Here is a 115343-nt window from a genome sequence, read left to right on the forward strand (position 1 = left end):
GCGGCGATCGACGCGCCGGTGCCGGTCCAGCAGCACACCACGGCCTGCTCCGACGTTCCGTCGGCCACATCCCGGGCCGCCGCCTCCGAACACACCGCCCACTGAGGATCGTTGCCGGGCCGCAGCGCGCCGTGCGGCACGACGTCATGCCCGCGACCACGCAACTCCGCGACGAGGGCACGCGCCACTGGTTCGTCCATGTCCGAGGAAACGGAGATCCGCATACGGGCGAGCCTACTGAGAGAGGGCGCTTCCTGTCCCCCCAGCGGTCACCGGAAGGCAGTCGCCGGGAGTGGGGGCACCAGGTGACGTCGGGTGGCCGTGGCCGAGCTGACCGACCAGGGGTGCGGGGCGCGTGCCGACGTGCGCATGAGCATCCTCACCGGACCGACGGCCCCTGCGCTGCCCCTGCCGACCGGCCTCACCGGCCTCGCCGAAGGCCGTCGCCCGGTCGGACCGGCAGGGCTGCCGGACGGACGTTCACCCGGCGGACGCCTATGTCCCAGGCGTGAGCCCGACCGGGTTGGCGTCCGGGACGACCCCGGAGTGCAGGACGGTCCGGGCGAGCGGTTCGAGCAGGTGGGCGAGGCGGGCGGTGGCGTCGGCGCCCAGGGCCGTCCACGGCCTCGCCGCCACGGCGTCCGTCTCCGCCTCCACCTCCTCGTGCGCGAGCGTGCCCGCCGTGGTGAGGTGTCCGTCCTCGCCGAGCCAGCCGCGCTCGCGCAACTCCTCCTCCGCGGAACTCCATTGCTCCACGTCCCACTTGCGGCTCTGTCGCAGGAACTCCTTGTCCGACTCCCCCACCACCGCCACCGCGCACTTCAGCACCGTGACTCCTCCCCCGGCTGAAGCCGGGGGCTTCTCGCTATGCCGGGTTGGCGTTGCGACGGACCAGCCCGGCCCGTAGAACGTTGGTGGCTGCGACTGTGTCGGCGTGCGCGGTGTGGCCGCAGACGATGCAGTGGAATTTTTCCTGGGTGGGCCGGTTCTCCTTCGCGGTGTGCCCGCATTCGGGGCAGGTGCGGGAGGTGTTGCGGGGGTCCACGGCGATCACTTCCCGTCCGGCGCTTTCAGCCTTGGCGTGCAGGATCGTCAGGAACACCCCCCATCCTGCGTCAGCGATGCAGCGGTTGAGCCCGGCCTTCGCGGCCGCCCCGTTGGGCAGGAAGGCGCCCGGCCGCCCGGGGTCGGGCTTCGGCGCCGGGGCCTTGCTCATGTTGCGGATCCTGAGGTCTTCGTGCGCGATGACATCGTGTGCACGGACCAGGCCGAGCGCGGTCTTGTGCGCGTGGTCGAGCCGCCGGCGCCGCACTTTGCCGTGCAGCTGGGCTACCTTCTCCACCGCGCGCTGATGGTTGGCGGTCCGGTCCTTCGCCTTGCGGCGCGGGAACCGGGACAGGGCCTGCTGCGCCGCCTCCAGTTTCGCGGCCGCACGGCGGCCGTGGCGCGGGCTGGGCACGAACCCGCCGTTGGAATCGGCCAGAAAGTTCGCGATGCCCAGATCGATCCCGACCACGGAGCCTGCCGCCGGCAGAGGCTCGGGCTGGTCCTGTTCCGCGGTGAGCACGACGAACCACTTTCGGCCCTCACGCTTCACCGACACCGTCTTGACCCGGCCGGCCACCGGCCGGTGCCGGTTGACCCTGACGTGGCCGACGCCCTGAAGGCGGACGCGGGTGACGGGATCGTGCGGGGTGGAGTCCCACCGGCAGCCGTCCCCGTCCCTGGGGAACTCCACCGTGTCGAACCAGGTCACCCCACGGAAACGCGGATAGCCGGGCGCCTCGCCGGACTTGACCCGGCGGAAGAACGCGGCGAACGCCTTGTCCAGGCGGCGCAGGGTGGCCTGCTGCGAGCTGAACGACCAGCGGCCCTGACGCTCCGGGTCGAACACCCGGATCTCCTTGAGCTGCCCGGACTGCATCCCGTACCGGACAGTGGTCTTCGAAGGGTGGCGGTATGCGTCACGGCGTTCCTGCAGGGCCCCGTTGTAGAGGGAGCAGTGATCGCGCAGCATCTCGTCGAGCGCCTGGGCCTGGCGGACGGTGGGCCGCAGGAGGAACTTGTACGCGCGGATCATCTCGGCCCACCCCCTCCGGTTGAGTCCGCTGATCCTACTACACTTGGCGTATGTCACCGCGCTGGGAACCAGATCCCGATATCCGAAGGGGAAATCATGTCACTTTCAACCTTCACGCCCACTTGGTGTTCGTCACGAAGTACCGGCGTGAGATCTTCAACGGTGAGATGCTGACGCGCTGCGAGGCGATCATGCGGGACGTGTGCGAGAGCTTCGAGGCCGAGCTGCGGGAGTTCAACGGCGAAGGCGATCACGTCCACGTCCTCGTGCACTACCCGCCGAAAATCGCCCTGTCCAAACTCGTCAACAGTCTCAAGGGCGTCAGCTCCCGATATCTGCGCGCCGAGTACACCGGCCGGATCAACCGGATCGGGACCGGATCCGTGTTCTGGTCCCCCTCCTACTTCGCGGCATCCTGCGGCGGCGCACCACTGAGCATCGTCAAGGACTACATCGAGAACCAGAAGCGCCCAGCCTGACCGTCACCCCGAAGACCAGAGATCTCCGGCGCTTCGCGCCTCCGGGCCAAGGATCGCATTCCCGCCCGGCCTGAAGGCCGGGATTCCCTGCGAAGAACAAGGGATGGACGCCACGGCCGGCGCTGACCTAAGGTGCGCGGGAAAGCGCTTTCTAGCATGGTCATGCCAGTCCCTAGTCCGGGAGCGTCGATGCCGCCCACCGCACCACAGGACTCCCCGCAACCACAGGACCCCTCGCGGTCATGGTCCCGGAAGGCGTTTCTCCGGGGCATGACGGCCGTCGGACTGGCCCCGCTGCTGCCGGCCGTGCTCCCGGCGGACGCCCACGCCGCGCCGGCGCCGGGCGGGGGTGCCCGGCCGGGCTTCGATCTGGTGCGGGACGGCGTCGCGGTCGACGTGTTCGTGGACGCGGCCGACGACCCCGCCGTGGTCCGCGCGGCCGGGGACCTCCAGGCCGACGTGGAGCGGGTCGGCGGGGTGCGGCCCGCGCTGCGGCGCACCCTGCCGGAACGGTCCACGGCGCTGGTCCTGGTGGGAACGCTCGGCGCGAGTCCGGTCATCGACCGGCTCGTCGCGCAGGGGCGGTTGGACGTCAGGCGGGTCGAGGGGCGCTGGGAGGCCTCCGTGACCCAGGTCGTGGAGCGCCCGGCGCCCGGGGTGGACCGCGCGCTGGTGATCGCGGGCAGCGACCGGCGCGGCACGGTCTACGGGATCTACGACACCTCGGAACGCATCGGCGTCTCGCCCTGGTACTGGTGGGCCGACGTACCGGTGGAACGCCGCGAGACGGTCACCGTGGCCCCGGGCCCCTTCAAGCGGCTTGAGCCGTCCGTCCGTTACCGGGGTGTCTTCCTCAACGACGAGCAGAACCTCACCACTTGGTCGCATCGCACCCAGGAGCCGGACAAGAACATCGGCCCGGAGACATACAAGCGCGTCTTCGAGCTGCTGCTGCGCCTCAAAGCCAACTACCTGTGGCCGGCCATGCATCCGTACTCCGACTTCTTCAACAAGTACCGGGAGAACCCCGAACTCGCCGACCGCTACGGCATCGTCGTCGGCTCCAGCCACCCGGAGGCCCTGCTGCGCAACGGCGTCCACGAGTGGGAGCCGTGGGCCGAGGAGCACCGGGGCGCGGACGGGAGTCTGCCGGTGTACGACTACACGGTGAACCCGGGCGTCATCTCCGACTACTGGAGAGCCCGGGCCCGGGAGAACGCGGCCTACGAGAGCAGTTGGACGATCGGTATGCGCGGGCTGCACGACACCGCGCTGGAGACGAAGTACGCGACCACGATCCCGGAGAAGGTCGTGGTGATGAACGACATCGTCGCCGACCAGCGCCGGATCCTGGCCGAGGAGGTCGGTTCGGCGGCCGAGCCGCAGATCTTCATCCCGTACAAGGAGGTCCTGGATCTGTACAACGCGGGCGTGCGGGTCCCCGACGACGTCACTCTGATCTGGCCGGACGACAACCACGGCAACATGCGCCAGCTGCCGAACGCGGCGGAGCGCGCCCGACCGGGCGGCAACGGGATCTACTACCACCTCTCCTACTGGGGCCGCCCGCGCAGCTACCTGTGGCTGGACACCACCCAACTCGCCAAGGTCTGGCAGGAGTTGCGCCGGGTGTACGAGCATGAGGCCGACCGGATGTGGATCTTCAACGTCGGTGACCTCAAGTCGATCGAGACCGGCCTGTCCTTCTCCATGGACATGGCCTGGGACGTGGACCGGTGGCACGCCGACGACGTCGAGGACTTCCTCGCGGAGTGGTACGGGCGGCAGTTCGGGCTCCGGCACGCCCGGGAGATCGCCGCGATCCGCACCGAGTACTACCGTCTCGCGGCGGAACGGCGTCCGGAGTTCATCGACCGGAACATCTTCTCCGTGGTCCATCACGGGGACGAGGCGGGACGCCGTATGGCAGCGTACGACCGGCTGCTGCGGCAAACCGTGGCGCTGGGCGCCGAGCTTCCCGCGGCCTGCCAGGACGCCTTCTACGAACTCCTCCACTACCCCGTGCACGGCGCGTACTTGATGAACCTGAAGTACTACTGGGCGGACCGCAACGCCCTCGCGGTACGTCAGGGCCGCGGTGCCGGGAGCAACCGCTTCGCGGACCTCGCCGAAGCCGCGCACGCCCAGGAGACGGCGCTCACCCAGCGGTACAACACCGTGGTGGCGGGCGGGAAATGGGACGGCTACATCAATCCGTACCCCTCGCAGATCCCGAAGGCCCCGGGTCGGCCGGCGGTCACCAGGGTCGCCCGGCAGGAGACCGCGGGGCTGGGGATCGCCGCCGAGGGGAACGAGATCGGCGCGCAACGGCCGTTGTCCTTCTCCTCCGCCACCCGGGACCGGCGTTTCGTCGACGTCTTCAACACCGGCTTCCTCGCGGTCACTTGGGTCGCACAGGCCGATCGGTCCTGGGTCCGGCTGAGTTCGTCGGGCGGCTCGTTCACCGAGCAGACCCGGGTGTGGGTCGAGGTCGACTGGGCCCGGGCACCCGAGGGCGCGCACGACGTCACGGTCGCCTTCACGAGTACGAGTGGCGGGCAGCGTTTCGACGTGCCCTTGGAGGTGGTCAACGACGGGGAGCGGGCACGCCGACGGGCGCGCGGGTTCGTCGAGGCGAACGGCTGGGTCTCGATCGACGCCGTGCACACCGAGCGCCGGTTGTCGCGCGGCGGCGCCCGCTGGCGGACGGTGCGCGGGCTCGGGCGCCGCCACGCGGCCGTGGAGGCGGTGCCGTCGACGGCGGCCCCGATCACCGCCGAATTCGCCGCCAGCTCCCCGGAGTTGAGGTACCGGGTGCGCTTCAGCAGCACCGGTTCCTTCCCCGTCACCGTCTTCCGGCTGCCCTCGCTCGACGAGCGCGGCGCGCGGCGGCTGGCCCTCGCCCTCGACGACCAGCCGCCCACCGTCCTGTCGGGGCAGTCCGTGGCCACCGGCAACCGCGGTGACGCCTGGGCGCGCAACGTGGAGGAGGGCGTCGAGAAGCTGACCGGCACCGTGACCGTCACCGAGCCGGGCGAGCACGTCCTGCGGGTCTTCATGGTCGACCCGGCGATCGCCGTGGACCAGATCGTCGTCGACACCGGCGGGCTGCCGGCCGCCGCCTATCTCGCGCCGCCCGAGAGCTACCACCCGGTGTTCAACCCCGAGCCGGACACGGACATAGGCACGGGCCTGGACGCGCCGAACCGGTAACCGGGTGGGGCGGACGGGCGGCCCCAAGTGCCACCGCCCGTACTGCTGGGGCCAGTTGGGGCGGTCGGGTCGGTCAGGGTGTCGGAATGCCTGCCGGGCGGGCCGGAGGGGCCGGGCGGTCGAAACGGGCCGGGACGCCCGGCGAGTACAGCACGCTGACCGGCTCCCCCACCGGCGCCGGCAGACCCGCCGCCGTGACCAAGTCCTCCTCGCACTCCACGAGTTCGGCCCGGTGCAGGGGCCAGCGCGGGTGGGCGTTGGGCAGGTACATCGGCCGGCCGAAGAAGGTGCTGTGCATACCCCAGCGCGCGGTGAGGAAGTGCTCCAACGCGGTGGGTTCCCCGATCTGCCGGCCCACCCGCACGGTGAGCCGGCTGCGGGCGCCGCGCGGGCCTGGCCAGCGGCGGCGACTGGTGTACGTGACGGTGTCGCCGTCGGTGTCGATCGCCATGCGGGACCACACGTAGGGCAGCCGGAAGCCGATCCGGGCCACGGCCACCGGCAGCAGACGGGAGGCGTCGAGCGAACGGAAGACCACGCCGCGCCGCCCGTGCGCGTCCACCGAGTAGAGGCGGACGTTCGTCTCGGGGAAGGATCCCAGGTAGGGGACGCCCGGCAGCCGGAACCAGCCGACGCGATGCATCCGGAACGCGACCAGACCGACGTAGGTGACGCCGTCCAGGGTGTCCGGGACCGTCCCGGCCGGCAGCAGACCGGCGACGTCGGCCGGGTCCGCCGCCCAGTGGAGAAAGGCGAGGTCGAGCCAGGACTGGGTGAGCAGCGGACGCGCTATCGCGTCCGGCGCGTCAGGTGTTATCGGATGCGGGGTGACGGGGGCCTGCGGCTGTGGTGTCGGCGGCACCGCGCCAGTATCACACCGGCTCCCTGCCGGTGGGCGGGTCGGCCGAGCCGACCCGCCCACCTTCTGCTGAAACCTTCCTGCTAAGGCATCGCCCGTGGTCAGGAGAGCTTGATCAGGGTGTAGTCGTCGCAGTAACCGGCCGCGGAGCCGGCGTTCTTGTAGCAGTAGACGGCGGCCGAGGTGGCGGTGGCGCCCGTGGTGAAGAAGATGGGCTGCTGCGCGTAGGACGTCGTCGAGGCCCGCAGGAACGTTTCCGTCCCGCCGAAGCTCTTCACGCCGACCGCCACCTCCTCACCGGCGGTGGCCGCCTTGGCCCAGCCGGTCAGCAGGTAGGTGCCGCCGGAGGCGAGAGAGCCGGCCGTCTGGATGGCGCCGCTGGAGCCGGCCCCGGTCTGCAGGGAGTTCGTGCCGCTGCGGGCGTTGGAGGCGACCACGCTGGACGCCGTACCCGCGCTCTGGGCCCAGGGGGTCAGGGCGCCCGTCTCGAAGCCCGGGTTGGTGACCGCGTTGGTGGCGGACGACAGGGGCTCCACCGCGAGGTCGTCGCAGTTGCCGGCGCCGGTGCCACCGGCGTTCTTCCAGCAGTAGACCAGGGCGGAGGTGTTGCCGCTGCCCGTGGTGAACAGCACCGCGGCCTGGGAGTACGACGACGTCGCCACGTTGGTGAACGTCTCGGCGCCGCCGTAGCTCTTGACGCCGATGGCGAGGGTCTCCCCCGCGTTCGCCACCTTGGCCCAGCCGGTGAGGAGGTAGGTGGTGTTCGGGGTGAGGCCGGTCAGGTTCTGGTTGGCGCCGCTGCCGCTGGCCTGGGTGGTCAGCGCGGAGCCGCCGGTGCGGGCGCCCGTGGACGTGACGGAGGGGGCGGCGCCGCTGTTGGTCCAGGGGCTCATCGCGCCGGTCTCGAACCCGGCGTTGGAGACGAGGTTGCCGCCGGTTCCGTTGTAGGCGCCGATGTTGGGCGCGGCCGTCGCGGAGACGGTGTTGCCGAAGGCGTCCTTGCCGCCGTTGCCGCTGATGACCGCTCCGGCCCGGATCACGGGAGAGGACGGGTGGACCTGGTAGGCGTCGGCGCCCGTGTACGGACCGGAGGTGGTGGTGTTGCCCGGGTTGCGGAACTCGGGGTCGGTGACGACCTTCGCCGAGTCGGCCGGTTCGGAGGCCGGGTGGGTGCCGTAGAAGAGGTTGTTGGAGTAGACGGAGCCGGCGCTGGTGGTGAAGTAGCCGCCGGTGCCGTAGTTGAAGACCGCGTTGTTGCGGAAGGAGAGCGTGCCGGAGATGCTGCCGCCCGCGCGCGAGTACAGGATCTTGGTGTTCAGGCCGCTCTGGTTGACGTAGATGCTGTTGTTGTAGATCTGCGGGACGGCGACCGAGCTGCCGCTCTTGTTGGGGACGCCGCCGACGAAGTGGAAGACGCCCGTGCCGTGGGTCGGGTTGCCCGCAGCGGGGCAGCCCGCGTTGGTGCCGTCGTTCTCGCTGATGTTGTAGCGGATCACCGTGCCGTCGCTGGGGACGGTCGAGGTCGGCTCGCCCGCGATCGAGAACGGCGGCATGACCAGCATGAAGCCGCCGAGGTTCTGGTGGCTGTAGTTGTACTGGAACGTGGTGTTGTGGTTGCCCCAGTCGACGTCGAAGCCGGTGCCGTCGGCGAAGTTGACGTGGCAGTAGACCTCGTTGTTCTGGACGAGGGTGTCGTTGCTGCCGGACATCCAGATGCCGGCGGAGGCGCCGTTGCAGTACTGGCCGGAGGGCGGGCAGGTGGCCTTCGCGCCGCCGAAGCCGGCCTTGTTGCCTTCGATGAGGGCGCCGTCGTTCTTGACGACGAGGATGTCGTCCGCGCCGTCGAAGGTCATCGTGTTGTCGCGGATGACCGTGCCCGTGGTCTGGCCGGTGCCCTGGCCGTCGCCGTCCGGGGTGACGGCCACGGCGATGCGGTCCACGTGGTCGAAGGTGTTGTTCTCGATCACCACGTCGTCCCAGGTGGAGACGGGGGTGGTGTGGTTGGTCTGGACGCCGACGCCCGCGTTGGTGGCGTACCAGCCGCCCGACCAGCCGCTGATGTGGTGGATGTTCATGTCGTGCACCCGGATGTGGTGCAGGACGCCGCCCGAGCCGTTCTCGGCGAGGACGCCGGACCGGTAGGCGGGCGAGGCCGCCGCGTTGGTCAGCTCCAGGCCGCCGATCTCCCAGTACTGCTGGTTGAGCAGGTGGATGACGGGACCGGTGGCGCCGTTCGCGTTGATGATCGGCTTGGCGCCGGTGCCGTACGCGCCCATGGTGATCGGGCTGCCCGAGGCGCCCGAGCCGCCGGGGCTGAGCTGGCCGGTGCAGGTGGTGCCGGCGGCGAAGAGGACGCTGTCGCCGGCGGCGAAGGTGGTGCTGTTGACGCTGCCGACCGAGTTCCAGGGGCTGGCCTGGGTACCGCTGCCGTTGGTGGCGGCCGAGCAGTCGACGAAGAAGGTGGTGCCCGCGGCCAGGGCGGTGTGGGCCGGGAGGAGGAGGGCGCCCGCCAGGGTGGCGAGCAGGGTGAGTACGCGGGACGCCCGGACTCCCGGACGGTCCGTTCTGCGACGCTTCATTGCGACGCTCCTTGGTGGGTGGTGGTGTCCTCCGCGCCGCGGGACGCGGCGTGGGTCTTCCTTCACCGGGCGGACCGGCCGAAGCGGATGTGCCCGGAGTCTGTGGCGGGGCCGTCGCGGCGCCCGTTCGTACGCGAGTGGTTCAACGAGGCGGGAGCCGAGCCCCGGCGGGCCCTGTGGAATCGGCCCGGACTCAGCGCGGCGGCAGCGATGCCGGGAGGGGTGTTTCGAGGACGGAGGCGTGTCGCATGCCCGGCGGCAGCGTCAGGGAGACGAGCTCCCAGTCCACGCCGTCCTTGCTGCGGACCGCTCCGTACCGTCCCTCGAGGAAGTGATCGAAGATCATCACCATCTCGTCTCCGCGGCGGAAGATAGACGGTCCTTCCACCACCGAGGGAGTGACCGGCCCCGTGGCGGAGGTCCATGGACCGCCGGGGGTGTCGAAGGTGGTCAGGTGGATGTCCTTGTGCGCGGTGACGAGGTCGTTGGTGCCGCGTTCGTCCTTGTAGGCCATGAGGAATCCGCCGCCGTCCAGCTCCCGCACGGTGGCGTCGATGACCGAGTGGCCGGGGTCGAAGAAGAGTCCGGGGGCGGAGAACGTCCTGAAGTCCTCGGTGGTGCAGTGCCAGATGCGGTGGTTCTGGCCGATGTGTTCGAAGTCGCGGCCCTCGGCCGTGCCCCCGGACTCGACGACCGACGACCAGATCAGGTGGTACAGCCCGGTCCCGCGGTCCAGGAAGAACTCCGGCGCCCAGGCGTTCAGTGCGCCCTCCACCTCGGCCATGACCGGGAGGAGTTCCTGGGTCGACCAGGTGACGAGGTCGGCCGAGGTGGCGTGGACGATGTGGGGGCTCGTCCAGCCGTCGGTGGCCAGCAGGTGGAACAGGCCGTCGGGGCCCACCCCGATGAACGGATCGCGCAGTCTGCCGGTGCCGACCGTGCCGCGCAGCACGGGACGGCCGCCGTTCACCGTCGCGAATTCCTCGCCGTCGTGGCTGTAGGCCAGGTGGAGCGCCTCGTCGGCGTTGGTGAAGTAGGAGACCACGTACATCGGTGGGGGGTCCTTCCGGGACAGCGGGGCAGCGAGACATCAGGGCAGGGGTCGCCGAGGGAACGGGCCGCGGGACAACGGCCGTGGCCGAACGGGGGCCGGTCGTCACATGGACGTTTCCGGGTTCAGGACTTGACCGCTCCGGCGGACATGCCGGCGACCACCTGGCGCTGGAAGAAGACGAAGATGATCAGCAGCGGCACGACGCCGAGCAACGCGGCCGGGAACAGGCTGGTCGGCTGCACGGTGTGCGGGTCGATGAACGAGTAGGCGTTCACCATGACGGTCCGCTTGTCCGGGTTCTGCAGGAACACCAGGGGTACCAGCAGGTCGTTCCAGATCTGCAGGGAGACGAAGGTCAGCAGCGTGCTGGTCACCGGGCGCAGCAGCGGCAGGATGATCGTGAAGAAGGTACGGAAGGCGCCGCAGCCGTCGAGTGCCGCCGCCTCCTCCAGGTCCGCCGGGATGGAGCGGATGAAGCTGGTGTAGAAGAACACGGCGACCGGGAGGTTCAGGGCGATGTAGATGAGGACGACGCCCGTGTAGGTGTCCAGCAGGTTCAGGTCGCGCATCAGCAGGTACAGCGGCGCCACGACGACGAAGACGGGGACGGACGTGCCGAGGATGAACAGCCGGTACACGGCGGTGGACCAGTGCTGGGTGATCCGGGCGAGGGGGTAGGCCGCGAGCGAGCCGATCACGGTGACGGCCAGGCACGAAAGGCCGGTGATGAGCAGGGTGTTGAGGGTGCTGGGCCCGTAGTGGATCTGACTGAAGGCGTCGGAGAAGTTCTTCAGGGTCAGCGAGTGCGGGATGCCCAGGGGGGAACGGGCCACGTCGGCCGCGGTGCGCAGCGAGGTGACGACCGTGAAGAGGAAGGGCAGGACGAACAGCAGCGTGCCCAGGCAGAGCAGAGCGGTGCCGAGGCCGCCGGCGAGGCGGCGCAGCGGGTTGCCGGGCGCCCTGGACGTCGTACCCCCGGCGGGGAGTCGGGTGGCGGGCCGGGTCCCGGACACCGACGGGGCGTCCGGCGCGGTGATGTCTGAAGTCATGGTGGCGATCCGTCAGATTCCGTGAGATGCCGTCAGATACGTCGCTCGCGCAGCCGGAGCAGGGAGGAGGTGGCGCTGGACAGGACGACGACGGTCACCAGGAGCACGACCGACAGCGCGACGCCGTAGGCGAACTTCCCGCCGCCGAAGACGTTCCGGTACACCAGCAGGGTCAGCGTGTCCGTCGCTCCGGCGGGGCCGCCGTTGGTCAGGACGAGGGGGAACTCGAAGACCTTCAGCGAGCCGATCAGGCTGAGCGTCACGTTGACGGTGAGCGCCGGGGCCAGCAGCGGCCATTCGATGCTGACGAAGCGCCGCCAGCCGCTCGCGCCGTCCAGTGCGGCCGCCTCCAGCAGCTCGGTCGGCATGCTCATGTAGCTGGCGAGGAAGATCGCGCAGGAGTAGCCGGTGAACATCCAGATGTTGACGGCGGCCACCGAGTACAGCGCGGTCGAGGTGTCGCCGAGCCAGACGTGGCCCAGACCGTGCAGGCCGACCAGGTCGAGCAGCGCGTTGATGCCGCCGGTCGGGGCGAACAGGTACGACCAGATGAAGGCGGCCATGACCGGGGAGATCAGCGTCGGTGTCAGCAGGACGACGCTGAGCGTCCTGCGCACCTTCGGCCGGCGGAACAGCATGCTCGCGAAGAGCAGTCCGAGGCCGTTCTGCACGATCACGACGACGGCCGCGTAGAGCACGGTGTGCCACAGGGCGTCGGTGACGGCCGGGTCGTCGGCCATGGCACGGTACTGCTGGGTGCCGACGAAGTTGGCGATCGGGCCGCCGAGGCTGTCGGTCATGCTCAGGTAGACGCCTCGGGCCAGCGGGTACAGCATGAACACGCCGTACACGACGATCGCCGGAAGCAGGAAGGCGGCCATGGTGGCGCGCCGTCGGTGGAACACGGGGATCCTCCTCTTGCCCGTGAAGAGCCGTGGCGGGGGCGGTCGTTGAGCCGCTGACCCCACACCCCCACCACGACTGACCAGGGGTGGCCGGGTTACTTCGCGGACGCCGCGGTCTGGATGTCCTTGAGGGTCTGCGCGGCGGACGCCTTGCCCAGCAGGAAGGCCTGGATCTTGGAGCCGGTCGCGGTCTCGGCGGCGGCGCCGTACCAGGAGTCGGACGGGAGGATCCGGTAGCGGCCGTCCTTGAAGGCCGTGGTGAACGCCGTCGTCTCGGCGCTCTCCGGCGTCAGGCCGCTGATGAAGGGCGACTCCGCGTGCTCGGCCTCGAGGTACTTGGAGAGGTTCTGGTTCTGCGACCAGAACTTGACGTACTCGCGCGCCGCGTCACCCTGCTGGGACTGGGAGTTGACGGACCACATGGTGCCGGCGAAGAGCATCCCGTTGGGCTTGGTGCCGGCGGCGCCGCCCGGCCAGGGGGCGAAGGAGACCGGGAAGCCGGCCTTCTTGACGTTGGAGACCTGCCAGGCGCCCTGGTACCAGAAGGCGCTCTTGCCCGCGCTGAAGTCCTGCGGGCCCTGTGCCCACTCGTCGACGCCCAGCTCGTTCTTCCAGTTGACGTACCCCTGGTCCTCCAGCGTCTTGAGCTGCTGGAGGGGTTCCTTCCAGTCCGGGTCGAAGGACGCCTTGCCGGCCAGGAAGTCGGCGTCCCACTGCTTGTTCTTCTGGTAGACGACGGTCGATCCGGCGGCCTGGAGGACCGAGCTGCCGGTCCAGCCGGACTTGTCGGGCAGCGCGATGGGGTCGATGCCGGCCTTCTTGACCTTGGCGAGGTCGGCGAGGAACGTCGGCCAGTCAGCGGGGACTTCGGCGATGCCCGCCTTCTTCAGCAGGTCCATGTTGGCGTACAGACCGATGCCGATCAGCTCCATCGGCATCGCGAGGGTCTTGCCGTCGGCCTGCGCGAACTGCTTGGCGTCCGGGGTTATCCGGCTCGCCCACGACTCCCCGGACAGGTCGGCGAGGTAACCGGAGGCGCCCCACTTCTTCATCCGGTCCGTGTCGACCATGATCACGTCGCCGGCCTTGCCGCCGAGCAGCTCGGGCTGGAGCTTCTGCGTGTAGGTGTCGTTCGCGGTGATGTACTCGAAGTCGACCTTGATCTTCGGGTTGGCCTTCTCGAAGGCCTTGTTGATCTCGGCGACGTTGGCGGGCTCCGCGCCGCCGCCCTTCCACGCCTGCACGTGGAGGGTCACGGTGCCGTCGGCGGAGGCGCCGGACGACCCGCCTCCGCACGCGGCCAGCGATATCGCCATGGCGGCGACCGTGGTGGCGACCGCGAGACATCTCCCAGAACGCTTCATTGCACACCTCACCCGTCGGTACGGACCGACAGTCATGTCTGAAGGGGTTTTAAACCGATGTGAACCGATATGGATCGTTGCGACTCGATCAGGCTGTGCCGTGTGGGTGCAGCGCCGATTCGGGCGAAAGGGGCCGGTCGCCCCGAGTTGCGGCGAACGTTACGCGCCGTTGGCCGGGACTGTAACGCAAAACTTAGCGGACATCTATACGTAACTTTCCGTGGCCGCCCAGGACACCCGAAGCCACCTGAAGCCACCCCCTCCTTCCAGGCGCCCCATGGGCTAACCCCCATCGCCGCCCTGCCCGCAGGGTCGAAACCCGCCCATACGGAGGCCACCATTGACGCCTGCCGCAACTTATCGTTAAAGTTCCCGCAGTGTTCCCGGAGTGTTCGGTGAAGGTGACGCAGAGCAGGCTCTAGTGTCGCCCCGTGCCGGACGGCCGAGCTGCAGAAGGAGTTGGGGTGGCAGGGCGGGTGACCATCGCGCAGGTGGCCGAGGAGGCCGGCGTCTCCGCGATGACCGTGTCCAACGTCGTGAACGGCAAGCCGGGGGCCTCCGAGGAGACGCGGCGCAGGGTCATGGAGGTGGCCGGGCGGCTCGGGTACCGGCCGAACGTCTCGGCCCGCAACCTCAAGGCCGGCCGCAGCGGGCTCATCGGGCTCATCGCACTGGACCTGACCAGTCAGTACGGGCTGGAGATCCTCCGCGGCGTCGCCGACGAGCTGGCCGGCGCCGAACAAGAACTGCTGGTCAACGCCTCGTACCACGACGCGGTGCGGGAGAAGGACCGGCTCGAGTTCCTGGGCCGCGGCCTCGTCGACGGTGTACTCATGATCGCGCCCGTCCTGGAGGACGAGACGGTCGTGCTGCTGCGTCGCCAGAATCTCCCCTGCGTGATCATCGACCCCCGGCGCCTGGACGTGCCACTGCCCCGGCTGAGCGTCGACAACTACCAGGGGATGCGCCAGGGCACGCAGCACCTGATCGACCTGGGGCACACCCGGATCGCCTACCTGCGCGGCGAGGAGGACCTCGAGAGCACGTCGATCCGCTTCCAGGGCTTCGAGGACGCGATGCGGCTCGCCGGGCTGAAGGTCGACGAGCTGCTGGTCGCCTCGTGCGACTTCTCCTACGCCAGCGGCTTCCGGGCCGCCTCTCGCCTCATCACCGATCACCGTCCGACGGCGATCGTCGCGGGCGCGGATCTGATGGCGCTCGGCGCCATAGACGCCGCGCGGGCGTGCGGCCTCACCGTGCCCGCCGACTTCTCGGTCGTCGGCTTCGACGACCTCCCGCAGGCGGCGCAGAGCTTTCCCGGACTGACCACCGTGCGTCAGCCGCTGCACGACATGGGCCAGAAGGCGGCGCGCGCGCTGCTGTCCCTCATCGACGGGCAGCGGCTGCTCATGGATCACATGGAGGTGGGCACCCAACTCGTGGTGCGCAACTCGACCGCGCCACCGCCCGGCGACAGCGCGGCCTGACCCACCACCGGGGCACCGCCCTCCACCGACGTCTCGGCGGCCTTCGGGCCAAGAAAAAGCAAAGGCAAGGAGTTACGCACTCCTTGCCACTCTCAACATATAGCGCACCAGGGGGCTTGCGGCAAGGCCCCGGTCCTGTCGCAGAATGGCCGACCGAGGCCAGAACCTGCGGAAATGAAAGATTCGCGAAATGCGCCCGCCTTTGTGGATATTGGGGCTGTGCGGGGCGGCTGGCCATTCCCACTCTCGGTTCGAGTTGAATGGGTGTTTCGATGATTGACGTGATCGTGGTCGGCGGTGGACCGACCGGTCTGATGCTGGCCGGCGAGTTGCGGCTGCACGGTGTGCACGTGGTCGTGCTGGAGAGGTTGACCGAGCCGACCGAGCAGTCCCGCGGCCGCGGCCTGCACGCGCGCAGCGTCGAGCTGATGGACCAGCGCGGCCTGCTGGACCGGTTCCTCGCGGTCAGTGACAAGTTCCAGGCCGGCGGTCTCTTCGGCGGCATCATCAAGCCGTGGCCGGACCGGTTGGACACGGCGCACCCGTACGGCCTCGCCGCCTCGCAGCCGGCCACCGAGCGGCTGCTCAACGAGCGCGCCCTCGAACTCGGTGCCGAGATCCGGCGCGGCTGCGAAGTGGTCGGGGTGAGTCAGGGCGACGACAGGGTGACCGTCGAACTGGCGGACGGCACGCGTCTGCGCTCGCGCTACGTCGTCGGGTGCGACGGCGGCCGCAGTACGGTGCGCAAGGCGCTCGGTGTCGGGTTCCCCGGTGAGCCCTCCAAGGTCGAGACGCTGCTGGGCGACATGGAGGCGACCGAGGATCCGGCGACGATCGCCGCCGCCGTCGAGGAGGTCCGCAAGACCCAGCTGCGGTTCGGCGCCATCCCGGACGTGGACGGGCACAAGGGGGTGTACCGCATCGGCGTACCCGCGGAGGGCGTGGCCGAGGACCGTGCGAGCGCACCGACCCTCGACGAGTTCAAGCAGCAGCTACGGGCCTTCGCTGGCACCGACTTCGGCGTGCACTCGCCGCGCTGGCTGTCCCGGTTCGGCGACGCCACCCGGCAGGCCGAGCGCTACCGGGTCGGCCGGGTGCTGCTGGCCGGCGACGCGGCGCACATCCATCCGCCGACCGGCGGGCAGGGGCTCAACCTCGGTGTGCAGGACGCGTTCAACCTTGGCTGGAAGCTGGCCGCCACCGTCAAGGGCTGGGCGCCGGAAGGGCTGTTGGACAGTTACCACGCCGAACGGCACCCGGTGGGCGCGGCCGTCCTGGACAACACCCGTGCGCAGATGACCCTGTTGGGGACCGATCCGGGGGCGACCGCGCTGCGGGAACTGTTCTCGAGGCTGATGGACTTCGAGGAGGTGAACCGGTACGTGACCGGGATCATCACGGCGGTCGGGGTCCGTTACGACTTCGGCGAGGGCCACGAACTGCTGGGCCGCCGGCTGCGGGACGTGAAGCTGAAACAGGGTCGCCTCTACGAGTTGACGCACGACGGCCGCGGCCTGTTGCTCGACCAGACCGGCCGGCTCTCGGTGGCGGGTTGGGCGGACCGGGTCGACCACGTCGTCGGCGTCAGCGAGGAACTGGACGTGCCCGCCGTGCTGTTGCGGCCGGACGGCCACGTGGCCTGGGCCGGTGAGGACCAGCAGGAGCTGCTCAGCCGGCTGCCCCAGTGGTTCGGCCCTGCCGCCGGCTGAGCACGCGGTTGCGGCCCGAAATGGGGGTGGGAGCGGGAGCCTTGGACGCCCGTTCCAACGGCCGAGGTCAGGCCTTCTCGGGCATCGTCGTCCAGCGCCACTGGGTGAACTGTTCCAGGTTGGCGGTGCCGCCGATGCGGGAGCCGTTGCCCGACGCTCCCATTCCGCCGAAGGGCGCGTTCGCGGCGTCCTTGGCGGTCACGTCGTTGATGTGCACCATGCCCGTACGCAACTCTCCGGCGAGGGCGGTGGCTCTCGGCAGCGAACGGGAGTGGACGGCCGCCGTCAGGCCGTACTCGGTGTCGTTGGCGATCTCGACGGCCTCGGTGTCGGTGCGGAAGGCGATGACGGGGGCGACCGGCCCGAAGATCTCCTCGCTGAAGGCGGGCATGGTGCGCGCGACATGGTCCAGGACGGTGGGCGGGTAGAACAGTCCGTCACGGCGGCCGCCGGCCAGCACCCGCGCGCCGGCGGCCACGCTCTCGTCCACGATCCGCTCGATCCTGGCGGCCTGGCGCTCGCTGATCACCGGGCCGAGGTCCACACCGCGCTCGCGGGGGTCGCCGAGCCGCAGCGCCTTGGCGTGCCCGATCAGCGCCTCGGTGTACGACTCCACGAGGCCGACGTGCACCAGATGGCGTCCGGCGGCGACGCATGCCTGCCCCTGATAGCCGAAGGTGCTCATCGCGCCGGCTGCCGCGGCGGCGTCGACGTCAGCGTCGTCCAGTACGACGATGGAGTTCTTGCCGCCCAGTTCCAGGGAGACCCGCTTGAGCCCGTCGCCGGCGGCGCGGGCGACTGCCCGCCCGGCCCGGGCGGAGCCGGTGAACGAGACCATGGCGACATGCCGATCGGCCACGACGGCCTCACCGGTGCCGGTGCCTCCGGGCAGGACATGGAGCAGCCCCTCGGGCAGTCCCGCGTCCTCGAAAAGCCGCGCCACGACGACGCCACCGGACACCGGTGTGCGCGGATCGGGTTTGAGCAGGACGGCGTTGCCCAGCACGAGGGCGGGCGCGAGCACACGCATGGCGAACAGCAGGGGCGCGTTCCAGGGGTTGATGACACCGACCACCCCCAGCGGCACCCGCCACGCGTAGCTGGCCTGGCCGGGTACCGACGGGCTGAGGATCTCACCGAGGGGCAGCGACGCCATCCCGGCGGCCTGCGCGAGCTGGCTGAGTCCGGCCGCGATCTCGTAGTCGCCCTTCGCCGGGACGCCGCCGGACTCCCTGACGATCCACTCGCGGATCGCACCGCTGTTCTCGCGCAGCTCCCGGGCGGCGCGGAGCAGGACCTCGGCGCGCTCCGCAGGTGTCACCGCGGCCCAGTCCCGCTGGGCGCGGGCGGCCGAAGCACCGGCCCGGGCCACATCCCCGGGCGACGCCACGCCCACCTCCGCCAGCCGCGCTCCCGTGGCGGGCTCGTACACCGGCTGGGTTCCACCCTCGGGCTGCCGCCAGCCGCCGCTGTAGATCTTCCCGGTCCACCGGGCCGCGTCCGGCCACGTCTCCGCGCTGGTGGCAGGCATGGCACGCCCTCCCTCGTCGACGCACTGACTGCCATCGACGCACTGATGGCTTTTTGACATTTACATTATGGTTAATTATTCCTATATGTTCAGCCATTCCGCCCATCGGTTCGGTTGCTGCCGGCCGCACCCGGGCGCGCGGTGGAAAGACCGAGGCGAGGGCGGATGAGCGCGATGACGGGTTCCGGTGCCGCCGGCGACGACCGGGTGGCGCGGCGATCGGACGACCCCGTCGACGAGGCGGCCACCGCCCGTGCCACGGTCGATACGCACGGCATCGTCACCGCGTGGAGCAAGGGAGCGCGGCGGCTGCTCGGATACCGGTCCGAGGAGGTCGTCGGCCGGCCTGCCGCGCGGCTGCTCGCCGGGGAATCGCCCGCGACGCCGGAGCCACGGTCCCTGCGAACGCTGCGGAGGTGGAGCGGGGCGGTGCGGCTCCTGCACCGGGACGGCCACCACCTCACGGTGAACCTGCTGGCACACCGCCGGAAGCCGGATCGCCAACCGGAGACGGAACCGGAGCCCGGAGCGGGACCGGGACCGGGTGGCGAGGACGCGGGGGCCGGCGAGTGGATCCTCGTCTCGCCCCTGGGCCGCCCGGCGTCGTCGGCCCAGGACGACGCGCTGGTGACGTGGGCGTTCGCCGGGTCCCCGTCCGCGACGGCGCTCTACGACACCGGCCTGCGGCTGCGCCGGGCGAACGCGGACATGGAGCGCGTGATCGGCCTGCCCGAGGCGGCGATGCAGGGGCTGCGCGTGTCGGAGATCGTGGTGGACCCGGAGGGCGACCGGACGGAACAGTGCATGCGCCAGGCGCTGGAGACCGGCGAGCAGCAGCATCTGCAGCAGACCCTGCGCATGGTCGGCCACGACCGCGAGAGCATCTGGACCACGTCGCTCACCCCCGTACGGGACGCCGAGGGAAGGGTACGGGGCGTACTCCTCTCCGCCCGCGACACGACCGAGGAGCACGTGGCCCGGGGGCGTCTGGCCCTGCTGAACGACGCGAGCGTCCGCATCGGCAGCACCCTGGACCTCGCCCGTACCGCGCAGGAACTCGCCGACGTGGCCATCCCCCGCTTCGCGGACTTCGTCACCGTCGACCTCCTCCCCGCCATCGAAGGCGGTGACGATCCGCCCGCCGGTCCGCCGGCCAGCCCCGTCATGCTGCGCCGGGTCGCCAACCAGTCCGTCCTGGAGGGCTGCCCCGAGGCCGTCGTCGAGTACGGGGCACTGGCCGTCTACCCGGACGCGTCGCCCGCGGCCGAGTGCCTGGCCGCCGACCGCCCGCTGATCCGCAAGGTGACCGAGCCCGCCATCGACAAGTGGGCGAGCCAGGTCCCGGACCGGGCCGACCGGGTGCGGCGGTACGGCTTCCACTCGGTGCTCGCCGTGCCGATGCGCGCCCGCGGCATCACCCTCGGCGTGGCCACCTTCTCCCGCCACCGGCGCCCGGAACCCTTCGAGCAGGACGACCTGCTCCTCGGCGAGGAGATCACCGCGAGGGCCGCCGTCTGCATCGACAACGCCCGCCGCTACACCCGCGAGCGCCGCACCTCCCTCACCCTGCAGAGCAGTCTGCTGCCGCAGCGGCTGCCTCCGCAGGCCGCCGTCGACGTCGCCTCCCGCTACCTGCCCGCCAGCACGCAGGCCGGCGTCGGCGGCGACTGGTACGACGTGATCCCGCTGTCCGGCGCGCGGGTCGCGCTCGTCGTCGGCGACGTCGTCGGCCACGGCATCCAGGCCTCGGCCACCATGGGACGGCTGCGCACCGCCGTACGGACCCTGGCCGACGTGGATCTCCCGCCCGACGAACTCCTGACCCACCTGGACGACCTCGTCATCCACCTGTCCGCCGAGGCCGAACGCGCGGCCGACACCGCCGGCGGCATCGGCGCCACCTGCCTGTACGCGGTCTACGACCCGGTCTCGCGGCGCTGCACACTGGCCCGGGCCGGCCACCCCCTGCCCGCGCTCAAGACCCCGGACGGGACCGTGGAGTTCCTCGACGTCCCCGCGGGCCCGCCGCTGGGGCTGGGCGGCCTGCCGTTCGAGGCCACCGAGGTCGAGTTGCCCGAGGGAAGCGTCCTCGCGCTGTACACGGACGGTCTCGTCGAGGCCCGTGGCCGCGACATCGACGAGGGCCTCGACGCCCTGCGCGCGACCCTGGCCCGGGAGACCTCGTCACTGGAGGACACCTGTGACACCGTGCTGCGGACGCTTCTCCCGGAGCGCCCCGCCGACGACGTGGCGCTGCTCATGGCCCGCACCCGAGCCCTGGACGCCGCCCATGTCGTCACCTGGGACGTGCCGCCCGACCCGGCCTCGGTCGCCGAGACACGCAAGAACGCCTGCCGCCAGCTCGACCTCTGGGGCATGGAGGAGGCCGCCTTCGTCACCGAACTGATCGTCAGCGAGCTGGTCACCAACGCCATCCGCTACGGCGGACCCCCCATCCAGCTCCGGTTGATCCGCGACCGCAACCTGATCTGCGAGGTCTCCGACGCCAGCAGCTCCGCCCCTCACCTGCGCCGGGCCCGCACGTTCGACGAAGGCGGCCGCGGACTCCTCCTGGTCGCCCAGCTCACCCAGAGCTGGGGCACCCGCCACACCTACACCGGCAAGACGATCTGGGCCGAACAGGAACTCCCCGGCTCCCCATGACGGTGCCTCCCCATGACGGCCACGGCCGACGCCGTGCCGCAGCCAAGCCCCACCTTGCCCACCGCGCCGACCTTGGCGTCGGGCTCGGGGTCGGGGTCGGGGTCGGGGTCGGGGTCGGGGTCGGGGTCGGGGTCGGCACCTACAGCGTCCGGCCCGACGAGAAACGAGCCGAAAAGGCTTTCTGAGAAGCTCGCACCGAGCGAGTGCCCGGGCCGTATGCATGTCTCTTGACACTTGTGGGGCCCACCCCTACCTTGCGAAAACCTTTCAGGTCGTTTCAGTACCGCTCGGGGACGCAGGGGAACCACTCCCCTGACCGGTCGGTCCTCTTCCTCACTCTCCAGCGCTTGCACGTGCACAGTCATATGTCATGAGCACTACACGAGGGAGCAACCGATGAGAAAACGACGGACGGCGGTCCCCGCAGGGCCCACCGCTCCACTCCCGACCACGAGTTGGGGATCCACACCTACGACCACGACGGCGGTGACCCGCTCAACTCCTCGTCCCGGGCGGGAGCGCAGAGGTCGGTTCCTGTCCCTCTGGGCGGTCCTGCTCACCGTGCTGGTCGGTTCGGTCATGGGCACCGTCGCGATCGCGCCGCCCGTCCACGCCGCGACGGCGTTCACCTCCACCGCGGTCAGCCAGAACGGCGGCAACTGCCTGGACGTGCCGGGCAGTTCCACCGCCGACGGCATCCAGCTCATCCAATGGTCCTGCCACGGCGAGGCCAACCAGACGTTCACCTTCACCCCGGTCGGCGGGACCACCGACCAGTACGGCATCGGCACTTCGGCCGCCGGAAGATGCGTGGACGTCAACGGAGCGTCCAGCGCCGACAACGCCACGATCGTCCAGCGGACCTGCGGCTCCGGAGCCAGCCAGAAGTTCCGCCTCGTACCCGTGACGGTCAGCGGAACGAACAACGTCTTCAGCGTGCAGGCCGTTCACTCCGGCAAATGCGTCGCTCCGTCGGGCGACTCCTCGGCCGAGAACACCGGCCTCGTCCAGTTGCCCTGCACCAACGCGATGTCGCGGACCTGGCGGCTGCCCAACTTCGCCGGCAGCGGCGGCGGCCCGACCACGCCACCGACCACTCCCCCGGCGAAGACCGTCCGGGTGTACTGGCTGAAGCCCTCCGACGTCGCGTTCGACCAGCGGTACCCCGACGGCATCGCCAACGTGATGCGGGAAGCACAGCGCTACTACCGGCAGGAACTCGGCAAGACCTTCACGCTGAACAGCCCCGTGGTCGAGGTCGTCAACGGTGACCACCCCCGGAGCTGGTACGAGAACACGCCCAACGGCGGTGACCGTTACTGGTGGACCGTCACGAACATGCAGAACGAACTCACCAGGAAATTCGGCCTGAACAACCCCGACAGCCGCTGGCTCAACGTCGGCGAGATCAGCGCCGAGGGAGAGGGCGCGGGCGGGGGCGCCAACACCGGCTGGGTCATCCTGAGCGGACACGACGCCGACGGCGCCGCAGGCACCAGCGGAGAGCCGATGAACCGCTGGTACGGCGGAATGGTGCACGAACTCGGCCACTCCTTCGGCCTGCCGGACTCGTCCTCGACCGACGGCACACCGATGTCCGCGTCCTTCTACGACTACCCCAACACCCACTTCAGCCAGAGCCAGAAGAACCAGATCCTCAACGGCCCCTACGGGGGCTTCCTGTCCTGACGCCGACGGCAGATGGTGGGCGTGGCTTGTGGAGCGGAGTGGTCAGCTGAGACGCGGGTGGTCGGCGGAGGGCTGAGCGGGACCGGCCGCGCCCGGTACGGCAGCAGGGCCCGGACCGGGGCTGAGCGGGACCGGTACGGCAGCAGGGCCCGGACCGCGCGTCGCGGTCCGGGCCCTGCCCCGTGCGGCGCCGCCCCTGCGGCGGCGGTGCGTCAGCTCTGTGCGGTGTCGTCGCCCGCCTGCCCGGCGCCCTCAGCTGCGCCTGCCTTCTCGCGCATCTTGCGCACCAGCTCCGCCTTCTGGTCGGCCGCACCCTGGCGGTCGAGGTTGCGGTGCGGACCGTGGTTCTGCCGTTCGGCGCGGGACAGCTTCTTGCGCTGGCCGCCGCCCATGCCCACGGGGTTGTTGATGTTCTTGCTCACGGTCACGGGCTCTCCCGGTAATGATGTGAAGTGATCTACGGATTCATCGGTGGGGGACGGGCGGCGACGTCGAAAGACGTCAGCAGGGGCCCATCACGCTCTCACTCGTAAATCGGCGTCTGGAAGAACATGACAAAGACGTTACCTGGTTCCGTCGGCCCCGCACACCAATTTGTTCGCCGCCCCGGCGTCGGCCGGGCCTTCGGCGAGCGCCCGGGGCAGGGCCGGATGAGAGATCATCTCACTTGCGCCCCGCCGTTACGGGACAACCTTCATCATCGCCGCCGCCACCGCGAACCGGCGAACAGGCCGACGCTGCCGACCCCGGTGATCTGCAGGCACGTCCTCGCAGCCCATCCTGGGACGTTACCCGCGGAACGTAGCACTATGGGATGCGAGAGAAAGAGAGACGCACGCCTGATCGGAGCGCACTCCGGGTGGAGGTGAGACGGTGGTGGGACCGCGAGACATCCACGACGTCGACCCGCCGAGCTCGGTCGGCATGCCCGACGACCCGCTCACGGCGCGTGCCGTCGTCGACGAACGCGGCATGATCGCCGAGTGGAGTGAGGGCGCTTGCCGACTGCTCGGCTACGCGGCCGCACGGGTCATCGGCAGACCGGCCGCCGACCTGCTCGACGCGGAGATCTCCGCGGAGATCTCCGTAGAGGCACTGCGTCAGGTGTCGGCCCTGCCGAGGTGGAACGGCACGGTTCAGCTGCGGCACCAGGACGGGCACCGAGTGGAAGCCCGTCTGCTCGCCCACCACCGGCGGGAGGAGGGCAGCGCACCCGACTGGCTGGTCTTGTCCCCGCTCCCAGGCGCCGGTGCTTCCCAGGGCACGGAGAAGCTGCCCACGTGGGCCTTCTACCAGGCGTCCTGCTGCTCGCTGGAGACGTACGACACGAACCTGCGCCTGAGGCAGGCCAACCAGTTCTCCGAGCACGCCCTGAACCTGGGTGAAGCGGACATACAAGGGTTTCGGCACGCCGAGCTGGTGGCCCACCCCGAGTTCGCACGGGTCGAGCGGCGCATGGCGCACGTGCTGGAGACCGGTGAACCGGAGGACGTGGAGGTCGAGGTACAGGTCGCCGGGGAGATCCGCAAGCAGGCCTGGTCCCTCTCGCTGTTCCCGATACGGGACGACGACGGCGTACTGCGCGGCGTGGGGCTGTCGGCCCACGACATGACCGAACAATTCTGGGCGCGCAAACGGCTCCAACTTCTGAACGATGCCGGCACCCGCATCGGGACCACGTTGAACGTCGCCCACACCGCCCAGGAACTGGCCGACGTGGCCGTCCCTGAGTTCGCCGACTTCGCCACCGTCGATCTTCTTCCGGACGTCGAGCGCGCGGAAGCGCCGCCACCGGGAGCGGCGATGTCCGGGCTGACCGCGGAAGGCTCGTTCCTGCTGCGCCGGGTGGCCCAGCAGTCCGTGCTTCCAGACAACGCCGAGGCGGTGCTGCGCCCCGGCGACGTGGACAGCTACGCCAGGGGCTCCCCCACGGCGCAATGCCTGACCACCGGCCGGGCCGTGCTCCATGCCGAATTCGACCCGGACTCCGCCGACTGGTCGGTGGGGCATCCCGGACGGGAGCGGTCGGTCCGCACCTTCGGCATCCACTCCGTCATGGCCGTGCCGCTGACGGCCCGGGGCCACACCCTGGGCGTTGTCGTCTTCCTGCGCCACCAACGCCCGGAGTCCTTCAGCGAGGGCGATCTGCTACTCGCTGAGGAGATCACCGCCCGGGCCGCGGTCTCCATCGACAACGCGCGCCGTTACGCCCGCGAGCGGGAGACCGCACTGGCGCTGCAGACGGCCCTGCTCCCTCAGCGGCTGCCCGCTCAGCCCGCGGTGGAGGCGGCCTTCCGGTACCTGCCGACGGACACACTGGCAGGGGTGGGCGGGGACTGGTTCGACCTGATCCCGCTGTCCGGCGCCCGGGTCGCTCTGGTCGTCGGCGACGTGGTCGGGCACGGCGTCCAGGCGTCGGCGATCATGGGGCGGCTGCGGACCGCCGTCCGGACCCTCGCCGACATCGACCTTCCCCCCGACGAACTGCTCACCCATCTCGACGACCTGGTCATCCGGCTCTCGGCGGACACGGACGCCGAGGGGGCCTCGTGGGACCAGGCCGCCGGGATGGCCACCGGCCTCGGCGCCACCTGCCTGTACGCGGTCTACGACCCGGTCTCCCGTGTCTGCACGCTGGCCCGCGCGGGCCACCCGGTCCCCGCAGTGGTCAGCCCGGCGGGCGACGTGGAGTTCCTGGACGTACCCGCCGGTCCCCCGTTGGGGCTGGGCGGGCTGCCCTTCGAAACCATCGAGGTCACCCTCCCCGAGGGAAGCCTGCTCGCTCTCTACAGCGACGGGCTGGTCGAGTCCCGCAAGCAGGACATCGACGAGGGGACCGCGCGTCTGCGCAGCGCCCTCGCCGGTTCCGTGACGTCCCTGGACGATCTGTGCGACCTCGTGCTCGCCACCGTGCCCCCCGAGGACCCCGCCGACGACATCGCCCTGCTCGTCGCCCGCACCCAGGCGCTCGACCCCCGGGACGTCGCCACCTGGGAGCTGCCGGCCGATCCCGCCGTGGTGGCCGGGGCGCGCAAACTCGTCAGCGAGCAACTCGAGGCGTGGAACGCGCAGGAGGCGTCCTTCGCCACCGAACTGGTGGTGAGTGAGCTGGTCACCAATGCGATCCGGCACGCCGAACCGCCCATCGAGCTGCGTCTGCTCCGGGGCCGCCACCTCATTTGCGAGGTCTCGGACACCAGCAACACAGCGCCCCACCTGCGGCGTGCCCGTACCTACGACGAGGGCGGTCGCGGCCTGCTGCTCGTGGCACAGGTCAGCCGCGGATGGGGCACACGCCACACCGCCACCGGCAAGACCATCTGGGCGGAGCTGGCCTTGGACCCGTCCGAGTCCCCGTAGCCTTCTCCGCGCCGAGGAGAGGCGGCAATCCGGCTGAACGTCCCGCCTGCGCCCGTCGGCGTCCGGACACGTGACCCGGCCCCTTGTCAGCGTCGATACTGTCGATGAAGGTCAGGGACTCACCTGTTCGTCTCACCTGGAGGTATCCGTGAGGATGCTGATCAACGTTCCGGAGACCGTGGTCGCGGACGCGCTGCGCGGGATGGCGGCCGCCCATCCCGAGCTGGCCGTCGATGTCGAGAACCGGGTGATCGTGCGGCGGGACGCTCCGGTGGCCGGGAAGGTGGCGCTGGTGTCCGGTGGAGGCTCGGGGCATGAGCCGCTGCACGGCGGGTTCGTCGGACCCGGGATGCTTTCCGCGGCCTGCCCCGGTGAGGTGTTCACGTCGCCGGTGCCGGATCAGATGGTGCGTGCGGCGGCGGCCGTGGACAGCGGAGCGGGTGTGCTGTTCGTCGTCAAGAACTACACCGGCGACGTCCTCAACTTCGACATGGCGGCCGAGCTGGCCGAGGACGAGGGCATCCGGGTCGCGAAGGTGCTGGTCGATGACGACGTGGCCGTCACCGACAGTCTCTACACGGCCGGGCGGCGCGGTACGGGCGCGACGCTGTTCGTGGAGAAGATCGCCGGGGCCGCCGCCGAGGAGCGGCAGCCGCTGGAGCGGGTCGAGGCGCTCGCCCGGCAGGTGAACGCGAACACGCGCAGCTTCGGCGTGGCCCTCAGCGCGTGCACGACTCCGGCCAAGGGCAGCCCGACCTTCGATCTGCCGCCCGGCGAGCTGGAGTTGGGCGTCGGCATCCACGGGGAGCCCGGGCGGGAGCGGCGGGCGATGATGACGTCCGGCGAGATCGCCGACTTCGCGGTCCACGCGATCCTGGAGGACCTGACGCCCCGCAACCCCGTCCTCGTCCTGGTCAACGGCATGGGCGCGACGCCGCTGCTGGAGCTGTACGGCTTCAACGCCGAGGTGCAGCGCGTGCTGACCCAGCGGGGAGTGGCCGTCGCCCGTACGCTCGTCGGCAACTACGTGACGTCCCTCGACATGGCCGGCGCGTCGGTGACCCTGTGCCAGATCGACGAGGAGCTGCTGCGGCTGTGGGACGCGCCGGTGAAGACCGCCGGGCTGCGTTGGGGTGCGTGAGCCGGGGCAGGCGTTCGGACGACCGTGCCGACCATGCGACGACCGCAGCGACCATGCAAGGAGATCCCGTGCTCGACGCCGACTTCTTCCGCCGTTGGATGACGGCGACCGCCGTGTCCGTCGACCGTGAGGCGGACCGGCTCACGGCCCTCGACTCGCCCATCGGGGACGCCGATCACGGCAGCAACCTCCGCCGCGGCTTCACCGCGGTGACCGCGGCACTGGAGAAGGAGGCGGCCGGGACCCCGGGCGCCGTTCTGGTCCTCGCGGGGAGCCGGCTGATCTCGACGGTGGGCGGGGCCTCGGGTCCGCTGTACGGCACGCTGCTGCGCCGGACGGGGAAGGCGCTCGGGGAGGCGGCCGAGGTGGACGAGGCGGGCTTCGCCGAGGCGTTGCGCGTGGGCGTGGACGCCGTGATGCAGCTCGGTGGCGCCGCGCCCGGCGACAAGACCATGATCGATTCGCTGGTGCCGGCCGTCGACGCCCTCCCCGGCGGTTTCCGCGCCGCCCGGGCCGCCGCCGAGCAGGGCGCCGAGGCGACGACACCGTTGCAGGCCCGCAAGGGCCGGGCCAGCTACCTCGGCGAGCGCAGCATCGGCCACCAGGATCCGGGCGCCACCTCGGCGGCGCTGCTCATCGCCGCCCTCGCCGAAGCCGACGGGGAGTGAGGCGGCGGTGAGCGACGGGAAACCGGTCGGCATCGTCCTGGTGTCGCACAGTGCGGCGGTGGCCACGGCCGTGGCCGAACTGGCGCGGGGGCTGGTGGGCGGCGGTACGGCCGTGCCGGTCGCCGCGGCCGGCGGTACGGAGGGCGGCGGGCTCGGCACGAGCGCCGAGCTGATCGCCGCCGCTGCCGTCTCGGTGGACCGGGGGGCCGGGGTCGCGGTCCTCGCCGATCTGGGCAGCGCCGTCCTCACGGTGAAGGCGATGCTCGCGGAGGGCGACGAACTCCCCGGTACCGCCCGCCTGTTGGACGCGCCGTTCGTCGAGGGCGCGGTGGCCGCCGTCGTCACGGCGTCGACGGGCGCCGACCTCGACGCGGTGGAGGCGGCGGCCATGGAGGCGTACACCTACCGCAAGGTGTGACCCGGGCTCGGACGAGACCTTCGCCTTCTCCTCTTCGGACACCTCATGTGAGTCCCTCCGACGCCACTTCGAGGGCCGTGCGGACGGCCTCCGCCAGCTCGGCCCTTGTTGTCGCCGGGTCCGTGGCGGGGTCGTCGGCGCGCCAGGCGTGGTGTTCCACCGCGGCGCGCAGGGCAGCGTTGAACATCGCCGCATGGATGGCCGACCGCAGGTCGCCGGCCGGCCGCCCGGCCCGGTCGGCGAGGGCGCGGGCGAACACCGGCTCGGCCTCGTCGTAGGTCTGGAGCCAGACGGCGCGCAGGCCCGGTTCGGTGCGGGTCAGCCGTACCAGGGCCCCGACGGTGGCGGGGTCTGGGCCGACGACGACGCGCTGGTCGGTGTCCAGCCCGGCGAAGACGTCTCCCAGGGGGCGGCCCGGGCGCCACTCCCGCAGGCAGGCGGCGATCGTGTCGATGCCCGCCGTGAGGAGCGGGCGCACGCAGCTCTCCTTGCTCGGGAAGTACCGCCATACCGTCCGCGCGGAGACCCCGACCGCCTGACCGATCTGCTCGCCGGTGGTCGCGGCGACGCCCTGGCCCACGAACAGGTCGACCGCTGCGCGGGCGATCTCCAGCCGGATCTGTGCCTTGCGCTCGTCCGTCAGGGGCGGCCGGCCCGTGCGTCCACCGGATCCGGTCATCCAGTCGTCCTCCTGTCTCGGGGCACGTGATTCTTCAGCGCGACTTTATGTCACTCAAGGACAATAAGTCGTAGGGTGGCTGCGGCAGTGGCGGCACACGCACTCCGGGGTGCCCCCGCCCGTCCCACACATCGCAGCTACATCGCAGCTACTAGGAGTACCTCATGGCCACTGGACTGGAAGGCCGCAGCGTCGTCGTCACCGGAGCGGGCTCGGGCATCGGGCGCGCCACGGCCCTGGCCTTCGCCGCGGAGGGGGCGCGGGTCCTGGTGGCCGACCTCAACGCCGAGGGCGCGCAGGCCGTCGTCAAGGAGATCGAGCAGACGGGCGGTACGGCCGTTGCCGTCACCGGCGACCTCAGCGAGCAGACCGTCGTGGACGAGGTGGCCGCGACCGCGGTGGAGCGGTTCGGCGGGATCGACGTGCTGGTGAACAACGCGGGGATCATGGACCGTATGTCCGCGCTCGCGGACGTGAGCGACGCGGAGTGGGAGCGGGTCGTCCGGGTCAACCTCACCGCCCCGTTCCTGCTCACCCGCGCGGTGCTGCCGCACATGCTGGCCGCCGGCCGGGGCGCGATCGTCAACACCGCGTCCGAGGCCGGTCTGCGGGGCAGCGCGGCCGGCGCCGCGTACACCGCGTCGAAGCACGGCGTGGTGGGGCTGACCAAGTCCCTCGCGGTGATGTACCGAGGCAAGGGCATCCGTGCGAACGCGATCGCGCCGGGCGCCACGAGGACCGCGATCGTCGTGGAGGCCGACCAGGCGGCCCACGGCCCGGCGGCGCTCGGCCCGCACTTCGTCAACGCCGGCCGCCTGGCCGAGGCCGAGGAGCAGGCCGCCGCGATCGTGTTCCTCGCCTCGGACGCGGCGAGCAACGTCAACGGCGTGGTCCTGCCGGTCGACGACGGCTGGTCGGCGGTCTGACCGCCCGTCCTCTTCGCTTACGGGCTTCCGCCCTCCCCCAGCTCCACTACTCGCCCCAGCCGGCCTCGGCGTCCAGCCCCTCCTGTCCCTCCGGCACCTCCGGCTGCTGAGGCTGAGGCTGGTCCGTCGTCCCGTCAGTCGTTCCCGACACCCCTACGAACAGCCGCGCCAACCGCTCCCCCACCTCCACCGCGGACGCGTGGCTCTCGATGGGGGTCGCCCGGGAGTTCTTGAAGACGATGTACGTGACGCCGGACGGGGCGCCGCCGCCGCGGGGGTCGGGGCGGATGCCGAGTGCCTGGGCGGTGGCGTACGACGCCTCGCCGATGATGCCGCTCGGTCCCGTGTCGCCGACGACCGCGTACTGCACCCGGTCCCGGTAGACCACGGCCGCGACGGAGCCCCCGAGCACCCCGTGTTCGCGGTGGTCCCAGAGGGCGCTCACCCCCGGCACGACGATGTAGGGCAGCGCCTCGGCGCTGAGATAGCGGCCGTCGGACTGCTGGTAGGCCGTGGCGTCGGAGAACAGCGGGTCGGTGCGGCTGTTGCACTGCGGGCCGGGGCGGCCGTCGCAGTCGATGTCCATGTCGGCCGTCCAGAACACGGCCTCGTCGGTGCCGCACACCGGGATCGTGGCGGGGGCGTCGTCGTCGGTGCGGTAGCGGCCGCGGGAGACGGGGGTGCAGTCGCGGACCCGGGACAGCAGGTCGGCGGCGCGGACTGAGCCTTCTTGGCGCAGCGCCGGTGCCCCGGGGGCGCCCGGGGACGGGTGCGCGGCGGCGGGTGGGGTGGTCGGGGCCAGCAGGGCGAGGCCGGCCGCGGCCAGTGTCAGCGACTGGGCGCGCACGATACGGGACCCTCTCGTGGGACATTGACGGACACTCAGAACAATCTGGTGTCGACCGCACCCCGGGGCCACTTTGAGGGGGCCGTACGGTGCACGGCGTACGAGGCCCGGTTTTTGACGGGCCGACAGGGGGCGGGCGCGGAGGCGAAGCCGTGCGACGCGTTGTGCTGTGGGTGGTGGTGTGCGGGCTGGTGGCGGCCCTGTCGTGCGGGTGCGCCGGCGGTGCCGACAGCGGTAGCGGTAGCGGTAGGAGTAGCGGTAGGAGTAGCGGTAGGAGTAGCGGTAGGAGTAGCGGTAGGAGTAGGAGCAGCGGTGACGACGGGCGGGTTCCCGGCGCGCCGGCGGGGGGCAGTACAGCTTCCGGGCGGGGCCGGAGGCGGGGGCCGGTCACCGGGTGCGGCTGCGGGCCCGGCTGCCGGACGGCACGTGGGGCGCGTTCTCGGCGGAGCGGACGGTGACGACGGGCGGGCCCCGGTGACCACTCGCCTGGGCCGTACGGAGGAATCCGTCACCTGCCCGGCGGCGGTCCGGGTGCGGGACGGGTCCGGGGCGCGTTGGCTGCCCCTGAGGCAGCACGGGCGTACCCGATCTCGGCGGCGCAAGGGATGTACCGCCAACCGTGCCGCCGCCGGAGGACATCCCATGCGCACTTCCCGTTTCCTCATCCGCTCGGGACTGACCGTGGCAGCCGTCGCCACGCTTCCCCTCACCCTGGCCTCCGGGCCTGCCGCCGCCCGGGTTTCGGGCATCTCCGTCAGCACGACCGGCTCCACGGCGTCGGTGGTGACCAGCGCCTGCACCCAGAGCAACGGGAGCTGGGGCACGGCCGCGCTGCTCAGCAGCGGCCAGGGGAGCTTCGCCCAGGGGCGTCAGGTCGCCCTGTCCGGGACGGCCGCGAGCCAGTCCGCGGCCTGGTCGGGCGTCTCCCCGGGCACGTACACCGTCGTCGTCATGTGCTCCAGCGGCGCCACCGCCGGCACCCAGTCGGTGATCGTCTCGGCGCCGGTGCCGTCCGTCCCGACCATCTCCGCGACCGCCTCGCCCTCGCGCGGCGTCATGGGCGGCCTCGGCGGCACGGCCCGCGACTACGGCCCCGTCACCATGGGGGTCGGCGGGGCGCTGGTGGGAGCGGGTGTCATCGGAGCGGCCTGGTTCCTGCGCCGCCGCTCGAAGCCGCACCGGTTCTAGGAGTTGTCCCAGTTCCAAGAGTTGTTCTGGCTCTAAGGGTTGTTCTGGTTCTAGGAGTTGTCCTGGCCGGTTCCGTGGCCGGCCGGGTCGTCCAGCGCGGGCAGCTCTTCCAGGGCCTCGGTGAGCCACTGGGTCCAGAACGTCTCCAGTTCGATGCCCGCGCGCAGGACCAGGTGTCGCAGCCTGGTCTGCGCGGGGGCGTCACCGGGCGGGAAGTCGCGCTTCTCGATCTCCTCGTACTCGCTCAACTGCCGCCGGTGCAGCTCTAGATGGCGGCGCAGATCGGCCTCCAGACCGGCGGTGCCGACGACGGCCGCGGCGCGCAGCCGCAGCAGCAGGGCGTCGCGGTGCGGCTTGGGGTCCTGGCCGGCCGCCGTCCACCGGGCGAGTTCGGCGCGGCCCGCGGGCAGGACTTCGTAGGCCTTCTTCTGGCCGCGGGCCGGCTGCTCGGTCGGCAGTGCCCTGATGTGGCCGTCGGCCTCCAGTTTTCCCAGCTCGCGGTAGATCTGCTGGTGCGTCGCCGACCAGAAGTAGCCGATCGACCTGTCGAACCGGCGGGTCAGATCCAGCCCCGACGAGGGCCTCTCGAGCAGGGCGGTGAGGATCGCGTGCGGGAGTGACATGCGGCCAATCCTAGGGACGCGCCGGTACGGCACCCGGGCGCCTACAGCGCCGCCGCGAGTTCCGTGCCCTGCTGGATGGCGCGCTTGGCGTCCAGCTCGGCGGCCAGGTCGGCACCGCCGATGAGGTGCACGGGGGCGCCGGCGGCGACCAGCGCCTCGTACAGGTCCCGGCGCGGGTCCTGGCCGGTGCACAGCACGATGGTGTCGACCTCCAGGACCGTGCTCCGCTCCCCGACGGTGACGTGCAGTCCGGCGTCGTCGATCCGGTCGTAGCGCACACCCGGGACCATCGTGACGCCCCGGTGTTTGAGCTCCGTGCGGTGGATCCAGCCGGTGGTCTTGCCTAGGCCGGCGCCGACCTTGCCGGTCTTGCGCTGGAGGAGGTGGACCGTGCGGGGCGGGGCGGTGCGCTCGGGGGCGGTGAGGCCGCCGGGGGCCTGGTAGTCCATGTCGACGCCCCACTGGCGGAAGTAGGTGGCCGGGTCCTGGCTCGCCTTGTCGCCGCCGTCGGTGAGGAACTCGGCGACGTCGAAGCCGATGCCGCCCGCGCCGAGGATCGCGACGCGGTCGCCGACGGGCGCGCCGTCGCGCAGGACGTCGAGGTAGCCGACGACGCTCGGGTGGTCGACACCGGGGATGTCGGGGGTGCGGGGGCTGACGCCGGTGGCGACGACGACCTCGTCGTAGTCCGCCAAGTCCCCTGCGGTCACAGGGGTGTTGAGGCGTACGTCCACGCCGTGCGCGGCGAGCTGGTGGCGGAAGTAGCGCAGCGTCTCGTCGAACTCCTGCTTGCCCGGCACCTTTCGGGCGACGTTGAGCTGGCCGCCGATCTCGCTCGCCGCGTCGAACAGCGTCACCGCGTGGCCGCGTTCGGCGGCGCTCACGGCACAGGCGAGGCCCGCCGGGCCGGCGCCCACCACCGCGACGCGCTTGCTCAACCGCGTTGCGGACAGGACGAGTTCGGTCTCGTGGCAGGCGCGCGGGTTGACCAGACAGGACGTGATCCTGCCGCTGAAGGTGTGGTCCAGACAGGCCTGGTTGCAGCCGATGCAGGTGTTGATGGCCTCGGGCGTGCCGGCCGCGGCCTTGTTGACGAAGTCGGGGTCGGCGAGCATCGGGCGGGCCATCGACACCATGTCCGCGCAGCCGTCGGCGAGCAACTCCTCGGCGAGCTCGGGGGTGTTGATGCGGTTGGTGGTCACGAGGGGGACCGACACCTCGCCCATCAGCCTCTTCGTCACCCAGGTGTAGGCGCCGCGCGGCACGGAGGTGGCGATGGTGGGGATGCGGGCCTCGTGCCAGCCGATGCCGGTGTTGATGATGGTCGCGCCGGCCGCCTCGACGGCCTTGGCGAGGGTGACGACCTCGTCGAGCGTCGAACCGCCGGGCACCAGGTCCAGCATGGACAGCCGGTAGACGACGATGAAGTCCTCGCCGACCGCCTCGCGTACCCGCCGCACGATCTCGACGGGGAACCGCATCCGGTTCTCGTACGAGCCGCCCCAGCGGTCGGTGCGGTGGTTGGTCTGCGCGGCGATGAACTCGTTGACGAGATAGCCCTCGGAGCCCATGATCTCGACGCCGTCGTAGCCGGCCTGCCGGGCGAGGCGGGCGGCGCGGGCGTAGTCGTCGATCGTGCGCTCGACGTCGGCGTCGGTGAGCTCGCGGGGCGGGAAGGGGCTGATGGGGGCCTGGAGCGGGCTCGGGGCGACCAGGTCCCGGTGGTAGGCGTAGCGGCCGAAGTGCAGGATCTGCATCGCGATCCGGCCGCCCTCGCGGTGCACGGCGTCGGTGATCGCCCGGTGCTGCTCGGCCTCCGCGTCCGTGGTGAGCTTCGCGCCGCCCTCGTAGGGCCGGCCCTCGTCGTTGGGGGCGATGCCGCCGGTGACGATGAGGCCCACTCCCCCGCGCGCCCGGGCGGCGTAGAACGCGGCCATGCGCTCGAAGCCGCGCTCGGCCTCCTCCAGGCCGACGTGCATCGAGCCCATCAGGACCCGGTTGGGCAGCGTGGTGAAGCCCAGGTCGAGCGGGCTCAGCAGGTGCGGGTAACGGCTCATGGCAGGCCTCCGTGCGCGGCGGTAGTCCCTCCAGTTCTAGAGGACCGCACACGGGTTATGCAACTTGTTGCACAATGAGGTCGGGGCCATGTGCCACAGGTCACCGGCCCACCGGCTCATCGGATCACCGACTCACCGCTCACCGGCTCTCGAGCACGACGTGCAGTTCCCGCTCCTGGTCCCCGGAGGCGGAGGAGAGGTCGCGTACCGCGAACGCCGAGTCCAGCGCCGTACGGAGTCGCTCGATCGCCCAGTAGCCGCCCTGCGCGTCGGCCTCGACGGAGGACGAGAGCCGGGCCGGGCGGGCGCAGTCGTGCGTTTCGGTGACCTCGAAGGTGCCGAGCCACACCATCGGGCGGGTCTCGTGCAGTTGCTGCGGCGCCTCGTCGGCGCCGCGGTCCGACGCGAAGCACTCGCCCAGCGTGTCGAACACGATGCGGGCGTCCTCCTTGCTGCATCCGCTGATCTCGACGGAGACGGACTCCTCGTGCGGTCGCTCGCGGTCCATCGTGATCGCTCCTCTCGTGGCGGTGGCGCGGCAGTGCGGGTTCCCCGCGAACCGCGCCACATCCCCAGAAAAGCACCACTTTCCGCGAGGAACCAGCGGCGGGAGCCGCCGGCGCCGGGCTCAGCTCCGCGTGAAGCGGTACGTCTTGCTGTCGGTCAGGACGCAGAAGCCGGGCGAGATGACGATCACGCGAAGGGTGCCGCTGCGGCGGTCGTAGTCGATGCCCTCCGTCTCGAAGGTGCCCGAGCAGGAGCTGCGCAGCGGCAACTGGCGCAGGGCCGTGACATGGCCGCTGACGTCGCCCGTGGCGTCCGGTTCGGCGGACAGGTCGATCCGCAGGAGGGGCTTGGTGATGCCGAAGAGGGTTCCGGCCGGGTCGTCGGAGGAGCAGAGCAGGGTGGTCGGGCCGGTGAAGTCGCAGCCCTGGACGTCGCGCACGGCGTGGTCGAGGCGGACGGTCGACACCTGCGGCAGGTTCGCCGAGGGCGAGGTGCTCGCGTTGGCGCCGGGGGTCGGGAAGACGAGGAAGCGGGTCATGGTGCCCCACTCGCCCGACAGCATCCACCGGCTGTTCGGGGTGACGGCCACCCAGGAGTTGTTGAGTGCCTCGCCCGGGCCGAGCGCGTGCACGTACTCCGACCAGGCCCCGCCCGGTGCCTGCACGCGGTACATCTTCGAGGCGCCCGAGTCGCTCTGGTAGGGCTCGACGTAGTAGCCGTCGTAGGAGGCGTCCGGGTCGCCGACGTGGTTCCAGCCCCGGGTGGACACGGAGAGCGGGATGGTGCCGACGCCGGTGTAGCGGTTGGCGCCGCCGACCGGGACCTCGACCGACGTCAGGCCCTGGCTCTCGGTCAGCGGCTCGGCACGGTCGGAGCCGACCTCGGTCCAGGTGTCGGCGGCAGCGGCGGGCGGCGCGGCGGAGAGGGCGGCGACCGTCGCGAGGGCCAGCGCGAGGAGGACGGTGCGGGTGGTACGGGCGGTCCCTGACAAGGGGCTACGACTACGGCGGCTGCGGGCAGGGCGCAGGGGCATGGGACTCCTCGTCGAGGGGGGTGGGGCGAGCGGGGGTGGGGCGAGCTCGGCGGACAGTCTGGCCCGACGTCGTAGTCATGTACAGACCAATCTGATGGACAGGTGCGGACCCTGAGGAGAACGGCGCGCGAAGCCGTACTGGAGGACCATGGAGAAGAGCCCCCGAGGCGTGGGAGAAATGGGTTGAGCGCGGTAGAACAGGGGGAGTCGGCACAGGGGACGGCGTGCCGCATCGACGTGCGGAGGCGGTACGTGGCATGAGCGCAGCCAGATCGTCCGTGGCAGGCGATGGTGGCCCGACGGGCCCCAGCGGACTGCTGGACGTGCTGAACGTGGCCTCGGTGGTGCTGGACACCGAGGGCCGTATCGCGCTGTGGAGTCCCCAGGCCGAGGAGTTGTTCGGCTACCCGGCGCAGGAGGCGCTGGGGCGGTTCGCGGCCCGGGTGATGGTCCACGAGCAGCATGTCGACCTGGTCGTGAAACTGTTCGCGGACGTCATGGCCACCGGCCGGAGCTGGGCGGGGGCGTTCCCCATCCGGCGCAAGGACGGCACCACCCGGTTGGTGGAGTTCCGCAACATGCGGCTCATGGACGACCGGGGCAATGTGTACGCCCTGGGCCTGGCCACCGACCAGACGACGGTGCGCGGGCTGGAGCGGGACGTCGCCCTGTCCGCCCGGATGGTCTCGCAGTCCCCCAACGGCCTGGCCGTCCTGGACACCGACCTGCGGTACGTCTCGGTCAACCCCGCGCTGGCGCGGATCAACGGTGTGCCGGCCGAGGAGCACCTGGGGCGGACGGTCCGCGAGGTGCTGCCCCTGCTGGACGCGGACGTCCTGGAGGACGAGGCGCGCGAGGTGCTGCGGACCGGGGAGCCGCTCGTCGACCGGTTCACCGCCGGCCGGACCCCTGCCGACCCGGACGCGGACCACACCTGGTCGATCTCCCTGTACCGCCTGGAGGACGCCCGCGGCACCGTGCTGGGCGTCGCCATCTCGGTGGTCGACGTCACCGAGCGGCACCGGGCGTCCGTCGAGACCGAGGCGGCGCGCCGCCGGCTGGCGCTGATCGCGGACGCCTCGGCCCGCATCGGCACCACCCTGGACCTGGAGCGCACCGCCCGTGAACTGGCCGACGTGGCGGTGCCGGTACTGGCGGACGTGGCCGCGGTGGATCTGCTCGACGCGGTGGTCGCGGGCCGGCGCACCAGTCTCGGACCCGCGGAGGGCGCCGTGATCCGCGCCCTGGCGGTGCGGGTGTACAACGCGCCCGAGGCCCTCCAGGCCTCCGACCCGCCCGGCCAGGTCGCCCGCTACGGGCCGCAGCGGCTCATCACGGAGTGCGTGCGCACCGGCCTGCCGGTCATGGTCGCGGAGGTCAAGGACGAGGATCTCGCGCGCATCGCCCGCTCCCCCGAGTCGGCCGAGCTGCTGGCCCGGGCGGGTGTGCACTCCTATCTGGCCGTGCCGCTCATCGCGCGGGGCGAGGTGCTCGGCGCCCTGGACCTGAAGCGGATCCACCACCCGCTCCCCTTCAGCCAGGACGACCTGCTGCTCGCCCGCGAGCTGGCGGCACGCGCCGCCATGCAGATCGACAACGCCCGCTGGTACCAGAACGCCCGCACCACCGCGCTCACCCTCCAGCGCAGCCTGCTGCCGAGCCATCCGCCCGTCACCGGCGGCCTCGAGGTCGCCTCCCGCTATCAGCCGGCGGGCGCCACCACCGAGGTCGGCGGCGACTGGTTCGACGTCATCCCGCTGGAGGACGGCAAGACTGCGCTCGTCGTCGGCGACGTGATGGGCAGCGGCATCGACGCCGCCGCCACGATGGGCCGGCTGCGCACCGCGACGACCACACTGGCCTCCCTCGACCTGGACCCGGCGGTCCTGCTGGAGCACCTCGACCGGATCACCCAGGGCCTGGACCACTCCATCGCCACCTGCGTGTACGTCGTCCACGACCCCCGGCTGGGACGGTGCCGGATCGCGAACGCAGGGCACCTGCCGCCGGCCCGGGTCCGCCCCGGCCACCCGCCCGAGCTGCTCGACCTGCCCACCGGGGTGCCGCTGGGCGTGGGCGGGGTGGCGTTCTCCACGACCGACGTCGACTTCGCGCCCGGCGACCAGCTCGTGCTGTACACGGACGGCCTCGTCGAGACCCGCACGGACTCTCTCGACGAGCGCCTGGACGCGCTGCTGGCGCTCCTCGACGACCCCGCGCGCCCCCTGGAGGAGCTGTGCGACCGGCTGCTGAGCGCGTTGCACCACTCCGACAACCACGACGACGTCGCCCTGCTGGTCGCGCGGGCCCGGGCCACCGCGTAGGCGACGCCACCCGCCCCGACTCACAGGTTCCCGTTATCGGCTCCTTACCGGGCATCTCGGACAATCGCAGTGAGGTGTGGCAGTGGTGCCGCCGTCGTGGCCGAGGAGAGTGAGCCGTGATGCAGGAGCCGCAGAGGCCGGAAGTGCCGGAAGTGCCGCGAAGGCCGGACGAGGTGGAGCTGCTCTCGGGGCCGGTCGGCGAGGAACGGGAACGCACCGGCCCGCGCGCGCTGTGGCGGCGTCGATCGGCCCGCGGCCGGGCGGTGATCGCGGCCACGACCGTCGCCGTCCTGGCGCTCGGCGGCACCGTCGCGTACGCGGCGGCGAACGGCTCCGACGGCGGCTCGCCGTCCGCGTCGCCGTCCGCGTCCTCCACCGACGGGCCCGGCGGACGGCACGGCCGCGGCGGCCCGTGGTCCGGTCTCGGCGGCGACGCGGTGCACGGTGAGGCGACCGTCAAGGATCCCGACACCGGCGACTGGGTCGTCCGCGTGTGGCAGCGGGGCACGGTGGAGAAGGTGAACGACGACCGTGTCACCGTCAAGAGCGAGGACGGCGTCTCGTGGACGTGGACGGTGGGTTCGGACACGTCCGTGTTCTCCGACGGCGCCTCCGGCTCCGGGGCCGGCGCCCTGAAGAAGGGCGACACGGTGTTCGTCGTCGGGTCCCGTTCCGGCGACACGAACACGGCCGAGCGCGTCCTGTCCGGCGCCTTCGGCGACCATGGCCCGGGCGACCGGCACGGCGGCTTCCCGGGGCACGGCCCGTGGGACCGCGGGGACGACCACTCCCTCAGCCCCACGGGCAGCGGCGCCGCTACCTGACCCCGGTGGCCGTGGTGACCCCGGTGGCACCGGTGACTCTGGTGCCGACGACCACGTGAGCGTGCAGCTCGTCGTCCTGCGCCAGCCGCACCGCCAGGCCGCTGCGGGTGAACGCCTCGACGGCGGCGGGGGCCTGGCGCTCACTGGTCTCGACGAGGAGGCAGCCGTCGGGGGCGAGCCAGCGCGGTGCCTCGGCGGCTACGCGGCGCAGTACGTCCAGTCCGTCCCCGCCGCCGTCGAGGGCGGTGAGCGGCTCGTGCTCGCGGGCCTCCGCCGGCAGCAGGGGGACCTCGTCGGTGGGAACGTACGGCACGTTGGCGGCCAAGATGCCGATCCGGCCCCGGAGTTGGGCGGGCAGCGCCGCGAACAGGTCGCCCGTGCAGGCGAGTCCGCCGTACCCGGCGATATTGCGCCGGGCGCAGCGCACCGCCGCCGGGTCTATGTCCGCGGCGTGCAGCTCGACTTGGCCGAGGGAGGCGGCGAGGGCCGCGCCGACCGCGCCCGAGCCGCAGCACAGGTCGACGACGACGGAGGCGTGCGGCGCCGCCGCGAGGGCCTGGTCGACGAGGAACTCGGTGCGGCGGCGGGGCACGAAGACGCCCGGCTCGACGGTGATGCGCAGACCGTGGAACTCGGCCCAGCCGACGACGTGTTCGAGGGGCAGGCCCGCGGCGCGGCGCTCCGCCATGGCGGCGGCCTCGTCCGGGGTCCGGGCCGCCGTGAGGATCAACTCCGCCTCGTCCTCGGCGAAGACGCACCCGGCGGCCCGCAGGACGGCGGCGAGGGCGTCACGGGAGGAAGAGGAAGCGGAAGCCGAAGAGGAAACCGAAGCGGGATGTCCGGAAGGGGACGAGGGCGGAGAAAGAGGAGAGGGCATGGAGCCGAGGTGCCTTTCGGAAGCCGAAGGGCGCTCTCGCGGGTCGCCTACGGGCGGCGGTCCACGCCGACACGAGGTGAGAGCACCCGACCTGACTTTGCGGTAATGGGTCCCACCTCCTCGGCCTCGCACGACTGGGAGCCTCCGCAGCCGGACGGCCACAGTACCCCAACGCCTACAGTTGTACTACGCAACTAGACAAGTGCGCATGAGCGAGTGCGAGTGAGGGAGTCCCCCGTGGAAACAGCCGAGGCAGCCGAGGCCGTGGAGACGATCCAGCGGGAGATGACGGTCTTCGCCCGGCGGGCCCGTGCGTCGGCGGGCCGGCTGCACCCCGAGCTGTCACTGGTGTCGTACACGCTCCTCGGGCACCTGGAGGAGAGCGGCGGCTGCCGGGCGACCGACCTCGCCGCGCACTACGCCCTGGACAAGTCCACGGTGAGCCGCCAGGTCGCCGCCCTGGAGCGCGCCGCCCTGATCGAACGGCGCCAGGCCCCCGAGGACCACCGCGTCCAGGTCCTCCACCTCACCGGCACCGGCCGCCACCTCCTCGCCCAGGTCACCGAGAGCCGCCGCACGGCCTTCCGGGAACGGCTGGCGCAGTGGCCGACGGGGGATCTGGAGCGGTTCGCGGAGTATCTGGTGCGGTACAACGCCTGGACCGGTCCCGCCTCCGGGAGCGACTGACCGACTCCCTACGCCACCGGCACCGCCTCCCGTCCCTCCCCCAGCCGCTGGGGCACCCGTGCCGCCAGGAACGGTGTTCTGCGGCGCACACGGAAGCCCAGGGACTCGTAGAGGCGGATGGCGTTCGTGTTGTCGGCGCCGGTGTGCAGGAAGGGGCTCTCGCCGCGTTCGCGGATGCCGTGGGCGACGGCGAGGATCAGGCGGCTCGCCAGCCCCTGGCCGCGGAACGCGGGGTCGGTGCAGACGGCGCTGATCTCGGTCCAGCCCGGCGGACGCAGACGTTCACCGGAGACGGCGATCAGCGCGCCGTCCCGTCGTACGCCCAGGTAGGTGCCGAGTTCGATGGTGCGGGCTTCGAACGGGCCCGGCCTGGTGCGGGCGACCAGGTCGAGGATCTCGGATACGTCGGCAGGCCCGAGCGGGATCGCCTCCGGGTCGGGCGCCGCGACCACTCCTTCGCCGACGAGCTGCACGCCCTCGAACTGGAACGTGATCTCCCAGTCGGCCGGGACCGCCCCCCGGAAGCCGAGCAGCGGCACCTCCGCACCGGGACCGGCGAGCGCGGCGAGGTCCGCCCAGTCACCGGCGTCCGGATCATCCGGCAACGCCAGCCAGGGCGACACGTCGAGGGGGTAGCGCAGGACGCGGCCCCGACGCTCGGCGAAGTGCGCGTGCGGACCGGTGAGAGCCGCGAGGGCGGGATTGTCCAGAACGTGCCGAGGGGTGGGGCGGGGCCCGGGGGTGGTCATGCGGACGCTCCGACCTCGAGGACGACCTTGCCTCGGGCGTGGCCGGACTCGACCTCGTGCAGTGCCTCGGCCGCCCGCTCCAGCGGGAGGGTGAGGGTGACGTGCGGGTTCAGGTCGCCGCGGACGACGAGGTCCGCCACCGCCCGCAGGACGTCCGCGTTGCGGGCGCGTGCCACGCGGGCGCCGCCCAGGCGCTCGACCTCCTCGGACGGGGCGCCGGCCGTGATCAGCCGGGCGCGGTCGCGCACCAGGCCGGCCGCCTCGTGCAGCACCTCGCCGCCGACGAGGTCGTAGACGCCGTCGACGCCGTCCGGGGCGGTCGGTCGTACGGCGTCCGCCCACCCCTCGCCGGCCGGGACGTGCACCGCGCCCAGCGATTCGAGGAAGTCCTTCTTGCCCTCGCTCGCGACGCCCACCACACGCAGTCCGAGGACGCGGGCGATCTGCACGGCGGCGACGCCGACGCCGCCGCCCGCTCCGGTGACCAGCAGCGTCGCCCCGGCGGGCAGGGCGAGCTGGTGGACGCCGTCGTAGGCCGTCGCGGCGGCCACCGGGAGGGTCGCGGCGTCGGTGAAGGACAGTTCGGCCGGCTTGTGCGCGGTGATGCCGGCGGCCAGCAGCGCGTACTCGGCGTAGCCGCCCGCGACGGCGGTGCCGAACACCTCGTCGCCGGGCGCGAAGCCGGTCACGCCCTCGCCGGTCTCCTCGACTACGCCGGCCACCTCGTTGCCCAGGACCGCGGGGAACGCGCGCTCACCCGTCTCGCCGGGGCGCCGGTAGCCCGTGCGCTGCTTCCAGTCCACGGGGTTCACCCCCGCCGCGCGCACCGCGACGAGCACCTCCCCGGGCCCGGGCCGGGGCCGCTCCAGATCGACGAGCGCCTCCGTCTCCGGGCCGCCGTACCGGGTGAAGACGTATGCCTTCGGCATTGCTCCCACTCTCCTTGCCTGACTCCGCTGGCTCCCTGGCACCGAGCCGTGCACCGGACCCGCCGGGCCCTGCACCGCCGCACCGCCGGCTCCGAACGACACGTTCAAGAGCGGGGAACCGGGTGCGTATTCCTCGCCCTCGGGAGTGTTCACACGGGCTTGATGACCGGTGGGCGGACCCGGTGCGGAGCACCGCTGACTTGCACGTACGGTTGACCGCGTAAGCAGAACGCCGTCCTCACGCTGGAACCGCATGAACGTCACCCGAGGCTTCACCGGGCGCCCGCGCGTCCTCGATCCGGGGCTGCCCCCCGGCCAGTACGACGCGGGCGACGACTGGCCCGTCCTGTCCGCCGAGGTCACGCCCGACCTCACGCCAGCCGACTGGACCTTCCGCGTCGACGGTCTGGTGGAGGCGCCCCGCACCTGGGACTGGGACGAGGCGCACGCGCTGCCGGAGTCCGCGTACGAGGGCGACATCCACTGTGTGACGAGCTGGTCGAAGTTCGGCGTGCGGTTCGGGGGCGTGTCCCTGGACGTGTTCCTGGCGGCCGTCCGGCCCGCCGCGTCGGCGACCCACGCCGTCGCGTACTCGCACACCGGGTACACCACGAACCTGCCCCTGTCCGACCTCACCGGCGGGCGCGCCTGGATCGCCTGGGAGTACGACGGGAAGCCCCTCGCGGCCGAACACGGCGGTCCGGCGCGGCTGCTGGTGCCCCACCTGTACTTCTGGAAGAGCGCCAAGTGGATCGCGGGCCTGAGCCTCCTCGACCACGACGAGCCGGGCTTCTGGGAGCAGAACGGCTACCACGCCCGGGGCAACCCCTGGGAGGAGCAGAGGTACGCCGGTGACTGAGACCTTCGCGCCCGTCACCCGGTTCGCCGTGCCGGGCCGGATCGCCGTGAGCAACCGGGCCGCCGCCGTGTGGCAGACGGCCACGCTCACCGAGATCCGTCGCGAGACCCCGCAGGCGGCCACCTTCCGCTTCGCGGTGCCGGCCTGGGCGGGCCACCTGCCCGGCCAGCACCTGATGCTGCGGCTGGCCGCCGCCGACGGCTACACCGCCCAGCGGCACTACTCGATCGCCTCCGCGCCCGACGAGGACGGGCACATCGAACTCACCCTGGACCACGTGGCCGGCGGGGAGGTCTCGGGCTGGTTCCACACCGTCGCCGAGCCGGGCGACGAGGTCGAGGTGCGCGGCCCGCTCAGCGGCTTCTTCGCCTGGCCCGGCGACCGGCCCGCACTGCTGATCGGCGCCGGCTCCGGGGTCGTCCCGCTGATGTCGATGATCCGCCACCACCGGGCACGCGGCCTCGACGTACCGCTGCGGCTGCTGGTGTCCGCACGCGCCCCCGAGGAGCTGATCTACGCGCGCGAGTACGGCGCGGAGACGACGCCCGTGTTCACCCGGAGCGCGCCGGCGGGCGTGCCCGTGGGCCGGCTCACCGCCGCACACGTGGCTCCGCTGTTCGCCGAGCAGCCGACGGGCGGCTGGGAGGCGTACGTGTGCGGCTCCAACGGGTTCGCCGAGCACGCCTCGCGGCTGCTGGTCGAGGCCGGACAGCCGGTGGACCGCGTCCGCATCGAACGCTTCGGCTGACCCCGACACCCCCCCCACACCCCCTCCCGAGCCCTTCCAGAGGGCCGTCGTGGGCGATGCGTGAAACGATGTACTCCGAACGGGGTACGCCACTCATGTGGGCACTCGTACGCGTGACGGCGAGGAGGTCGACATGCGAATCCGGGTGCACGGTCGGCGGCGGCGGAATCCGCTGCGGCGCCGGTCGGACGTCGTGGAGGCGTGGACGGCGCTGGTCGTCGCCGCGCTGCTGCTGGTCGCCGTGCCGGCGGCCGGGGTGCTGGTCGGCCGGTGGGCCCATGCCGACGCGCAGGCGGTCGCGACCCAGCAGCGGGCCGAACGCCACCGGGTGCGCGCCGAGGTCGTCGGCCAGGTACCCGAGACCCTGCCCTCGGCGGACGGCGTCCGGGAACGGACCTACCGCGTGACGGTGCGCTGGACGCCGTCCGGTGAGAAGGCGCGCACGGCCACGGCGCGGGTTCCGGAGGGCACGCACCGGGGCGACCGGGTCGACGTGTGGCTCGACGCGCGGGGGCGGGGCGTCGCACCGCCGACCAGCGGCACCCTGGTGTGGCAGCACACCGTCACCATGGCCACCTGCGCGGCCGGCGGTACGGCCGCCGTGGTGCTCCTCGGGCACGCCGTCGTCCGCCGGGTGGCGATGCGGCACCGGCTGGACGAGTGGGAGCGGGAGTGGGCCCTTACGGAGCCGCAGTGGACGCGGCGCAGGCCCGCCTGAAGCTTCGAAGCTCTTGAGCCCCGAAGCTCCTGACCAGGGGCTGGCGAGGCTTCCCGCCCCGCACGTACGGTGTGATCATTCGCCCGGGCGCTCAACAAAAGGCGGTCCTTCATGCCCCTGTTCGACCTGTCTCTCGAAGAGCTCCGCGAGTACCGCAGCGCGTCCACCGAGCCCGAGGACTTCGACTCGTTCTGGTCCAAGACCCTCCAGGACGCCCGCGAGCACGACCTGGACGCCCGCTTCGAGCCGGTCGACACGGGCCTGACCACCGTGCGGGTGCACGACGTGACGTTCGCCGGGTTCGGCGGTCACCCGGTGAAGGGCTGGCTGGTGCTGCCCGCCGGGGCCGCCGGGGCATCCGAACCGCTGCCCCTGGTCGTGGAGTTCCTCGGGTACGGCGGCGGGCGCGGTCTGCCGCACGAGCATCTGCTGTGGGCGTCGACGGGCCGCGCGTACTTCGTCATGGACACCCGCGGCCAGGGCAGCGCGTGGGGCGGTGGGGGCGGCACCCCGGACCCGGTGGGCGGTGCGCCCTCCTACCCCGGGTTCATGACCCGGGGCATCGACGCCCCCGAGAACTACTACTACCGCCGGGTGATCACGGACGCGGTGCGCGCGATCGAGGCGGCCCGTTCCCACCCGTCGACCGACGCCTCGCGGACCGTGGCGCTCGGCGGGAGCCAGGGCGGCGGCCTCACGCTGGCCGTCGGCGGACTGGTGCCGGACCTGGCGGGTATCGCCCCGGACGTGCCGTTCCTGTGCGACTTCCCGCGCGCCACGACGCTGACGGACCGTCACCCGTACCGTGAGATAGGCCTGTTCCTCAAGACGCACCGCGGTCGCGCCCAGGACGCCCTGCGCACGCTGTCGTACTTCGACGGCGTGCACTTCGCGTCCCGTGGCTCGGCCCCCGCCCTGTTCTCGGCGGCCCTGGAGGACCAGACCTGCCCGCCGTCGACCGTCTTCGCCGCCTTCAACGCGTGGGCGCACGAGGACAAGACGATCGAGGTGTACGAGTTCAACGACCACGAGGGCGGCGGCCCCTACCAGGACGCGGCCAGGCTGCGCTGGCTGCGCTCGTACGCCTGAGCGGCCGACGGCTTCCCTCCGGTCCGACCAGTCGGTACGTTCGGGGTGCCCGGGTCGCATCGTCGCGGTCCGGGGTCCACGCGGACCACGGAGGCCCCATGTCCGAGCACGTGCCACAGGTTCACGGCCACTGCGACCCACGGTTCGCCGCGGTGCGCGCCGCCTTCGAGGAGAACTTCCGCGAGCGCGGCGAGCTGGGCGCAGCGGTGAGCGTCACGGTCGACGGCGTGCCGGTGGCCGATCTGTGGGGCGGCTGGGCCGACCCGGCGCGCACGCGTGCGTGGGAGCGGGACACGCTGGTCAACGTGTGGTCCACGTCGAAGGGGCCGACGGCGCTGTGCGCGCACATCCTCGCCGACCGGGGGCTGCTCGACCTCGACGCGCCGGTCGCCGTGTACTGGCCGGAGTTCGGGGCGGCGGGCAAGGGGCGGGTGCTCGTGCGGCATCTGCTGTCCCACCGTGCGGGGCTCTCCGGACTGCGCGAGCCGCACTCTCTCGAGCAGCTCTACGACTGAGAGTTGACCACCGCGCGACTGGCGGCCACGGAGCCCTGGTGGGAGCCGGGCACCTTGTCCGGCTATCACGCCCTCACCTACGGATTCCTGGTCGGGGAGGTCGTGCGGCGGGTGTCGGGGCTGCTGCCGGGGGCCTTCCTGGAGCGTGAGGTGACCGGCCCGCTGGGCATCGACTTCACGATCGGGCTGCCGGAGAAGGAGGCCGGCCGGGCGGCCGAGCTGGTGCATCCGCCGTCCGCCTCGGCCGGCGAACAGGCGGCGGTCTTCAGCCAGTTGGCGCCTGCGGCCCTCGCCGCCCTGACCAACCCGCCGGTGGGCGTGACCGAGGCCAACTCGCCGCGCTGGCGGGCCGCCGAGCTTCCGGCCGCGAACGGCCACGGCACCGCGCGGGCCGTCGCCGCGCTGTACGGGATCTTCGCCGGCCGGGGCGCGTACGACGGCCGTCGCATCCTCTCCGCGGAGGCGGCCGAGCGGGTGCGGGAGGGGCAGGGCAGTTGCCGGGACGTGGTGCTGGGGGCCGGGTTCGAGCACGACACGGAGGTCGGGCTCGGGCTGTGGCTCAGCGGCCCGAACGGTTCGTACGGGCCCAACCCGCGCGCGTTCGGCCATGACGGCTTCGGCGGCTCCTGCGGGCTCGCGGATCCGGAGGCGGGGGTGTCGCTGGGGTACGTGATGAACCGTATGGGGCCGCACATCGCGAACGACCCGCGAAAGAAGGCGCTGGTGGACGCCCTGTACAGCGCGCTGTGACCGGCTCAGTCGATCCGGCGCGCCTCGACCATACGGACCCGTGGGCTTCCGTCGCTCCTCGTGCCGAACTCGGGCAGGGCGCGCAGGCCGACGCGGAACCCGGCGTGTTCCAGCTCGCGCCGGACCTCGCCGAGCCGGAAGGCGCGGTAGTACATCACGAACGGCGGCCGCCACAGGGCGTTGCGCACCCGCATCACCGCGTCGAAGCCGAGGAGCGTCCAGAAGGCCGGGGAGGACGGACCGGGCGGGGCCGGGACGGGGAACGCGAAGCAGCCGCCCGGCCGCAGCACACCGTGCACCTGGGCGAACAGGCCCGGCAGCTCGCGGGGCAGGAAGTGCCCGAACGCGCCGAAGCTGACGACGAGGCCGAAGCGGGAAGTGAACGGCAGGGCGCGGGCGTCCGCGCGCACCCACGACACGCGCGGGCCCGCCGGACGGCTGCGCCCGCGTGCCTCGTCGAGCATGCCCGCGCTGAAGTCGACCCCGGTCACGCGGCCCCGGCACACCGTGGCCAGGACGTCGATCCCGGCGCCCGTGCCGCAGCACAGGTCGAGGCCGTCCTCGTACGGGCCGGACTCCTTCAGGGCCGAGGCGACCGCGGCCAGGACGGAGTCCGGGGTGCGGAAGGGGGTGTGGTCGAACTTCGGCGCGAGGAGGTCGTAGCCGTGCTCGACGGACGACAGGGCCTGGACGGCGAGTTCGCGCAGGGTGGGGCCTTCGGGGCTGAACATCCGCGTCAGCCTACGGCGTCCGCCGGGTGGAGCGGTGATGGTCGTCAGCGGCGCCCACCCGACATATGTACTGTCCATCAATTTCTGTCCATGTCTGTCAATGAGGTGATCCGATGCGCGCGTTCCGTGAGGCGGTCGAGGCCGGCGATCTCGACGCCGTCGAGGCGCTGTTGGCCGAGGACGTGGTGTTCACCAGCCCGGTCGTGTTCAAGCCGTACCCGGGCAAGGCGATCACCGCGGCGATCCTGCGCGGGGTGACGAGGGTCTTCGAGGACTTCCGCTACGAGCGGGAGCTCGGCGGGGGCGACGGGCGCGACCACGCGCTGATGTTCACGGCGCGGGTGGGCGAACGGGAGCTGACCGGCTGCGACTTCATCCACCTGAACGAGGCCGGGCTCATCGACGAACTCACCGTCATGGTGCGCCCGTTGTCGGGTGCGCAGGCCCTCGCGGCGGCCATGGGCGCGCAGTTCGCGGACATCGTGAAGGAGGCGGAGGCGCGGTCGTCCTCCGCCTCCTGACGTCAGACCGAGGTGGACATGCCGGTGGCCGACCGCCGACCTCGCGGTGAGTCGGCCGCCTGCCGTGGGGCCCTGGGTCGGGCCTCAGTCCTTGAGGTCCCCCAGGGTCGTCCTCGTGTCCCTCTTCAGCCAGTCCGAGACCTCGTCGAGCTTCGGCGGATCGGTGTCGTTGTCGTACGAGGAGTAGTAGGCGCTGTAGCTCATCGTGTAGGTCACCCAGCCGTCCCGTACGGCTAGCGTGGCGTAGAGGGAGCCGGTCGACGAACTGGCGGTGGTGTCGTCGCTGACGAGGTAGGCCTCGTCGCCGATGCCGGTGACGGTCTCCACGTCGTAACCCGTGTGACTGTCGGCGTAGTTCTTCCAGGTGGCGGTGAACTCCGGTCCGGGGTCGGTCTTCTTGTGCCGGTCCAGCTGGACGGAGAGGTAGGCGTCCGAGTAGGTCGATCCGGTCTTCTTCAGGCTGAGGCTGCAGAGCCCCTCGTCGAGGGCGTCGTCCTCGAGGCTGTTGTGGGTCGGGGCGCTGTCGTTCGCCGGGTACTCCTCCTTGAAGGACGAGTAGTCGGTGGCGTTGCACAGGTTCGACGGCGCCGTGTAGCCGCGCAGGTCGGGATCGGCTCCGGTGCCGATGAGGAAGACACCGGCCGCCCACGCGGCCGACGCCGCCACCGCGCCGACCACGGCCCACAGGACCGCCCGTCCGGCGCCTCCGCCCCTCGTGGGCGGCGGCCCGACGACGGGGTACGGGGCGTGCTGGGCGTACGGATTGCCGGGCTGGGGCCCGCCTGGCAGAGCGGGCGGCCCGGCCAGTGTCGGCTGGGCGTAGAAAGTCTGTTGCGTCGGCGGCCCGACGGGGCCCGGCGACTGCGGATGCGGATAGGGATACGCGCTCGGCTGGGCCGGCGCCCCGGACGGCTGCTCCGGCTGCTCCGGAGACTGAGGCGGCGTGGACATGACGTGAAGATAAGGCAGAAACAGCGGTCAAGTCCCTTGCCGTCAGGGATCGTTATGGTCTGGGGACATCTGCCGTAAACTGCGGCGAGGCGGGGATTTTCGTCCCGGCCTCGGTCCCTGTGTGCTGATCTGCCACAGCGAAGGTTGATCGTTTCTCATCGAAGGTCGAGTGCCGATCCGCGTGAGGTGTGCCCGACCTCCGCGAGAACCTGCCTCGGCCCAAACAGAGAAGTCCGGCGCCTCCTCCAGGCGCCGCCGCCCGGCGGAATATGCGATGCCGTGGGCGCGTTGACACCCACCGGAGACGACCAGCATGCTACAGTCCTGGTAGCACTTGTGTACGCCGCATGTCCGTGGCGCCGGTGCCAGTTCCACATCACCTTCAGTTCGCCGCATCACCCGCCCTTTCCGGCCGGTGCAACGGCATTTCTCGCATCATCTCACCGCCCGGATCGGTTCTGCCGCGGTCGAGGTGCTGTTCCCGCCGCCCGAGGTGCGCCGTGCGCCCTCCCTTCGCGGCTGCTCCCCCTCTCCGCATGCCTCATGCCTTCCGTCCTTGAAAGGACCGACCACCACCATGACCACCACTCTCGAACACCCCCCGGTGCAGCAGCCTCCGGCCCGGGTCGCCGCCGGTGTCCTCGACGTCGACGCGAGCGGGAAGGGGCAGTTGCGCTCCGCGGACCTCCTGCCCACGGCCGCCGATCTCCAGGTCCCGGCCGCGCTGATCCGCCGTCACGGCCTGCGCAAGGGCGACCTCGTCGAAGGAGTGCGCGGCACCCAGCGCGCCCTGACCGAGGTCGCGCGCGTCAACGGCCGCATGCCCGACGCGCTGCGCACGCGCCGTCACTTCCGCGACCTCACCCCCCTCCACCCCCACGAGCGGCTCCGTCTGGAACACCCGGCGGCCGGTCTCGCCGGGCGGGTCGCCGATCTCCTCGCGCCCGTCGGCAAGGGCCAGCGCGGGCTGATCGTCGCCCCGCCGAAGACCGGCAAGACCGTGCTGCTCCAGCAGATCGCCGCCGCCGTCGCCGGCAACCATCCCGAGGCGCGGCTGATGGTCGTCCTGCTCGACGAGCGGCCCGAGGAGGTCACCGACATGCGGCGCTCCGTGCGCGGCGAGGTGTACGCCTCGACGTTCGACCGGGCGCCCAGGCAGCACATCGCCCTCGCCGAACTCGTCATCGAGCGGGCCAAGCGGCTCGTCGAGGCGGGCGAGGACGTCGTGATCCTGCTCGACTCGCTGACCCGGCTGTGCCGGGCCCACAACAACGCGGCCGCCGCCGGGGGCCGCACCCTCAGCGGCGGGGTCGACGCCACCGCGCTGATCGGCCCCAAGCGGTTCTTCGGCGCCGCACGGGCGGCCGAGGAGGGCGGCTCGCTCACCGTCCTCGCCACCGCCCTGGTCGAAACCGGCTCCCGCGCCGACGACTTCTACTTCGAGGAACTGAAGAGCACCGGCAACATGGAGCTCCGCCTCGACCGCGAACCCGCCTCCCGGCGCGTCTTCCCGGCCGTCGACATCAACCTCTCCGGCACCCGCCGCGAGGAACTCCTGCTCTCCCCCGGCGAGTTGACCGCCATGCGCGGCCTGCGCCGGGCCCTGCAGACCCGGGACGGCCAGGCGAACCTGGAGACGCTCCTGGAGCGGATGCGCGAGACCCCGGACAACGCGACCTTCCTGCGCCGCATCCAGCCGACGCTACCCGCCGCCTGACGCGACGTCCGATGCGACGCCTGACGCGACGTCTCATGCGCGACGTGCGGCATCCGGGTGCTCACGGGTACCTGTTCGGCACGGGCAGCGCGGGGAACGCCGGGTTCGTTCCTACGTTGATCATATGACGATCGGATTCTCTTCCCGGGCTGCTGTGGCGGCCTGCGCGTTCTGTGTGGCCGGCGCTCTGGCCCTCGGGCCCGCCGCGGTCGCCGCCCCGGCCGCCCCGGCCGCCCCCGCCGCCCCCGCCGCCCCCGCCGACGCGGACCCCGGAGCACCGGCGCCCGGCAGCCTCGCCGTGCCCGGCGGACCCGGCGGACCGGGTGGGCCACGGGTGATGGCGCCGCAACCGTCCCTGCTGTACCGCTCCGGCACACTGGTCAGGCCCCACCGGGACACCCCCGAGGTCCCGGACGTCTCCGCCCTGTCGTGGCTGGTGGCCGACGCGGGGACCGGCGAGGTGCTCGCCGCGTCGAACGCGCACCGCAGGCTGCCCCCCGCCAGCACGCTGAAGACCCTCTTCGCGCTGACGGTGCTGCCGACCCTGCCCGGCGGTCTACGGCACCGGGTGAGCGAGGAGGAGCTCATGGGCATCGGGCCCGGCAGCAGCCTCGTCGGCGTCGCCGAGGGACACACGTACCAGGTCGCCGACCTGTGGCGCGGGGTGTTCCTCAACTCCGGCAACGACGCGGTGCACGTCCTGGCGGCGCTCAGCGGCGGCTGGGACGCAGCGGCCGTCCGGATGCAGGCCAAGGCACGCTCCCTGGGCGCCCTGGACACGCACGTGCGGTCGCCCGACGGGTACGACACGCCGGGCCAGGTGTCGTCGGCGTACGACCTGGCGGTGTTCGGGCGGGCGGGGCTGCGCGACGCGGACTTCGCGCGGTACTGCGCCACCGCGGAGGCGAGCTTCCCCGGTGACGGGGGCGGGTCGTACGGGATCGCGAACACCAACCGGCTGCTGACCGGGGCGGACGGCGTCGAGCCCTATCCGGGGCTGATCGGGATCAAGAACGGCTACACCAGCAACGCCGGCAACACCCTGGTCGCCGCCGCCCGCCAAGGCGGGCGCACCCTCGTCGTGACGGTGATGAACCCGCAGGCGGGCGGCGGGTTCGCCGTCTACGAGGAGGCGCGCGAGCTGCTGGACTGGGGGTTCGCGGCCGCCGGGCGGGTCGACGCGGTGGGCTCGCTGGACGCGCTGCGGGAACGGGCGCTCCCGCAGCGCGTCCAGCGTCCTCAGCCGGGACCGGGACCGGAGCGGCCGACCCCTGAGCGGCCGACCCCGGTGGGCGCGTCGGCGCCCGTCGCGGCGGCGACCGCCGGCGGCGGTGCTCCGGCCTGGTCGGGCTGGTCGGCGGCGGCACTGATCGCGGGCGTCGCCGGGCTGGGCGGGGCCGCCGTGGCGCTCGTGCTGCGGCTCACGGGCCGCCGCCCGTCGGAGAGGTGACCGACCGGCAGCCACAGCAGCAGACCGAGCGTGATCCAGGTGTAGGTGTTGCTGCCGAGGAAGCCGTCGACGCCGGACGCGTCGTGGAACCACAGCCACACCACGCTGGTGCACAGCACCGCGTACAGGGCGCCCGCGACGCGTCGGCGCCCCGCGCGGATCAGCACGGCGAACGACGGCAGCAGCCAGACCAGGTGGTGCACCCAGGTGACGGGGCTGACCAGGCAGGCGGTGAGGCCGGTGAGGGCGAACGCCGCCTGCCAGTCCCCCGCGGCCACCGCGCGCCGGGCCCGCCACGCCCACCAGCACAGCGCCGCCAGGGCCAGCACCCCCCAGACGGCCCGGCTCTCCACGCCCAGCCGGGCCAGGACGCCCTGGAGCGACTGGTTGGAGACGTAGTCGAGCCGGCCCACGCGGCTCGTGTCCCACAGGGCGTCCGTCCAGTAGAAGCGTGAGGCGTCGGGGGCGACCAGGGCCGCGAACGCCGTGGCGGCGGCTGCCACGGCCGTGGCCACGGCCGCCTCCCGCCAACGGCGGGTGACCAGCAGCAGGCCGATGAAGAGCGCGGGCGTCAGCTTGACCGCCGCCGCCAGGCCGATGCCGACCCCGGCCCAGCGGGTCCGGCCGGTCGCCAGCAGCCACGCGTCGGTCAGGACCAGGGCCAGGAGCAGCAGGTTGACCTGACCGAAGCTGAAGGTGTCGCGCAGCGGTTCGAACAGGGCGAGGGCGCAGACGGCGAGGCCGGCGCCGTACCAGCCGCAGCGCCGCCACCGCGGCCCGACCAGCACCCGGACGACGACGGCCAGCGCCGCCAGGTTGAGCAGCAGGGCGGCGAGGATCGCGGTGCGCAGGCCGACCAGCGCCATCGGCAGCATGGCGACGGCCGCGAACGGCGGGTAGGTGAAGCCGTACGACGTGCCCGGCACCCGGTAGTCGTAGACGCGGCCGCCGTCGTGGATCCAGCTGTTGACGGTGCCGTAGTAGACGCGCAGGTCGAACCAGTCGCGCAGCAGCGGAACCGTCGCGGTGAAGGCGGCGACGAGGGTGGCGAGCGCGAGCAGCAGCAGGAGGCGGCCGCGGTCGGTGCGGGGCGGTTTCGGACCCCGGACGGCATTCGGTCTCATGCCGTACGCCCCAGGGCGGTCGGCGTCCGTGCCGCGAGGTGGGCCTGCCACAGGACGACCACGGCGAGCGCCCCGCCGGAGACGGCGAGCATCAGGCGGCCCGTGTCGGCGGGGCCGCCGTCGGGCAGGACGGCGAGGGCGAGGACGCCCGCCACGGCCGCCGTACGGTGCCGTATCAGGGTGTCGGGGGCCGCCGCGGCGATGAGGAACAGGCCCCACAGCGCGTACCAGGGGCGGATCGCCGGGCCGAACGCGGCCACCGCGGCGAGGCTCAGACCGAGCGCGTACACCGGGCGCGGGCGCAGCCGCCACCAGATGACGACGAGGGCGACGGCCGTCGCCGCGAGGCCCAGCAGGTGCCAGACGGGGATCGCGAGGGGTGCCAGGTCGCTGCCGAGGTGCTCCAGCAGGGCGCGGGTGGCCCGGCCGAGCAGGCTGGTGAGCGCCCAGTTCTGCGCGGAGACGGGGGTGTCCAGGGCGCCTATCCAGCCGTATCCGGTGCCCGCGACGGCGGTCGCCGCGACCGTGGTGACGGCGGCCGCGGCCCCCGTCGTCAGCAGGGCCGGGACCGGGCGCCGGCCGGCCCGCAGTTGCAGGACCACGACCGCGACGAGGCCCAGCGCGGCGGGTGCCTTGACCAGGGCGGCGAGGGTGATCAGGACGGCTCCCGGCACCGGTCGGCGGCCGAGCGCGGCGGCCAGGCCGACGCCGAGCAGGCCCAGCATGATCGCGTCGTTGTGGGCGCCGGCCACCAGGTGCAGCAGCACCAGCGGGTTGAGGGCGCCGAGCCAGAGCGCGGCGGCCGGGTCGGCGCCGCAGTGCCGGGCGATCCGGGGCAGGGCGGCCGTCATCAGCGCCACCCCGAACAGCGCCACGCACCGCATACCGAACAGCCCGGCGGACAGCGCACCCCGGGTCGCACCGGCCAGGGCCCCGGCGAGGGCGAGGAAGACGGGGCCGTACGGGGCTCCGGTGTGCCGCCACAGCGGGGCGACCTCGTCGACGAGCGGACCGCCGAGCCGGGCCGGACCGTGCGTGTACACGTCGAGATGCGCGTCCACCATGGCGCCCTGGGCCAGGTAGCTGTACACGTCCCGGCTGAACAGCGGGGGCGCGATCAGCAGCGGCGCCGCCCAGACGACGAGGACCAGGACGAGGGCGCGCGGGGTCGGCGGATCCGCGCCGCGCACCAGCCGGCCCAGCAGGACCCAGGCCGTGGTCAGCAGCACCAGCCCGCAGTAGACGCCGACCAGACCGAGCGCGGCGTGCACCGACGACGGGGCCAGGAGCTCGCGGGCGGGCAGCGCGCCGGCCGTCTCACCGCCGAGCGCGAGACAGGCCGTGCCGGCCAGGCCCAGCACCTGACAGCGACGGAGATCGATGGGGAACGCCTTGGCCGACACTCCGTCATGGTGTCGACGCCGGGTGACCGGAGAGCGACGCCCCGCCCTCCGCACGGCGGCCTGCGCGTGAGCGGCGGGTGAGCGGGCGCGGCCGGGGCGATGAGTTCCGCGGGCTCGGAACAGCTGCGGGTTCAGAACACGGACAGACCGGTCAGGGTCGTGAACCGGTCCAGGGCGGCCACTCCTGCCACCGAGTTGCCGCGTTCGTCCAGGCCCGGACTCCATACGCACAGCGTGCAGCGCCCCGGTACGACGGCGATGATGCCGCCGCCCACGCCGCTCTTGCCGGGCAGTCCGACCCGGTAGGCGAAGTCGCCGGCCGCGTCGTAGGTGCCGCAGGTCAGCATCACCGCGTTGACCTGCTTGGCCTGGCTGCGGGTGAGCAGCCGGGTGCCGTCGGCGCGGACGCCGGGCCGGGCGAGGAAGCCGGTGGCCAGCGCGAGGTCGGCGCAGGAGGCGCTGAGGGAGCACTGGCGGAAGTACTGGTCGAGGAGGACCGGTACGTCGTTGTCGATGTTGCCGTAGGACGCCATGAAGTGGGCGAGGGCGGCGTTGCGGTCGCCGTGCGCGGACTCGGAGGCGGCGACCTCCTCGTCGAAGTCGAGCGTGGGGTTGCCGCTCTCGGCGCGCAGGAAGCCGAGGAGTTCTCCTGCCGCGTCCGCGGTACGGGTGTGGAGGCGGTCGGTGACGACCAGCGCGCCCGCGTTGATGAACGGATTGCGCGGGATGCCGTTCTCGTACTCCAACTGGACCAGGGAGTTGAAGGGGTTGCCCGAGGGTTCGCGGCCCACGTGCTCCCAGAGCCCGTCGCCCTCGCGGGCCAGGACGAGGGCGAGGGTGAAGACCTTGGTGAGGGACTGGGCGGAGAACGGCTCCCGCCAGTCCCCCACGCCGTACACCGTGCCGTCCGGTTCCGCGACGGCCATGCCGAAGCTGCGCGGGTCGCGGGCCGCGAGGGCCGGGATGTAGTCGGCGGGGCGGCCCCGGCCGGGGGCGTGTGCGAGTTCCGCGGCTATGCGCTCCAGGACCGGCTGGAAGGCACGGGACGACGTCGTTGTCATGTCGTGTCCGGTGCCGGCAGACCGAGCTCCTCGTTGGCGAGGGCGGCGGCCTCCTTGACCGCGGCGAGGGCGTCGATGAGGTGCGGGCGGGCGGAGATCGGGTCGAGTGCGCGGGCCGGGTGGATGTGGCCGACCGGTTCGCCGCCGCCGAGGAGCGGTTCGCCCGCGAACTCGGTGAGGAGGGCCGGGTCCACGCCGGCTCGGGCGAGGGCGGCCGCCGTCACCGGGACGCGGGCGCGGTTCGCGCCGTCGGAGATCTTGACGGCGACGGCCCGGCCGTCGGGGAGGGCGGCGACCTCGACGCCCTCGAAGCCGTCCTTGGCGAGCAGGCCGGGGACGGCCCGCATCAGGGCGGCCACGTCCCGGCCGGCGCCGGAGGCCATCTCGGCGTGGTCGCGCATGGCGTCCGCGACCCGGGCCTCCGGGGTGCCGGGGGCCGCGGTGGTGATGCGGGCGGCGGCCCGGGCGAGGCCGTGCAGGGAGACGGAGAAGAGGGGGGCGCCGCACCCGTCGACGGTGACCCGTGCGATCCGCTGTCCGGTGAGGTCCTCGACGATCTCGGCGATGACCTGCTGGAGGGGGTGCTCCGGGTCGAGGTAGCCGTCGAGGGACCAGCCGTTGAGCGTGCAGGTGTACAGCATGGCGGCGTGCTTGCCGGAGCAGTTCTGGGCCAGGCGGGAGGGCTCGCGGCCGTCCCGGATCCACGCGTCGCGGACCGCCGGGGCGTACGGCAGGTCCGGGACGTTGCGCAGGTCGTCCTCCGTGACACCGCCCAGCTCGAGGATCCGCCGGGTCCCGGCGAGGTGGCGTTCCTCGCCGGAGTGGCTGGCGGCGGCGAGCGAGAGCAGCCCGCCGTCGAGCGGCAGCCCGGCCCGTACCATGGCGACGGCCTGGACGGGCTTGAGCGCCGAGCGCGGGTAGAACGCGGCCTCGATGTCGCCGAGCTGGAACTCGACCTCACCGCCCGCGCCGAGGACGACGACGGAGCCGTAGTGGATGCCCTCGGTCACCCCGCGGCGCACGAGATGGGCGACGGGTGCGTGGAGGGGTTCGCGGATCGCGGGGGCCTGGGCGAGGGAACTGCCGTACATCACTGCCTGGATCTCGGGTGGGCTGTCGGGTGCCGGGGTCACGCGTCGGCCCTGGCCGCGGTGCGGGCGCGGTTGCGGCGGATGGCGTACCAGCCGCCGACCAGCGCGGCGACGATCAGCGGCAGGCACAGCACGGTGGTGCGTCCGGCGCCGCCGTCGGCGTACATGAGGACCAGGACCGAGGCGAGGAAGAACAGCGTCACGAGTTCGGTCCAGGGGGAGCCCGGGAGCTGGTAGCTCGGGCGGGTCAGCTCGCCCTTCTGGGTCTTCTGCCAGAAGAGGAGGTGACAGATCATGATCATGCCCCAGGTGGAGAGGATGCCGAGCGCCGCGAAGTTGAGGACGATCTCGAAGGCGTCCGCCGGGACGACGAAGTTCAGGCCGACGCCGAGGACGCAGATACCGCTGGTGAGCAGGATGCCGCCGTACGGGACCTGGCTGCGGCTCATCACGCCGGTGAACCTGGGGGCGGAGCCCGACATGGCCATGGAGCGCAGGATGCGGCCGGTGGAGTACAGGCCGGAGTTCAGGGACGACATGGCGGCGGTGAGCACGACCAGGTTCATCACGCCGCCCGCCGCCGGGATGCCGATGTTGGACAGGACCGTCACGAAGGGGCTCTCGCCGGACGTGTACCTGTTCCACGGGAGCAGCATCGACAGCAGGACGACCGAGCCGACGTAGAACAGGCCGACGCGCCACATGATCGAGTTGATGGCCTTCGGCATGATCTTCTCGGGGTTCTGCGTCTCGCCCGCCGCGACGCCGACCAGTTCGACCGAGGCGTAGGCGAAGACGACGCCCTGGATGATCAGCAGCATGGGCAGCAGGCCGTTGGGGAAGACGCCGCCGTTGTCGGTGATCAGGGACGGGCCGGGGGCCGTGCCGTCGACCGGGTGCTGGGTGACCAGCAGGAAGATGCCGATGCACATGAAGATCACCAGCGCGCTGACCTTCACGATGGCGAACCAGAACTCCAGCTCGCCGAAGATCTTCACCGAGATCAGGTTCACGGTGAGGACCACGGCCAGGGCGATCAGCGCGATCACCCACTGGGGGATGTCGGAGAACATGCCCCAGTAGTGGGTGTAGGTGGCGACCGCGGTGATGTCGGCGATGCCGGTGGTGGCCCAGTTCAGGAAGTACATCCAGCCGGCCGTGTACGCGCCCTTCTCGCCGAGGAACTCCCGGGCGTACGACACGAAGGCACCCGAGGACGGGCGGTACAGGACGAGTTCGCCGAGGGCGCGCACGACGAGGAAGGCGAAGACTCCGCAGACCGCGTAGGCGATGAAGAGGGAGGGTCCGGCTTCGGCCAGGCGGCCGCCGGCGCCGAGGAAGAGGCCGGTGCCGATGGCGCCGCCGATGGCGATCATGTTGACGTGCCGGGACTTCAGCGACTTGCTGTAGCCCTCGTCTCCGGCGTCGACGTGACGGGGGGAGGTGCGCGTCTCGTCCTTGAGGTGCTGGTCGCTCACGCCGCGGGTCCGCCTTCCAGGGGGGAGTGCGTGCGCGGGGCGCGCACGATGTCGGTGAGGGTCGTCTCGACGCGATCGAGGTGGTGGCTCATCGCCTCCACCGCGTCGGGCTCGGAACCGTCGATCAGGGCCTCGACGATCGCCCGGTGCTCGCGGTTGGACTGCTCGCGCCGCCCGCCCAGTTCGTTGAGGAAGGCCGACTGACGCGCCAGTGCGTCCCGGATCTCCTCGATGACCCGGCGGAACACCGGGTTCTGGGCGGACTCGGCGACGGCCAGGTGGAAGAGGGTGTCCATCGCGACCCACGCGGTGGTGTCCGTCTCCCGCTCCATGCGGTCGAGGAGGTGGGCCAGGTGGTCCAGGTTCTCCGGGGTGCGGCGGAGAGCCGCGTACCCCGCGACCGGGATCTCGACGTGGCGGCGCACCTCCAGCAGGTCGCTGGCCGCGTAGTCGCCGAAGGTGGGGTCCTCGACGGTGTTCGCGATCACGAAGGTGCCCTTGCCGGTCTTGGCGACCGTCAGGCCCATGGTCTGCAGGGCGCGCAGGGCCTCGCGCAGCACGGGCCGGGACACCTCGAGGGCGCGGCAGAGCTCCGCCTCGGAGGGGAGCTTGTCGCCGATGGCGTACTCGCCGCGCTCGATGGCGCCGCGGAGGTGGGTGAGGACCGCTTCCATCGCGCTGACGCGCCGCGGCACCGAGCCACCTGTCTGGCTGTCTGACAGGTTCACGGGGGTGATCCTCCGGGTGGCCGAAGGCCGCTGTCAAGAAAAGTGAAGACAAAAATTCAGGGGACGGGAGGCCTGAATGGCAACTTCCCGTCCCCTGAAGGGTTTTCGCCGCTCAGCCGGCGAGGACCCCGGTGGCCAGCAGTCCGAACAGCGCCAGGCCCACGACGATGCGGTAGACGACGAACGCGTTGAAGGAGTGCTTGGCGACGAACTTCAGCAGCCAGGCGATGGACGCGTAGGCGACGACGAAGGACACGGCCGTGCCGACGACCAGCGGCGCCGCGCCCGCACCCGTGCCCAGGGCGTCCTTCAGCTCGTAGATCCCGGCGCCGGTCAGGGCGGGGATGCCGAGGAAGAACGAGAGGCGGGTGGCGGCGACCCGGTCCAGGTCGAGCATGAGCGCGGTGGACATGGTGGCGCCGGAGCGGGAGAAGCCGGGGAAGAGCAGCGCGAGGATCTGGGAGCTGCCGACCAGCATCGCGTCCTTGAACGAGGTGTCGTCCTCGCCGCGCTTGTGACGGCCCATCTGGTCGGCCGCCCACATCACACCGCTGCCGACGATCAACGAGCCCGCGACCACCCACAGCGAGGCGAGCGGCCCCTCGATGAGCGGCTTGGCGGCGAGGCCCACGACGACGATCGGGATCGTCGCGTAGATCACCCACCAGGCGAACTTGTAGTCGTGGTGGTGCCGTTCCTCGCGGTCGCGCAGTCCCCGGAACCAGGCCGACACGATCCGCACGATGTCCTTGCGGAAGTACACGAGCACGGCGGCGATCGCCCCGACCTGGATCACGGCCGAGAACCCGACGACGGCGTCGTCGTCGACCGGGATGTGCATCAGGCCTTCGGTGATCTTCAGGTGTCCGGTCGAGGAGACGGGGAGGAACTCGGTCACTCCCTCGACGGCTCCGAGGACGACGGCTTGGCCGACGGAGATGGCGCTCATGGAATCCAGTTCTGAGGAGACGAATCGGTCGACAGCGTTGTAGACGGTCCGGTGTCGTAGACAGTCCTACCAGGCCCGCGGCCCACGCCACGGTCTACGGCCACACCGTCTGGCCTATCGCGACCCCGGCGAACGCGGCCCCGAGACCGACGACCACACTCGCGACGGCGTTGGCGGCGGCGAAGAGCCCCGCGCCGGTCTCGGCCAGCCGGAGCGTCTCGTACGAGAACGTGGAGTACGTCGTCAGGGCCCCGCACAGCCCTGTTCCCAGGAACAACCGCAGGTCGGGGGCGACGTCGGCGGCGCCCGTCAGCGTGCCGAGGATCAGGCAGCCGGTGATGTTGACGACGAAGGTGCCCCAGGGGAAGACCGAGTCGTGCCGCGACTGCACCGCGCGGTCGGTCAGATAGCGGAGCGGGGCGCCGATCATGCCGCCGCCGACGACCACCAGCCAGTTCACAACGACCTCTTACCCTGCGTGTCCGAATCGCCCCGGTCTCCGTGTCGGCCGTCGGCCCGGTTCTCGGCCTGCTTCTCGCCCCGGCCGACATACCTGATGACCTCGCACGGATCGAGGGTGACCATCCCCTCCGTGACGAGTTCGTCGAGCTCCGGGAGGAAGGCCCGCACCCGCTCCTCGGTGTCCACGACGACGACCGCCACCGGCAGGTCCTCGCTGAGCGAGAGCAGCCGGGAGGTGTGGATGCGGGACGACGCGCCGAAGCCCTCGATGCCGCGGAAGACGCTGGCCCCGGCGAGACCCGCCGCGTGGGCGCGGTGCACGATCTCCGTGTAGAGGGGCTTGCGGTGCCAGGTGTCGTTCTCGCCGACGAAGACGGTCAGCCGCAGGGCGCCGCCGGTGAGTCGCGTCATCGCCGCCTCCGCTGTAGGGCGCGGCGGGTCGCCGTGGCCGCGAGCCACACCGCCGCGAGCGCCGCGAACAGGGTCGCGGCGAGGTAGGCCAGGGCCGTGCCGGGGCGGCCGGCGTCGACCAGTCTCTGGATGTCCACGGTGTACGTGGAGAAGGTGGTGAAGCCGCCGAGGATGCCGGTGCCGAAGAAGGGGCGCACCAGCCGGTGGACGGTCATGGCCTCGGTGACGAGCACCAGGAAGACGCCGATCACGGCGCAGCCGACGACGTTCACCCAGAAGGTCGTCCAGGGGAAGCCGCCGGTCTGCGTGGGCCACCACAGCGAGGCCGCGTAGCGGGCGGCGGCACCGATCCCGCCGCCGACCGCCACGACGGCGACCACCGGGAGCCGACCGGTCCCGGTGGTGCGCCGTGGTGCGCCGGTACGGAGGCTGTCGGCCTCCGGAGCTGTCATGTCGTACGTCTCCTGCCCGGTCCGGGACCGCCCCACCTCAACGGGCTCGTCGCGCTCGGTCGAGCTCATCGGGGTGATCACGGCCGGGCATCAGCCTAGCGCCGCCTCATTTGGTCACGGGTGCCTCGCAGACCGCTATGCCCCGCTCCCAGAGACTGCCCAGGACCAGTCGGCCGCCGGTCTCGCAGACGCTGGTGACCATGCGGAATCCGGAGCGGCGGCGGGTGAGGTGGTGCAGGACCCGGCCGTCGTCGTCGATCGCGAGCACGCCGGCCCGGGCGGAGGGGCGGAAGGGCGCGTTGCGGGCGAGGCGGGCGGCGCGTCGGCGTACGGCCGGGCCGGCGCGGTGCAGGAGGTCGAGGGGTGGCACGCGCGGGCCGGCCAGTGCCACCCAGACCGGGCCGTCGGGCGCGCCGCGCCACAGGTTGTCCGGGAAGCCCGGCAGGTTCTCGACGAGGGGTTCGGCGTGTCCGGCGCGGGGGCCGGTGAGCCGGTAGCGGGTGAGGCGGCGGGCGCCGGTCTCGGCGACGATCAGGAAGGAGTCGTCGGCGCTGCGAGCAAGGCCGTTGGCGAACTGCAGCCCCTCCAGGGCGACTTCGGCCTCACGGGCACCGGGGGTGAGGCGCAACAGGCGTCCGGTGCCGGTGTGTTCGACGAGGTCGCCCATCCAGTCCCGCAGGGAGTGGACCTGGCTGGAGACGGTGAAGTACACGGTGCCGTCGGGCAGGGCGACGACGTTGCTGCAGAACCGCAGCCGCTCCCCCGCCGCCGACTCGGTCAGGACGCGGACGTTGCGGGTGCCGCCGTCGGGGTCGAGGCGCAGCAGCGCGCCGTCGGCGCAGCACACCAACAGGTCGCCGTCCGGGAGGAGTTCGAGGCCGAGCGGCCGGCCGCCGATCTCACCGATGTGCTCGACCCGGGCCGTGGGCGGGTCCTCCAGACCGTCGACCCGCAGGATCCTCCCGTCCGACACCCCGGTCAGCACCCGCCCTCTGGGGTCGGCGACGACGTCTTCGGGGCCGTGCCCGGGGAGGGTGATGTACCTGAGGGGGACGAGAGGCGTCCGACGGTCCATATGAGGTCCGCCCTTCCTTCGGGAGGCGGCCATCCTCGCAGGCAGGCATGACGTCGACGTGTCGTACCCGTGGTCTTTTGCCGGGCTTTTCCGGAAAGCGTTCTCTCCGTCCCCTACCGTCCCTTCCCGACGTCCCCCACCACCCCTTCTCGAACACGCGCGCCACCTGAACGGGCGGGGGCCGACCGTGCGGTGCGGTCGGGTCACGGTTCCGCGAATGTGACACTCCGGGTAGGAAGTGTCACATTCGCGGCCACAGCATCTACGGGGTCGGGGCGGGGATCAGCGGTGGCTGAACCACGCCATGGAGGACAGGGCCTTGTCGTCGTAGCCGAACAGGGCCTGGTTCTCCCAGCCGTTGCCGGAGGCGGCGTCGGTCGGGTCCCAGCCGTTGCCGGTGACGGCCGTCCAGGTCGCCTCCCAGTAGAAGATGCCCAGACCGCGGCCGTTCGGGACGGCCTCGACGATGTTCGCGACGGCGTTCATCCACGCCGACTGACCGGCGGTGGTGGCCGGGTAGCCGGTGACCAGTTCGGAGGACAGGTCGATCTGGTTGGTGAGCGAGTCGTCGCTGTCGAGCCGGAAGGGGTAGGCCGTCTCGGCGACGAACACCGGCTTGGCGTAGCGGGCGGCCGCGTCGTCCAGGGTGGTCTGGAAGTCGGCGAGGGTGCCGTGCCAGTAGCCGTAGTACGACAGGCCGATCACGTCGAACTTCACCCCGTTGGAGACCGCGCTGTCGAACCACCAGCGGGTGCCGGCCAGGTCGCCGCCCTTGGCGAGGTGCAGGGCGACGGTGGTGGACGAGTTGACCGCCTTGACGGCGTCGTAGCCGGAGTTGAGCAGACCGGCCAGTTGGCCCCAGTTGTCGGTGGAACCCTCGGACCACATCATGCCGCCGTTGATCTCATTGCCCACCTGGACCATGTCGGCGGTGGTGCCTTGAGCCTTCAACGCGTTCAACACGTCGTACGTGTGGTTGTACACGTCCGTCTTGAGTTGACTGTACGAGTGGCCCGACCAAGCGGCCGGCTTGGACTGGACGCCCGGGTCGGCCCAGGTGTCGGAGTAGTGGAAGTCGACCAGCAGCTTCTGGCCTGCGGCCTTGACGCGCTTGGCCATGGCGAGGACGCGCGTCTTGTTGTTGTAGCCGTCGGCCGGGTCGACCCAGACCTTCAGGCGCGCGTAGTTCATGCCGGCGTTCTTCAGGATGGTGACCGCGTCGCCGGTGGTGCCCGAACTGGTCTTGTAGACGCCGCCCTTGGCCTCGCTCTTGGCGAGGGAGGAGATGTCGGAACCCTTGATCGACAGCCCGGTCGTGCCGGACGTGAAGGTCAGGTCGTCAACATTGATCCAGTTGCCCGCGTTCGCGTCACTGTTGACGCTGATGGTGCACTGGTTGTTCGTCACGTTGACCGGCGTGACGATGTGGATCCAGCCACTGGACGAGACCGGCAGGTCGGTGCGCTGGTCGGCGCCGCCGCAGTTCTTGAGGGCTATGTAGGCCGAGTTCTGGCCGCCGCCCGAGCGGACCCACGCGGTCAGCTTGTAGCTGCCGTTGGTCAGACCCGAGAGGTACTGGTACGTCTCCACCTTGTAGGCGGTGGACGCCCAGTGGGCCAGCCGGTAACCGCCGCCGTGTCCGCCGGACTCGACGAAGCTCGCGCCGGTGTCGCCGTACTCGGTCCAGCCGTTGGGGGAGGCCGCCCCGGCGCCGTCGGTCTCGAAGCCGGCGTTGGTGAGCGTGCTCGCCGCCGTCGCGGTCTGGGCCGGCAGGGCGGTGAGGGCGAGGCCTGCGGCGAGCGGCAGCAGCAGGGCCCTCAGAGTGCGTCTGGGATGGAACATCGTCGTCCGTCGTCCCTTCGACGTGATGGGGATGGGGTTCCCTCGTGAGATCCCTGAGGGGTTCTCACGGTGGGGTCTCGCGGTGGGGAAGGACCCCCTCCGCCCGCGGCTCGCGGCTCCACGGGCGGAGGGGGAGTCGGCTCAGCCGTCGAGTCGCACGACCCGTACGGCTCCCGCCGGGACCGCGAGGCGGCCGGCGGCGTGTTCGCCCGTCAGCAGTTCGGTGCCGGGGGTCTCCAGCGGCACCTTGGCGTCGGTGGCGGTGTGGTTGATGGCGAAGAGGTAGCTGCCCGTCTCGCCGGTCCGGCGTACGACCTCGACGTCGTGGGGCAGATCGGCGCGCGGGGCGATCGCCGCGTCCTCGGCGGCCCAGCCGAGCAGCGCGTCCAGGCCCTCGTGGCCGAGGCGGGTGGAGACGTACCAGGCGGTGCCCTCGCCCAGGCGGTGCCGGGTGACGGCCGGGTGTCCCGCGCTGAGGCCGTCGGCGTACGTCCAGACGGTCTCGGCGCCCTGCGGCACCACGAACTCCGTCCACACGTCGCCGCCGAGTTCGGAGCCGTCGGGGCCGGTGACCCGCACGCTCTCGCCCTTGAGCAGCGGGGAGAACTCCTCGACGGTGAGGCCGAGGACGTCCCGGAGGGCGCCCGGGTAGGCGCCCTCGTGGACGGCGTCGTGCTCGTCGACGATGCCGGAGAAGTACGACACGACGAGGGTGCCGCCGTTCTCGACGTACTCCTTGAGGTTGTTCCCGGCCGCCTCCGTCATCAGGTACAGGGCGGGCACCACGACCAGCGGGTACTTCGACAGGTCGGCCTCGGGGTGGGCGAAGTCCACGGTGAGGTGGCGGTCGTAGAGGACCTCGTAGAAGGCGTCGGCGCGCTCGCGCGGGTCGGCGTCCTCGCTGGGGCGCCAGGCGAGGTTCTGCGCCCACCAGGAGTTCCAGTCCCACAGCATCGCCACGTCGGCCTCGGTGCGGGTGCCGCGGATCGCGGCGAGGGAGTCGAGGGACGCGCCGAGGTCGACGACCTCGCGCCACACGCGCGTGCCGGTGCCGCCGTGCGGGAGCATCGCCGAGTGGAACTTCTCGGCGCCGCGCCGGGACTGCCGCCACTGGAAGAACATGGCGCCCTCGGAGCCGCGGGCCACGTGCGCGAGGGAGTTGCGGGCCATCTGGCCGGGGGCCTTGGCGGGGTTGCGGGGCTGCCAGTTCACACCCGACGTGGAGTGCTCCAGCAGGATCCAGGGCGCGCCGGCGCCGACGGAACGGGTGAGGTCGGCGGCCATCGCGAGGTTGACGTGGGTGCGGCGGCCGTCGGTCATCAGGTAGTGGTCGTTGGTGACGATGTCCACCTCGCGGCCCCAGGCCCAGTAGTCGACCGAGTCGCACTGGCTGAGGGCGGTCATGAAGTTGGTGGTGACCGGCAGGCCCGGCGCGAGGCGGTGCAGGATGTCCCGCTCCGTCACGAAGTTCTCGCGCATCGTCGCGTCGGCGAACCGCTTGTAGTCCAGCGCCTGGCCCGGGTTGCCGACGGTCGGGGTGGCGCGCGGCGGGTTGACGTCCTCGATGCTCGCGTAGCGCTGGCCCCAGAACGCGGTGCCCCAGGCCTCGTTGACCGCCTCCACCGTGCCGTACGTCGTCTCCAGCCAGCGGCGGAAGTGGGCGGCGCAGGAGTCGCAGTAGCAGGCCGAGACGGGGACGCCGTACTCGTTGTGCACGTGCCACATCGCCAGCGCCGGGTGGTCGCCGTAGCGCTCGGCGAGCCGTGTGGTGATGTTCGCCGCCGCCGCGCGGTAGTGGGCGTTGCTGTGGCAGATCGCGGCGCGGGAGCCGAACTCGTAGCGCACGCCCTCGGGGGTGACGGGCAGCGCGTCGGGGTGGTCCCGGTAGAACCAGACCGGCGGGCAGACGGTGGGCGTGCCCAGGTCGACGCGGATGCCGTGGTCGTGCAGCAGGCCGATGATCCGGTCCAGCCAGCCGAAGTCGTACACCCCGGGGGCGGGCTCCAGCAGGGCCCAGGAGAAGATCCCGACGCTCACCATGGTGACGCCGGCCTCCCGCATCAGCCGGACGTCCTCCTGCCAGACGGTTTCCGGCCACTGCTCGGGGTTGTAGTCCCCGCCGAAGGCGAGCCTGGTGAGGCCCGTGGGCGTGGTCTCCGGCATGGATCTCTCCCGCTTTGATCGAACATTTGGGAACGTGCACACATCAGACTGGCGGTGCGAGGCCAACATAACCGCACAGCAACAACCATTGACAAGTGTCCGGGATGTTTCTCTACTGTGAACGCTCACAGACGTCAGAACCCAGGTCAGGGGAGAGATCCATGCCCAACACGAAGCGCCGCCGCCTCGTGACATCCGTTGTCGCCGTCGCCCTCGGCAGCACCGCCCTCGCAGGCTGCGGCTCGTCCGACGAGGACAGCGGTGCCGCGTCCGGTCCGGTCTCGCTCACGTACTGGACGTGGACGCCCGGCATGGACAAGGTCGTGGACCTGTGGAACAAGGGCCAGGGCAAGAAGGACCAGATCTCCGTCACGGTGAAGAAGCAGGCGTCCGGCGACACGCTGGTCACCAAGATCCTGACCGCGCACAAGGCGGGCAAGGCGCCGGACCTGGTCCAGGCCGAGTACCAGGCGCTGCCGACGCTGGTCAGCAATGACGCGCTGGCGGACATAGCGAAGAACGTCGGGGACGCCAAGGGCAAGTTCGCCGACGGCGTCTGGCAGCAGACGACGCTGGGCACGGACGCCGTGTACGCGGTGCCGCAGGACATCGGCCCGATGATGTTCTACTACCGCGCGGACCTCTTCAAGCAGTACGGCCTGACGGTCCCGGCGACCTGGGAGCAGTTCGCGGAGACCGCCCGCGCCCTGAAGGAGAAGGCCCCGGACACGGATCTCACCACGTTCTCCGCCAACGACTCCGGTCTCTTCGCGGGCCTCGCCCAGCAGGCCGGCGCCCAGTGGTGGACCACCGCCGGCGACAAGTGGAAGGTCGGCATCGCCGACGCGGCCACCAAGAAGGTCGCCGACTTCTGGGGCGGCCTCGTCAAGGAGGGCGCCGTCGACAACCAGCCGATGTACACCCCGGCGTGGAACAAGGCGCTCAACACCGGCAAGCAGATCGCCTGGGTCTCCGCCGTGTGGGCCCCGGGCACCCTGACCACCGCCGCGCCCGACACGAAGGGCAAGTGGGCCATGGCCCCGCTCCCCCAGTGGTCGAACGCCAAGAACGTGACGGGCAGTTGGGGCGGTTCCTCCACGGCCGTGACGACGGACTCGAAGCACAAGGAGGCCGCCGCCAGGTTCGCCGCCTGGCTGAACACCGACGGCGACGCCCTGAACGCGCTGGCCAAGGAGAGCGGCATCTACCCGGCCTCCAGCTCCGCCCAGCTCAGCGGCGCCTTCACCACCCCGCCGGAGTACTTCTCGAACCAGGCGGACTTCTACACCACCGCCGCGAAGATCGCGAAGACCACGGCGCCGTCGGCCTGGGGCCCGAACGTGAACGTCGCCTACACGACCTTCAAGGACGCGTTCGGCGCCGCCGCCAAGGACAAGTCGGACTTCTCCGCCGCCCTGGACAAGATGCAGTCGGCCACCGTCGCCGACATGAAGAAGCAGGGCTTCGAGGTCTCCGAGTGACCACCGCACACCGCCGGACGTCGTACGGGGTCAAAGGGGCCCCGTACGCCCACCCGTCTCCCACCACCACCCTCAAACGAGCGCGAAGCGCCCCCTATTTCTTCCTCCTCCCCGCGACGATCCTGTTCGCCCTGTTCTTCGCGCTGCCCATCGGGTACGCGGTGTGGCTCAGCTTCCACAAGGTGCGCGTCTCCGGCCTCGGGCTGGGGTCGGGCGCCCGGAAGGAGGTCTGGGCCGGCATCGGGAACTACACCGACGCCCTCACCGACAGCGAGCTGCTCGACGGCGCGCTGCGCGTCCTCGGGTACGGCTGCATCGTCGTCCCGCTGATGCTGGGCCTGGCGCTGCTGTTCGCGCTGATGCTGGACTCCGACAAGGTGCGGCTCGCCCCGTTCACCCGGCTCGCGATCTTCCTGCCGTACGCCATCCCCGGCGTGGTCGCGGCGCTGCTGTGGGGCTTCCTGTACCTGCCGGACGTCAGCCCCTTCTACTACGTGCTCGCGAAGCTGGGCATGCCGCAGCCGGACCTGCTGGACGGCGGTCCGCTGTACCTCGCCCTGTCGAACATCGCGGTCTGGGGCGGCACCGGCTTCAACATGATCGTCATCTACACCGCGCTGCAGGCCATCCCGGCCGAGGTGTACGAGGCGGCGAAGCTGGACGGCGCCACCCCGCTGCAGATCGCGCTGCGGATCAAGATCCCGATGGTGGCGCCCTCCCTGGTGCTGACCTTCTTCTTCTCGATCATCGCGACGCTCCAGGTGTTCAACGAGCCGACCACCCTGAAGCCGCTCACCAACTCCGTGTCCACGACCTGGAGTCCGCTGATGAAGGTGTACCGGGACGCGTTCGGCACCGGTGACATCTACCAGGCGGCCGCCGAGGCCGTGATCATCGCGATCGCCACGCTGGTGCTGTCCTTCGGGTTCCTGCGCGCGGCGAACCGCCGTAACAAGCAGGAGGCAGCCCGATGAGTTCTCTCGCTGTCCACAAGGCCCCCTCGGCCGCCGGCGCCACGGGCACGGGCACCGCCCAGAGCCGCCCGCCGCTGCGCCGCCGGATCGCGCTGGTGCCGACGATCACGCTGCTGCTGGGCGCCCTCTACTGCCTGCTGCCGGTGGCGTGGGTGGTGATCGCGTCCACCAAGTCCGGCAGTGAGCTGTTCTCCACCTTCACGTTCCTGCCGGGCACCGGCTTCGCCGACAACCTCACGGATCTCAACGCCTACCGCGACGGCATCTACTGGCAGTGGATGGGCAACTCCGCCCTGTACGCGATTCTCGGCGCGCTGCTGTCGACGTGCGTGTCGGCGTTCAGCGGCTACGCGCTGGCGACGTACCGCTTCCGGGGCCGCGAGACGATGTTCAACGTGCTGCTCGCGGGCGTGCTGATGCCGCCGGTCATCCTCGCCATCCCGCAGTACCTGCTGATGGCGCAGGCGGATCTCACGGACTCCTACTGGTCGGTGCTGCTGCCGCAGATCCTCTCCCCGTACGGCGTCTACCTCGCACGCATCTACGCGGCCGCGGCCGTGCCGAGCGACGTGGTGGAGGCCGGCCGGATGGACGGCGCGAGCGAGTGGCGGATCTTCACGCGGATCGCGCTGCCGATGATGGTGCCCGGCATGGTGACGGTGTTCCTGTTCCAGTTCGTGGCGATCTGGAACAACTTCCTGCTGCCGTACATCATGCTCAGCGACGACGAGAGGTTCCCGATCACGCTCGGCCTGTTCACGCTCCTCGAACAGGGCGCCAACACCCCGGCGCTCTACACGTTGGTGATCACCGGCGCGTTCCTGGCGGTCGTCCCGCTGGTGGCGCTGTTCCTGGTCATTCAGCGGTTCTGGAGCCTGGATCTGCTGTCCGGAGCCGTAAAATCATGACTATGAACAACGGTGCGGGGGGCAGGCGCAAACCGCCGACGATCCATGACGTGGCACGGGAGGCGGGGGTCTCACGAGGGACCGTCTCGCGGGTGCTCAACGGCGGCCACTACGTGAGCCCTTCGGCGGCGGAGGCGGTCAACTCCGCGATCCGCAGGACGGGTTACGTCGTCAACCGGCACGCCCGCTCGCTGATCACCGGCCGTTCCGACTCGGTGGGCTTCCTGCTCACCGAGCCCCAGGAGCGGTTCTTCGAGGACCCCAACTTCAATGTGCTGCTGCGCGGTTGTACGCAGGCGCTGGCCGCGCACGACACCCCTCTCCTGCTGATGCTGGCCGGCACCGAGGACGAACGGCGGCGCATCACGCGGTACATCACCGCCGGGCACGTCGACGGGGTGCTGCTGGTCTCCAGCCACTCCGGGGACCCGATCGCCACCGAGCTGCGCGACGCGGGCGTGCCGCTGGTCGCGTGCGGCAAGCCGATCGGGATCGGTTCCAAGGTGAGCTACGTGGCCGCCGACGACCGTGACGGCGCCCGGGACATGGTGCGGCATCTGCTGGCGCAGGGCCGTCGGCGGGTCGGCGTGGTCACCGGTCCGCTGGACACCCCCGGCGGTGTGGAGCGGCTCGCGGGGTACCGGGAGGTGCTCGCCGAGGCGGAGGTCGCGTACGACGAGCGGCTCGTCGTCTCCGGCGACTACAGCCGGGCGAGCGGTGAGGCGGGCGCCGAGCGGCTGCTGGCGCAGGCGCCGGACCTGGACGCGGTGTTCGTCGCGTCCGACCTGATGGCGCAGGGCGTGCTGACGGCGCTGCACCGGGCGGGCCGGCGGGTGCCGCAGGACGTCTCGGTCGGCGGCTTCGACGACTCCCCCGCGGCGACCGCGGCCAGCCCCACCCTCACCACGATCCGCCAGCCCTGGGACCGGATCAGCAACGAGATGGTCCGGGTGCTGCTCGCCCAGATAGGGGGCGAGGACCCGGCGGCGGTGATCCTGCCGACGGAGCTGGTGAAACGCGAGTCCACGTGAACCAGACGGGGGCCGGTCGCATCGACCGGCCCCGTCCCGTTCCCCGCGCCCCTTCCCGTTCCCGTTCCCGTTCCCGTTCGGTCAGGATCGGAGAAGCGGTCCGGCCCTCCCCCGGCTTAGCGTGAAACCACCGACGCGATCCCGTCGGACCACGCACCAGCGAGGAGCGACCATCATGACCACCACCGGGCTGCAGACGATCATCTACCCCGTCAAGGACGTCGACCGGGCGAAGGCCCTGTTCAGCGCGCTGCTGGAGGTCGAGCCGTACGCCGACGAGCCCTATTACGTCGGCTACAAGGCCGCCGGCCAGGACGTCGGCCTGGACCCGAACGGGCACGCCCAGGGCATGACCGGGCCGGTGCCGTTCTGGCACGTCACCGACCTCCGGGAACGCCTCGCGGCACTGGTGGCGGCGGGCGCCGAGGTGCTCCAGGACGTGCGGGACGTCGGCAACGGCCGGCTGATCGCCTCCGTGAAGGACCCGGACGGCAACCTCGTGGGGCTGCTCCAGGACCCGTCCTGACAAACTGCTTGCACCCGCACTAGTTGCACCCTCAATGAATGCCTGGATCGGTGTTACCGTGCGGGTATGGCAGCGAAGACGGCCGGGGCGGGCCTCGAGGAACGGTGGCGGGACATTCTGTCCGTGCACGCCCGCACGATGTGCGAGATCGATCGCGCGCTGCATCCGCACGGCCTCGGTGCGAGCGACTTCGAGGTGCTCGACATCCTCGCCTCCGAGGCGCCCCGCGAGGGCGACCACTGCCGGGTGCAGAACCTCGTCGGCCGGGTCCACCTCAGCCAGAGCGCGCTGTCCCGCCTCATCGGCCGCCTGGAGAAGGAAGGCCTGGTGGAGCGTTCCGTGTGCGTGGAGGACCGGCGCGGCGTCTGGGTCGCCCTCACCCGCAAGGGCCGCCACCTGCACACGGAGGTGCTCCCGCTCCAGCGGGCGGTCCTGGACCGGATGCTGGGCACCACCCAGGAAGCCGCGCACGAGGCCGCGCAGGAACAGGGCTAGAGCAAGGCCGGACCGGGGCTGGGGCACCGCCCGGGCCTGTCCCGCCGCCCTGCCCTCGTCCAACCCTTTCTCCGGGCAAGAGCCTCTGACGCGGCGGGCGGGCCTCAGCGGGCGAGCAGCGTGCGTACGCCCTCCGAGGTGAGGGTCAGCGGATGGTCGCCGGCCGCGTCGATGGCGAGGGACAGCTCACCGGTCGGCCACTGCGCGGCGAGCGCGCCGAGGGGCACCAGACGGTAGCGGGCGACGTTCGGCAGCAGGTCCGCCATCTCCGGTTCGGAGGTGAACACCGGCACCACGGGCGCGCCGCCGGTCTGCTCCAGTACGGGCAGGGCGACCGTGGTCGGGTCGGTGACGTCCTCGTCGGTGGCGTCGTCGGGCACGGGCACGAGGACGTCGCAGTGCGCGAGCGTGTCCAGCGCCGCGGTGTCCTCGGTGTCCCGGGCCAGCGCGTCCAGCGCCAGCGCGGCGGGGTTGTCGGGGCGGTTGTACGCGGGTGTCTCCATGGCAGCTCTCCCTGGTAGCGGTAGCGGCGGTCCGGCCTCGCGTACCCGACCGGCGGGGGATCAATCCCCCCGGTGGGGGCCGGGGTCGCGTCGGACGGGTCCGCGTCGGTTCCGCGACGGTCGTCGGCCGTCATCACGCGGACGGGCGGCCGGTGCGGGTCCATGACACGCAGGGTCGGCGGGGGACCGCCCAGGGGTGCGCGGGGTCGCCGAAGCCATGCGGCGTGGCGGTGACGCCGAGCCGCCGAGGGGTGGCCGGGGGGACGCCTGGAGCGGCGTGCCCGGCCGGCTCGGGCGGCCCTGGGCGGGTCAGGCGCCGAGCTCCGCGACGCGTAGCCCCTCGCTGCGCAGGCACCGCTGGATCATCGCGGCGGCGGCACGCACGGGGGCCGCCACGCGTGCCGGCTGGACGAGGTCGACGGGGCCCACGACGCCGACGGAGGCCACCACCGCACCGCGGTTGTCGCGCACCGGGACCGCGAAAGCGCCCCGGCCCTCGGTCAGCGTGTTGTGGACGACGGCGTAGCCCTCCCGGCGGACCCTGGCGAGGCACTGCTTGAGCCGAGTGCTGTGAGTGACCGTGGCGGGGGTGTAGGCGCGCAGCGGAACGGAGCACACCTCCTCCTGGACCGCGCTGCCCGCGTGGGCGAGCAGCACCTGTCCCACCGCGGTGGCGTGCAGCGGCACCCGGCGGCCGGGATCGTACGCGGCGGTCGCGTCCGGCTCGTTGGAGACGAAGGTCAGGCAGACGCTCTCCTTGCCGTCCCGGATGGCGATCGTGGCCGCGGCGGAGGTCTGCGCGTGCAGCGTGACCAGGTGCGGCTGCGCCGTCTCCACGATCGAGGAGGAGCGCGGCGCCAGTACGGCCGTCTCCCACAGGCGCAGGCCGATGGTGTACCCGCCGTCGGCGCAGCGCTCGAGGGCGCCCCAGCCGTGGAGCTTGTTGACGATGCGGTGAACGGTGGCGACGGGCAGCCCCGAACGCCGGCTGAGGTCGCTCAGCGACAGGGTCCGGTTGTCCCGGTCGAAGGCCCCGAGGATGCTGAGCGTCCGGTCCACGACTGAGCGTTCCGGAGCGGCGGAGTGGGGAGTGGTCATCCCGTTCAGAGTCCCTTCACCTTCGGGTCATGGGCGCGCGCTGACACATGCGTGCACATGGCTGACACGTGCGCGTACAAGTCCGTGCACGTGTATGCACTAGGAGTGATATGGCATCGGGCGACCACCTCTATGATTGAACCCTCAAGTGGCCGTTTGAAAGGTCGATTCCGGAACGCTCATGGTCGATTTCGCTTCGTTACCGATCCCCGTCGTCCCGTACCGACCTGTCTGCCGACCTGGTCTCGGCATCACGCTGGTGACCCTGGACGAACTGCTCACCTTCGCGTCCCGCCGCTTCCTCACAGCCCCGCACCGGCTCGAGTTCCATCAGATCATGCTGGTCAAAGCGGGGGCGGGGACCTACGCGGCGGACTCCACGCGCTTCGACTGCCGGCCCGGGACGCTGGTGTGGACCCGGCCGAACCAGGTGATCCAGTTCTACCCCGGCGCCGGCATGTGCGCCGACATCATCATGTTCAGCGAGGTGTTCCCGTTACAGATGGGCGCCCACATGGGGATGCTCGACGACGTGCTGCGGCCCTCGCACTGGCAGCTCGAGGACACCGAACTCAGCGCGCTGCAACGGGTACTGAGCCTCCTTCTGGAGGAGTTCGAGCGGCCCGACCAAGGGCTGGGCGAGGAACTGCTGAAGCATCTGCTGGCCGTCGTCCTGCTCCACATCGACCAGATGTGCCGCCTGCGCCACACCGACGCCATGGCGGTCAGCGGCGAGAGCGGCGAGCTGTTCCTGCGCTTCCGCCGCGAGTTGGACCGCTCCTTCCACACCACCCGGCTGGTCGAGGACTACGCCGCCGCCCTCAACTGCAGCACGCGCGCCCTGGCCCGGGCCTGCCGCGCGGTCGCCGGCACCTCCGCCAAGGACGTGGTCGACGCCCGGGTCGCCCTGGAGGCGCGCCGCCTGCTCGCCCACTCCGATCTGCCGATCAGCGCCATCGCCCGGCAGCTCGGATTCTCCGAGGTGACCAACTTCGGCAAGTTCTTCGCACGGCGCGTGCATATGACGCCGGGTGCCTTCCGCCGCGAGGCAAAAGTGGGAAATCAGTCGTAATACGGCTGTGATGGCCGGTAGTTCACCGGTACTTCACCTATACCTTCACAGGTCACTCATCGCGCCTACGCTCGTAAACCTCGATTTCTTTCCACTCTTCGGAAGACTCCTTGTCCAGGATTCCCAAAACTGGCAAGACTTGGCCTGCGTGCTTCGGGCGGCCACTCCGAAGTACCCCCTAGACCTGCGGACTCGCAGGTCTGCACCATTCGGCACGACCGCAGGACCGACGGCTCAGTGACGAGAATTAATCGCCGCACCCAACGGCGATCACCAGAAAGTTGCGCATAGCTCGAATCCCCCTGTTTCCGGCCGATCCGGACTTCAGGTCTCCCTTTCACGGCCCGCCCCCGTCGCCCGCTGATAAACCCGGGCGGTCCCTGACGCGCAGGCAGCCCGCGAGGTGTCGTCGGCGTGCCGTCCGCCGCCGTCCGCCGGGCCCGCTCACTGCTCGGACCTGTCATTCACCCGCCCTCCGGCAACGCTCCCGGAGGTGTGCCCGAAGGAAAGGACGTCGCATCATGCCCGCAGTCACCGCACCCGAGGCCGAAGCCTGGCTGATCGAGAAGATCGCCCACCGCCTCGACGTGGCATCCACCGAAGTCTCGCGCGAGGTCTACTTCGACGAACTGGACCTCGACTCCACCGAAGCCCTCATCCTGGCGGGCGAGTTGGAGAACTGGCTCGGCTTCGAGCTGAGCACGACGACGCTCTGGTACCACCCGACGGTCAAGGACCTGGCCGTGTACCTGGCCGAGGAGAGCGCGCAGCGTGCGACCGCCGCGTAACGCGCCCCCGCCGGTCGCCCGCCGGCTGCGGGCCGCCGCGCCCGGCCGGCGCACGGTCCACGTCGTCCACCCCGGCGCGCTCGCGCCCCAGGTCTACGAGGGTCTGGCCGAAGCCCTGCCGGAGGGCGACGGGCTGACCGTGCTGGACCTGGGCGCGGTCCCCGACTACGCGGACGCGGCCCTGACCGGCGGCCGGGCGGCCACGACCGTCCAGGCCCTGGCCGAACGCCTGTTGGCGGCCATGACAGAGGTGCCCGGCCCGCACACCCTCGCCGGCTGGTCCTTCGGCGGCGTCCTGGCCCTGGCCATGACACACGCGCTGCCCGCCGGACGGCGCCCCGACCGTGTGGTGCTCCTCGACAGCATCGCGCCCACCGACGCCTACAAGCAGCCCGACGACACACTCGAACCCGCCCTGCTCCTGGACTGGTTCACGATGTACCTCGGCGCCAAGCGGGACCGCCCCGTCCCGCTGGCCCCCGGCGCGCTCGACGGGCGCGGCGTCGACGACGGACTCCCCGTGGTCCTGGACGCCGCCGTGTCCGCCGGCACCCTCCTGCCCGGCACCCCGCTGCCGGGCCTGCGCAAGCTCTACGACACGTACGTGGACGGACTGCTGCGCAACAACCGCCTCGTCGCCCCCTACCGGCCCGTCCCCGCCCCGCTGCCGCTGGTGCTGGTGAAGGCCGAGCGGAGCCTGATCCCGGGCGACGAGACGCTCGGCTGGCTGCCGCTCGCCCCGCACGGGCTGACCGTGCACCTGTGTCCCGGCGACCACTACACGATGCTCGGCCGCCCCGACTCCCTCGGCGTGCTCGCCCGACTCCTGTACCCGAGCGAGCCGTTCACGCCCTCGGCGTGACCACCACCGACCGCCGTACCCCGCCCGACCGCCGTACCCCGTACCCCGTCCGGCCGCTGTGCTGTGCCGTTGCCCCCCACCCTCGCGCGTCACCTGTAGGGCCCCGAACCGACCAGGGCCGTCCCCACCGGCCCCGCCGTCCGACCAAGAGAGCCTCGCCGTGAACGCTTCGCACCCTTCTGACGACCTCGATCGCCGGCTGGCCCGGGATCCCATCGCGATCGTCGGCCTGTCCGCCCTCTACCCCAAGTCGCGTGACCTGCGCGAGTTCTGGGGGAACGTGGTGTCGGCCGCCGACTGCATCGAGGACGTCCCCGCGACCCACTGGGACGTGTCGGAGCACTACGACTCCGACCCGGCCGCGCCCGACAAGACCTACTCCCGGCGCGGCGGCTTCATCCCCGACGTCGACTTCAACCCGCTGGAGTTCGGTCTGCCGCCGAACACCCTCGAAGTCACCGACGTGCTCCAGTTGTTGAGCCTCGTCGTCGCCCGCGACGTGCTCAAGGACGCGGGCGCCGACCAGGACTGGTACGACGCCTCCCGCACCGGCGTGATGCTCGGTGTGACCGGCGCCAACCAGCTCACCCAGCCGCTGACCGCCCGTCTGCAGACCCCCGTCCTCAAGGAGGTCGTGCGCTCCTGCGGCCTGTCGGAGCGGGACGCGGAGGAGATCGCGGAGAAGTTCAAACTGGCCTTCGCGCCCTGGGAGGAGAACTCCTTCCCCGGCATGCTGGGCAACGTCGTCGCCGGCCGCATCGCCAACCGCCTCGACCTCGGCGGCACCAACATGACCATCGACGCGGCCTGCGCCAGTTCGCTGGGCGCGGTGAAGGCCGCGGTCAGCGACCTGCTGGAGCGGCGTTCCGACATGATGGTGGTGGGCGGCTGCGACGCCGAGAACACCATCTTCATGTACCTGTGCTTCAGCAAGACGCCGGCGTTCTCCAAGGCGGGCCGCATCCGCCCGTTCGACGAGAACGCCGACGGCACTCTCATCGGTGAGGGCATCGGCATGCTGGCGCTGCGCAGGCTCGCCGACGCCGAACGGGACGGCAACCGGATCTACGCGGTGCTGCGCGGCATCGGCTCGTCTAGCGACGGCCGGTTCAAGTCCATCTACGCCCCGCGCAAAGAGGGGCAGATGGCGGCCCTGCGGCGGGCGTACGAGGACGCGGACGTCTCCCCCGGCTCGATCGAGCTGTTCGAGGCGCACGGCACCGGTACGGCGGTCGGCGAGGCCACCGAGCTGTCCGCTCTCTCTGCGGTGGTGTCGGAGCACACGGACGAGCGGCAGTTCGCCGCGGTCGGCAGTGTGAAGTCGCAGATCGGCCACACCAAGGCGGCCGCGGGCGCGGCCGGAATGATCAAGCTGGCGCTCGCCCTGCACCACAAGGTGCTGCCGCCCACCATCAACGTGGACACGCCGAACCCGGCGATCGACTGGGCGCGCAGCCCCTTCTACGTCAGCGCGCAGGCCCGCCCGTGGATCCGCGACCCCCGCAAGCCCCGGCGGCGTGCGGCCGTCTCCTCGTTCGGCTTCGGCGGCACCAACTTCCATCTGGTGCTGGAGGAGCACGGCGACGGAGACGACCTGAAGGTCATGCTCCCGGTGAGCCGGACCCATCTATGGCATGCCCCTGACATGCAGGGTCTGGTGCGGGCACTGGACGGCGGCGCCGAGCCGCGCACCGAGCCCGCTCCGGCCGGCCACCCCCGGCTCGCCCTCGTCGCCCGTACCGACGCCGAACTCGCCGAGCTGCGCGCCCTCGCGGTCGCCGAGCTGAAGGCCAGGCCCGACGCCGAGTCGTTCGCACACCCCAAGGGCGTCTACTTCCGCCGCTCCGCCGCCGACACCGGCAAGGCGGGCGCGCTCTTCGCGGGGCAGGGCAGCCAGTACGTCGAGCCCGGCCGGACCGCCGTGCTCGCGCTGCCCCCGCTGCGGGCGGCCTTCGACCGGGCGAACGCCGCCTTCCAGGACCACGAACTCCCCTTGTCCCGCGTCGCGTTCCCGCCGCCCGCCTTCGACGACGCGACCCGCACGGCGTACGAGAACGCGCTGCGCCGCACCGAGTACGCCCAGCCCGCCATCGGCGCCCTCGCGGCCGGCCACTACCGGTACCTGAGCGAACTGGGCTTCGCCGCCGACGGGTTCCTCGGCCACAGCTTCGGCGAACTGGCCGCCCTGTGGGCCGCCGGCGCGATCGACGACGACACGTACTTCGCGCTCGCCCGGGCCCGGGGTGCCGCCATGGCGCCGCCCGCCGACCCGGACTTCGACGCGGGGGCGATGGCCGCGGTCACCGCCTCCGAGGAGCAGGTCGCCCGACTGCTGGCGGAGTACCCCGAGTTGACGGTCTGCAACCTCAACGCCGCCGACCAGGTGGTGCTCGGCGGGGCCACCGACGCCGTGGAGCGGCTCGTGCGGGCGGCGAGTGCGGCAGGCGTACGCGCGGTCCGGCTGCCGGTCTCGGCGGCGTTCCACACGCCGTTCGTCGCACACGCGGTGGAGGCCTTCGGGCTGCACGTGGCCGAAGCCGAGATCCGCGAGCCGCGGCGGCCGGTCTACGCCAACTCGCCTGAAGCCGCCTACGGTTCGGACGTCGACGCCAACCGGCGGACCCTCGTCGACCAGCTCGTCAAGCCGGTGCGGTTCGCCGAGCGGATCGAGGAGATGTACGCGGCGGGCTTCCGCACGTTCGTCGAGTTCGGCCCCAAGGGCGTGCTGACCCAGCTCGTCCGCCGCATCCTCGGCGAGCGCGAGCACTTCGCGGTGCAGCTCGACCCCGGCGCCAAGGGCGACGCCGACCTCGCACTCAAGCGTGCGGTTGCCCAACTGGTCGTGCTCGGGCTGCCGTTGACGACCGTCGACCCCTATGTGTCCGAGGCGCCGGTCATCGAGCCGGTCAAGGGCATGACGGTGCCGCTCAACGGCATCAACCATGTGCCTCAGGCCCGGAAGGCGGCGTACCGCGAGGCCCTGGAGAACGGCTACCGGGTCACGCTGCCGAAGGCCGCTCCGGCGGTGGCTGCTGCGGCGGCGCCCCTCCCCGTTCCGGTGGCCGCCGCGCCCGCTGGCGCCGTACAGCCCGTCCCCGTAGACGTCCTGGAGAGCGAGTTCGTGGAAGAAGAACGCCAGACGCCCGTGCCCGGCAGCGACCGGCTGTCCGAGCTGATCTCCGATCACCTGTCCCTGCACGACGACTACCTCACGGGCCAGCTGGCCGGCGCGCAGCGCCTGATGGGGATCCTCGAGCGGGCCGACGAACAGGGCCGCATCAACGAGGTGTTCCCGGGGGTGGCCACCGTCAAGGAGCACGGGCTGGCCATCGGCCGCACGCACGTGCGGGCCAACGAGATCCTGCGGGACCTGGCCGCCATGGAGCTCGGCGCAGCCGCGCCGGCCGCGCCGACGGCACCGACGGCTCCCGTCACGGACGTGGCCCTGGCCGCTCCGACCGCGCCGGCCGTCCCGCCCGCGCCGGTGACCCCGGCCATCGAGCCCCCCGCTCCGACGCGCCCGCAGGCGACCGCGCCCCCGGCGTCCCGCGCCCCCGTCGCAGCTCCCGAGCCGCCGCAGTCGTCATCCGAGGCTTCGACCGCCGACGTCGAGGCCGCGCTGCTCGGCATCGTGTCGGAGAAGACCGGCTACCCGGCGGACATGCTCGAGCTCGGGATGGACCTGGAGGCGGACTTGGGCATCGACTCCATCAAGCGCGTCGAGATCATGGGCGTCCTCCAGGAACGCTTCCCCAGCCCCACCCCCGTCGGCCCCGAACAACTCGCCGAACTCCGCACGCTCAACGAGATCGTCGGCTTCGTCCTGAGCCTCGGCGGGACGAGCCGTCCGCTGTCCTCGGCCACCGTGAAGGCCACGCCGGCCGCCCCGGCTCCGGTCGTCGGCACCGCCGACGTCGCCGCCGCGCTCCTCGGCATCGTGTCGGAGAAGACGGGCTACCCGGCCGAGACGCTCGACCTCGACATGGACGTCGAAGCGGACCTCGGCATCGACTCCATCAAGCGCGTCGAAATCATGGGCGTCCTCCAGGAACGCTTCCCCAGCCCCACCCCCGTCGGCCCCGAACAACTCGCCGAACTCCGCACGCTCAACGAGATCGTCGGATTCGTCCTGGAGCTGCGGGGCCCGGCCACCACACCCGCCACCGCCACGCCCGCCACCCCCACGGCCGCATCCCGCCCGGCCGCTGCGCCGGCAGTCTCCGCCGACGCCGTACGCGACGCACTCCTCGACATCGTCTCCACCAAGACCGGCTATCCCGCCGACATGCTCGACCTCACCATGGACGTCGAAGCGGACCTCGGCATCGACTCCATCAAGCGCGTCGAAATCATGGGCGTCCTCCAGGAACGCTTCCCCAGCCCCACCCCCGTCGGCCCCGAACAGCTCGCCGAACTCCGCACGTTGAGCGACATCGTCGGGTTCGTCGCGGGGCTCTCCGGTGGCGCGGGTGAGGAGCCGCGTGTTGCCGAGGCGGCCGTGACCGGGGCGGGTTCCGGTGCGGCTCCGGAGGCCGGCGCGCTGGGCCGGGGGCAGGCCGCGCTGGTGGATCTGCCCGTGCCGGACCGGATCGTGGGGGCCTACCCGCAGGGTGCGGCCGCGATCGTCGTCGACGACGGCAGTGCGGTCGCCGAGGCGACGGCGGACCGGCTCGTCGCCGCCGGCTGGCAGGTGCGGGTGCTGCGGCTGCCCGGCGTGCCGCAGCGGATCGGCGGTGCCGCGGACGGCGCGCTCACCGGCTGGGGCGCCACCGAACTCGCCTCGCGGATCGACGAGTTGGGGTCGGGCCGGCTGCACCTCGTGCTCGCCTTCGCCGCCGCCGACGGCCTCCCGTGGGCCGAGGGCGTGCGCAGGCTGGCGCACACCCTGCTGATCGCCAAGCAGGTGGTGGGCCCGCTGACGGCCGCCGCCGCGACGGGGCAGCGGGCCGCGTTCGTCACCGTCACCCAGTTGGACGGGGCCTTCGGTCTCGGCGGGGTGGCCGAGGACGCGGTGCCCGCCGGCGGCGTCGGCGGTCTGGTGAAGACCCTGGCGGTGGAGGCGCCCGAGCTCTTCTGCCGGGCCGTGGACCTGTCGCCCGCGCTCGGCGGCGTGGAGGCGGCCGGGCTCGTACTGGACGAGGTGAGCGACGCCGCGGCCGGACCGGTGCAGGTGGGCCGGGACGGGGTGCGCCGGGTCGCGCTGACCCTGGGCGAGGAGCCGGCCACCCCGAGCGTGGACGCCGTACCCCTCACCTCCGACGACCTGCTGGTCGTCACCGGCGGCGGACGCGGCATCACCGCCCGCTGCGCCGAGGCCCTCGCCGCCGCGCACCGTCCGGGGATGCTGCTCCTGGGCCGTACGGCCCTGGGCGAGGAGCCGGACTGGGCCCGTGGGCTGACCGACCAGGCCGCGCTGAAGGCCGCCGCCGTCGCGCAGTTGAAGGGGACCGGCGAGAAGCCGACCCCCAAGCGCGTCGAGCAGCTCTACCAGTTGGTCGTCGGTGAGCGCGAGGTGCGCGAGACCCTCTCGGCGATACGGGCCGCGGGCAGCGAGGTCGAGTACCTGGCGGTGGACATCACCGACGCCGCCGCGACCGCCACCGCCCTGGAGCCGTACAAGGAGCGGATCAGCGGCCTGGTGCACGGGGCGGGCGTCCTCGCCGACCAGTTGATCTCCGCCAAGAAGGCGGCCGAGATCGAGCGCGTCTTCTCCGTCAAGCTGGGCGGTCTGCGCTCGGTCGTCGCCGCTCTGCCGGCCGAACGGCTGCGGCACGTCGTGCTGTTCTCCTCGGTCGCCGGATTCTTCGGCAACCGCGGCCAGTCGGACTACGCCATGGCCAACGAGGTCCTCAACTCCTGGGCGGCCGCCTGGAAGCGGCAGCACCCGCAGACCCACGTGACGTCCCTCAACTGGGGCGCCTGGGACAGCGGCATGGTGTCGCCGCAGATCAAGGCGGTCTTCAAGGAGCGCGGTATCGCCCTGATCCCGCTCGGGACCGGAACCCGGATGTTCGCCGAGCAGTTCGCCCCCGAGCGGTCCGGTGACGTGGTCACGGTCCTCGGCCCGACCACGCCCCTGTCCGAGCCGGCCGGCTCCGCGCCCACGGCGCCGGTCGTCATGGAGCGGGACCTGACCTCTCTCGTCGCCGATCCGCTCGTCGCCGACCACGTGATCGGAGACGCACCGGTGCTGCCCGCCGCGGCGGCCCTGGGCTGGGCGACGGGCGCCGTCGAGCGGCTCACCGGCCACCCCGTCGCGGAGATCCGGGACTTCGCGGTCCACAAGGGAGTGATCTTCGACGGCAGTCTCGACGGCAGCCGGTTCGAGCTCTCCGTCGACCCGACGCCCGACGGCGCCGAGGCCGACGTCGCGATCCGCTCGGTCGGCGCCACCGGAACGGTCCGCCCGCACTACGCGGCACGGGTCCTCCTCGGCGGCGGCACACAAGCACAAGCACAAGCACAAGCACAAGCACAAGCACAAGCACAGTCGCAGGCACGGGCACGGACACAGTCGCAGCACGTGGCCGGGCTGCCCGCGCTGGGCGGCGGCGGCGACGCGCAGGTCTTCTACGCCGACGGCACCCTCTTCCACGGCGAGTCGCTGCGCGGTCTGCGCCGGGTGCTCCAGGACGGCGAGTCGCGTCTCGTGATCGAGTGCGCGCTGCCCGAACACCGGCCCGCGGGCGGGGCGTTCGCCGGCAGCCGGTACGCGCCGGGCACCGCCGACCTGCTGCTGCAGGCGGGGCTGGTGTGGATGCGCCGGTACCGCGACACGGCGAGCCTGCCGATGTCGGTGGCCCGGGCCGACCTGTACGAGGCGCTGCCGGACGGTGCGCCGTTCGTCGTGGTGGTGGAACCGGTCTCGGCGAACGGCACGACCGCCACGGTCGACGTGACGGCGTGCGCTCCGGACGGCCGGGTCCTGCTCCGGTTCGCCGGACTGTCCCTCGTGTCCACCCCGCAGTTGGCCGCCAAGTTCGCCGGCCGCTGAGCCGACGTCCGGACCGGTGGGCCCGGCGGGTGGGCTTCTCAGCCCCCGCCGGGCCCCCGGAACCCTGGAGGGACCCAGTTCCATGAGCAAGTTCGCCATCGTCGGGATCTCCTGCCTGTTCCCCGACGCCCGGACGCCCGAGCAGTTCCGGCACAACCTGCAGGGCGGCCTCGACAGCCGCCGCGACGGCGGTACGGAGATCTTCGGGCCCCCGCTCGACGAGCGTGACGCCGACCCCCGCCACCGCATCACCTCCCGTCGCGGCGGGTTCATCACCGACTTCGAGTTCGACCCCGACGGCTACCGGCTGGACGCCGGGTACCTCGCGGGCCTGGACCGGATCTTCCACTGGTCGATCAGCGCCGCCCAGGAGGCCCTGCGCGACTGCGGCCTCGACAGCAGCCCCGAGACACTGGCCCGCACCGGCCTGGTGATGGGCAACTACTCCTTCCCGACGCCCACTTCGGCCGAGGTCAGCGTCCCGCTGGCGCAGGAGGCCGTACTCGCCGGGCTGCGCCGGGCCGGCCTGCCCGAGCTCGCCGCGCTGCCGGGCGCGCGCCCGCTGGTGGACCGTGAGGCCGTCGTCCCGGAGAACCTGCGGGTGAGCGGCTCGCCCGCCGCGGTCACCGCCGCCGCGCTCGGCCTCGGCGGCCCCCGCTACTGCCTGGACGCGGCCTGCTCGTCGGCGCTGTACGCGCTGAGCCTGGCGTGCGGCCACCTCGCCTCGGGCCAGGCGGACCTGCTGCTGGCCGGCGGGGTCTGCGCTCCCGATCCGACGCTGATCCACCTGTCGTTCTCCGATCTGCACGCCTATCCGCAGGACGGGTTCAGCCAGCCCTTCGACAGCCGCTCCGGCGGCATCGTCACCGGCCAGGGCGCCGGCATGGTCGCGGTCAAGCGGCTGGCGGACGCCCTGCGCGACGGCGACCGCATCCACGCCGTGGTGGACGGCATCGGACTGTCCAACGACGGCGCCGGACGCCACCCGCTCGTGCCGAACAAGGCCGGACAACTCGACGCCCTCGCCCGCGCCTACGCCGACGCCGGTGTGGACCCGGCCGCCATCGACTACCTGGAGTGCCACGCCACCGGCACGCCGATCGGGGACTCGACGGAGGCGGAGTCCGTCGCCGAGTTCTTCGGCGCGCACGGCAAGGTGCCCCTGCTCGGCTCGGTCAAGGGCAACATCGGGCATCTGCTGACCGTGGCCGGGCTGAGCAGTCTGCTCAAGGTCGTGCTGGCCATGGCCGACGGCACGATCCCGCCGACCGTCGGCGTGGACCAGCCGATCGCCTCCGCCGACGGCCGGGTCGGCGGGCAGGCCCTCGTGCGCGAGGCGCGGGCGTGGCCCGAGGGCCCGGGCCCCCGGCGGGCGGCGGTCTCCGCCTTCGGCTTCGGCGGGACGAACGCACACGTCGTGCTCTCCTCCGCGCCCACCCCGGCCAACACCTCCACGCACACCCGGGCCGACTCCCCCACCCACACCCCGGCCGGTGACGCCTCCCCCGCCCAGCCGGCCGTACTGCCCGCCCTCGACGTCGTGGGGCTCGGGGCGCACTTCGGATCGCTGGAGACCGTGGACGCCTTCGAGCGCGCCGTGCACAGCGGCGAGCACGACCTGCGGCCGCTTCCCGAGCGGCGGTGGCGCGGCCTGGACCAGACCGACGGCGGCACCCTGGACGCGGCCGGCCTCACCGGCGGCGCGCCGCACGGGGCGTTCGTCGACGGCGTCGAGGTCGACCCCGTCCAGCTCCGCGTCCCGCCGGCCGACCTGCGCATCTACAACCCGCAGCACGCGCTGATGACCAAGGTCGCCGACGAGGCGCTGCGTGACGCCGGCTACCGGCTCGGCGCCGGGGCGCGCGACACCCCCGCACCGCGCCGCGTGGCCGTCGTGGTGGTCGCCGAACTCGAGCCGTACACGCACGCCCGGCTGACCCGGTACGGCCTCGGGGCGTTTCTGCGCCGCGAGTTCGACAAGGCGGGCGTGTCGCTGACCGCGAAGCAGCAGGCGGCGCTCGCCGAGGTGTCCCGGGACGCCGTCGTGGACCCGATCGGCGCCAATGAGGTCCTCAGCTACATCGGCAACGTGATGGCCGGGCGGATCTCCTCCCGGTGGAACCTGACCGGCCCGTCGTTCACCCTGTCCGCCGACGGAGCGGGCATGGCGGAGGCCCTGGAGGTCGCGCGGCTGCTGCTGCTCGACCCGGACCTGGAGGCGGTGCTGGTCGGCGCCGTCGATCTGGCCGGCTCGGCGGAGAACCTGCTGGTGGGTCCCGGGCTGACGGCCGAGCCGGGGCTGACCTTCAACGCCGGGTCCCGGGGCCGCCGGATCGGCGAGGGCGCCGGCGCCCTGGTCGTCACCCGCCCGGACGCCGTCCGGGGCCGGGTGCACGCCCGCATCGACGGGATCGCCGTACGGCACGCCCCGGCGACCGGCCCGATGCCCGCTGCCGGCGCCGAGCACCTGGCCGAGGCCGCGCGGGCGGCTCTGGCCGAGGCGGGCGTCGCGGCGGCCGACGTGGGGTATCTGGAGGCGCACGCGGCGGGCACCGACGACGGGGACCGGTCCGAGATCGCCGCCCTGTCCGAGGTCTACCGGGCGGACCCCGCCGACGCCGGCCCGGGAAGCGGCAGCACCGCCCTGGGCAGCGTCAAAGCGCAGATCGGCGACGCCGGCTGCGCGGCCGGGCCGGCCGGTCTGATCCGGGCCGTGCTGTGCGTGGGCCACGCGTACCTGCCCGGCACGCCCGGCTGGCAGCGCCCCGCCGACGACCTCGCCGACGCCTTCGCGGCCTCCGCGCTCTACGTGCCGGACGCCTCGCGGCCCTGGCTGCGTGAGGAGAGCGGCGGCCGTCGCCACGCCGCCGTGAACATGGTGGGCGCGGGCGGTTCCCACGCCCATGTGGTGCTCTCCTGCGTACCGGGCGCCGAGCGCGCCCGCCCTGCGGCCGACTGGTACCGGGCGGGCGGTCCCGTCCTGCTGGTCCTGAGCGCCGACACGGCCGACGGGCTGGTCTCCGAGGCCGAGCGGCACCGCGTCCTGCTCGACGACGGCGCCGACCCGCGCGCGCTCGCGCGGCGGGCGGCCGACGAGTCGGGCGAGCGGCTCCTGCGGGCCGTCTTCGTCGGCAAGGACCGCGAGGCACTGGCCCGGCAGTTGGAGATGGCGGTCCGGGACCTGCCCGCGGCGCACGCCGAGGACAGGGAGTGGGCCACTCCGGCCGGTTCCTTCTTCACCCCGAGGCCCATCGGCCCCGACGGACGGGTCGCCCTGGTCTTCCCGGGGGCCTTCAACAGCTATCCCGGACTCGGCGCGGATCTCTTCCGGGCCTTCCCCGCTCTGCTCGACCGCTTCGAGGAGCAGGCCGCCGAGCCGGCCCGGATGCTGCGCGCCGACCGGTTGTATCCGCGTACGCGCGAGGCCCTCGACCGGCGTGGTCTGATGCGGCTGGAGGAGGGGCTCGGCGACGACGTGCCGTTCATGCTCGCCACCGGCACCAGCTTCGCGATCCTCTACACCGCGCTGGTGCGGGAGGTACTGGGCGTCGCCGCGCACGGCGGGTTCGGCTACAGCCTGGGCGAGTCCAGCATGCTGTTCGCGACCGAGGGCTGGGACCCGGCCGGCCGCAGCGACTCGCTGATCAGCGACAGCCCGGTCTTCCAGAACCGGCTGGCCGGCTCGCGGCGCACCGTGCGCGAACTGTGGGACCTGTCCGAGGAGATCCCCGACGAGCGGGTGTGGGCCTCCCACGTCCTGCTCTCCCCCGCCGGCCCGGTGCGCGAGGCGCTCGCCCGCTACGACCGGGTCCACCTCACCCATGTGAACACGCCGCAGGAACTGGTGATCGCCGGTGACCCGGCCCAGTGCCGGGCGCTGATCGGGGAACTGGGCTGCCGCGCGGCCCGCTCCCCGGTCAACGTGGTCATGCACTGCCCGGTGGTGGACGCCGAGTTCGACGGCCTGGCCCGGCTGAACGACTACCCCACCGGATCCTTCGGGGACCTGGAGCTGTTCAGCGCCTACGACTATCTGCCGCTGCCCGCCGAGCGGCTGGACGAGTCCCCGCACCGCATCGCGACGACCCTGCGCTCGACGATCGACTTCCCGCGTCTGGTGAACGCGGCGTACGAGCGCGGCTACCGCTACTTCATCGAGGTGGGACCCGGCGCCACCTGCTCCCGGTGGATCCGGGAGACGCTCGGCGACGCGCCGCACGTGGCCACCTGCGTGGACCGCCGCGGCGTCCCGGCGACGACCCCGCTCGCCGGCCTCGTGGCCCGGCTGGTCGGGCACGGGCTGCCGGTGGATCTGACGGCCCTGCTGGGCACGGCCCCGGCCGAGCGTCCAGCCACCGCACCGGCCGCCCGCCGCCTGCCCCTGACCCGGGTCGGCCAGGGCGAGCCCATCCCGGCCCGTATCGCCCGCGAGGCCGTGGCGGCCCTGGCCGCCGGGCACGTCGAACCGGCCACCGCGGACCGCCCGGTCCGCGAGACGGCCGTGGCCCGGGCCGCCCGACGCCCCGGCCCAGGCGTCCCGAACCGCGTCGCCCGTACGGCATCGGCGGCGCCGCCCGCCGGACCCGCAGCACCCGTAGCCGTACACATGCCCGTCACCGTCCTGTCCGTGCCGCCGGAGGAGCCCCCTGCCATGCCCGCCGACCCGACGCTAGAGGTCTCCGAGGTGATCACCTTCGACGGGGATCCCCTCACGGTTCTTCCCTGGGGCAGCCCGCAGCCACCGGCGGCCGGCACCCCGACCGCGACGGCCGCATCCGTGACCGCCCCGCGCACCCCGACCGCCACCACCGTTCCGGCCGCCGGCCCGGGCCGAAGCCCCGCCGCCGACCTGGTGCGGGAGGTGCGTCAGGAGATGCTGGCCGCCCACGGTGTCGTGATGGAGACCCACCGGGTGCTCCAGTCGGCGACCCTGGACCGCGCCGAGGCCCTGCTCGACACCCCGTCACCGGGCACCGCGCCCGCCGCCGCCCGCCCGGCCGTGCCGGCGCGCCCGACCGTCGACCGCCCCGCCACCGCACTCCCTGCGACCGCCCCGCCGACCCGCGCGCTTCCCGCGCCCCCGTCCGCCGCGCCGCCGAGGCCCGAGATCCTTGAAGACGTCGTCGAGGGCGTCGTAGAGGGCGTGATCTGGGACGAGGCCGATCTGCTGGAGTTCGCGACCGGATCCCTGGCCAAGGTCTTCGGCCCTGATTTCGCCGAGATCGACACCTTCCGGACCCGGGTGCGGCTGCCCGCCCCGCCGTACCACTTCGTCACCCGGGTCACGGAGCTGGACGCGAAGCCCGGGGTGCTCGAACCCGCCCGCATCACCACCGAGTACGACGTGCCCGAGGACGCCTGGTACGCCGTCGACGGCGGGGTGCCGCCCGCGGTGACCGTCGAGTCCGGGCAGTGCGACCTGCTGCTGGTCAGCTATCTGGGCATCGACTTCCGCAACAAGGGCGACCGGGTCTACCGGCTGCTCGACAGCTCGCTGATCTTCCGCGGCGGGCTGCCCACGACCGGGCAGACGCTGCGCTACGAGATCTCCATCGACCGGTTCGTCCACCAGGGCGACACCACGATCTTCTTCTTCAGCTACGACTGCTACGCGGACGGCGAGCTGATCCTCGAACTGCGGGACGCCTGCGCCGGGTTCTTCAGCAAGCAGGAGCTGGACACCCCGCTCGGCATCGTCATCACCGACAAGGAACGGGCCCGGCGCGCCGCACTGCCCAAGGGCGTGTTCAAACCGCTGGCGTACGCCCGCAAGCACCAACTGGACGCCGCCGACCTGGAGTTGCTCGCCCAGGGCAGGCCCGGTGAGGTCTTCGGGCCGGACCACGCGCAGGACCCGGGCATCAACCCGGCGCTGCGCCTGCCGGACACGCGGCTGCGCATGCTGGACGAGGTCACCATCGACCGCAAGGGCGGACCGTGCGAACTGGGCCTGCTCCGCGCGGTCAAGCGCCTGGAGCCGGACGGCTGGTACTTCACCTGCCACTTCCCGGACGACCCGGTACTCGCCGGCTCCCTGATCGCCGAGGGCGCCGTCCAGTTGCTGCAGATCTACCTGATGCACCAGGGCATGCACCTGACGCTGCCGGACGCGCGCTTCCAGACGGTGACCGACCGGCGGATCGACGTCCAGGTGCGCGGCCAGGTCACACCGAAGGACGCCGAGATCCGCTACGAGCTGGAGGTCACCGAGCTGACCCTGCTGCCGAGGCCGACGGTGATCGCGGACGTCCTGGTGTACCTCGGGGACAAGCCGGTGGTCCGGATGCAGAACCTCGGCCTGCAGATCGTGGAGAAGCCCGGCACCCCGTACCGGCCGGAGACCGGCGGCATCCCGGAGTTCCTCGGGCGCCGCAACCGCGACGGCGAGGCCGCCCTGATCAACGAACTGCACCTCGCCCACTCCGCCAAGGGCCTGCTGGACATGGCGATGGGCCCGGAGTTCGAGACCTACCGCACGCACCGGGCGCCCTACATCCCCAACGGGGACTTCCAGTTCGTCGACCGGGTCATGTCGCTCACCGGCACCCGCGGCGATCTGAGCCCGGGTTCGGAGATGGTCACCGAGTACGACTCGCCGGACGACGCCTGGTACTACCGCGAGAACTCCTCGCCGTACATGCCGAACTGCGTGTACATGGAGAGCTCGCTGCAGGCCGCCATCTTCCTGGGCTACTACCTCGGCGCCACCCTGCGCGAGCCCGACGAGGAGTACGCCATCCGCAACCTCGACGGCCGGGCCACGCTCGTCAAGGACGTCGACCTGCGCGGCAGGACCGTCCGGCATCGCTCGAAGCTGCTGATGACGAGCGTCGTGTCCGGTGTGGTGCTGCAGAACTTCTCGTACGAACTCTCCGCGGACGGCGAGGTCTTCTACGCCGGCGAGTCGCTCTTCGGGTACTTCAACGCGGCGGCCCTGTCCAACCAGGTGGGCCTGGACAGCGGCACCTACCGGCAGCCGTGGATCGAGGCCGAGCGGCCGGCCGCGGAGCGGGTGAAGCGGATCGAGCCGGTCGGCGGCGACGCGCCCGTCCTGCGGGACGCCTCCGGCGGCGAACTGCGCCTGCCCGGCGGGCGGTTCGACCTGGTGGACCGGGTCGACCTGGTCGCGGACGGCGGCCGGCACGGCGCGGGCTATCTGCACGGGTACCGCAGCATCCGCCCCGACGAGTGGTACTTCGACTGCCACTTCCACCGCGACCCGGTGATGCCGGGCTCGCTGGGCATCGAGGCGGTCCTCCAGGCGCTGCGCCTGTTCGTGCTGGAGCAGAACCTCGCCGAGGGCATGCCCCGGCCCCGTTTCGCCATGGCCACCGACGTGGAGACGGCCTGGAAGTACCGGGGCCAGATCCTGCGCGACGACCGCGAGCTGTTCTTCGACGTGCACGTCAAGGAGGTCCGCAGGGAGGCGGACCGGCTGCTGCTGATCGCCGACGCGGACCTGTGGAAGCCGGGCCTGCGCATCTACGAACTGACCGACGTGGCCATCGAAGTCCGCCCCGACTCCGCCTGACGTCCAGCACAGCCGAGGAGATTCGCTACCCATGAGCACGACACAGGCACCGCTCCGCTGGTACGGAAGCGGGTACCCGAGCGTCGATCCGGCCGGGATCCACCAGGTCCTCGCCCAGGTGGAGCAGCCCTGCTTCATCGTGGCCACGGCGCAGGGCGTCGGCGCGGCGGCCGGCGGCACGGCCGCCGCGGGCGGGGAGGGGCCGGGGGTGCTGGCCGCCGCCCCGGCCCTGCCCCCGCACCGGCTGGGCTCCGCCGGTTTCCGCGCCGCGCACGGCGTGCGGCAGTCCTACATGGCCGGTGCGATGGCCGGCGGCATCGCCTCCGCCGACCTGGTGATCGCCCTGGCCCGGCAGGGCTTCCTCGCCTCCTTCGGCGCGGCCGGCCTGCTGCCGCAGACCATCGAGAAGGCGCTGGCCCGGTTCGCCGCCGAGATCCCCGGGCTGCCGTACGCCGTCAACCTGATCCACAGTCCCAGCGAGGAACGGCTGGAGCGGGAGGCGGTCGAGCTGTTCCTGCGGCACGGCGTGCGGTGCGTGGAGGCCTCCGCCTTCCTCGGTCTGACCCCGCACCTGGTCCGCTACCGGCTGGCCGGCCTGCGGCGGGACCCGGCGGGCCGGATCGTGGCCGATCACAAGGTGATCGCCAAGGTGTCGCGGAGCGAGACCGCCGAGCGGTTCATGCGCCCGGCGCCGACCGCCATGGTCGACGCCCTGCTGCGGGACGGCCTGATCACCCAGGAGCAGGCGCGGCTCGCCCACCACCTGCCGCTCGCCGACGACATCACCGTGGAGGCGGACTCCGGCGGGCACACCGACCGCCGCCCGCTCCCGGCGCTCTTCCCGGTGATCCTGCGGCTGCGCGACCAGATCCAGCACGAGCACCGCTACGCCACCCCGATCCGGGTCGGCGCGGCCGGCGGCCTCGGTACGCCCACGGCCGTCGCCGCCGCCTTCACGATGGGCGCCGCGTACGTGGTGACCGGTTCGGTCAACCAGTCCTGCCTGGAGTCCGGTACCTCCCCCGCCGCCCGCCGGCTCCTGGCGCAGGCGGACGTCACGGACTGTGTGATGGCTCCGGCCGCCGACATGTTCGAGATGGGCGTGGAGCTCCAGGTCCTGCGCCGGGGCTCGATGTTCGCGATGCGGGCCCAGCAGCTCCACCGGCTCTACCAGGCGTACGACGGCATCGAGGCGCTGCCCGTCGAGGACCGTGAGCGGCTGGAGTCGCAGGTCTTCAAGCGCCCGCTGGAGGAGGTCTGGCAGGAGTGCGTCGAGTACTTCGGCAGGCGCGACCCGGACCAGTTGAGCCGGGCGGCCGGCAACCCCAAGCGGCGGATGGCGCTGGTGTTCCGCTGGTACCTGGGCATGGCCTCGCGCTGGGCGGTGACGGGGCAGGCGGACCGGACCGCCGACTACCAGATCTGGTGCGGCCCGGCGATGGGCAGTTTCAACGCCTGGGTGTCCGGCAGCTATCTCAAGACCCCGGAGAACAGGACGGTGGCCGACGTGGCGCACCACCTGATGCGGGGCGCGGCCTTCCACACCCGGATCGCCCAACTGGCCACGGCGGGCGTGACCGTCCCGGCGTCCGCGGCGGACTACCGCCCGGTGCCGCTGGAGCTGCCCGCCCTCCTGGAGGCCGCCGGATGAACGAGCTGACGCCCGAGGGCGTGGAGGAGCTGCTCGGCGACCCGGAGGACGCGGACAACCCGTACGGTTTCGCCGCCGCCGTCGCCCGGGACGAGGCCGACGCCCACCCCGACGAGCTGTGCCGCACGCTCGTCTCGGCGGGCTTCCACCTCAACTACCTGCCCAGGGAGTGGGGTGGCACCTTCGACTCCTTCGACCGCAGCATGACCCTGGTGCGCGCCGCGGCCCGCCGGGACGTGAACGTGATGCCGGGCACGATGTTCAGCATCATCGCGGCCACCTGCCTCCAACTGCACGGCAGTGAGGAGCAGCGCCGGCGGGTGGCGGAGATCCTGACCCGCGGCGGCTCGGTGGCGTTCGCCCTGACCGAGGCCGATCACGGCAGCGACCTGCTGGCGGGCGAGGTGCGGCTGGACGAGGACGGGCGGCTGCACGGCGAGAAGTGGATGGTCGGCAACGGCCTGCGCTGCGAGGCCGTGTACGTGGTGGCCCGCACCGGTCCGCGCGGACCGGGCGCGTTCTCCGCGTACCTGCTGGATCCCGATGCCGAGGGACTGGTCCGCGAGGCCGCGCCGCGCAGCGGTGGCATGCGGGGCGTGGACACCGCGCGGCTGCGCTTCACCGGGCTGCCGGTGCCCGAGGACGCCCTGGTGGGCAAGGTCGGCGAGGGGCTGGAGGTGGCCGTCCTCGCCCAGCAGGCCGTACGCCTGATGAGCATGGCGGGCAGCCTCGGCTGTGCGGACAGCGCGCTGCGCCTGGCCCTCGGCTTCGCCGCCGGGCGCCGCGTCGCCGGTGCGGTGCTGGCCGAAACACCTTACGTACGGCGGGAGTTGGCGGTCGCGTCGGCGGCGCTGCTGGCGGCGGACGCGGTGGCGCTGGCCGCCGCCCGGGGTGTGCACGTCGTGCCCGAGGTGTTCAGCGTGTGGGCGCTCGGCGCGAAGCACGTGGTGGCGGAGGCCGGCGACGAGTTGGTACGGCGCTGCGCGACCGTGCTCGCCACCCGCGCGGTCCTGCGCGAACAGGCGCCGGGCGCCGGACTGTTCCAGAAGCTGCAGCGCGACACGGCGGTGGTCCGGGTCATCGACGCCAGTCCGCTGGCCAACCTGCGCGCGTACGCGGCCCAGATCCCCACCCTGGCCGGCCGCGCCGAGGTGCCGGACCCGGACACCCTGCACCGGATCTTCGCCCTCGACGCCGAGCTGCCGCCGTACGAGCCGACCAGGCTGGACCTGGTCGCCCGGGGCGCGGACCCGGTGCTCGCCGGACTGCCCGGCACGGCCGACGCCGTCCGCACCCACCTCGGCGGCGATCCGGCGGCCGGGCTCGTGCGCCGGCTGGCCGACGCCGTCGCCGCGCTCGGCCCCGAGGCCGGTGCGCTGCGGCAGCGCGGCGCGGACCCCAACGCGCTGGTGGACCTGGCCGAGCGGTACGCCTGGCTGCACGCGGGCGCCGTGTGCGTCCACCTGTGGTGGGCGAACCGGCACCGGCCGCTGTACGGCGGCGAGGCGGGCGCGTCCGGCTGGCTGCGGGCGGTGCTGGCCTTCCTGCTCGCCCGCGCCGACGGCGTCGACCCGCGCCGGCACGGCCCCGACCTGCTGCCCGCCGTCGACGTCGTGTCCGCGCTGCGCGAGCGCGGCCTGCTGTTCACCGCCGCCCCGGTGCGGTTGGCGGACGAGTCCCGAGGAGAGCGCTGATGCCCAAGGCCGATCTGACCGAGCTGGCGGTGCGTCTCGAGGAACACCTCGGCGACCCGCACGACCCGGGCAGCCGGATGTCGTACCGCACGATCCTGGAGTACGACGAGCGCGAGACGTACCCGTACGACTTCGTGGGCGCGCTGCGCGCCTGGGGCGTCCCCGAGTACGCCCTGCCCGGCGAGCAGGGCGGCAGGGCGGGGGACGTCGAGGCGGAGTTCAACCTGCTGCGCCTGGTCGCCCGCCGCGATCCGACCACCGCCACCGCCCTGGTCATCACCAACCTCGGCTTCATGCCGCTCTGGGTGGCCGGCACGGACGAGCAGAAGCGCCGGATGGTGAAGGACATCCTGCACGGCTACCGGCTGTCCTGGGGGCTGTCGGAGCGGGCCTACGGCAGTGACCTGCTGGCCAACGCGATGACCGCCGAACGGGTCGACGGCGGCTATCTGGTGACCGGCGAGAAGTGGCTGATCGGCAACGCCACCTGGTCCGACGGGATGACCGCGCTCGTCCGCACGGGCGAGCGCGGCGGCCCGGCCGACTTCTCGCTCTTCGTCCTGGACAAGCGGACCGCGCCGGTCGGGACGGTGGAGGAGCTGCCCCGGGAGCGGCTGCACGGGCTGCGCGGCATGGACATCAGCGGTCTGCGGGTGGAGAAGCTGTTCGTCCCCGAGTCGGCCCGCATCGGTGCCGAGGGGCAGGGGCTGGAGATCGCCCTCAAGGCCACCCAGATCGCCCGCGCGCAGATCAGCGGCATGGCCATGTCGGCCGTCGACACCGGGCTGCGGCTGACCCTGGACTTCACCGAGGGCCGGATCCTGTTCGGCCGGCCGGTCAGCGACATCCCCTACAGCCGGCGTCAGATCACCGAGTGCTTCGCCGACCTGATGGTCGCCGACGCGGTCAGTCTCGGCGCCGTGCGCGCCCTCCAGGTGACGCCCGAGCAGATCAGCATCGGTTCGTCGGTGGTCAAGTACTTCGTGCCGACACTGATGGAACGCAGCATGTCGCAGTTGTCGGTCGTGCTGGGCGCGCGCTTCTTCCTGCGCGGCCACCCGCACTACGGCGTGTTCCAGAAGCTGCTGCGCGACCTGCTGGTGGCCAACTTCGCCGACGGCAACACGGTGGTGAACCTGCGCAACCTCGGACAGCAGTTGCGGTCCCTGCTCGCGACGGCGACGACCACGCCGGCCGACGACGGCCTGCGCCGCACCGCGCGGGAACGGGCCGCCGTCCTGTACGGCATCACCCGGTCCATGCCGACGTACGAGCCGTGGCGGCAGGAGCTGTCCAGCCGGGGCCGGGACGACACCGTGCTCGCGGCGCCCGACGCCATCGCCAGGCTGCGTGCTCTCGCGCAGGAGCGCAAGGAGGAGGACGACGAGCGCGCCCGGCTGCTGCGCGCCGCCGGCGTGGCCACGGAGCTGCTCGACCACGCCGGCTCCCTCGCCACCCGCTGCGAGGAACTGCGCTCCCGGCTGGGCCGCGAGTTCGGCCAGTGCGCCGAGCTGTTCGACCTGGCCAAGGAGTACTGCCTGGTGCACGCCGCCGCCGCGTGCGTCCTGACGTTCGTCCACTCGCACGGGGCGATGGAGGAGCCGCTGCCCAGCGGTGCGCTGCTGCTGCTCCAGCTCGAACGGCTGCGCAGGCATCTGCGTCCGCACGAGGCGGTCACCGACGCGGGCGACATCGACGAGGTGATGCGGGTGCTGCGCCGTCTGCACCAGGGCGACCGGCTGTTCTCGTACTGGCAGTTCCCGCTCGCGCCCCGCACGGTCGACCAGGCCGCCGCCCGCCACTGAGACCGGGCCGACGGAGGCGACGAAGGAGTACGCCGTGAACGATCCGCGGGCGGTGGACCTGTGGACGCTGCCCGAGGACCGGGTTCAGGAGCTGGCCTCGGGCATGGGCGGCCTGGTCCTGCTCACCCCGGACGAACGCGCACGCCACCACAGGCTGCGCGCCGGATGCCGCCGCCGCTTCCTGGGCGGGCGCCTGCTGTGCCGGCTGGCGCTCAGCGCCCGTACCGGACTGCCGCCCGCCACCTGGCGGTTCGTCCGCACCGGGCACGGGCGGCCGGAACTCGCCGCGGACCACGACGGGCTGCGCTTCAACGTGTCCCACACCGACGGCCTGATCGTCTGTGCGGTGGTCCGGGGGCGTGGCTGCGGAGTGGACGTGGAGCGCGTCCCCTTCGACGACGACAAGGCGACGCGGCTGAACGCCTTGCTCGACGGTCCGTCCGACGCCGAAGCCGAAGCGCGAGCCGACGCCGATGCCCGGGGCCTCGGTGTCGCCGTGAGCGAGCGGTGGGTGCTGACGGAGGCGTACCTCAAAGGGCTCGGCGTCGGACTGGCGGACGGCCTGCCGGATCTCGCCTTCCGACGGCACGGCGACGGACGGTTCACCGTCACCGACCACCTCCGCCCGGCCCTGGCGGCCCGCTGGGAACTCGCCCTGCTGCGCCCGTCCCCGCACCACCTCGTGGCCGTCGCGACCGAGGACGGCGGCCCCCTGCGCTGGCGCCCCGTACCACCCATGCACCCCATGCACCCCATGCACCGCATACAACCCGTGCAAGCCACCCCCTACAGGTAAGGACCTCCCATGTCCCAGCACGCACCCCTCGACATCGCCGTGATCGGCTCCGGCCCCTCCGGTCTGTCCGCCGCCTACCATCTGCGCGACCGGGCCCGGATCACCGTCTTCGAGCGCGAGAACCGGCCCGGCGGCCACGCCAACACGGTGGAGGTCGAGGAGAACGGCCGGGTGATCGGCCTGGACACGGCCTTCATCGTCTTCAACCGGCGCTTCTACCCGCGCCTGTGCGGCTTCTTCGACGAGGTCGGCGTCGAGACCGTCGCCCACCCGGGCGGCTTCACCTTCTTCGACCTCGACAGCGGCCTGGAGTTCGGCACGGACGAGCTGGAGATGGACGAGGCCGCGATCGAGGCGCGGTACGCCGAGCAGTACCCCGGGTTCCCGAACGTCTGGCGGGAGGTGCGCCGCTTCCACGAGGAGAGCCGGCGGGACTTCGTCCGCGGCCGGGCGAACATGTCGCTGGGCGCGTACCTCGACCAGTGCGGATACAGCGAGGAGTTCCGCCACTCGTACCTGATCATGCTGTGCTCCGCCGTCTGGTCGGTGCCGGCCGAGCTGGTGTGGGAGATGCCGGCGGCCACGGTGATCGCGTTCTTCGTCGGCCACGACGAGGGCGGCCTCGGGGGCCGCCGGGTGGACTGGCGGACGGTGGGCGGCGGCTCGATCTCCTACGTCCGCAAGCTGCTCGCCGAGGTCGGTCCCGACCTGCGCGTCTGCGCCCCCGCCACGGCCGTCCGGCAGGAGGCGGACGGGGTCTTCGTGACCACGGCGTCCGGCACGGAAAGGTTCGACTACGCGGTCCTGGCCACGCACGCCGACGAGGCGTTCGCCCTGCTGGAGAACCCGACCGACGCGCAGCGGGCGGCCGTGGAAGGGATCCGCTACAGCAGCTCCAAGGTGGTGCTGCACACGGACCCGTCGCTGATGCCCACCGCCCGCGAGGGCTGGCTGGCCTGGAACTACGGCAAGGTCCAGGAGGACGGCGAGACCCGCTGCTTCATCACGTACTACCTGAACAAGCTGCAGGACCTCACGGCCGACCAGGACTACTTCGTCACCCTCGACCCGCCCCGCCCGGTCGACCCCGAGACGGTCATCGCCGAGTTCGACTACACCCACCCGGTCATCGACATGGCGCTGCGCGAGCGGCAGTCCGTGATCTACCAGGCCAACGAGGGGACCCGGGTGAAGCTGGCCGGCTCGTACTTCCACTCCAGGCAGCAGGGCCCGGACCTGATCGGCTCCCACGAGGCCGCGTTCTCGTCCGGCGCGGACGCGGCGGCCCAACTTCTGCGGGAGCTGGGCAACTTGGGCGACTAGCAGCGACGAGCGGCGACTAGGGAGTGTGCCGGTGGGCCGACTCGTTCTCCTGGGCCATGCGCCTGAGTGCCATCAGGGCGGGTTCCAGGAGGACGGTCAGCAGCAGGGCCCGTTCGGCCGCCTCCAACGGGTCGGTGAGGCCGTCGAGTTGGTCGAGGTCGAGGACGGCGGTGCGCTCGGCGAGGTGCGCGTACGGCAGCAGGGTGCGCCAGTCCAGCGGGACGCCTAGGGAGCGCAGCGAGGACAGGGTCTCGGCGAGGGTGGCGCGGGCGGGCGCCGACTCGTGCACGTGCCACCCCAACTCCTTGACGAGCTCCGCCACTTCGGCCGCCGCCGGGGCCTCCTCGGCGGGTTCCCCGTCCACCCGGAGGGAGCCCAGGGCGAGGCCGAGCAGGCGATGGGTGTCGCCGCTGTGCTCGGCGAGGGCGTCCAGCACCTCACGGGTGGTGCTGACGGACAGCCCGCGCACCCCGGTCAGCGCGCGGATCAGGCGCAGCCGGCGCAGGTGCTGGTCGTCGTACTCGGCCTGGGTGGCCGACGTCTGCCGGCCGGGCTGGAGCAGGCCCTCGCGGAGGTAGTACTTGATCGTCGTCACGGAGACCCCACTGCGGCGGCTCAGTTCGGAGATGCGCATTCGGTTCGACTCCGCTCTAGAAACTGGATACCTCCACTGTCTAACATGGATAGTAGAGGTATCCAATATTCCCTCGCGTCTTCGGAGAGAAGGCCCTCAGCCATGCCCACCCTGCGCTGGACCACAGTCAGCACCCCCGCACCGGACACCGAGGCGTTCGTCATGGCGTCCCGGCTGGAGGTCCGCTCGCTCAAGGACGTGCCGCGTTTCTTCCTGAAGTCGCTGGCCGCGTGGAAGCAGGTCTCCGGCGCGCCGGGGGCGTACGGCGCCTCTCTGATCGCCCAGCCCCTCAAGCGCACCTTCTGGACCCTGTCGGCCTGGGAGGACAAGGACGCGCTCTACCGGTACGCGAAGACCGAGCCGCACCGGTCGATCATGAACGGCCTGCGGCCCACCATGAAGGACTCGGTCTTCACCTTCTGGCAGGTCCCGGCGGCCGGCCTGCCCATCGACTGGACGGACGCCCGGCGCCGTCTCGCCGAGCAGGAACACACCGGCGCCTGAAACCCCACGTCCATCCCACGCCTGAGAGAGACCCCCACCATGACGTTGTCCGAAGAGAGCCCGGTCCTCGACGAACCGGCCGTCTCCGCCCCGGTGGCCGAGGGCCGCCGTATACCCCTGTGGCTCGCGATCGTCGCGGCGAGCGTGCCCATGTTCATGGTCGCGCTCGACAACCTCGTCGTCTCCACCGCCCTGCACACCCTGGCCGTGGACCTGAAGGCGGACACGCAGGAACTGCAGTGGTTCGTCAACGCCTATGTGCTGAGCTTCGCGTGTCTGCTGATGACCGGCGCCGCGCTCGGCGACCGGTTCGGGCGGCGGATGGTCTTCGTCGTCGGCATCGCCCTTTTCACGCTGGCCTCCATCGGCTGCGGACTGGCCGACACCAGCGCCCAGTTGATCACCTTCCGGACGATCCAGGGCTTCGGCGCGGCGGCCGTGATGCCGCTGTCGCTGACCCTGCTGTCGCAGGCGGTGCCGGAGCGGCTGCGCGGGATGGCGCTCGGTGTGTGGTCCGGCGTGAGCGGTCTGGCCGTGGCGATGGGCCCGGTGGTGGGCGGCGCGGTGGTCGACGGTCTGGACTGGCGGTGGATCTTCTGGATCAACGTGCCGGTGTGCGTGATCGCGATCCCGCTGGTCCTGTTCGCCCTGCGGGAGAGCAGGCTGCCCGGCGTGCGCCTGGACCTGGTCGGCATGGTGCTGGCGGCGGCCGGCCTGTGCGCGGTGGTGTGGGCGATCGTGCACGGCGAGCCGGACGGCTGGACATCACCGAAGGTGCTGGGCGCGTTCCTGGCGGGCGTGGCGCTGCTGGCCGGGTTCGTGGTGTGGGAGGCGCGGGTGCCGGAGCCGATGCTGCCGCTGTCCTTCTACAAGGTGCGGTCCTTCACCCTCACCAACCTCGTGTCGGCGACCATGTACTTCGGTGTCTTCGGCTCCCTTTTCCTGCTGGCCCAGTACCTCCAGATCGTGCCGGCGCGCACCCCACTGGAGGCCGGTGTGCGCACCCTGGCCTGGACGCTGATGCCGATGTTCGTCGCCCCGGTGGCCGGTCTGCTCACCGACAAGGTGGGCGGCGGCCGGCTGATGGCCCTCGGCCTCTTCCTCCAGGGCGTCGGCCTGGGCTGGATCAACGTGGTCGCGGACGTCGACACGGCGTACTCGTCGCTGGTCGGCCCGATGATCGTGGCCGGTATCGGCATGGGCTTCGTGTTCGCGCCGACGGCGGCGGTCGTGCTCGGCTCGGTCGCCAAGGAGCACGCGGGCAAGGCGTCCGGCGCCAACTCCACGGTCCGCGAGATCGGCGGCGCGCTCGGCATCGCCGTGCTGAGCACGGTGTTCGTGGCGCACGGCAGCACGCGGGGGCCGCAGGAGTTCGTGGACGGGCTGCGTCCCGCGGTGTGGGTGGGCGTCGCTGTGGTGTTCGCCGGCGCGCTGTGCGCCCTGGGCATCCCGCGCCGACAGCACGCGCCCGCGGAGGCCGGGTCCGGAAAGGACTGACCCCCACCTGACCCAGCCCCTCCCCCGCACCCTCCCCTGACCGACGGTCGGGGCGGACACCTCTCCATTCCCCCGTCGAGGTGTCCGTCCCGGCCGTCTTTTCGCCGCCGTAGCCCCTCCTGCGGGCAGCGGCCCCGACCTGAGTGCACACCTGAGCGCAGGCCCGCTTGAATGATCGAAAAATGATGGGGTTAGCATATGAGCGCCACCTAGCTCGAAAGATAGGCCCGTGACGCTCAACGACGATTCGTTCACCAACTGGAAGAACCGCGAGGAGATCGCGGAGTCGATGATCCCGATGATCGGGAAGCTGCACCGCGAGCGGGACGTGACGATCCTGCTGCACAGCCGCTCCCTGGTGAACAGGTCGGTGGTCAGCATCCTCAAGACCCACCGGTTCGCCCGGCAGATCGCGGGCGAGGAGCTCTCGGTCACCGAGACGCTGCCCTTCCTGCAGGCCCTGACCACGCTCGACCTCGGGCCGTCCCAGATCGACATCGGCATGCTCGCCGCGACCTACCGGGCCGACGACCGCGGTCTGCCGGTGGTCGAGTTCACCGCCGAGGCCGTGGCCGGCGCCACGGGCGCGAACAAGATCGACCGTCGTGAGCCGCGCGACGTCGTGCTGTACGGCTTCGGCCGCATCGGCCGGCTCGTGGCCCGCCTCCTCATCGAGAAGTCCGGCTCCGGCAACGGCCTGCGGCTGCGCGCCATCGTGGTGCGCGGCGGCGGCGAGCAGGATCTCGTCAAGCGGGCGTCGCTGCTGCGCCGGGACTCCGTCCACGGCCAGTTCCAGGGCACGATCACGGTCGACGAGGCCAACAGCAGGATCATCGCCAACGGCAACGAGATCACGGTGATCTACGCCGACGACCCGGCCGAGGTCGACTACACGGCGTACGGCATCAACAACGCCATCCTCATCGACAACACCGGCAAGTGGCGCGACCGCGAGGGGCTGTCGAAGCACCTGCGGCCCGGCGTCGACAAGGTCGTGCTGACCGCGCCCGGCAAGGGCGACGTGCCGAACATCGTGCACGGCGTCAACCACGACACGATCAAGCCGGACGAGCAGATCCTGTCCTGCGCGTCCTGCACGACCAACGCGATCGTCCCGCCGCTGAAGGCGATGGCGGACGAGTACGGCGTGCTGCGCGGCCACGTGGAGACCGTCCACTCGTTCACCAACGACCAGAACCTGCTGGACAACTACCACAAGGCGGACCGTCGCGGCCGTTCGGCGCCGCTGAACATGGTCATCACCGAGACGGGTGCCGCGTCCGCCGTCGCCAAGGCGCTGCCCGACCTCAAGGCGCCGATCACCGGCAGCTCGATCCGGGTGCCGGTGCCGGACGTGTCGATCGCGATCCTCAGCCTGCGGCTGGGCCGGGAGACGAGCCGTGAGGAGGTCCTCGAGTACCTGCGCGAGGTCTCGCTGACCTCGCCGCTCAAGCGCCAGATCGACTTCACCACGGCGCCGGACGCGGTCTCCATGGACTTCATCGGCTCGCGCCACGCCTCGATCATCGACGCCGGCGCCACCAAGGTCGACGGCGACAACGCGATCCTCTACCTCTGGTACGACAACGAGTTCGGCTACTCCTGCCAGGTCGTCCGCGTCGTCCAGCACGTCTCCGGGGTGGAGTACCCGACGTACCCGGCGACGGGCGTCTGAGACCGGCCGAAGGCACAGCGGAAAGAGCGGGGCGTCCCGGGCCGGGGCGCCCCGCTCCCGCGTGTCAGGCCGGTCAGGCCGAGGTCTCGGGGCGGCCAGGCTCGGCCCAGTGGGTGTGGAAGGCGCCCGGGCGGTCGGTACGGCCGTAGGTGTGGGCGCCGAAGTAGTCGCGCTGGCCCTGGAGGAGGGCGGCGGGCAGGCGGCCGGCGCGCAGGGTGTCGTAGTGGGCGAGCGCGGCGGAGAAGGCGGGGACGGGGATGCCGCGGCGGGCGGCGGAGGCCACGGTCTCCCGCCAGGGCACCTGCGCGTCGGTGATCTCCATGGCGAACTCCATCTCGCCGAGCAGGCTGACCAGTTCCGGGTCGGCGGCGTACGCGGCGCGGATCCGGTCGAGGAACGAGGCCCGGATGATGCAGCCGCCGCGCCAGATCCGGGCGACGGCGCCGAGGTCGATCTTCCAGCCGAACTCGCCGGCCGCGTCCTGGATCATCTTCCAGCCCTGGTCGTAGGCGACGACCTTCGAGGCGTACAGGGCGTGCTCGACCTGCGAGGTGAAGCGGGTGGCCTCGGTGCGGCTCAGCGGGGGCTTGGTGCCGCCGGGCAGCCCCGCGTAGGCGGCGCGCAGTTCACGCTGGCCGGAGGCGGCACGGGCGAAGGTGGCCTGGGCGATCGCGGTGACCGGGGAGCCCAGGTCCAGGGCGGTCTGCACGGTCCAGCGGCCGGTGCCCTTCTGGCCCGCGGCGTCGGCGACGACGTCGACGAACGGCTGGCCGGTGACTGCGTCGGTGTGCGCGAGGACCTCGGCGGTGATCTCGATCAGGTAGGAGCCGAGCCGGCCCTCGTTCCAGGCGCGGAAGATGTCGGCGATCTCGGCCGGGGTGTAGCCGGCGACCTGGCGCAGCAGGTCGTAGGCCTCGGCGATGAGCTGCATGTCGGCGTACTCGATGCCGTTGTGCACCATCTTGACGAAGTGTCCGGCGCCGTCGGTGCCGATGTGCGTGGCGCACGGCTCGCCGTCGACCTTGGCACTGATCGACTCGAACATGGGGCCGAGGACGTCGTACGACTCCGCGGAGCCGCCGACCATGACGGCCGGCCCGTTCAGCGCGCCCTCCTCGCCGCCGGAGACGCCGGCGCCGACGAAGTGGAGGCCGAGCTCGCGCAGGGCCTCCTCGCGGCGGCGGGTGTCGGCGTAATGGGCGTTGCCGCCGTCGATGATCATGTCGCCGGGCTCCAGGAGCGGGGCGAACTCGTCGATGACCGCGTCGGTGACCGCGCCGGCCTGCACCATGATCATCAGCCGACGGGGGCGTTCGAGCGCGGCCACGAAGTCCGCGGCCGACTCGGCGGGGACGAACGTGCCCTCGTGGCCGAACTCCTCGACGAGCGCGCGGGTGCGTCCGGCGCTGCGGTTGTGGACGGCGACGGTGTAACCGTTGCGGGCGAAGTTGCGCGCGAGGTTGCGGCCCATCACGCCGAGGCCGGTGACGCCGATGGCGGCGGTTGCGTTCACGAGGTACGTCCCTAGGATCGGTGCCGTGGTCGGAGGGGCCGCGCGGCCCCGGGTACCACCAGGTACGGACAGTCGGCCGGTTCTTCTCGATGCCGCACCGATTCCTTGCGCCGATCAGCGCGACCGGGCGGTCGCTACCTGCGCCTCCAGGGCAGCATCGCGGGGTCGGACGCGGTGTCCTCGGCCCGGTGCAGGGCCTCGCTGATCGCCTCGCCGATCTCCGCGAACTGGTGCACCTGCTCGGGGGTGAGGGCGTCGAACACCGCCCGGCGCACGGCCTCCACGTGCCCGGGGGCGACCTCCTCCAGCAGGGCCTTGCCCTCGCAGGTGAGGAAGGCGAGCTGGCCGCGGCCGTCGGCGGGGTCCTCCCTGCGGTCCACGAGACCGACCTCGCGCAGCCGGTTCACCGCGTGGGTGAGCCGGCTGCGGGTGATCTTCAGACGTTCGGCCAGCTCCGACATGCTCAGGGTGCCGTCCGGCTCCAGGGAGAGGTAGGCCAGCAGGCTGTAGTCGGCGTGCGTCATCCCGGCGTCGCGCCGCAACTGCCGGTTGAGGTGGTCGGCGAGGAGGACGGAGAAGTCGACGTAGGCCAACCAGGCTCGTCGTTCGTCGGAGTTGAGCCAGCGGGGCGTCGTGGACATGGACACACATTACCCACAGTAATATCTGATTCAGGATTCAACCATCGCTCGGTAAAACCCCCTCCGCGGGCGGTGGTGGTACACCCGTCGCCACCACCGCCGGTCGATGACGCACCGTCAAGTGGTGGCGCAGGCACCCCCGTTGAGGGTGAACGCCGTCGGTGCGGTGTTGGTCGCGCCCTTGCTGCCGATGAAGCCGACGGTGACCGAGCCGCCGGCGGGGATGGTGGAGGTGTAGGAGGCGGGGGCGACGCTCACCGTGCCGCCGGTCTGGGTGGCCGTCCCGCCCCACATGTTGGTGACGGTCTGACCGTCGGTGAAGGCGAAGCCGAGCTTCCAGCCGCTGATGACGGAGGTCCCGGTGTTGCGCAGGGCGATCTCACCCTGGAAGCCGCCCTGCCACTCCCCCACGACGCGGTAGCCGACGGAGCAGGCCACGGGGGGCGCGCTGCCGGTGGTGACGTCGACCGTGGCCGAGCGGGCGGAGCGGTTCCCGGCTGCGTCGCGGGCGTAGACGGCGAAGGTGTACGCGGTGTTCGCGGTCAGACCGGTGACGGTCGCGGTGTTGGTGGTGGACGCGCCGACGGCGGTCTCGGTCGTTCCGCTGATCCGTACGACGTCGTAGCCGGAAACGCCGACGTTGTCGGTCGCGGCGGTCCAGGCGAGGGCGGCGGAGGTGGCCGTCACGGTGGAAGCGGTCGGGGTGCCGGGGGCGGTCGGGGCCTGGGTGTCACCCGGGGTGCCGCCGCCGTAGACGGTGGCTTCCTTCGCGGTCTGGGCGATGCCGTTGACGCCGTTGAAGATGCGCTGCCCCCACGAACTGAGCTGCGCGGGATCGAAGTTGAGCGTCAGGTCGAGGACCGGGTCGGTGTTGCCGCTCCAGGACCAGGCCAGGTAGCCGAGCTCGAGCTGCTGGGCGGCGGCCATCATGGTGTCCTCGTCGGGGTCGCCCCACTGGTCGGCGGGGCCGCCGAACTCACCGATGAGAATGGGGAGTTTCGCGTCGACGAAGGCGTTCAGGTAGTCGGTGATCTCCGCGGCGGTGTCGTAGACGCTGTACATGTGGATCGAGAAGATCAGGTTGCCGGTGGGGTCGGCGGCGTAGACGGACCGGGCGCTGGCCCGCATGACGCCCTGCCAGTCCTGGCCCCAGTTGGGCGCGTCCACCATGATCGTGTGCTGGAAGCCGGCGTTGCGCAGCTTCTTGATCGCGGCGATCGTGGGATCGGTCCAGCCCTCGGGGCTGGTGTTTCCCCAGGGCTCGTTGCCGATGTTGACGACGATGTAGTTCTCCTGGCCGGCGAGCACGTCCTTCAGGCCGATCCAGTAGTCGGCCGCCTGGTCGAGCGTGCCGGCCGCGGTGTCCTCGCCGTAGCCGGTGGTGTCGTGCACCTCCAGTACGCAGATGAGCCGGTTGGCCTTGCACTGGGCGACGACGTTCGCCACGTCCGCTGCGCTGTCGGCGCTCCAGCGGTGGCCGTCGGCGAGGACGACGCGCACGGTGTTGGCGCCCATCGCCTTGATGTCGGCCAGCGACTGCTGCGTCCGGCCCGGGTACCAGGTGTGGGCGTGGTTGACGCCGCGCATGACGAAGTCGTTCCCGTTGCCCTCGACCAGCCGGCCGTCGCTGATGTGGAGGCCGGTGGCGAGGGCGCGGGGCGACGGGGCCGCGTCCTGGGCCTGCGCTGCGGCGGGGCAGAGGGCGCCGACGAGGACCATCAGGCCCAGGAGGGCCGCGAGTCTGACCAGCAGGGCGGCCAAGGAGCGTGTTCGAGGCGTGCTGCTCGTCGCGCTTCCTGCTGTGCTGCCTGTCGTGCTGCTTGTCGTGCTTCTTGTCGTGCTTCTTGTCGTGCTTCTTGTTGTTCTCACTGCGACTCCAGGAGTGAGGCCAAGAAACTCAGGTGGCAGATGGGGTTCGGAGCTTGCGTGTGGGAGCGCTCCCATCAAGCCATCGCACCAAGTACACGTCAAGACAGCGCGCAGGGCGGGGTCCCCCGGCAACCACGACGACGCCGCTGGGGGTACCCCTGACCGTCAGGTTCTCTGCGCCTGCCCCGCGAGGTCGGCCGCCCAGAACGTGCCGTCCGGGTAGCGGAATTCGGTGAGGGACTCGGGGTGCATGGCGGCCGAGAAGCCGGGGGTGAGCGGGGCCGTGTAGTGGCCGTCGCGGATCACCACCGGGGCGAGGAAGTGGTCGTGCAGATGGTCGACGTACTCGATGACCCGGTCCTCGGTGGTGCCGGACAGGGCCAGGTAGTCGAACATCGAGAGGTGCTGCACGAGTTCGCACAGGCCGACGCCGCCGGCGTGCGGGCAGACCGGCACGCCGAACTTGGCGGCGAGCAGCAGGATCGCGAGGTTCTCGTTGACACCGCCGACGCGGGCCGCGTCGATCTGGAGCACGTCGAGGGCGCCGGCCTGGAGCAACTGCTTGAAGACGATGCGGTTCTGGACGTGTTCGCCGGTGGCGACCTTCACCGGCGCGACCGCCTCGCGGATGGCCGCGTGGCCGAGGATGTCGTCGGGGCTGGTCGGCTCCTCGATCCAGTACGGGTCCAGGCCGGCGAGGGCGCGGGTCCATTCGACGGCCTCGCCGATGTTCCAGCGCTGGTTGGCGTCGACGGCGATGCGGATGCCGGGGCCGACGGCGGCGCGGGCCGTGCGCAGCCGCCGGAGGTCGTCGTCGAGGTCGGCGCCCACCTTGAGCTTGATCTGGGTGAAGCCGTCGGCGACGGCCTGCTTGGCGAGCCGGGTGAGCTTCTCGTCGGAGTAGCCGAGCCAGCCCGGCGAGGTGGTGTAGCCGGGGTAGCCGCGCTCCAGCAGCGCCGCCTCGCGCTCGGCCAGCCCGGCGCGTCCCTCCCGCAGCAGGGTGAGGGCGTCTTCCGGGGTGAGGGCGTCGGCGATGTAGCGGAAGTCGACCTGGGAGACCAGCCACTCGGGGTCGGCGTGGGCGAGCAGCCGCCACAGGGGCTGTCCGGCGCGCTTCGCGGCGAGGTCCCACACCGCGTTGACCACCGCGCCGACGGCCATGTGCATCACGCCCTTCTCCGGGCCGAGCCACCGCAGTTGGCTGTCGCCGATCAGGTCGCGGTTCAGGGAGCCCGGGTCGGCGCACAGCTCGTCCACGGACCGCCCCAGGACGTGGTGCCGCAGCGCGTCGATCGCGGCGACCTGGACATCGTTGCCACGTCCGATGGTGAAGGTGAAGCCGTGGCCTTCGAGCCCGTCGCCGGCGTCGGTCCGCAGCACGACGTAGGCGGCGGAGTAGTCGGGATCCGGGTTCATCGCGTCGGAGCCGTCCAGCTCCCGCGAGGTCGGGAAGCGGATGTCGTGGGTGTCCACCGCGATGATCCGGGCGGGGGTTGCGGTCAAGGGGGCGCCTTTCTTGCTTGCCGGCCCTCATTCATCGGAGGTCGGAGGAATGACGGAACTTTGACTTTAGGGGCCGCGCGACCCCATGACAACACCCCCAGGAAATCCGTCGATTCGTTTGAACACGACCCCTTGTCAGCACAGGCAACGCCGTCGTAACGTCCTCGACGTTCGAGATACATCGGAGGAATCACCGCACCGCCCCTCCCAGCCCTCCTCCACCCGCGGCTCCCCCTCCCTTCCCACCCTTCCCACCCTTCCCTCTCTTCTCCTCTCCCCCTTCCTCCTCCTCCCGCCCTCGTGCGGCTCCCAGCCCTGGCTAAGGAGATCACCCGGCCATGAAGCTCGCCCAGCTCGCTCGCACCCGCTCCACCACCGCCGCCGCAGTCGGCGTCGTCGTCGCGGCCCTCACCCTTCTCACCGCGTGCAACCGCGACAGTGCGGATTCGGGCGGCTCGGGCGGCGACGCTCCCGCCATCGGGATCGACCTGCCGCGTTCCGACTCCGACTTCTGGAACTCCTACGCCGAGTACGTCCAGAAGGACATCAAGTCCGAGGGCATCAAGGCGCTGCCTCTGAGCAACTCGCAGAACGACGTCACCAAGCTGGTCGCCAACGTGCAGGTGTTCCAGAGCACGGGCGCCAAGGCCGTCGTCATGGCCCCGCAGGACACCGGCGCGATCGCCTCCACACTGGAGACCCTCGCCTCGAAGAAGATCCCGGTGGTCAGTGTCGACACCCGCCCCGACAAGGGTGACGTCTACATGGTCGTACGCGCCGACAACCGGGCGTACGGCACCAAGGCCTGCGAGTTCCTCGGCAAGCAGCTCGGCGGCAAGGGCAAGGTCGCCGAGTTGCAGGGCGCCCTGGACTCCATCAACGGGCGGGACCGCTCCGAGGCCTTCGCCGCGTGCATGAAGCAGAAGTTCCCCGCCATCAAGGTGTTCGAGCTGCCCACCGACTGGAAGGGCGACGTGGCCTCCGCCAAGCTGCAGAGCCTGCTCGCCCAGCACCCCGACCTGAACGGCATCTACATGCAGGCGGGCGGTGTCTTCCTGCAGCCGACCCTGGCCCTGCTGGAGCAGAAGGGCCTGCTCAAGCCGGCCGGCCAGAAGGGGCACATCTCGATCATCTCCAACGACGGCATCCCGCAGGAGTTCGACGCGATCCGCAAGGGCCAGATCGACGCGACCGTCTCCCAGCCCGCCGACCTCTACGCCAAGTACGCGCTGTACTACGCCAAGGCCGGGGCCGAGGGCAAGACGTTCAAGCCGGGCAAGACCGACCACGACTCCACGATCATCAAGATCCCCAACGGCCTCGAGGACCAGTTGCCGGCGCCGCTGGTGACCAAGGAGAACGTGGAGGACAAGACCCTGTGGGGCAACACCGTCGGCCAGTGACCGACCGGACCGGCAACCGCGCCCGCACCCCTGGAAGGACGGTATCCCCATGGCGGACACCGCGACCGCGCCCCTGAAGGGGCGCGGTGGCGCCGGCCCGACCCCGGTGGCCGAGGCCATCGCGGTCGGCAAGAGGTTCGGCGCCACCGTCGCGCTGCGCGACGCCCGTATCGCCGTGGCCCCCGGCGAGTCGCACGCGCTGGTGGGCCGCAACGGGGCCGGCAAGTCGACGCTCGTGTCCCTCCTGACCGGACTGCGCCGACCCGACACCGGCACCGTGCGCTTCAACGGCGAACCCGCGCCGACCGTCGGCGACATCGACGCCTGGCGGTCCCGGGTGGCCTGCGTCTACCAGCAGTCCACGATCATCCAGGAACTGACGGTCGCGGAGAACCTCTTCCTGAACCGGCAGAGCGCCGGCCCGCTCCAGCCCATCCGCTGGAAGCAGTTGCGGCGCCGGGCCGAGGAACTCCTCGGCGAGTACGGCGTGGACGTCGACGCGGGCGCGCGGGCCAGGGAACTCACCGTGGAGCAGCGGCAGTTCGTCGAGATCGCCCGCGCGCTGTCGTTCGGCGCGCGGTTCATCGTCCTCGACGAGCCGACCGCGAAGCTCGACGCACGCGGCATCGGCAGGCTCTTCGACAAGCTCCGTGACCTCCAGCGCCAGGGCGTCGCCTTCCTGTTCATCTCGCACCACCTCCAAGAGGTGTACGACCTCTGCACCACGGTCACCGTCTACCGCGACGCGACGCACATCCTCACCGCGCCCGTGGCCGAGGTCGGCCACCAGGCCCTGGTGGAGGCCATGACCGGGGACACGTCCACCCCGACCGCCACCACGTCCCGTACCTCTGTCTCTGCCGACGGGGACGGTGTCCCGGTGCCCGGCGAAGGCCCTGAGCTGCTCGCGATCGAGGGGCTCACGCTCCCCGGCGCCTGCGACGGCCTGTCCCTGTCGGTCCGCTCCGGTGAGGTGGTGGGGCTGGCCGGAGCCGCGGCCAGCGGCAATGTGCGGGTCGGGGAGGCCGTCGCCGGTCTGCATCGCGCCCAGGAGGGCCGGATCTCGGTCGGCGGCCGTGCCGTACGCACCGGCAGTGTTCCGGCGGCGCTGGCGGCGGGCGTCGGTCTGGTACCGGAGGACCGTCATCTCCAGGGTCTGGTGCACAACCGCAGCGTGGCGGAGAACGCGACGCTCACCGTCACCGACCAACTGGGCCCGTTCGGCACGGTGTTGCCCTCCCGGACCAGGGTCTTCGCCCAGCGCATGATCCGGGATCTCGACATCAAGACGCCGGGCGCGGGCACTCCGGTCTCCGCGCTGTCCGGCGGCAACCAGCAGAAGGTCGTCGTCGCCCGGGCGCTGGCCACCGACCCGCGGGTGCTGGTCGCCGTCCGCCCCACCAACGGGGTGGACGTCAAGTCCAAGGAGTTCCTGCTGCACCGGATCCGCGAGGTCGCGGACGGCGGGCGGGCCGCGCTGATCGTCTCCGACGAGCTGGACGACCTGCGGGTGTGCGACCGGGTCGTCGTGATGTTCCACGGCCGCGTGGTCGCCGAGTTCGCACCCGGCTGGCGGGACGAGCAGGTGGTCGCCGCCATGGAGGGCGTAGCCGACCGGGCCGAAGCACCGGGGACGACCACGGCGCCCGGCACCGGCGAAGCATCCGGCGCCGAAGAAGGCACCGACGAAGGCACCGAGACCGACGAGGACGAAAGGTAGTCATGTCCGCCACCACTGATGTCACCGACCCCGCAGCGGGCGTGGCGCAGAAGAAGACCGCCGAGAAGACCGGGCGCGGGCTCGACCTCGGCCGGTTCCGTGAACTGTCCCTGATCCCGGCGATCCTGGTCCTGGGTCTGATCGGGTTCATCGTCTCGCCGGCCTTCCTGACCTACGACAACCTGATCGGCGTGGCCCAGCAGTCCACGGAGCTGAGCCTGCTCGTCCTCGCCACCGCGCTGATCCTGATCTGCGGACGCATGGACCTGTCCCTGGAGTCCACCATCGGCGTGGCTCCGGTCATCGCCGTCTGGCTGGTCCTGCCGACGAGCGGTGCGCGGTTCACGGGGCTCGGGCTGCTCCCCGAGTGGACGGCCGTCCCGCTCTGTCTGCTGGTGGGCGTGGTGATCGGCGCCGTCAACGGGTTCCTGATCCTGAAGCTGCGGCTGAACGGTTTCATCGTCACCCTCGGCATGCTGACGATGCTGCGCGGACTGCAGGTCGCCCTCTCCGAGGGCCAGTCCATCGTCGAACTCCCCTCCTCCTTCACGTACTTGGGCAAGTCGTCGTGGTGGGGTGTGCCCGCGGCGATCTGGATCTGCGTGCTGCTGTTCGCCCTCGGCAGCGCCGCGCTGGCCTGGCTGCGGCACGGCCGGGCGCTGTACGCGATCGGCGGCAACGCGGAGGCGGCCCGTACCGCCGGTATCCGGGTCGACCGGATCGTGTGGGCGGTGCTGATCACCGGCAGTGTGCTGGCGGCGTTCGCCGGCATCCTCTACAGCGGTCACTACGGTTCCATCTCGGCCACCCAGGGCAGCGGCTGGATCTTCCAGGTCTTCGCCGCGACGGTCATCGGCGGGGTCAGCCTCAACGGCGGCAAGGGCTCGGTGTTCGGTGCGCTGACCGGTGTGCTGACGCTCCAGCTCGTCGTCAACGTGATGACGCTGGCGGGTGTGCCGCCGCTGTGGAACCAGTTCCTCAACGGCGCGATCATCATCGTCGCGCTGATCATCTCCCGCTTCGCCTCCGGCGAGAAGCAGGAGTAGGCCCACAGAGAGGCACGCTCGTGGCACTGACGGACGAGGCCATGGACAAGATCAAGGCGATGATCGTGGCGGGCGACCTCGCGCCGGGTTCCCGCTTGCCTAAGGAGGAGGTGCTGGCCGGGCAGCTCGGTCTGTCCCGGAGTTCGCTGCGCGAGGCGGTGCGGGCGCTGACCGCGATGCGGATCCTGGTCACCCGGCAGGGGGACGGCACATACGTGTCGAGCCTGGAGCCGCATCTGCTGTTCGAGGCGCTCTCCTTCGCCTCGGACGTCTCCCAGGGGCAGACGGCCCTGCAACTGCTGGAGGTGCGCAGGCTGCTCGAGCCGCAGGCGACCGGGCTGGCCGCCACGCTGCTCGGCCCCGAGGATCTCGACGAGCTGGGCGCGGTCCTACGGCGGTCCCGGTCGGCGGCGACGGTCGAGGAGTTCGTCGGTCACGACATCGCGTTCCATCTGCGGATCGTCGAAGCCGTCGGCAATCCGGTGCTGTCGATGCTGCTGAGCGTGCTCTCCACGCGCACCCAGCGGGTCCGTATCGTCCGGGGCACCCGGACCGAACGGGCCGTGGAGCACGCGCACCGGGAGCACGACGAGATCCTGCGCGCGCTGCGGGCACGCGACGCCCAGTTGGCGGTCTCGACCGCGACGGTCCATATCGCGGCCGTGGAGCAGTGGTTGGCGACCGACCTCGTCGAGGCCCCCCTCTGCGCACTCGACGGCTGACCAACCAACGGCCGAACTCCACGACGAACAGCGGGCGTTGTGAGCCGGGGCCGGGCGGGAGCACCGGGCACCGCCGTCAGTCGGATTCGTACTCCGAGCCGGAGTCCGGCGGGTCGTGGACGAAGTCGCCTGTGGCCAGCTCGCCGTTGACCACCCAGTCGCCGGTGAGCTCGGCGTCGATCTCCGCGGCCCTGGAGCGGATCGCGTCGACCACGGCCTGCTCGCCGCGCATCCACTGCGGCATCAGCCAGTTGGGGAAGAACTGGCCGTGTGCGCCGGCGGCGACCACCCGGTAGCCGAGGTCCCGCCCGATGGTCTCGTTGACCGCGTCGAACGCCCACTGGCAGGCGACACAGGCCAGTTTGACCCCGCCCATGTGCACGGTCTTGGGGTCGTCCGGGTCCCTGGGGGCCTTCTTCCAGGCGGCGACCTGCTCACCGAGCAGCGTCATCTCGCCGTGCTGGGCGGGCACCCCCTTCTTGACCGGGGTGCTGATGGCGAACCAGCGGATCGGCTTGTGCAACGCCTCGTGGATGTCGGCCAGTTCGGGGGACTCGGGGTGGTGCTCGGCGTACGATCCGGCGTCCAGGGCGCGGAGCTTGCTGCGGTCCTGCCGCTCCCGCTGCCGTTGGTCCGCGCTCGAACCCCATCCGTTGTGCCCCGCGCGGGGCGCGCTGCCGTCGGCGAACCCGCGGATCTCCTGCTCGATCGTCTGGCGCTGCTGCTCCGTGACCACCCGCTTGCCGGTGTTGCCCGAGATGCCGAGCGAGCCGTCGGGCAGCAGGTTGACGGCCAGATGAGGGGTGAACTTGTTCCTGGCCTTCGGGTTTCCGGCGAGGATGACGCGCTCGGCGGTGCGGGCCACCCGGTCCAGCATCCGCAGCGCCGCGTCCCGGTCGGACTCGGCGGGGGCACCGGTCTGTGTGAACGCGGGGGCCCGCTGGACGGCCGGAGCGCCCGGCGCGGGCTGCTGCCGGGCGCGGGCGCCGCTTTCCCGCACGGTCGCCGTGTCCTCGGTCGTCCCGTGTCCGCAGCCCGCGCCGTGGGTGTGGCGTTCACGGTCGAGCATGCGGGCCACGGCCGCGTTGCCCGCCGTGCGCTGGAGGGCGAGGAGGGAGGCGGCCTCGGGGGCGGCGGGGACGGGCGGGCGGCCCTTCTTCGGGGGCCGTGCGCCCGTGTCCCGTTCCCAGTTCTCCTGCGGTCGGGTGCGCATGACGGTCAGTCCACTCCTCCGGTCGTTCTCCCGTCAGGAGAACGGGTCATGGACCACGGAGGGAAGGAACTTTCGGGCAGGGGTGCGGGCAGGCTGCCGGCCCGACCGCACCTGGCCCCGCTCCGTCAGCCCGCCTCGACCGGACGGTTGCCGTCCGCCGCCCCCGCCACCGGGTCGACGACGTCGGCCGAAGAGGCCGGAACCTTGGCACCCGGGGCCTTGACGTCCGGTGTCTCGGCGCCCGAGCCCTCCGTGGCCGGGACCTTCGTCAGCGCGGCCCCCGTCATCGCGGCCCCAGTCAGCGCGGGCTCCGTGACCGTGGCCTCCGTGATCGTGGCGTCCGCGACCGTGGCCTCCGTGTCCGGAGCCAAGGGGAGTTCGCCGTTCAGCACGCGCTTCGCCCGCTCGGAGTCCAGCGCGCCTTCCCAGCGGGAGACCGCGAAGGCGGCCACGCAGTTTCCGAGCAGGTTGGTGGCCACGCGCATCGAGTCCATGATGCGGTCCACGCCCAGCAGGAGAGCGACCGCCCCGGCGGGGATGACGCCGAGCGCGGAGGCGGTCGCCGACAGGGCGAGGAACGCCGAACCCGGCACGCCCGCCATGCCCTTGCTGGTGAGCATGAGCATGAGCACGACGGTCACCTGCTGACCCAGGGTGAGGTCGACGCCCACGGCCTGGGCGATGAACAGCGTCGCGATGGACAGGTAGATCGAGGCGCCGTCGAGGTTGAAGGAGTAGCCGGTGGGCACCACGAGGCCCACGGCGTCGTCGCGGCAGCCGGCGTGGCGCAGTTTCTGCATCATGCGCGGCATGACGGTCTCGCTGGAGGCGGTGCCGAGGGCGAGCAGCATCTCCTCGCGGGTGTAGCGGACGAACTTCCACAGGCTCAGCCCGGTGAACGCCTTCAGCGCCGCCGCGAGCAGCAGCAGGAACAGCAGGGCGACGGCGTAACAGACGCCGATGAGCTTGCCGTACGTCGACAGCACGCCCAGCCCGTACTGGCCGACCAGGTGCGCGGTGGCGCCGAAGACCGCGAGCGGGGCGAGCTTCATGACGAAGCCGACGATCGCGAAGACGACCTCCT

General features: G+C 71.8%; 88 protein-coding genes and 3 pseudogenes (2 of these 91 only partly in view). 47 read left to right on the forward strand and 44 right to left on the reverse strand.

From position 1 onward, the window contains the following. The 3 genes from OG352_RS01935 to OG352_RS01945 all read right to left on the reverse strand — a co-directional run. Positions 1–224 carry the 5' portion of an RpiB/LacA/LacB family sugar-phosphate isomerase gene (locus OG352_RS01935; RefSeq protein WP_329213622.1) on the reverse strand. It extends 238 nt beyond the left edge of the window, so 224 of the gene's 462 nt are visible here — the first part of the coding sequence; the start codon lies at positions 222–224; its stop codon lies off the left edge, out of view. A gap of 271 nt (positions 225–495) precedes the next feature. Beyond that, positions 496–828 (reverse strand): helix-turn-helix domain-containing protein, encoded by a 333-nt coding sequence (locus OG352_RS01940; protein ID WP_329213624.1) that lies wholly within the window; start codon positions 826–828, stop codon positions 496–498. Between the two features lie 37 nt (positions 829–865). Then, entirely contained in the window at positions 866–2080 is a 1215-nt protein-coding gene (locus OG352_RS01945; protein WP_329223667.1) for an RNA-guided endonuclease InsQ/TnpB family protein, read from the reverse strand. A gap of 50 nt (positions 2081–2130) precedes the next feature. Here OG352_RS01945 and tnpA point away from each other — a divergent pair, with 50 nt between their 5' ends. Further along, positions 2131–2559, forward strand: coding sequence for an IS200/IS605 family transposase (gene tnpA / locus OG352_RS01950; RefSeq protein ID WP_329213626.1), 429 nt, complete (start codon positions 2131–2133; stop codon positions 2557–2559). Positions 2560–2829: 270 nt separating this feature from the next. After that, complete coding sequence (locus OG352_RS01955) at positions 2830–5772, forward strand: glycosyl hydrolase 115 family protein (protein ID WP_329213628.1); 2943 nt, start codon at positions 2830–2832, stop codon at positions 5770–5772. 73 nt (positions 5773–5845) lie between these two features. Here the strand turns inward: OG352_RS01955 and OG352_RS01960 are convergent, their stop codons facing one another. From OG352_RS01960 to OG352_RS01985, 6 genes are all read right to left on the reverse strand, one after another. Then, positions 5846–6634 (reverse strand): YqjF family protein, encoded by a 789-nt coding sequence (locus OG352_RS01960; protein WP_329213630.1) that lies wholly within the window; start codon positions 6632–6634, stop codon positions 5846–5848. A 98-nt stretch (positions 6635–6732) separates the two neighbouring features. After that, positions 6733–9210 (reverse strand): carbohydrate binding domain-containing protein, encoded by a 2478-nt coding sequence (locus tag OG352_RS01965; RefSeq protein WP_329213632.1) that lies wholly within the window; start codon positions 9208–9210, stop codon positions 6733–6735. A gap of 193 nt (positions 9211–9403) precedes the next feature. Next, entirely contained in the window at positions 9404–10261 is an 858-nt protein-coding gene (locus OG352_RS01970) for a glycoside hydrolase family 43 protein (protein WP_329213634.1), read from the reverse strand. 125 nt (positions 10262–10386) lie between these two features. Further along, a complete protein-coding gene (locus OG352_RS01975; RefSeq protein ID WP_329213636.1) occupies positions 10387–11313 on the reverse strand; it encodes a carbohydrate ABC transporter permease in 927 nt (308 codons plus the stop codon). A 32-nt stretch (positions 11314–11345) separates the two neighbouring features. Next, entirely contained in the window at positions 11346–12218 is an 873-nt protein-coding gene (locus OG352_RS01980) for a carbohydrate ABC transporter permease (protein WP_329213638.1), read from the reverse strand. A gap of 95 nt (positions 12219–12313) precedes the next feature. Next, the gene (locus tag OG352_RS01985) at positions 12314–13582 is read right to left on the reverse strand and encodes an ABC transporter substrate-binding protein (RefSeq protein WP_329213640.1); all 1269 of its coding nucleotides are present in this window, start codon (positions 13580–13582) and stop codon (positions 12314–12316) included. Between the two features lie 464 nt (positions 13583–14046). Between OG352_RS01985 and OG352_RS01990 the strand changes: the two genes are divergently transcribed. Together OG352_RS01990 and rox are read left to right on the forward strand one after the other, a co-directional pair. Beyond that, the gene (locus OG352_RS01990; RefSeq protein ID WP_329213642.1) at positions 14047–15069 is read left to right on the forward strand and encodes a LacI family DNA-binding transcriptional regulator; all 1023 of its coding nucleotides are present in this window, start codon (positions 14047–14049) and stop codon (positions 15067–15069) included. A gap of 272 nt (positions 15070–15341) precedes the next feature. Beyond that, on the forward strand, positions 15342–16778 hold the full coding sequence (rox, locus tag OG352_RS01995; protein WP_329213644.1) for a rifampin monooxygenase: 1437 nt from the start codon (positions 15342–15344) through the stop codon (positions 16776–16778). Between the two features lie 67 nt (positions 16779–16845). On the opposite strand, the gene OG352_RS02000 is transcribed toward rox, so the two are convergent. After that, positions 16846–18309 carry an aldehyde dehydrogenase family protein gene (locus tag OG352_RS02000; RefSeq protein WP_329213646.1) on the reverse strand — a complete coding sequence of 488 codons (1464 nt, stop codon included), beginning with the start codon at positions 18307–18309 and terminating at the stop codon, positions 16846–16848. 165 nt (positions 18310–18474) lie between these two features. Here OG352_RS02000 and OG352_RS02005 point away from each other — a divergent pair, with 165 nt between their 5' ends. Together OG352_RS02005 and OG352_RS02010 are read left to right on the forward strand one after the other, a co-directional pair. Further along, a complete protein-coding gene (locus OG352_RS02005; RefSeq protein ID WP_329213648.1) occupies positions 18475–20973 on the forward strand; it encodes a SpoIIE family protein phosphatase in 2499 nt (832 codons plus the stop codon). Between the two features lie 486 nt (positions 20974–21459). After that, positions 21460–22662, forward strand: a complete 1203-nt coding sequence (locus OG352_RS02010; protein ID WP_329213650.1) for an RICIN domain-containing protein — start codon at positions 21460–21462, stop codon at positions 22660–22662. Positions 22663–22874: 212 nt separating this feature from the next. Here the strand turns inward: OG352_RS02010 and OG352_RS02015 are convergent, their stop codons facing one another. Beyond that, positions 22875–23090 (reverse strand): DUF6243 family protein, encoded by a 216-nt coding sequence (locus OG352_RS02015; RefSeq protein ID WP_280882287.1) that lies wholly within the window; start codon positions 23088–23090, stop codon positions 22875–22877. 496 nt (positions 23091–23586) lie between these two features. Between OG352_RS02015 and OG352_RS02020 the strand changes: the two genes are divergently transcribed. The 4 genes from OG352_RS02020 (at position 23587) to OG352_RS02035 (ending at position 28249) form a co-directional block, all read left to right on the forward strand. After that, positions 23587–26022 (forward strand): SpoIIE family protein phosphatase, encoded by a 2436-nt coding sequence (locus tag OG352_RS02020; RefSeq protein WP_443072468.1) that lies wholly within the window; start codon positions 23587–23589, stop codon positions 26020–26022. Between the two features lie 148 nt (positions 26023–26170). Next, entirely contained in the window at positions 26171–27163 is a 993-nt protein-coding gene (gene dhaK, locus OG352_RS02025; protein ID WP_329213657.1) for a dihydroxyacetone kinase subunit DhaK, read from the forward strand. A gap of 68 nt (positions 27164–27231) precedes the next feature. After that, on the forward strand, positions 27232–27831 hold the full coding sequence (dhaL, locus tag OG352_RS02030) for a dihydroxyacetone kinase subunit DhaL (RefSeq protein WP_329213659.1): 600 nt from the start codon (positions 27232–27234) through the stop codon (positions 27829–27831). A 7-nt stretch (positions 27832–27838) separates the two neighbouring features. Continuing rightward, complete coding sequence (locus tag OG352_RS02035) at positions 27839–28249, forward strand: PTS-dependent dihydroxyacetone kinase phosphotransferase subunit DhaM (RefSeq protein WP_329213661.1); 411 nt, start codon at positions 27839–27841, stop codon at positions 28247–28249. A 43-nt stretch (positions 28250–28292) separates the two neighbouring features. On the opposite strand, the gene OG352_RS02040 is transcribed toward OG352_RS02035, so the two are convergent. Further along, the gene (locus OG352_RS02040) at positions 28293–28928 is read right to left on the reverse strand and encodes a TetR/AcrR family transcriptional regulator (RefSeq protein ID WP_329213663.1); all 636 of its coding nucleotides are present in this window, start codon (positions 28926–28928) and stop codon (positions 28293–28295) included. A gap of 164 nt (positions 28929–29092) precedes the next feature. Between OG352_RS02040 and OG352_RS02045 the strand changes: the two genes are divergently transcribed. Continuing rightward, positions 29093–29854 carry an SDR family NAD(P)-dependent oxidoreductase gene (locus tag OG352_RS02045; RefSeq protein ID WP_329213665.1) on the forward strand — a complete coding sequence of 254 codons (762 nt, stop codon included), beginning with the start codon at positions 29093–29095 and terminating at the stop codon, positions 29852–29854. Positions 29855–29900: 46 nt separating this feature from the next. Here OG352_RS02045 and OG352_RS02050 read toward each other — a convergent pair whose 3' ends face one another. Further along, the gene (locus OG352_RS02050; protein ID WP_329213667.1) at positions 29901–30701 is read right to left on the reverse strand and encodes a glycoside hydrolase family 75 protein; all 801 of its coding nucleotides are present in this window, start codon (positions 30699–30701) and stop codon (positions 29901–29903) included. Positions 30702–31050: 349 nt separating this feature from the next. Between OG352_RS02050 and OG352_RS02055 the strand changes: the two are divergent. Both OG352_RS02055 and OG352_RS02060 read left to right on the forward strand, forming a co-directional pair. Next, positions 31051–31179: pseudogene (locus OG352_RS02055) on the forward strand (fibronectin type III domain-containing protein); the annotation flags it as partial. A gap of 164 nt (positions 31180–31343) precedes the next feature. Beyond that, positions 31344–31889: a hypothetical protein gene (locus tag OG352_RS02060; RefSeq protein WP_329213669.1), complete on the forward strand. Its 546-nt coding sequence runs from the start codon at positions 31344–31346 to the stop codon at positions 31887–31889. Positions 31890–31939: 50 nt separating this feature from the next. Here OG352_RS02060 and OG352_RS02065 read toward each other — a convergent pair whose 3' ends face one another. The 4 genes from OG352_RS02065 to OG352_RS02080 all read right to left on the reverse strand — a co-directional run bounded on the left by OG352_RS02065 (position 31940) and on the right by OG352_RS02080 (position 36109). Next, positions 31940–32512, reverse strand: a complete 573-nt coding sequence (locus tag OG352_RS02065) for a PadR family transcriptional regulator (protein WP_329213671.1) — start codon at positions 32510–32512, stop codon at positions 31940–31942. 41 nt (positions 32513–32553) lie between these two features. After that, positions 32554–34569, reverse strand: a complete 2016-nt coding sequence (locus OG352_RS02070) for an NADPH-dependent 2,4-dienoyl-CoA reductase (RefSeq protein ID WP_329213673.1) — start codon at positions 34567–34569, stop codon at positions 32554–32556. Positions 34570–34708: 139 nt separating this feature from the next. Continuing rightward, entirely contained in the window at positions 34709–35077 is a 369-nt protein-coding gene (locus tag OG352_RS02075) for a hypothetical protein (protein ID WP_329213675.1), read from the reverse strand. Between the two features lie 120 nt (positions 35078–35197). Then, a complete protein-coding gene (locus OG352_RS02080; RefSeq protein ID WP_329213677.1) occupies positions 35198–36109 on the reverse strand; it encodes a hypothetical protein in 912 nt (303 codons plus the stop codon). Between the two features lie 257 nt (positions 36110–36366). Here OG352_RS02080 and OG352_RS02085 point away from each other — a divergent pair, with 257 nt between their 5' ends. Together OG352_RS02085 and OG352_RS02090 are read left to right on the forward strand one after the other, a co-directional pair. After that, a complete protein-coding gene (locus OG352_RS02085; RefSeq protein WP_329213679.1) occupies positions 36367–38433 on the forward strand; it encodes a SpoIIE family protein phosphatase in 2067 nt (688 codons plus the stop codon). A 119-nt stretch (positions 38434–38552) separates the two neighbouring features. Further along, positions 38553–39257, forward strand: coding sequence for a hypothetical protein (locus tag OG352_RS02090; RefSeq protein ID WP_329213681.1), 705 nt, complete (start codon positions 38553–38555; stop codon positions 39255–39257). Here OG352_RS02090 and OG352_RS02095 read toward each other — a convergent pair. Then, positions 39250–40134, reverse strand: a complete 885-nt coding sequence (locus OG352_RS02095) for a putative protein N(5)-glutamine methyltransferase (protein WP_329213683.1) — start codon at positions 40132–40134, stop codon at positions 39250–39252. The genes OG352_RS02090 and OG352_RS02095 overlap by 8 nt on opposite strands. A 285-nt stretch (positions 40135–40419) precedes the next feature. Here OG352_RS02095 and OG352_RS02100 point away from each other — a divergent pair, with 285 nt between their 5' ends. After that, the gene (locus OG352_RS02100) at positions 40420–40821 is read left to right on the forward strand and encodes a MarR family winged helix-turn-helix transcriptional regulator (RefSeq protein WP_329223669.1); all 402 of its coding nucleotides are present in this window, start codon (positions 40420–40422) and stop codon (positions 40819–40821) included. An 8-nt stretch (positions 40822–40829) separates the two neighbouring features. Here OG352_RS02100 and OG352_RS02105 read toward each other — a convergent pair whose 3' ends face one another. Together OG352_RS02105 and OG352_RS02110 are read right to left on the reverse strand one after the other, a co-directional pair. After that, positions 40830–41570: a GNAT family N-acetyltransferase gene (locus OG352_RS02105; RefSeq protein ID WP_329213685.1), complete on the reverse strand. Its 741-nt coding sequence runs from the start codon at positions 41568–41570 to the stop codon at positions 40830–40832. After that, on the reverse strand, positions 41567–42499 hold the full coding sequence (locus tag OG352_RS02110) for an NADP-dependent oxidoreductase (RefSeq protein ID WP_329213688.1): 933 nt from the start codon (positions 42497–42499) through the stop codon (positions 41567–41569). The genes OG352_RS02105 and OG352_RS02110 overlap by 4 nt, the downstream gene beginning before the upstream one ends. A 253-nt stretch (positions 42500–42752) precedes the next feature. On the opposite strand from OG352_RS02110, the gene OG352_RS02115 reads away from it, so the two are divergent. From OG352_RS02115 to OG352_RS02135, 5 genes and pseudogenes are all read left to right on the forward strand, one after another. Further along, positions 42753–43358 (forward strand): sulfite oxidase-like oxidoreductase, encoded by a 606-nt coding sequence (locus OG352_RS02115; RefSeq protein ID WP_329213690.1) that lies wholly within the window; start codon positions 42753–42755, stop codon positions 43356–43358. Continuing rightward, entirely contained in the window at positions 43351–44106 is a 756-nt protein-coding gene (locus OG352_RS02120; protein ID WP_329213692.1) for a ferredoxin reductase, read from the forward strand. The genes OG352_RS02115 and OG352_RS02120 overlap by 8 nt, the downstream gene beginning before the upstream one ends. Before the next feature lie 133 nt (positions 44107–44239). Then, positions 44240–44824 carry an Rv1733c family protein gene (locus OG352_RS02125; protein ID WP_329213694.1) on the forward strand — a complete coding sequence of 195 codons (585 nt, stop codon included), beginning with the start codon at positions 44240–44242 and terminating at the stop codon, positions 44822–44824. 111 nt (positions 44825–44935) lie between these two features. Further along, positions 44936–45913 carry an acetylxylan esterase gene (locus tag OG352_RS02130; protein ID WP_329213696.1) on the forward strand — a complete coding sequence of 326 codons (978 nt, stop codon included), beginning with the start codon at positions 44936–44938 and terminating at the stop codon, positions 45911–45913. Positions 45914–46011: 98 nt separating this feature from the next. Further along, a pseudogene (locus OG352_RS02135) lies at positions 46012–47178 on the forward strand (serine hydrolase domain-containing protein). Positions 47179–47183: 5 nt separating this feature from the next. Here the strand turns inward: OG352_RS02135 and OG352_RS02140 are convergent. Beyond that, entirely contained in the window at positions 47184–47909 is a 726-nt protein-coding gene (locus tag OG352_RS02140; RefSeq protein ID WP_329213698.1) for a class I SAM-dependent methyltransferase, read from the reverse strand. Between the two features lie 113 nt (positions 47910–48022). Here OG352_RS02140 and OG352_RS02145 point away from each other — a divergent pair, with 113 nt between their 5' ends. Then, positions 48023–48430 carry a nuclear transport factor 2 family protein gene (locus tag OG352_RS02145; RefSeq protein ID WP_329213700.1) on the forward strand — a complete coding sequence of 136 codons (408 nt, stop codon included), beginning with the start codon at positions 48023–48025 and terminating at the stop codon, positions 48428–48430. An 84-nt stretch (positions 48431–48514) separates the two neighbouring features. Here the strand turns inward: OG352_RS02145 and OG352_RS02150 are convergent, their stop codons facing one another. Next, positions 48515–49381 (reverse strand): hypothetical protein, encoded by an 867-nt coding sequence (locus tag OG352_RS02150; protein ID WP_329213702.1) that lies wholly within the window; start codon positions 49379–49381, stop codon positions 48515–48517. Between the two features lie 577 nt (positions 49382–49958). Here OG352_RS02150 and rho point away from each other — a divergent pair. Next, positions 49959–51098, forward strand: coding sequence for a transcription termination factor Rho (rho, locus tag OG352_RS02155; protein WP_329213704.1), 1140 nt, complete (start codon positions 49959–49961; stop codon positions 51096–51098). A gap of 124 nt (positions 51099–51222) precedes the next feature. Then, positions 51223–52548: a D-alanyl-D-alanine carboxypeptidase family protein gene (locus tag OG352_RS02160; RefSeq protein WP_329213707.1), complete on the forward strand. Its 1326-nt coding sequence runs from the start codon at positions 51223–51225 to the stop codon at positions 52546–52548. A gap of 272 nt (positions 52549–52820) precedes the next feature. On the opposite strand, the pseudogene OG352_RS02165 reads toward OG352_RS02160, so the two are convergent. The 13 genes and pseudogenes from OG352_RS02165 to OG352_RS02225 form a co-directional block, all read right to left on the reverse strand. After that, a pseudogene (locus OG352_RS02165) lies at positions 52821–53672 on the reverse strand (glycosyltransferase family 87 protein); the annotation flags it as partial. Next, a complete protein-coding gene (gene mptB / locus OG352_RS02170; protein ID WP_329213709.1) occupies positions 53669–55300 on the reverse strand; it encodes a polyprenol phosphomannose-dependent alpha 1,6 mannosyltransferase MptB in 1632 nt (543 codons plus the stop codon). The pseudogene OG352_RS02165 and the gene mptB, both read right to left, overlap by 4 nt. Then, on the reverse strand, positions 55207–56136 hold the full coding sequence (locus OG352_RS02175; protein WP_329213711.1) for a glutaminase: 930 nt from the start codon (positions 56134–56136) through the stop codon (positions 55207–55209). Before OG352_RS02175 ends, mptB begins: the two co-directional genes overlap by 94 nt. Next, positions 56133–57227: an asparaginase gene (locus tag OG352_RS02180; protein ID WP_329223671.1), complete on the reverse strand. Its 1095-nt coding sequence runs from the start codon at positions 57225–57227 to the stop codon at positions 56133–56135. The genes OG352_RS02175 and OG352_RS02180 overlap by 4 nt, the downstream gene beginning before the upstream one ends. A gap of 38 nt (positions 57228–57265) precedes the next feature. Beyond that, the gene (locus OG352_RS02185) at positions 57266–58705 is read right to left on the reverse strand and encodes an amino acid permease (RefSeq protein WP_329213714.1); all 1440 of its coding nucleotides are present in this window, start codon (positions 58703–58705) and stop codon (positions 57266–57268) included. Further along, on the reverse strand, positions 58702–59379 hold the full coding sequence (locus tag OG352_RS02190; protein ID WP_329223673.1) for a FadR/GntR family transcriptional regulator: 678 nt from the start codon (positions 59377–59379) through the stop codon (positions 58702–58704). The genes OG352_RS02185 and OG352_RS02190 overlap by 4 nt, the downstream gene beginning before the upstream one ends. A gap of 166 nt (positions 59380–59545) precedes the next feature. Beyond that, complete coding sequence (locus OG352_RS02195; RefSeq protein WP_329213716.1) at positions 59546–60382, reverse strand: undecaprenyl-diphosphate phosphatase; 837 nt, start codon at positions 60380–60382, stop codon at positions 59546–59548. 94 nt (positions 60383–60476) lie between these two features. Then, complete coding sequence (gene crcB, locus OG352_RS02200; protein WP_329213718.1) at positions 60477–60842, reverse strand: fluoride efflux transporter CrcB; 366 nt, start codon at positions 60840–60842, stop codon at positions 60477–60479. Next, entirely contained in the window at positions 60839–61255 is a 417-nt protein-coding gene (locus tag OG352_RS02205) for a DUF190 domain-containing protein (protein WP_329213720.1), read from the reverse strand. Before OG352_RS02205 ends, crcB (OG352_RS02200) begins: the two co-directional genes overlap by 4 nt. Beyond that, positions 61252–61707, reverse strand: coding sequence for a fluoride efflux transporter CrcB (crcB, locus tag OG352_RS02210; RefSeq protein WP_329223674.1), 456 nt, complete (start codon positions 61705–61707; stop codon positions 61252–61254). Before crcB (OG352_RS02210) ends, OG352_RS02205 begins: the two co-directional genes overlap by 4 nt. 106 nt (positions 61708–61813) lie before the next feature. Further along, entirely contained in the window at positions 61814–62782 is a 969-nt protein-coding gene (locus OG352_RS02215) for an SMP-30/gluconolactonase/LRE family protein (protein WP_329213722.1), read from the reverse strand. A 282-nt stretch (positions 62783–63064) separates the two neighbouring features. Next, on the reverse strand, positions 63065–64624 hold the full coding sequence (locus OG352_RS02220) for a glycoside hydrolase family 53 protein (protein WP_329213724.1): 1560 nt from the start codon (positions 64622–64624) through the stop codon (positions 63065–63067). Between the two features lie 141 nt (positions 64625–64765). Next, positions 64766–66787 carry a beta-galactosidase gene (locus OG352_RS02225; RefSeq protein ID WP_329213726.1) on the reverse strand — a complete coding sequence of 674 codons (2022 nt, stop codon included), beginning with the start codon at positions 66785–66787 and terminating at the stop codon, positions 64766–64768. Positions 66788–66948: 161 nt separating this feature from the next. Here OG352_RS02225 and OG352_RS02230 point away from each other — a divergent pair, with 161 nt between their 5' ends. From OG352_RS02230 to OG352_RS02255, 6 genes are all read left to right on the forward strand, one after another. After that, positions 66949–68268 (forward strand): ABC transporter substrate-binding protein, encoded by a 1320-nt coding sequence (locus OG352_RS02230; RefSeq protein WP_329213728.1) that lies wholly within the window; start codon positions 66949–66951, stop codon positions 68266–68268. Further along, on the forward strand, positions 68265–69242 hold the full coding sequence (locus tag OG352_RS02235) for a carbohydrate ABC transporter permease (RefSeq protein ID WP_329213730.1): 978 nt from the start codon (positions 68265–68267) through the stop codon (positions 69240–69242). The genes OG352_RS02230 and OG352_RS02235 overlap by 4 nt, the downstream gene beginning before the upstream one ends. Continuing rightward, positions 69239–70150: a carbohydrate ABC transporter permease gene (locus OG352_RS02240; RefSeq protein WP_329213732.1), complete on the forward strand. Its 912-nt coding sequence runs from the start codon at positions 69239–69241 to the stop codon at positions 70148–70150. The genes OG352_RS02235 and OG352_RS02240 overlap by 4 nt, the downstream gene beginning before the upstream one ends. After that, on the forward strand, positions 70147–71181 hold the full coding sequence (locus tag OG352_RS02245; RefSeq protein WP_329213734.1) for a LacI family DNA-binding transcriptional regulator: 1035 nt from the start codon (positions 70147–70149) through the stop codon (positions 71179–71181). Before OG352_RS02240 ends, OG352_RS02245 begins: the two co-directional genes overlap by 4 nt. A 175-nt stretch (positions 71182–71356) precedes the next feature. Continuing rightward, positions 71357–71707, forward strand: a complete 351-nt coding sequence (locus OG352_RS02250; RefSeq protein WP_329213736.1) for a VOC family protein — start codon at positions 71357–71359, stop codon at positions 71705–71707. 66 nt (positions 71708–71773) lie between these two features. After that, complete coding sequence (locus OG352_RS02255; RefSeq protein ID WP_329213738.1) at positions 71774–72202, forward strand: MarR family winged helix-turn-helix transcriptional regulator; 429 nt, start codon at positions 71774–71776, stop codon at positions 72200–72202. 104 nt (positions 72203–72306) lie between these two features. On the opposite strand, the gene OG352_RS02260 is transcribed toward OG352_RS02255, so the two are convergent. After that, positions 72307–72705: an SseB family protein gene (locus OG352_RS02260; RefSeq protein WP_329213740.1), complete on the reverse strand. Its 399-nt coding sequence runs from the start codon at positions 72703–72705 to the stop codon at positions 72307–72309. A 309-nt stretch (positions 72706–73014) separates the two neighbouring features. Further along, positions 73015–73803, reverse strand: coding sequence for an IclR family transcriptional regulator (locus tag OG352_RS02265; protein WP_329213742.1), 789 nt, complete (start codon positions 73801–73803; stop codon positions 73015–73017). Between the two features lie 259 nt (positions 73804–74062). Between OG352_RS02265 and OG352_RS02270 the strand changes: the two genes are divergently transcribed. From OG352_RS02270 to OG352_RS02315, 10 genes are all read left to right on the forward strand, one after another. After that, positions 74063–74875, forward strand: a complete 813-nt coding sequence (locus OG352_RS02270) for an AraC family transcriptional regulator (RefSeq protein ID WP_329213744.1) — start codon at positions 74063–74065, stop codon at positions 74873–74875. A gap of 521 nt (positions 74876–75396) precedes the next feature. Next, the gene (locus OG352_RS02275) at positions 75397–75663 is read left to right on the forward strand and encodes an acyl carrier protein (protein WP_329213746.1); all 267 of its coding nucleotides are present in this window, start codon (positions 75397–75399) and stop codon (positions 75661–75663) included. Next, positions 75647–76525, forward strand: a complete 879-nt coding sequence (locus OG352_RS02280) for a thioesterase domain-containing protein (RefSeq protein WP_329213748.1) — start codon at positions 75647–75649, stop codon at positions 76523–76525. Before OG352_RS02275 ends, OG352_RS02280 begins: the two co-directional genes overlap by 17 nt. Before the next feature lie 160 nt (positions 76526–76685). Then, complete coding sequence (locus OG352_RS02285) at positions 76686–83519, forward strand: SDR family NAD(P)-dependent oxidoreductase (protein WP_329213750.1); 6834 nt, start codon at positions 76686–76688, stop codon at positions 83517–83519. Between the two features lie 82 nt (positions 83520–83601). Continuing rightward, complete coding sequence (locus OG352_RS02290; protein WP_329213752.1) at positions 83602–91050, forward strand: beta-ketoacyl synthase N-terminal-like domain-containing protein; 7449 nt, start codon at positions 83602–83604, stop codon at positions 91048–91050. A gap of 31 nt (positions 91051–91081) precedes the next feature. Beyond that, positions 91082–92701, forward strand: a complete 1620-nt coding sequence (locus OG352_RS02295; protein ID WP_329213754.1) for a PfaD family polyunsaturated fatty acid/polyketide biosynthesis protein — start codon at positions 91082–91084, stop codon at positions 92699–92701. Beyond that, positions 92698–94395: an acyl-CoA dehydrogenase family protein gene (locus OG352_RS02300; RefSeq protein WP_329213756.1), complete on the forward strand. Its 1698-nt coding sequence runs from the start codon at positions 92698–92700 to the stop codon at positions 94393–94395. Before OG352_RS02295 ends, OG352_RS02300 begins: the two co-directional genes overlap by 4 nt. Continuing rightward, positions 94395–96200: an acyl-CoA dehydrogenase family protein gene (locus OG352_RS02305; RefSeq protein WP_329213758.1), complete on the forward strand. Its 1806-nt coding sequence runs from the start codon at positions 94395–94397 to the stop codon at positions 96198–96200. The genes OG352_RS02300 and OG352_RS02305 overlap by 1 nt, the downstream gene beginning before the upstream one ends. Positions 96201–96234: 34 nt before the next feature. Then, a complete protein-coding gene (locus tag OG352_RS02310; RefSeq protein ID WP_329213760.1) occupies positions 96235–96996 on the forward strand; it encodes a 4'-phosphopantetheinyl transferase superfamily protein in 762 nt (253 codons plus the stop codon). A 9-nt stretch (positions 96997–97005) separates the two neighbouring features. Further along, complete coding sequence (locus OG352_RS02315; RefSeq protein WP_329213762.1) at positions 97006–98319, forward strand: NAD(P)/FAD-dependent oxidoreductase; 1314 nt, start codon at positions 97006–97008, stop codon at positions 98317–98319. A gap of 16 nt (positions 98320–98335) precedes the next feature. Here the strand turns inward: OG352_RS02315 and OG352_RS02320 are convergent, their stop codons facing one another. After that, positions 98336–98953, reverse strand: coding sequence for a MerR family transcriptional regulator (locus tag OG352_RS02320; RefSeq protein ID WP_329213764.1), 618 nt, complete (start codon positions 98951–98953; stop codon positions 98336–98338). Between the two features lie 102 nt (positions 98954–99055). Between OG352_RS02320 and OG352_RS02325 the strand changes: the two genes are divergently transcribed. The 3 genes from OG352_RS02325 (at position 99056) to OG352_RS02335 (ending at position 102629) form a co-directional block, all read left to right on the forward strand. Next, positions 99056–99457, forward strand: a complete 402-nt coding sequence (locus OG352_RS02325; protein WP_329213766.1) for a DUF3291 domain-containing protein — start codon at positions 99056–99058, stop codon at positions 99455–99457. Positions 99458–99496: 39 nt separating this feature from the next. Beyond that, positions 99497–100954, forward strand: coding sequence for an MFS transporter (locus tag OG352_RS02330; protein WP_329213768.1), 1458 nt, complete (start codon positions 99497–99499; stop codon positions 100952–100954). 229 nt (positions 100955–101183) lie between these two features. After that, entirely contained in the window at positions 101184–102629 is a 1446-nt protein-coding gene (locus OG352_RS02335) for a glyceraldehyde-3-phosphate dehydrogenase (protein WP_329213769.1), read from the forward strand. Between the two features lie 73 nt (positions 102630–102702). On the opposite strand, the gene gndA is transcribed toward OG352_RS02335, so the two are convergent. The 4 genes from gndA to OG352_RS02355 all read right to left on the reverse strand — a co-directional run bounded on the left by gndA (position 102703) and on the right by OG352_RS02355 (position 108155). Then, the gene (gndA, locus tag OG352_RS02340; RefSeq protein ID WP_329213771.1) at positions 102703–104142 is read right to left on the reverse strand and encodes an NADP-dependent phosphogluconate dehydrogenase; all 1440 of its coding nucleotides are present in this window, start codon (positions 104140–104142) and stop codon (positions 102703–102705) included. 134 nt (positions 104143–104276) lie between these two features. Next, the gene (locus OG352_RS02345; RefSeq protein WP_329213773.1) at positions 104277–104783 is read right to left on the reverse strand and encodes a MarR family winged helix-turn-helix transcriptional regulator; all 507 of its coding nucleotides are present in this window, start codon (positions 104781–104783) and stop codon (positions 104277–104279) included. A gap of 117 nt (positions 104784–104900) precedes the next feature. Beyond that, a complete protein-coding gene (locus tag OG352_RS02350) occupies positions 104901–106502 on the reverse strand; it encodes a cellulase family glycosylhydrolase (protein WP_329223675.1) in 1602 nt (533 codons plus the stop codon). A gap of 315 nt (positions 106503–106817) precedes the next feature. Continuing rightward, positions 106818–108155, reverse strand: a complete 1338-nt coding sequence (locus OG352_RS02355) for an enolase C-terminal domain-like protein (RefSeq protein ID WP_329213775.1) — start codon at positions 108153–108155, stop codon at positions 106818–106820. A 338-nt stretch (positions 108156–108493) separates the two neighbouring features. Between OG352_RS02355 and OG352_RS02360 the strand changes: the two genes are divergently transcribed. The 4 genes from OG352_RS02360 to OG352_RS02375 are packed head-to-tail and all read left to right on the forward strand — an operon-like array spanning position 108494 to position 113046. After that, positions 108494–109558, forward strand: coding sequence for a sugar ABC transporter substrate-binding protein (locus tag OG352_RS02360; protein ID WP_329213778.1), 1065 nt, complete (start codon positions 108494–108496; stop codon positions 109556–109558). A 49-nt stretch (positions 109559–109607) separates the two neighbouring features. After that, positions 109608–111278, forward strand: coding sequence for a sugar ABC transporter ATP-binding protein (locus tag OG352_RS02365; RefSeq protein ID WP_329213780.1), 1671 nt, complete (start codon positions 109608–109610; stop codon positions 111276–111278). 2 nt (positions 111279–111280) lie between these two features. Next, the gene (locus OG352_RS02370) at positions 111281–112324 is read left to right on the forward strand and encodes an ABC transporter permease (RefSeq protein ID WP_329213782.1); all 1044 of its coding nucleotides are present in this window, start codon (positions 111281–111283) and stop codon (positions 112322–112324) included. Between the two features lie 20 nt (positions 112325–112344). Further along, complete coding sequence (locus OG352_RS02375) at positions 112345–113046, forward strand: FadR/GntR family transcriptional regulator (RefSeq protein WP_329213784.1); 702 nt, start codon at positions 112345–112347, stop codon at positions 113044–113046. A 76-nt stretch (positions 113047–113122) separates the two neighbouring features. Here the strand turns inward: OG352_RS02375 and OG352_RS02380 are convergent, their stop codons facing one another. Together OG352_RS02380 and OG352_RS02385 are read right to left on the reverse strand one after the other, a co-directional pair. Then, the gene (locus OG352_RS02380) at positions 113123–114259 is read right to left on the reverse strand and encodes a hypothetical protein (protein WP_329213786.1); all 1137 of its coding nucleotides are present in this window, start codon (positions 114257–114259) and stop codon (positions 113123–113125) included. Positions 114260–114384: 125 nt separating this feature from the next. Continuing rightward, a protein-coding gene (locus tag OG352_RS02385) for a cation:dicarboxylate symporter family transporter (RefSeq protein ID WP_329213788.1) crosses the window boundary here: on the reverse strand, positions 114385–115343 show its 3' portion. The gene runs 580 nt beyond the window's last position; the window shows 959 of its 1539 coding nt (coding positions 581–1539); the start codon falls outside the window, past its right edge — the gene reads right to left on this strand; the stop codon is at positions 114385–114387.

Origin of the sequence: Streptomyces sp. NBC_01485, assembly GCF_036227125.1 — a bacterium.
In the GTDB taxonomy this organism is placed as follows: domain Bacteria; phylum Actinomycetota; class Actinomycetes; order Streptomycetales; family Streptomycetaceae; genus Streptomyces.

Bases quoted from the DNA above. Each gene is read 5' to 3' on its own strand.
- OG352_RS01945 (WP_329223667.1), bottom strand. From the start codon at position 2,080: ATGATCCGCGCGTACAAGTTCCTCCTGCGGCCCACCGTCCGCCAGGCC.
- tnpA (WP_329213626.1), top strand. From the start codon at position 2,131: ATGTCACCGCGCTGGGAACCAGATCCCGATATCCGAAGGGGAAATCAT.
- OG352_RS01955 (WP_329213628.1), top strand. From the start codon at position 2,830: ATGACGGCCGTCGGACTGGCCCCGCTGCTGCCGGCCGTGCTCCCGGCG.
- OG352_RS01965 (WP_329213632.1), bottom strand. From the start codon at position 9,210: ATGAAGCGTCGCAGAACGGACCGTCCGGGAGTCCGGGCGTCCCGCGTA.
- OG352_RS01970 (WP_329213634.1), bottom strand. From the start codon at position 10,261: ATGTACGTGGTCTCCTACTTCACCAACGCCGACGAGGCGCTCCACCTG.
- OG352_RS01975 (WP_329213636.1), bottom strand. From the start codon at position 11,313: ATGACTTCAGACATCACCGCGCCGGACGCCCCGTCGGTGTCCGGGACC.
- OG352_RS01985 (WP_329213640.1), bottom strand. From the start codon at position 13,582: ATGAAGCGTTCTGGGAGATGTCTCGCGGTCGCCACCACGGTCGCCGCC.
- rox (WP_329213644.1), top strand. From the start codon at position 15,342: ATGATTGACGTGATCGTGGTCGGCGGTGGACCGACCGGTCTGATGCTG.
- OG352_RS02000 (WP_329213646.1), bottom strand. From the start codon at position 18,309: ATGCCTGCCACCAGCGCGGAGACGTGGCCGGACGCGGCCCGGTGGACC.
- OG352_RS02005 (WP_329213648.1), top strand. From the start codon at position 18,475: ATGAGCGCGATGACGGGTTCCGGTGCCGCCGGCGACGACCGGGTGGCG.
- OG352_RS02020 (WP_443072468.1), top strand. From the start codon at position 23,587: ATGCCCGACGACCCGCTCACGGCGCGTGCCGTCGTCGACGAACGCGGC.
- OG352_RS02040 (WP_329213663.1), bottom strand. From the start codon at position 28,928: ATGACCGGATCCGGTGGACGCACGGGCCGGCCGCCCCTGACGGACGAG.
- OG352_RS02045 (WP_329213665.1), top strand. From the start codon at position 29,093: ATGGCCACTGGACTGGAAGGCCGCAGCGTCGTCGTCACCGGAGCGGGC.
- OG352_RS02060 (WP_329213669.1), top strand. From the start codon at position 31,344: ATGCGCACTTCCCGTTTCCTCATCCGCTCGGGACTGACCGTGGCAGCC.
- OG352_RS02065 (WP_329213671.1), bottom strand. From the start codon at position 32,512: ATGTCACTCCCGCACGCGATCCTCACCGCCCTGCTCGAGAGGCCCTCG.
- OG352_RS02070 (WP_329213673.1), bottom strand. From the start codon at position 34,569: ATGAGCCGTTACCCGCACCTGCTGAGCCCGCTCGACCTGGGCTTCACC.
- OG352_RS02075 (WP_329213675.1), bottom strand. From the start codon at position 35,077: ATGGACCGCGAGCGACCGCACGAGGAGTCCGTCTCCGTCGAGATCAGC.
- OG352_RS02080 (WP_329213677.1), bottom strand. From the start codon at position 36,109: ATGCCCCTGCGCCCTGCCCGCAGCCGCCGTAGTCGTAGCCCCTTGTCA.
- OG352_RS02085 (WP_329213679.1), top strand. From the start codon at position 36,367: ATGAGCGCAGCCAGATCGTCCGTGGCAGGCGATGGTGGCCCGACGGGC.
- OG352_RS02090 (WP_329213681.1), top strand. From the start codon at position 38,553: ATGCAGGAGCCGCAGAGGCCGGAAGTGCCGGAAGTGCCGCGAAGGCCG.
- OG352_RS02095 (WP_329213683.1), bottom strand. From the start codon at position 40,134: ATGCCCTCTCCTCTTTCTCCGCCCTCGTCCCCTTCCGGACATCCCGCT.
- OG352_RS02100 (WP_329223669.1), top strand. From the start codon at position 40,420: ATGACGGTCTTCGCCCGGCGGGCCCGTGCGTCGGCGGGCCGGCTGCAC.
- OG352_RS02105 (WP_329213685.1), bottom strand. From the start codon at position 41,570: ATGACCACCCCCGGGCCCCGCCCCACCCCTCGGCACGTTCTGGACAAT.
- OG352_RS02110 (WP_329213688.1), bottom strand. From the start codon at position 42,499: ATGCCGAAGGCATACGTCTTCACCCGGTACGGCGGCCCGGAGACGGAG.
- OG352_RS02115 (WP_329213690.1), top strand. From the start codon at position 42,753: ATGAACGTCACCCGAGGCTTCACCGGGCGCCCGCGCGTCCTCGATCCG.
- OG352_RS02125 (WP_329213694.1), top strand. From the start codon at position 44,240: ATGCGAATCCGGGTGCACGGTCGGCGGCGGCGGAATCCGCTGCGGCGC.
- OG352_RS02130 (WP_329213696.1), top strand. From the start codon at position 44,936: ATGCCCCTGTTCGACCTGTCTCTCGAAGAGCTCCGCGAGTACCGCAGC.
- OG352_RS02140 (WP_329213698.1), bottom strand. From the start codon at position 47,909: ATGTTCAGCCCCGAAGGCCCCACCCTGCGCGAACTCGCCGTCCAGGCC.
- OG352_RS02145 (WP_329213700.1), top strand. From the start codon at position 48,023: ATGCGCGCGTTCCGTGAGGCGGTCGAGGCCGGCGATCTCGACGCCGTC.
- OG352_RS02150 (WP_329213702.1), bottom strand. From the start codon at position 49,381: ATGTCCACGCCGCCTCAGTCTCCGGAGCAGCCGGAGCAGCCGTCCGGG.
- rho (WP_329213704.1), top strand. From the start codon at position 49,959: ATGACCACCACTCTCGAACACCCCCCGGTGCAGCAGCCTCCGGCCCGG.
- OG352_RS02160 (WP_329213707.1), top strand. From the start codon at position 51,223: ATGACGATCGGATTCTCTTCCCGGGCTGCTGTGGCGGCCTGCGCGTTC.
- mptB (WP_329213709.1), bottom strand. From the start codon at position 55,300: ATGGAGTCCGGGCCTGGACGAACGCGGCAACTCGGTGGCAGGAGTGGC.
- OG352_RS02175 (WP_329213711.1), bottom strand. From the start codon at position 56,136: ATGACAACGACGTCGTCCCGTGCCTTCCAGCCGGTCCTGGAGCGCATA.
- OG352_RS02180 (WP_329223671.1), bottom strand. From the start codon at position 57,227: ATGTACGGCAGTTCCCTCGCCCAGGCCCCCGCGATCCGCGAACCCCTC.
- OG352_RS02190 (WP_329223673.1), bottom strand. From the start codon at position 59,379: ATGGAAGCGGTCCTCACCCACCTCCGCGGCGCCATCGAGCGCGGCGAG.
- OG352_RS02195 (WP_329213716.1), bottom strand. From the start codon at position 60,382: ATGAGCGCCATCTCCGTCGGCCAAGCCGTCGTCCTCGGAGCCGTCGAG.
- OG352_RS02205 (WP_329213720.1), bottom strand. From the start codon at position 61,255: ATGACGCGACTCACCGGCGGCGCCCTGCGGCTGACCGTCTTCGTCGGC.
- crcB (WP_329223674.1), bottom strand. From the start codon at position 61,707: ATGACAGCTCCGGAGGCCGACAGCCTCCGTACCGGCGCACCACGGCGC.
- OG352_RS02215 (WP_329213722.1), bottom strand. From the start codon at position 62,782: ATGGACCGTCGGACGCCTCTCGTCCCCCTCAGGTACATCACCCTCCCC.
- OG352_RS02220 (WP_329213724.1), bottom strand. From the start codon at position 64,624: ATGTTCCATCCCAGACGCACTCTGAGGGCCCTGCTGCTGCCGCTCGCC.
- OG352_RS02225 (WP_329213726.1), bottom strand. From the start codon at position 66,787: ATGCCGGAGACCACGCCCACGGGCCTCACCAGGCTCGCCTTCGGCGGG.
- OG352_RS02230 (WP_329213728.1), top strand. From the start codon at position 66,949: ATGCCCAACACGAAGCGCCGCCGCCTCGTGACATCCGTTGTCGCCGTC.
- OG352_RS02240 (WP_329213732.1), top strand. From the start codon at position 69,239: ATGAGTTCTCTCGCTGTCCACAAGGCCCCCTCGGCCGCCGGCGCCACG.
- OG352_RS02245 (WP_329213734.1), top strand. From the start codon at position 70,147: ATGACTATGAACAACGGTGCGGGGGGCAGGCGCAAACCGCCGACGATC.
- OG352_RS02250 (WP_329213736.1), top strand. From the start codon at position 71,357: ATGACCACCACCGGGCTGCAGACGATCATCTACCCCGTCAAGGACGTC.
- OG352_RS02255 (WP_329213738.1), top strand. From the start codon at position 71,774: ATGGCAGCGAAGACGGCCGGGGCGGGCCTCGAGGAACGGTGGCGGGAC.
- OG352_RS02260 (WP_329213740.1), bottom strand. From the start codon at position 72,705: ATGGAGACACCCGCGTACAACCGCCCCGACAACCCCGCCGCGCTGGCG.
- OG352_RS02265 (WP_329213742.1), bottom strand. From the start codon at position 73,803: ATGACCACTCCCCACTCCGCCGCTCCGGAACGCTCAGTCGTGGACCGG.
- OG352_RS02275 (WP_329213746.1), top strand. From the start codon at position 75,397: ATGCCCGCAGTCACCGCACCCGAGGCCGAAGCCTGGCTGATCGAGAAG.
- OG352_RS02290 (WP_329213752.1), top strand. From the start codon at position 83,602: ATGAGCAAGTTCGCCATCGTCGGGATCTCCTGCCTGTTCCCCGACGCC.
- OG352_RS02295 (WP_329213754.1), top strand. From the start codon at position 91,082: ATGAGCACGACACAGGCACCGCTCCGCTGGTACGGAAGCGGGTACCCG.
- OG352_RS02300 (WP_329213756.1), top strand. From the start codon at position 92,698: ATGAACGAGCTGACGCCCGAGGGCGTGGAGGAGCTGCTCGGCGACCCG.
- OG352_RS02305 (WP_329213758.1), top strand. From the start codon at position 94,395: ATGCCCAAGGCCGATCTGACCGAGCTGGCGGTGCGTCTCGAGGAACAC.
- OG352_RS02315 (WP_329213762.1), top strand. From the start codon at position 97,006: ATGTCCCAGCACGCACCCCTCGACATCGCCGTGATCGGCTCCGGCCCC.
- OG352_RS02320 (WP_329213764.1), bottom strand. From the start codon at position 98,953: ATGCGCATCTCCGAACTGAGCCGCCGCAGTGGGGTCTCCGTGACGACG.
- OG352_RS02325 (WP_329213766.1), top strand. From the start codon at position 99,056: ATGCCCACCCTGCGCTGGACCACAGTCAGCACCCCCGCACCGGACACC.
- OG352_RS02330 (WP_329213768.1), top strand. From the start codon at position 99,497: ATGACGTTGTCCGAAGAGAGCCCGGTCCTCGACGAACCGGCCGTCTCC.
- OG352_RS02345 (WP_329213773.1), bottom strand. From the start codon at position 104,783: ATGTCCACGACGCCCCGCTGGCTCAACTCCGACGAACGACGAGCCTGG.
- OG352_RS02350 (WP_329223675.1), bottom strand. From the start codon at position 106,502: ATGGTCCTCGTCGGCGCCCTCTGCCCCGCCGCAGCGCAGGCCCAGGAC.
- OG352_RS02360 (WP_329213778.1), top strand. From the start codon at position 108,494: ATGAAGCTCGCCCAGCTCGCTCGCACCCGCTCCACCACCGCCGCCGCA.
- OG352_RS02365 (WP_329213780.1), top strand. From the start codon at position 109,608: ATGGCGGACACCGCGACCGCGCCCCTGAAGGGGCGCGGTGGCGCCGGC.
- OG352_RS02370 (WP_329213782.1), top strand. From the start codon at position 111,281: ATGTCCGCCACCACTGATGTCACCGACCCCGCAGCGGGCGTGGCGCAG.
- OG352_RS02380 (WP_329213786.1), bottom strand. From the start codon at position 114,259: ATGCGCACCCGACCGCAGGAGAACTGGGAACGGGACACGGGCGCACGG.